Annotated in this window: 103 protein-coding genes, 1 pseudogene and 1 riboswitch (2 of these 105 only partly in view); of the genes and pseudogenes, 48 read left to right on the top strand and 56 right to left on the bottom strand. The window is 69.0% G+C overall.

The features are described 5' to 3' along the window. Nucleotides 1–4641, top strand: partial view of a DUF11 domain-containing protein gene (locus K7W41_RS03800; protein ID WP_224604879.1) — the 3' portion only. The gene continues 111 nt to the left of window position 1, outside the view; 4641 of the gene's 4752 nt are visible here — the last part of the coding sequence; its start codon lies beyond the left edge, outside the window; the stop codon is at nucleotides 4639–4641. A 27-nt stretch (nucleotides 4642–4668) separates the two neighbouring features. Then, nucleotides 4669–8652, top strand: a complete 3984-nt coding sequence (locus K7W41_RS03805; protein ID WP_224604881.1) for a beta strand repeat-containing protein — start codon at nucleotides 4669–4671, stop codon at nucleotides 8650–8652. A 288-nt stretch (nucleotides 8653–8940) separates the two neighbouring features. Here the strand turns inward: K7W41_RS03805 and pnp are convergent, their stop codons facing one another. Next, a complete protein-coding gene (pnp, locus tag K7W41_RS03810) occupies nucleotides 8941–11106 on the bottom strand; it encodes a polyribonucleotide nucleotidyltransferase (protein ID WP_224604882.1) in 2166 nt (721 codons plus the stop codon). A 79-nt stretch (nucleotides 11107–11185) separates the two neighbouring features. Between pnp and K7W41_RS03815 the strand changes: the two genes are divergently transcribed. Genes K7W41_RS03815 through K7W41_RS03830 form a run of 4 tightly spaced genes read left to right on the top strand, consistent with a single transcriptional unit; the run spans nucleotide 11186 to nucleotide 13865 of the window. Then, nucleotides 11186–11392, top strand: a complete 207-nt coding sequence (locus tag K7W41_RS03815; protein WP_224604883.1) for a hypothetical protein — start codon at nucleotides 11186–11188, stop codon at nucleotides 11390–11392. Next, entirely contained in the window at nucleotides 11389–11874 is a 486-nt protein-coding gene (locus K7W41_RS03820) for a hypothetical protein (RefSeq protein ID WP_224604884.1), read from the top strand. The genes K7W41_RS03815 and K7W41_RS03820 overlap by 4 nt, the downstream gene beginning before the upstream one ends. A gap of 47 nt (nucleotides 11875–11921) precedes the next feature. Continuing rightward, nucleotides 11922–12731: a 2,5-didehydrogluconate reductase DkgB gene (gene dkgB, locus K7W41_RS03825; protein ID WP_224604886.1), complete on the top strand. Its 810-nt coding sequence runs from the start codon at nucleotides 11922–11924 to the stop codon at nucleotides 12729–12731. Between the two features lie 48 nt (nucleotides 12732–12779). Beyond that, on the top strand, nucleotides 12780–13865 hold the full coding sequence (locus K7W41_RS03830) for a M36 family metallopeptidase (protein ID WP_224604888.1): 1086 nt from the start codon (nucleotides 12780–12782) through the stop codon (nucleotides 13863–13865). Between the two features lie 265 nt (nucleotides 13866–14130). On the opposite strand, the gene K7W41_RS03835 is transcribed toward K7W41_RS03830, so the two are convergent. Further along, nucleotides 14131–14781 carry a winged helix-turn-helix transcriptional regulator gene (locus tag K7W41_RS03835; protein WP_224604890.1) on the bottom strand — a complete coding sequence of 217 codons (651 nt, stop codon included), beginning with the start codon at nucleotides 14779–14781 and terminating at the stop codon, nucleotides 14131–14133. A 171-nt stretch (nucleotides 14782–14952) separates the two neighbouring features. Here K7W41_RS03835 and K7W41_RS03840 point away from each other — a divergent pair, with 171 nt between their 5' ends. The 9 genes and pseudogenes from K7W41_RS03840 to K7W41_RS03880 form a co-directional block, all read left to right on the top strand. After that, on the top strand, nucleotides 14953–15366 hold the full coding sequence (locus K7W41_RS03840) for a VOC family protein (protein WP_224604892.1): 414 nt from the start codon (nucleotides 14953–14955) through the stop codon (nucleotides 15364–15366). Between the two features lie 2 nt (nucleotides 15367–15368). Then, complete coding sequence (locus K7W41_RS03845; RefSeq protein WP_224604894.1) at nucleotides 15369–15914, top strand: DUF4287 domain-containing protein; 546 nt, start codon at nucleotides 15369–15371, stop codon at nucleotides 15912–15914. Nucleotides 15915–15936: 22 nt separating this feature from the next. Next, nucleotides 15937–17409: a DHA2 family efflux MFS transporter permease subunit gene (locus K7W41_RS03850; RefSeq protein WP_224604897.1), complete on the top strand. Its 1473-nt coding sequence runs from the start codon at nucleotides 15937–15939 to the stop codon at nucleotides 17407–17409. 2 nt (nucleotides 17410–17411) lie between these two features. Continuing rightward, nucleotides 17412–17585 carry a VOC family protein gene (locus tag K7W41_RS03855; RefSeq protein WP_224604900.1) on the top strand — a complete coding sequence of 58 codons (174 nt, stop codon included), beginning with the start codon at nucleotides 17412–17414 and terminating at the stop codon, nucleotides 17583–17585. Further along, nucleotides 17531–17818 (top strand): VOC family protein, encoded by a 288-nt coding sequence (locus K7W41_RS03860; RefSeq protein WP_224604903.1) that lies wholly within the window; start codon nucleotides 17531–17533, stop codon nucleotides 17816–17818. The genes K7W41_RS03855 and K7W41_RS03860 overlap by 55 nt, the downstream gene beginning before the upstream one ends. A gap of 40 nt (nucleotides 17819–17858) precedes the next feature. After that, nucleotides 17859–18251 carry a VOC family protein gene (locus K7W41_RS03865; RefSeq protein ID WP_224604907.1) on the top strand — a complete coding sequence of 131 codons (393 nt, stop codon included), beginning with the start codon at nucleotides 17859–17861 and terminating at the stop codon, nucleotides 18249–18251. Next, complete coding sequence (locus K7W41_RS03870; RefSeq protein ID WP_224604910.1) at nucleotides 18248–18442, top strand: helix-hairpin-helix domain-containing protein; 195 nt, start codon at nucleotides 18248–18250, stop codon at nucleotides 18440–18442. The genes K7W41_RS03865 and K7W41_RS03870 overlap by 4 nt, the downstream gene beginning before the upstream one ends. A 70-nt stretch (nucleotides 18443–18512) precedes the next feature. Continuing rightward, complete coding sequence (locus tag K7W41_RS03875) at nucleotides 18513–20546, top strand: molybdopterin oxidoreductase family protein (protein ID WP_224604913.1); 2034 nt, start codon at nucleotides 18513–18515, stop codon at nucleotides 20544–20546. Between the two features lie 123 nt (nucleotides 20547–20669). Next, nucleotides 20670–21299, top strand: a pseudogene (locus tag K7W41_RS03880) (SDR family oxidoreductase); the annotation flags it as partial. Nucleotides 21300–21391: 92 nt separating this feature from the next. Here K7W41_RS03880 and K7W41_RS03885 read toward each other — a convergent pair. Together K7W41_RS03885 and K7W41_RS03890 are read right to left on the bottom strand one after the other, a co-directional pair. Continuing rightward, nucleotides 21392–22159, bottom strand: coding sequence for a hypothetical protein (locus K7W41_RS03885; protein WP_224604917.1), 768 nt, complete (start codon nucleotides 22157–22159; stop codon nucleotides 21392–21394). Further along, on the bottom strand, nucleotides 22156–22515 hold the full coding sequence (locus tag K7W41_RS03890) for an ArsC/Spx/MgsR family protein (RefSeq protein ID WP_224604919.1): 360 nt from the start codon (nucleotides 22513–22515) through the stop codon (nucleotides 22156–22158). Before K7W41_RS03890 ends, K7W41_RS03885 begins: the two co-directional genes overlap by 4 nt. Nucleotides 22516–22523: 8 nt before the next feature. Here K7W41_RS03890 and K7W41_RS03895 point away from each other — a divergent pair, with 8 nt between their 5' ends. Next, nucleotides 22524–22799: a hypothetical protein gene (locus K7W41_RS03895; protein ID WP_224604922.1), complete on the top strand. Its 276-nt coding sequence runs from the start codon at nucleotides 22524–22526 to the stop codon at nucleotides 22797–22799. Between the two features lie 217 nt (nucleotides 22800–23016). On the opposite strand, the gene ruvB is transcribed toward K7W41_RS03895, so the two are convergent. The 3 genes from ruvB to K7W41_RS03910 form a co-directional block, all read right to left on the bottom strand. Then, nucleotides 23017–24015, bottom strand: coding sequence for a Holliday junction branch migration DNA helicase RuvB (gene ruvB, locus K7W41_RS03900; protein WP_224604924.1), 999 nt, complete (start codon nucleotides 24013–24015; stop codon nucleotides 23017–23019). 76 nt (nucleotides 24016–24091) lie between these two features. After that, the gene (locus K7W41_RS03905; protein WP_224604925.1) at nucleotides 24092–24781 is read right to left on the bottom strand and encodes an SCO family protein; all 690 of its coding nucleotides are present in this window, start codon (nucleotides 24779–24781) and stop codon (nucleotides 24092–24094) included. A 585-nt stretch (nucleotides 24782–25366) separates the two neighbouring features. Then, complete coding sequence (locus K7W41_RS03910) at nucleotides 25367–25966, bottom strand: general stress protein (RefSeq protein WP_224604927.1); 600 nt, start codon at nucleotides 25964–25966, stop codon at nucleotides 25367–25369. Between the two features lie 138 nt (nucleotides 25967–26104). Between K7W41_RS03910 and K7W41_RS03915 the strand changes: the two genes are divergently transcribed. The 4 genes from K7W41_RS03915 (at nucleotide 26105) to K7W41_RS03930 (ending at nucleotide 32166) form a co-directional block, all read left to right on the top strand. After that, the gene (locus K7W41_RS03915; protein WP_224604928.1) at nucleotides 26105–27079 is read left to right on the top strand and encodes a polyprenyl synthetase family protein; all 975 of its coding nucleotides are present in this window, start codon (nucleotides 26105–26107) and stop codon (nucleotides 27077–27079) included. Nucleotides 27080–27402: 323 nt separating this feature from the next. After that, on the top strand, nucleotides 27403–28647 hold the full coding sequence (locus tag K7W41_RS03920; RefSeq protein ID WP_224604929.1) for a Glu/Leu/Phe/Val family dehydrogenase: 1245 nt from the start codon (nucleotides 27403–27405) through the stop codon (nucleotides 28645–28647). Between the two features lie 118 nt (nucleotides 28648–28765). Further along, nucleotides 28766–30088, top strand: a complete 1323-nt coding sequence (locus K7W41_RS03925; protein WP_224604932.1) for a Glu/Leu/Phe/Val family dehydrogenase — start codon at nucleotides 28766–28768, stop codon at nucleotides 30086–30088. A gap of 128 nt (nucleotides 30089–30216) precedes the next feature. Further along, the gene (locus K7W41_RS03930) at nucleotides 30217–32166 is read left to right on the top strand and encodes an amino acid permease (RefSeq protein WP_396115027.1); all 1950 of its coding nucleotides are present in this window, start codon (nucleotides 30217–30219) and stop codon (nucleotides 32164–32166) included. Between the two features lie 491 nt (nucleotides 32167–32657). Here the strand turns inward: K7W41_RS03930 and panB are convergent, their stop codons facing one another. The 3 genes from panB to K7W41_RS03945 form a co-directional block, all read right to left on the bottom strand. After that, nucleotides 32658–33479 carry a 3-methyl-2-oxobutanoate hydroxymethyltransferase gene (panB, locus tag K7W41_RS03935; protein WP_224604933.1) on the bottom strand — a complete coding sequence of 274 codons (822 nt, stop codon included), beginning with the start codon at nucleotides 33477–33479 and terminating at the stop codon, nucleotides 32658–32660. A 312-nt stretch (nucleotides 33480–33791) separates the two neighbouring features. Further along, nucleotides 33792–35036: an MFS transporter gene (locus tag K7W41_RS03940; protein ID WP_224604936.1), complete on the bottom strand. Its 1245-nt coding sequence runs from the start codon at nucleotides 35034–35036 to the stop codon at nucleotides 33792–33794. A gap of 112 nt (nucleotides 35037–35148) precedes the next feature. After that, nucleotides 35149–35631, bottom strand: a complete 483-nt coding sequence (locus tag K7W41_RS03945; RefSeq protein ID WP_224604938.1) for a DUF420 domain-containing protein — start codon at nucleotides 35629–35631, stop codon at nucleotides 35149–35151. A gap of 163 nt (nucleotides 35632–35794) precedes the next feature. On the opposite strand from K7W41_RS03945, the gene K7W41_RS03950 reads away from it, so the two are divergent. The 4 genes from K7W41_RS03950 to K7W41_RS03965 all read left to right on the top strand — a co-directional run bounded on the left by K7W41_RS03950 (nucleotide 35795) and on the right by K7W41_RS03965 (nucleotide 41686). After that, nucleotides 35795–36769 (top strand): COX15/CtaA family protein, encoded by a 975-nt coding sequence (locus tag K7W41_RS03950; protein ID WP_224604940.1) that lies wholly within the window; start codon nucleotides 35795–35797, stop codon nucleotides 36767–36769. Next, nucleotides 36766–37683, top strand: coding sequence for a heme o synthase (locus tag K7W41_RS03955; RefSeq protein WP_224604942.1), 918 nt, complete (start codon nucleotides 36766–36768; stop codon nucleotides 37681–37683). The genes K7W41_RS03950 and K7W41_RS03955 overlap by 4 nt, the downstream gene beginning before the upstream one ends. Before the next feature lie 350 nt (nucleotides 37684–38033). Then, nucleotides 38034–39230, top strand: coding sequence for a cytochrome c oxidase subunit II (gene coxB, locus K7W41_RS03960; RefSeq protein ID WP_380056136.1), 1197 nt, complete (start codon nucleotides 38034–38036; stop codon nucleotides 39228–39230). After that, nucleotides 39227–41686 carry a cbb3-type cytochrome c oxidase subunit I gene (locus K7W41_RS03965; RefSeq protein WP_224604944.1) on the top strand — a complete coding sequence of 820 codons (2460 nt, stop codon included), beginning with the start codon at nucleotides 39227–39229 and terminating at the stop codon, nucleotides 41684–41686. The genes coxB and K7W41_RS03965 overlap by 4 nt, the downstream gene beginning before the upstream one ends. Before the next feature lie 68 nt (nucleotides 41687–41754). Here K7W41_RS03965 and K7W41_RS03970 read toward each other — a convergent pair whose 3' ends face one another. The 3 genes from K7W41_RS03970 to K7W41_RS03980 form a co-directional block, all read right to left on the bottom strand. Further along, the gene (locus tag K7W41_RS03970) at nucleotides 41755–42456 is read right to left on the bottom strand and encodes an aminotransferase class IV (protein ID WP_224604945.1); all 702 of its coding nucleotides are present in this window, start codon (nucleotides 42454–42456) and stop codon (nucleotides 41755–41757) included. Further along, nucleotides 42453–44333: a chorismate-binding protein gene (locus K7W41_RS03975; RefSeq protein ID WP_224604946.1), complete on the bottom strand. Its 1881-nt coding sequence runs from the start codon at nucleotides 44331–44333 to the stop codon at nucleotides 42453–42455. The genes K7W41_RS03970 and K7W41_RS03975 overlap by 4 nt, the downstream gene beginning before the upstream one ends. Nucleotides 44334–44758: 425 nt before the next feature. Beyond that, nucleotides 44759–45538 carry a hypothetical protein gene (locus K7W41_RS03980; protein ID WP_224604947.1) on the bottom strand — a complete coding sequence of 260 codons (780 nt, stop codon included), beginning with the start codon at nucleotides 45536–45538 and terminating at the stop codon, nucleotides 44759–44761. 101 nt (nucleotides 45539–45639) lie between these two features. Between K7W41_RS03980 and K7W41_RS03985 the strand changes: the two genes are divergently transcribed. Then, the gene (locus K7W41_RS03985) at nucleotides 45640–46095 is read left to right on the top strand and encodes an RrF2 family transcriptional regulator (RefSeq protein WP_224604948.1); all 456 of its coding nucleotides are present in this window, start codon (nucleotides 45640–45642) and stop codon (nucleotides 46093–46095) included. Nucleotides 46096–46111: 16 nt separating this feature from the next. Here K7W41_RS03985 and K7W41_RS03990 read toward each other — a convergent pair whose 3' ends face one another. Beyond that, a complete protein-coding gene (locus K7W41_RS03990) occupies nucleotides 46112–46798 on the bottom strand; it encodes a hypothetical protein (protein ID WP_224604949.1) in 687 nt (228 codons plus the stop codon). A 31-nt stretch (nucleotides 46799–46829) separates the two neighbouring features. Between K7W41_RS03990 and K7W41_RS03995 the strand changes: the two genes are divergently transcribed. Beyond that, nucleotides 46830–48047, top strand: a complete 1218-nt coding sequence (locus tag K7W41_RS03995) for an MFS transporter (protein WP_224604951.1) — start codon at nucleotides 46830–46832, stop codon at nucleotides 48045–48047. A 5-nt stretch (nucleotides 48048–48052) separates the two neighbouring features. After that, complete coding sequence (locus tag K7W41_RS04000) at nucleotides 48053–49144, top strand: quinone-dependent dihydroorotate dehydrogenase (protein ID WP_224604953.1); 1092 nt, start codon at nucleotides 48053–48055, stop codon at nucleotides 49142–49144. Between the two features lie 60 nt (nucleotides 49145–49204). On the opposite strand, the gene sugE is transcribed toward K7W41_RS04000, so the two are convergent. From sugE to K7W41_RS04020, 4 genes are all read right to left on the bottom strand, one after another. Continuing rightward, a complete protein-coding gene (gene sugE, locus K7W41_RS04005) occupies nucleotides 49205–49525 on the bottom strand; it encodes a quaternary ammonium compound efflux SMR transporter SugE (protein WP_221089364.1) in 321 nt (106 codons plus the stop codon). Nucleotides 49526–49549: 24 nt separating this feature from the next. Continuing rightward, nucleotides 49550–49619: riboswitch (guanidine-III (ykkC-III) riboswitch) on the bottom strand. 57 nt (nucleotides 49620–49676) lie between these two features. Then, entirely contained in the window at nucleotides 49677–50219 is a 543-nt protein-coding gene (locus K7W41_RS04010) for a hypothetical protein (RefSeq protein ID WP_224604956.1), read from the bottom strand. After that, on the bottom strand, nucleotides 50216–50713 hold the full coding sequence (locus K7W41_RS04015; RefSeq protein WP_224604961.1) for a hypothetical protein: 498 nt from the start codon (nucleotides 50711–50713) through the stop codon (nucleotides 50216–50218). The genes K7W41_RS04010 and K7W41_RS04015 overlap by 4 nt, the downstream gene beginning before the upstream one ends. Nucleotides 50714–50787: 74 nt before the next feature. Then, nucleotides 50788–50943, bottom strand: a complete 156-nt coding sequence (locus K7W41_RS04020) for a hypothetical protein (RefSeq protein ID WP_224604964.1) — start codon at nucleotides 50941–50943, stop codon at nucleotides 50788–50790. Between the two features lie 157 nt (nucleotides 50944–51100). Here K7W41_RS04020 and K7W41_RS04025 point away from each other — a divergent pair, with 157 nt between their 5' ends. After that, entirely contained in the window at nucleotides 51101–51274 is a 174-nt protein-coding gene (locus K7W41_RS04025) for a hypothetical protein (RefSeq protein ID WP_224604966.1), read from the top strand. Between the two features lie 58 nt (nucleotides 51275–51332). On the opposite strand, the gene K7W41_RS04030 is transcribed toward K7W41_RS04025, so the two are convergent. Next, on the bottom strand, nucleotides 51333–51533 hold the full coding sequence (locus K7W41_RS04030; RefSeq protein ID WP_224604969.1) for a hypothetical protein: 201 nt from the start codon (nucleotides 51531–51533) through the stop codon (nucleotides 51333–51335). Between the two features lie 115 nt (nucleotides 51534–51648). On the opposite strand from K7W41_RS04030, the gene K7W41_RS04035 reads away from it, so the two are divergent. From K7W41_RS04035 to K7W41_RS04045, 3 genes are all read left to right on the top strand, one after another. Beyond that, a complete protein-coding gene (locus K7W41_RS04035) occupies nucleotides 51649–51870 on the top strand; it encodes a hypothetical protein (RefSeq protein WP_224604972.1) in 222 nt (73 codons plus the stop codon). Nucleotides 51871–52036: 166 nt separating this feature from the next. Further along, nucleotides 52037–52480 carry an acyl-CoA thioesterase gene (locus K7W41_RS04040; RefSeq protein ID WP_107138532.1) on the top strand — a complete coding sequence of 148 codons (444 nt, stop codon included), beginning with the start codon at nucleotides 52037–52039 and terminating at the stop codon, nucleotides 52478–52480. After that, the gene (locus K7W41_RS04045; protein WP_224604975.1) at nucleotides 52477–53097 is read left to right on the top strand and encodes a histidine phosphatase family protein; all 621 of its coding nucleotides are present in this window, start codon (nucleotides 52477–52479) and stop codon (nucleotides 53095–53097) included. Before K7W41_RS04040 ends, K7W41_RS04045 begins: the two co-directional genes overlap by 4 nt. Before the next feature lie 538 nt (nucleotides 53098–53635). Here K7W41_RS04045 and K7W41_RS04050 read toward each other — a convergent pair. From K7W41_RS04050 to K7W41_RS04060, 3 genes are all read right to left on the bottom strand, one after another. Continuing rightward, on the bottom strand, nucleotides 53636–55870 hold the full coding sequence (locus K7W41_RS04050) for an ATP-binding cassette domain-containing protein (protein ID WP_224604977.1): 2235 nt from the start codon (nucleotides 55868–55870) through the stop codon (nucleotides 53636–53638). 96 nt (nucleotides 55871–55966) lie between these two features. Continuing rightward, entirely contained in the window at nucleotides 55967–56632 is a 666-nt protein-coding gene (locus tag K7W41_RS04055) for an HD domain-containing protein (protein ID WP_224604980.1), read from the bottom strand. Further along, nucleotides 56629–57147, bottom strand: coding sequence for a DinB family protein (locus tag K7W41_RS04060; RefSeq protein ID WP_224604984.1), 519 nt, complete (start codon nucleotides 57145–57147; stop codon nucleotides 56629–56631). The genes K7W41_RS04055 and K7W41_RS04060 overlap by 4 nt, the downstream gene beginning before the upstream one ends. A 116-nt stretch (nucleotides 57148–57263) precedes the next feature. Between K7W41_RS04060 and K7W41_RS04065 the strand changes: the two genes are divergently transcribed. From K7W41_RS04065 to K7W41_RS04075, 3 genes are all read left to right on the top strand, one after another. Then, nucleotides 57264–58055, top strand: coding sequence for a response regulator (locus tag K7W41_RS04065; protein ID WP_224604986.1), 792 nt, complete (start codon nucleotides 57264–57266; stop codon nucleotides 58053–58055). Nucleotides 58056–58193: 138 nt separating this feature from the next. Beyond that, entirely contained in the window at nucleotides 58194–58703 is a 510-nt protein-coding gene (locus K7W41_RS04070; protein WP_224604988.1) for a hypothetical protein, read from the top strand. A gap of 134 nt (nucleotides 58704–58837) precedes the next feature. Continuing rightward, entirely contained in the window at nucleotides 58838–59659 is an 822-nt protein-coding gene (locus K7W41_RS04075) for an enoyl-CoA hydratase/isomerase family protein (RefSeq protein ID WP_224604989.1), read from the top strand. 123 nt (nucleotides 59660–59782) lie between these two features. Here the strand turns inward: K7W41_RS04075 and K7W41_RS04080 are convergent, their stop codons facing one another. Continuing rightward, nucleotides 59783–60859 carry a GGDEF domain-containing protein gene (locus K7W41_RS04080; RefSeq protein ID WP_224604990.1) on the bottom strand — a complete coding sequence of 359 codons (1077 nt, stop codon included), beginning with the start codon at nucleotides 60857–60859 and terminating at the stop codon, nucleotides 59783–59785. A gap of 175 nt (nucleotides 60860–61034) precedes the next feature. On the opposite strand from K7W41_RS04080, the gene K7W41_RS04085 reads away from it, so the two are divergent. From K7W41_RS04085 to K7W41_RS04100, 4 genes are all read left to right on the top strand, one after another. Next, nucleotides 61035–62027 (top strand): malate dehydrogenase, encoded by a 993-nt coding sequence (locus tag K7W41_RS04085; RefSeq protein ID WP_224604991.1) that lies wholly within the window; start codon nucleotides 61035–61037, stop codon nucleotides 62025–62027. A 141-nt stretch (nucleotides 62028–62168) separates the two neighbouring features. After that, a complete protein-coding gene (locus K7W41_RS04090; protein WP_224604992.1) occupies nucleotides 62169–62315 on the top strand; it encodes a hypothetical protein in 147 nt (48 codons plus the stop codon). Further along, nucleotides 62312–62896: a MerR family transcriptional regulator gene (locus K7W41_RS04095; RefSeq protein WP_224604993.1), complete on the top strand. Its 585-nt coding sequence runs from the start codon at nucleotides 62312–62314 to the stop codon at nucleotides 62894–62896. The genes K7W41_RS04090 and K7W41_RS04095 overlap by 4 nt, the downstream gene beginning before the upstream one ends. Nucleotides 62897–63063: 167 nt before the next feature. Beyond that, entirely contained in the window at nucleotides 63064–63987 is a 924-nt protein-coding gene (locus tag K7W41_RS04100; RefSeq protein ID WP_224604994.1) for a ferritin-like domain-containing protein, read from the top strand. Between the two features lie 336 nt (nucleotides 63988–64323). Here K7W41_RS04100 and K7W41_RS04105 read toward each other — a convergent pair whose 3' ends face one another. The 5 genes from K7W41_RS04105 to ispF form a co-directional block, all read right to left on the bottom strand. After that, a complete protein-coding gene (locus tag K7W41_RS04105; protein WP_224604996.1) occupies nucleotides 64324–65577 on the bottom strand; it encodes an aminopeptidase in 1254 nt (417 codons plus the stop codon). A 150-nt stretch (nucleotides 65578–65727) separates the two neighbouring features. Next, nucleotides 65728–66291: a DUF2087 domain-containing protein gene (locus K7W41_RS04110; protein ID WP_224604998.1), complete on the bottom strand. Its 564-nt coding sequence runs from the start codon at nucleotides 66289–66291 to the stop codon at nucleotides 65728–65730. Continuing rightward, nucleotides 66288–66509, bottom strand: coding sequence for a hypothetical protein (locus tag K7W41_RS04115; RefSeq protein ID WP_224605000.1), 222 nt, complete (start codon nucleotides 66507–66509; stop codon nucleotides 66288–66290). Before K7W41_RS04115 ends, K7W41_RS04110 begins: the two co-directional genes overlap by 4 nt. A gap of 387 nt (nucleotides 66510–66896) precedes the next feature. Then, nucleotides 66897–67364 (bottom strand): tRNA (cytidine(34)-2'-O)-methyltransferase, encoded by a 468-nt coding sequence (locus K7W41_RS04120; RefSeq protein ID WP_224605001.1) that lies wholly within the window; start codon nucleotides 67362–67364, stop codon nucleotides 66897–66899. Next, complete coding sequence (gene ispF / locus K7W41_RS04125; RefSeq protein WP_224605002.1) at nucleotides 67361–67840, bottom strand: 2-C-methyl-D-erythritol 2,4-cyclodiphosphate synthase; 480 nt, start codon at nucleotides 67838–67840, stop codon at nucleotides 67361–67363. Before ispF ends, K7W41_RS04120 begins: the two co-directional genes overlap by 4 nt. Before the next feature lie 81 nt (nucleotides 67841–67921). Here ispF and K7W41_RS04130 point away from each other — a divergent pair, with 81 nt between their 5' ends. The 3 genes from K7W41_RS04130 (at nucleotide 67922) to K7W41_RS04140 (ending at nucleotide 69740) form a co-directional block, all read left to right on the top strand. After that, nucleotides 67922–68707: a GGDEF domain-containing protein gene (locus K7W41_RS04130; protein ID WP_224605003.1), complete on the top strand. Its 786-nt coding sequence runs from the start codon at nucleotides 67922–67924 to the stop codon at nucleotides 68705–68707. Next, nucleotides 68704–69174, top strand: a complete 471-nt coding sequence (locus K7W41_RS04135) for a COG4315 family predicted lipoprotein (protein ID WP_224605004.1) — start codon at nucleotides 68704–68706, stop codon at nucleotides 69172–69174. The genes K7W41_RS04130 and K7W41_RS04135 overlap by 4 nt, the downstream gene beginning before the upstream one ends. A gap of 83 nt (nucleotides 69175–69257) precedes the next feature. After that, nucleotides 69258–69740: a hypothetical protein gene (locus tag K7W41_RS04140; protein ID WP_224605005.1), complete on the top strand. Its 483-nt coding sequence runs from the start codon at nucleotides 69258–69260 to the stop codon at nucleotides 69738–69740. A 1106-nt stretch (nucleotides 69741–70846) separates the two neighbouring features. Here the strand turns inward: K7W41_RS04140 and K7W41_RS04145 are convergent. The 17 genes from K7W41_RS04145 to K7W41_RS04225 form a co-directional block, all read right to left on the bottom strand. Then, nucleotides 70847–71965, bottom strand: coding sequence for a hypothetical protein (locus tag K7W41_RS04145; protein ID WP_224605006.1), 1119 nt, complete (start codon nucleotides 71963–71965; stop codon nucleotides 70847–70849). Next, entirely contained in the window at nucleotides 71965–76293 is a 4329-nt protein-coding gene (locus tag K7W41_RS04150; RefSeq protein WP_224605007.1) for a coiled-coil domain-containing protein, read from the bottom strand. The genes K7W41_RS04145 and K7W41_RS04150 overlap by 1 nt, the downstream gene beginning before the upstream one ends. Continuing rightward, nucleotides 76293–77024, bottom strand: a complete 732-nt coding sequence (locus K7W41_RS04155; protein WP_224605009.1) for a hypothetical protein — start codon at nucleotides 77022–77024, stop codon at nucleotides 76293–76295. The genes K7W41_RS04150 and K7W41_RS04155 overlap by 1 nt, the downstream gene beginning before the upstream one ends. After that, complete coding sequence (locus K7W41_RS04160; RefSeq protein ID WP_224605012.1) at nucleotides 77021–78715, bottom strand: zf-HC2 domain-containing protein; 1695 nt, start codon at nucleotides 78713–78715, stop codon at nucleotides 77021–77023. The genes K7W41_RS04155 and K7W41_RS04160 overlap by 4 nt, the downstream gene beginning before the upstream one ends. Then, nucleotides 78702–79259, bottom strand: coding sequence for an RNA polymerase sigma factor (locus K7W41_RS04165; protein WP_224605015.1), 558 nt, complete (start codon nucleotides 79257–79259; stop codon nucleotides 78702–78704). Before K7W41_RS04165 ends, K7W41_RS04160 begins: the two co-directional genes overlap by 14 nt. A 184-nt stretch (nucleotides 79260–79443) precedes the next feature. Next, nucleotides 79444–82290: an AAA family ATPase gene (locus K7W41_RS04170; RefSeq protein ID WP_224605017.1), complete on the bottom strand. Its 2847-nt coding sequence runs from the start codon at nucleotides 82288–82290 to the stop codon at nucleotides 79444–79446. 50 nt (nucleotides 82291–82340) lie between these two features. Then, nucleotides 82341–82997, bottom strand: a complete 657-nt coding sequence (locus K7W41_RS04175; protein WP_224605018.1) for an IMPACT family protein — start codon at nucleotides 82995–82997, stop codon at nucleotides 82341–82343. Next, the gene (locus K7W41_RS04180; RefSeq protein WP_224605020.1) at nucleotides 82955–83542 is read right to left on the bottom strand and encodes an NUDIX domain-containing protein; all 588 of its coding nucleotides are present in this window, start codon (nucleotides 83540–83542) and stop codon (nucleotides 82955–82957) included. The genes K7W41_RS04175 and K7W41_RS04180 overlap by 43 nt, the downstream gene beginning before the upstream one ends. Before the next feature lie 401 nt (nucleotides 83543–83943). Continuing rightward, nucleotides 83944–84576, bottom strand: coding sequence for a DNA-3-methyladenine glycosylase family protein (locus tag K7W41_RS04185; RefSeq protein WP_224605021.1), 633 nt, complete (start codon nucleotides 84574–84576; stop codon nucleotides 83944–83946). A 111-nt stretch (nucleotides 84577–84687) separates the two neighbouring features. Then, complete coding sequence (locus tag K7W41_RS04190; RefSeq protein ID WP_224605022.1) at nucleotides 84688–85542, bottom strand: serine protease; 855 nt, start codon at nucleotides 85540–85542, stop codon at nucleotides 84688–84690. Nucleotides 85543–85636: 94 nt separating this feature from the next. After that, nucleotides 85637–86800 (bottom strand): trypsin-like serine protease, encoded by a 1164-nt coding sequence (locus K7W41_RS04195; protein ID WP_380056059.1) that lies wholly within the window; start codon nucleotides 86798–86800, stop codon nucleotides 85637–85639. Between the two features lie 81 nt (nucleotides 86801–86881). Continuing rightward, entirely contained in the window at nucleotides 86882–88423 is a 1542-nt protein-coding gene (locus K7W41_RS04200; protein ID WP_224605023.1) for a S8 family peptidase, read from the bottom strand. 885 nt (nucleotides 88424–89308) lie between these two features. Further along, nucleotides 89309–90037: a bifunctional dihydropteridine reductase/dihydrofolate reductase TmpR gene (tmpR, locus tag K7W41_RS04205; RefSeq protein ID WP_224605025.1), complete on the bottom strand. Its 729-nt coding sequence runs from the start codon at nucleotides 90035–90037 to the stop codon at nucleotides 89309–89311. Then, nucleotides 90034–90444 carry an NUDIX domain-containing protein gene (locus tag K7W41_RS04210; RefSeq protein ID WP_224605028.1) on the bottom strand — a complete coding sequence of 137 codons (411 nt, stop codon included), beginning with the start codon at nucleotides 90442–90444 and terminating at the stop codon, nucleotides 90034–90036. The genes tmpR and K7W41_RS04210 overlap by 4 nt, the downstream gene beginning before the upstream one ends. A gap of 77 nt (nucleotides 90445–90521) precedes the next feature. Continuing rightward, nucleotides 90522–92024, bottom strand: coding sequence for an ABC transporter permease subunit (locus K7W41_RS04215; RefSeq protein ID WP_224605031.1), 1503 nt, complete (start codon nucleotides 92022–92024; stop codon nucleotides 90522–90524). Continuing rightward, nucleotides 92021–92941, bottom strand: a complete 921-nt coding sequence (locus K7W41_RS04220; protein ID WP_224605035.1) for a DMT family transporter — start codon at nucleotides 92939–92941, stop codon at nucleotides 92021–92023. The genes K7W41_RS04215 and K7W41_RS04220 overlap by 4 nt, the downstream gene beginning before the upstream one ends. A 62-nt stretch (nucleotides 92942–93003) precedes the next feature. Then, a complete protein-coding gene (locus K7W41_RS04225; RefSeq protein WP_224605038.1) occupies nucleotides 93004–93501 on the bottom strand; it encodes a hypothetical protein in 498 nt (165 codons plus the stop codon). Between the two features lie 258 nt (nucleotides 93502–93759). Between K7W41_RS04225 and K7W41_RS04230 the strand changes: the two genes are divergently transcribed. Further along, entirely contained in the window at nucleotides 93760–93957 is a 198-nt protein-coding gene (locus K7W41_RS04230; RefSeq protein WP_224605041.1) for a hypothetical protein, read from the top strand. A gap of 150 nt (nucleotides 93958–94107) precedes the next feature. Continuing rightward, nucleotides 94108–94776, top strand: coding sequence for an SRPBCC family protein (locus tag K7W41_RS04235; protein ID WP_224605044.1), 669 nt, complete (start codon nucleotides 94108–94110; stop codon nucleotides 94774–94776). A 134-nt stretch (nucleotides 94777–94910) separates the two neighbouring features. On the opposite strand, the gene K7W41_RS04240 is transcribed toward K7W41_RS04235, so the two are convergent. The 4 genes from K7W41_RS04240 to K7W41_RS04255 all read right to left on the bottom strand — a co-directional run bounded on the left by K7W41_RS04240 (nucleotide 94911) and on the right by K7W41_RS04255 (nucleotide 98624). Next, nucleotides 94911–95477, bottom strand: coding sequence for a peptidylprolyl isomerase (locus K7W41_RS04240; RefSeq protein WP_224605048.1), 567 nt, complete (start codon nucleotides 95475–95477; stop codon nucleotides 94911–94913). Nucleotides 95478–95705: 228 nt separating this feature from the next. Next, a complete protein-coding gene (locus K7W41_RS04245; protein WP_224605051.1) occupies nucleotides 95706–96440 on the bottom strand; it encodes a metallophosphoesterase family protein in 735 nt (244 codons plus the stop codon). Between the two features lie 59 nt (nucleotides 96441–96499). Beyond that, nucleotides 96500–96994, bottom strand: a complete 495-nt coding sequence (locus K7W41_RS04250; protein ID WP_224605054.1) for a flavin reductase family protein — start codon at nucleotides 96992–96994, stop codon at nucleotides 96500–96502. A 58-nt stretch (nucleotides 96995–97052) separates the two neighbouring features. After that, nucleotides 97053–98624 carry a glycoside hydrolase family 10 protein gene (locus tag K7W41_RS04255; protein WP_224605056.1) on the bottom strand — a complete coding sequence of 524 codons (1572 nt, stop codon included), beginning with the start codon at nucleotides 98622–98624 and terminating at the stop codon, nucleotides 97053–97055. A 197-nt stretch (nucleotides 98625–98821) separates the two neighbouring features. On the opposite strand from K7W41_RS04255, the gene K7W41_RS04260 reads away from it, so the two are divergent. After that, nucleotides 98822–99292, top strand: coding sequence for a hypothetical protein (locus K7W41_RS04260; protein ID WP_224605059.1), 471 nt, complete (start codon nucleotides 98822–98824; stop codon nucleotides 99290–99292). Nucleotides 99293–99375: 83 nt separating this feature from the next. Here the strand turns inward: K7W41_RS04260 and dnaX are convergent, their stop codons facing one another. The 5 genes from dnaX to K7W41_RS04285 all read right to left on the bottom strand — a co-directional run bounded on the left by dnaX (nucleotide 99376) and on the right by K7W41_RS04285 (nucleotide 106392). Further along, complete coding sequence (dnaX, locus tag K7W41_RS04265; protein WP_224605061.1) at nucleotides 99376–101655, bottom strand: DNA polymerase III subunit gamma/tau; 2280 nt, start codon at nucleotides 101653–101655, stop codon at nucleotides 99376–99378. Nucleotides 101656–101898: 243 nt separating this feature from the next. Next, nucleotides 101899–102678 (bottom strand): M15 family metallopeptidase, encoded by a 780-nt coding sequence (locus K7W41_RS23670; protein ID WP_224605065.1) that lies wholly within the window; start codon nucleotides 102676–102678, stop codon nucleotides 101899–101901. Nucleotides 102679–102696: 18 nt separating this feature from the next. Further along, complete coding sequence (locus K7W41_RS04275; RefSeq protein WP_224605068.1) at nucleotides 102697–103137, bottom strand: hypothetical protein; 441 nt, start codon at nucleotides 103135–103137, stop codon at nucleotides 102697–102699. A 216-nt stretch (nucleotides 103138–103353) separates the two neighbouring features. Continuing rightward, nucleotides 103354–105087: an NAD-dependent malic enzyme gene (locus K7W41_RS04280; protein WP_224605071.1), complete on the bottom strand. Its 1734-nt coding sequence runs from the start codon at nucleotides 105085–105087 to the stop codon at nucleotides 103354–103356. 882 nt (nucleotides 105088–105969) lie between these two features. Beyond that, on the bottom strand, nucleotides 105970–106392 hold the full coding sequence (locus K7W41_RS04285) for a thioesterase family protein (protein WP_224605075.1): 423 nt from the start codon (nucleotides 106390–106392) through the stop codon (nucleotides 105970–105972). 184 nt (nucleotides 106393–106576) lie between these two features. On the opposite strand from K7W41_RS04285, the gene K7W41_RS04290 reads away from it, so the two are divergent. The 3 genes from K7W41_RS04290 (at nucleotide 106577) to K7W41_RS04300 (ending at nucleotide 109639) form a co-directional block, all read left to right on the top strand. Next, nucleotides 106577–107773: a YihY/virulence factor BrkB family protein gene (locus K7W41_RS04290; protein ID WP_224605078.1), complete on the top strand. Its 1197-nt coding sequence runs from the start codon at nucleotides 106577–106579 to the stop codon at nucleotides 107771–107773. Between the two features lie 298 nt (nucleotides 107774–108071). After that, nucleotides 108072–108842, top strand: a complete 771-nt coding sequence (modA, locus tag K7W41_RS04295; protein WP_224605080.1) for a molybdate ABC transporter substrate-binding protein — start codon at nucleotides 108072–108074, stop codon at nucleotides 108840–108842. 5 nt (nucleotides 108843–108847) lie between these two features. Then, nucleotides 108848–109639 carry an ABC transporter permease gene (locus tag K7W41_RS04300; protein WP_224605083.1) on the top strand — a complete coding sequence of 264 codons (792 nt, stop codon included), beginning with the start codon at nucleotides 108848–108850 and terminating at the stop codon, nucleotides 109637–109639. A 15-nt stretch (nucleotides 109640–109654) separates the two neighbouring features. On the opposite strand, the gene K7W41_RS04305 is transcribed toward K7W41_RS04300, so the two are convergent. Together K7W41_RS04305 and hisA are read right to left on the bottom strand one after the other, a co-directional pair. Then, the gene (locus tag K7W41_RS04305) at nucleotides 109655–110131 is read right to left on the bottom strand and encodes a hypothetical protein (RefSeq protein ID WP_224605087.1); all 477 of its coding nucleotides are present in this window, start codon (nucleotides 110129–110131) and stop codon (nucleotides 109655–109657) included. A gap of 34 nt (nucleotides 110132–110165) precedes the next feature. Then, on the bottom strand, nucleotides 110166–110888 hold the full coding sequence (hisA, locus tag K7W41_RS04310) for a 1-(5-phosphoribosyl)-5-[(5-phosphoribosylamino)methylideneamino]imidazole-4-carboxamide isomerase (protein ID WP_224605089.1): 723 nt from the start codon (nucleotides 110886–110888) through the stop codon (nucleotides 110166–110168). 59 nt (nucleotides 110889–110947) lie between these two features. On the opposite strand from hisA, the gene K7W41_RS04315 reads away from it, so the two are divergent. Next, nucleotides 110948–111725 carry the 5' portion of a glycosyltransferase family 4 protein gene (locus tag K7W41_RS04315; protein ID WP_224605092.1) on the top strand. Its footprint extends 365 nt past the window's final position, so 778 of the gene's 1143 nt are visible here — the first part of the coding sequence; its start codon is at nucleotides 110948–110950; its stop codon lies beyond the right edge, outside the window.

Here is a 111725-nt window from a genome sequence, read left to right on the forward strand (position 1 = left end):
CTGATGTGGACGGTGGGTGACCAGAACCTGAACCTGGACGTGCCCCTGAGTGGCCGCGTGCGTCTGGAGCTGTACAGCCCCCGCGTGGACCAGGGCGACTACCGCAGCGACACCTACTACGGCGACGAGCAGTACGACGCCAATCGCAACGACGTCACCACCACCTTCACGCTGGTGAACGAGGCGGGGGTGACGGTCCTGAGCCGCACCTTCACCCCTGGCGAGCACGCCTGGGAAACCCTGCTGGACCAGGAGCTGCCCGCCGGGCGCTACCGCCTGCAGGCCGTGACCAGCGGCAACGGCAAGAACACCTTTGCGGTGCGCCTCGCCGGCATCAGCGCGGCCATCAGCGCCGAGCGTCTGAGCGTGAACGTGCATTCGCGCGACTGGGTACCAGCCCTGAACGTGCAGGTGGACGGCGACGGCCACGTGCTGCGTCTGTACGACGGCGACGGCCCCCGCGAACTGGAAGCAAGACTGCGCGACGAGCAGGGCAACACCTATCCACTGGCCGTCAGCGCCGACCTGAGCTTCAGTGACCTGCCGCTGCCTGCCGTGAGCGGCAACTACACCGTGGAACTGCGCCAGCCCGCCACGGCCAAACAGTTCAGCAACACGGTGGGCTTTTCACTGACCCGCGCCGGTGCCCCGGTGCCGCTGGGCGTGGCGCGGGTGGACCAGACCGGTCTGCTGCGCGTGACGGCCGAACTCGTGCTGCCTGGGGGCACCCAGCCCACCCAGGTGGGGGCCCTGGTTGGTCAGACTTCTGTGACAGTGGACGGCACCCTGGAACAGCGCGTGCCGGCCGGCACCTACGCCGTGACCCCGGACCCGGTGCCCGGCGCCGAAGTGACTGTGGCCAGCCCCAGCGTGACCGTGCCGCGCGGCGGCAGCGGCGAGACGCGCATCCAGGTGCGCCCCCAGGTGGACCTGAGCCTGGACACCGACAAGCAGGAACTCTGCGTGGGCGACACGGTGACCTTCACCGCCCGCGCCGCCACCGCTTATGCCGGCGAGCTGCCCCTGACCGTGAGCCTGGACGCCCCGGGCCTGGACCTGCAGGGTGTGCCCAGTCTGGACAGCACCCTCAGCGCCGCGCGCCCCGGTGAGCTGCGCCTGAGTGCCGTGGCCAACCGCCCCGGCCCAGTGACGGTGACCGCCCGCCTCGCCCCCTGGACCCAGGCGCGCACCGTGACCCTGAATGTGCGGGCCGACGCGACCCCGCTGCAGCTGACCCGCGAGCCCCTGCCCAGCGCCCAGCCCGGCAGTGAGGTCACCGTGGCCCTGCGCGTGCGCAATACGGCCGCCTACGCGGTGCCCTTCCTGCTGACCGACACCAATGCGGGCGGCCTGGAGGCGCTGGAGAGCCCCACCTTCAGCGGCACCCTGGCGGCAGGCGAGGCCCGTACGCTGAGTTACCGCGCCCGCGTGACCGGCGCCGAGGCCGTGACCTTTACGGGCGCCCTGCGCAGCCCCGAGTGCGCCGCCACCCAGACGGTGGGTGGCGCACTGGCGGTGCAGCCGGTCCCCGCGCAGCCAGCCACCCCTGAGCCCACCCCCGCCCCCGAGGCGCGGCGCGCCAGCACCGTCAGCCTGCCCTTTGACGCCCCGGTGCAGGCCCGCGAACTCGTGGTGGCCCACCGCGTGCCGCAGGGCGCCGAGTTCGTGGCCGGCAGCAGCCGCGTGAATGGGCAGGCCCTGCCCGATCCCGTGCGTGGCCCCAGCGGCACGCTGTACTGGGTGCTGCCCCGTTCGGCCTTTGTGCAGGGTGAGGCGGCGTGGCGCGGCACCGTCACCTACGACCTAGCCCACACCGGCGCGCTGGGCGCGTTGGACCGCCCCGCCCTGCTGGCCCGCTACGCCGGCGAGCGGCGCGAGGTGCTGGAAGGCGAGCTGAGCGAGGCCGATCTGGCCGCCGCCCAGCCGCTGAATGCCCCGGCCGCTGTGACCGAGAACCCCGGCGCCATTAAATTCCCGCTGCAGGGCAGCCTGATTCGCATCCGCGACCGCATCAATGTGCTGGTAAACGTGCCCGCCGGGCAGGACCCCAGCCTGAGCGTGAACGGGCAACCGGTGGGCGAAGACCGCATTGGTCAGGTCACCACCAACGAGGACGGCAGCCGCCTCGTGACCTTTGTGGGCGTGCCGCTGCGCGCCGGACAGAACACCCTGCAGGCCGGCGCTGATACCGTGACGGTGCAACTGGTGGGCGCCACCGCCCGTGTGGACCTGATCCCCGTGAGCCTCGTGGCTGACGGCAGCACCCCGCTGCGCCTGAAGGTGCGCGCCCTGGACGCGGCCGGCAACCTGACCGACCAGGACACCGTGACCCTGAACGCCAGTCTGGAGCCGCGCGTGGGCGACGCCGACCCGGCCAGCCCCGGCTATCAGGTGCGCCTGAAGGGCGGCGAGGGCGAACTCGTGCTGCAACCGCAGGCGGCCCCCACCACCCTGAGCGTGGCCGTGGCCCTGGGCCAGGCCGTGACCACCACCCGGTACGACGTGCGCCCCGACAGCAGCCGCGTGGGCGTGGGGCTGGTCAGCGCCACCCTGGGCCTGGACGGCAACCTGAACCTGGGTGACGACCTGACGTGGCAGGCCCGCGCTTCCTACGAAGGGCCGCTGGCGGGCGGCAAGCTGTACGTGGCCGCCGACAAGGACGGCCTGCCCACCGACCAGGACACCCTGAAGCGCTTCTCGCTGTACGGCGACAGCTCGGTGGCCTCGGTGCCGCTGCAGGGGGCCGACCCGGTGGCCCTGCGCTACGACCACCCCAGCTTCCAGGTGGCCTACCGCCGCAGCGCCCTGCCCATTGACGTGCTGCCCGTGGGCGAGCAGCTCACCGCCCTGACGGCCAGCACCAAGGGCAACGTGCAGCTCAGCGGCTTTGCGGCCCTGGTGCCCGGTGACCGCATCAGCGGTGAGCGCCTCGTGCCGGAGAACACCCGCCTGCTGCGCCTGGGGCGCACGGGCATCAGCCTGGGCAGCGAAACGCTGGAAGTCGTGACCCTGGAAAAGGGCACCGGCAAGGAACTGCGCCGCGTGCCCCTGGCGCGCAACGTGGACTACATCCTGGACACGCGCACGGGCGTCATTACCCTGACGCGCGCCCTGGACCGGGTGGACGCCGACCTGAACGACGTGGTGGTGCTGGCCAGCTACCGCCTGGAGAGCCCGCTGGCCGGCCGCACCCTGGCCGCCGGGGCCCAGGCCAAGTACGTGGGCGAGGGCTACGCGGTGGGCGTGGCCGCCGTGAGCCTGGATGGCCGCGTGACCACGGGCGCCCGCGCCACCTACGACAATGGCACCCTGCGTGCCGACGGCCTGCTGGCCTACTCGGGCGGGCTGCAGGCCAGCGCCGACCTTGGCGTGAAGCTGGAGCGCACGGCCGTGCAGGCTCGCGTGCGCTACCAGGACAGCCAGTACCAGGGCCTTGCGCCCTTTGCCCCGGGCCTGACCCTGGGCGCCAGCGTGGACACCCGCCTGACCGACCAACTGAGTGCCAGCGTGCAGGCCGAGTACGCCCGCACCGCCGCCACCCAGGGCGGCAGCGTGACGGCGCGGGCCGACTACCGCCTCGCGCCCTTCAGTGTGGGGGCGGGCCTGCGCGCCGCCTACGGCACCCAGTCTGGCCTGGGGGCGGTGCTCAGCGCCGGCTACCACCAGTCGCCCATTGATGTGGACGTGACCCATGTGCAGCCCCTGAGCGGCAACTTGGACCCCGTGACTACGGTGACGGCCAAGTACGCCGTGAGCGACACCCTGAGCGTGGGGTTGAGCGACGAGTACAACTGGAAAACGGGCCACCGCGCCTCGCTGAGCCTGAACAGCACCGTGGGCACCACCAACTATCAGGTGGCCTACGACTTGCCTGCCGCTGGCGGCCAGGGCAACCGCGCCCGCTTTGGCGTGAGCACCGCCCTGCCCCTCTCGGAGCGCCTGACCGCTGGACTGCGCGGCAGCGCCCTGTACGACGTGAACGCCAGGACCAGCGAATTTGGGGCGGGTGTGGACCTGCTGTACAAGGCTGACCGCTTCACCGCCACCACCGGCACCGACCTGACCCTGAAAGGCGGGCAGATGGGCGTGGTGCTGCGCGGCGGCCTTTCGGGGCAGCTCAGCGACCACCTGACCCTGAGCGCCGACGGCCTGGGCGAATTTGGCGCGGGCAAGAGCGGCGTGCGCGCGGCCGTGGGCTACGCCTACCGCAACCGCACCTTCAACAGCCTGGGCACCGTGCGCTACGTGAACGGCAGCCTGGCGGGCGGCCAGCCCGAACTGAGCAGCAACTTCGCCGCCGAGTACCGCCAGCCCACCTGGGCCGCGCGCGCCGGCCTGGACACCCGTACCCTGCTGGCCGACCCGGGCAGCTTTACCGCGCAGCTGGGCCTGGGCGCCACCTACTACGTCACCGACCGCATTGGCCTGGGCGCCTGGGGCCGCACCCTGACGCAGCCCAGCAGCGGCACGGCCCAGTACGGCTACGGCCTGGAAGCCTCTTTCCGCGCCCTGCCGGGCACCTGGATCACGGCGGGGTATAACCCGGCTGGGTTCACGGGTTTGGGCAATGCCTACACCAAACAGGGGGCGTACCTGCGCCTGGACCTGACTCTGGACGAGACCCTGGGAGGGGAGAAGTAAATGGGCGCTCACGCAATACGGAGCAATGTGAAGGGCCTGTTCTCACGACTGTCGCGTTTGGCTGTCGTGGGGCTGGGCATGGCGGCGCTGGGCAGCACGGCCCAGGCGGCGGCCAGCTACTGCACGGCGGTGTATTCCGTGCAGACCACGCCAGCGATCAGCGCGATCAACCCCAGCACCGGCGCGCAGCTCAGAAGCTTCGGCATTACGGGCGCAGACCCCAATGCCCAGGCCCTGAACCCGGCCGACGGCCTGCTGTACTACTTTGACCGCAACACCAACCCGGAAACGCTCTACAGGCTCGATCCCAAGGTGGGGGCGCCCAGCGCCACGGCTGTGGGCCAGATGACCAACAGCTTTGGTTCGACCCTGGTGGGGGCCACCTTCGCCTCGGACGGCACCCTGCTGACCTACTGGAGCGACGCCACCATCAGCGCCGTGAACATTGCCACGCGCACCTTCGGGGCGTCCCGGCCCATCACGGGCTCGGATATTGACGCTGCCGGCGGCACCAACGGCGACATCTCCTTTGATCCCAGTGGACAGCTGTGGTCTATCAGCAACACCACGGCGGGGGCCAGCGCGCTCTACCGCCTGACCCCCAACGGGACCAACACCGCCTACACCGCCACCAAAGTGGTGACCATCAGCGGCACCACTTCCAACTCGCTGAACGGCCTGGCCATTGACCCCGTGACCAACCGCTTCTACGTGTCGGTCAGCGGGTCGCTGTACGGCCTGGACAATCTGAGCGGCGGCTCCGGGGCGGCCACACTGAAGGGCTCGTTGCCCGGGGTGAGTGACCTCGCGTCGTGCAACGTGGTGCCCAACACCCCAACCCTGAACAAGAGCTTCTCGCCCAGCCCCCTGCAGGCGCCGGCCACCACCAGCACCCTGACCCTGACGGTGGGGAACAGCAACCTGGCGCCCTACTACCTGTACAGCGATCTGGTGGACACCATGCCCACCGGCATGACGGTGAACACCGGCAGCCTGGCCGGTACCTGTAAAACCTCGGTCAATACCCTGACGGCCACCGCCAACGCCATTACCCTGGCGGCAGGCGCCACCATTCCTGTGGGCGGCTGCACCATCACCGCCACGGTGAACGTGGCGAACACGCCGGGCAGCTACACCAACACGGTGTCGGCCAACACGCTGCAGGGCTCCACCGGGACCCTGACCACGACCACCACAGCCACCCTGGTGAGCAACACCGCGCCCACCATCAGCAAGGCTTTTGCCCCGGCCACTGTGGCGCTGAATGGCACCAGCACCATCACCTTTACGGTCACCAACCCCAACCCCAGCACCAACCCCGCGCTGACCAACCTGAACTTCACCGACACGCTGAGCGGCATGAACGTGGCCAGCACCACCATCGGCGGCACCTGCGCGGCGACCAACAGCCCGGCCCTGACGGTGGGGGCCACGGCCCTGAACCTCACGGTGCCCACCCTGGCGGCCAACAGCAGCTGCACCATTACGGTGAGCGTGCGCGGCACCCAGATTGGCGTGAACCCCAACACCACGAGCGGGGTGAACAGCACGGAGACGCCCACGCGCGGCGCCGCGTCCAACAGCCCCACCCTGACCGTCACGCCCCTGGCCCCGGTGGTCAGCAAGAGCTTTAACCCGGCCAGCGTGCCCCAGGGCGGCACCACCCAGCTGACCATCAATGTCACGAACCCCAATGGCGTGGCGGCCACCGCCTTCACCCTGACCGACGATATCGCCGCCACGACGGGCCTGACGGGCCTGACTATCAGCGGCGTGACCACCGACACCTGCCGGGGCGCAGGCACCGTGACCACCACCTCGGGCCGCTACGCCCTGACCGGCGGCACCCTGCCGGCGGGGGGTTGCTCGGTGGTGCTGAACGTGCAGGTCCCTGCGGCAGCGGCCACGGGCCCCGCGACCAACACCATCGCCGGTTCATCGGTGACGGGCACCATCAACGGCCAGAGCCTGCCTGCGCCAAGCAATGCCACGGCCGGACTGACTGTGACCCCGGTGGCCGATCTGGCCATCACGAAAACCGACGGTGTGGGGGCCGTGAACGCCAGCGGCACGACCACGTACACCCTTCGCGTGACGAACAACGGCCCCAGTGCCGTCACCGGCGCCACCCTGACCGACGCCGCGCCGGCGGGCCTGACCTTCACGGCGGTGGCCTGCTCGGGGACCCCCGGGCAGTGCACGGCGGGCACCACCCCCAGCGTGATCCAGCTGCAAAACGGCTACGCCCTGCCCGCTCTGGCGAGTGGTCAGTTCTACGAGATCACGGTGACCGCCACCGTGACCGCCACCAGTGGGAGCGTGGCGAACACGGCGACCATCGCGGTGCCCAGCGGGACGACCGACCCCACCGCCGGCAACAACAGCGCCACCGACACCGACACCGTGACCCCCGTGGCCGATCTGGCGATCACCAAGACCAACGGGGTCAGCAGTGTGACCACCGGGACCGCGACCACCTATACCATCCGCGTGACCAACAACGGCCCCAGCAGTGTGACCGGCGCGGTGCTGAGGGACGCGGCTGCCACCGGCCTCACGAAGACAGCAGTGGCCTGCTCGGGCACCCCGGGGCAGTGCAGCACGGCTCCGACGATTGCCCAGCTGGAAAGCGTTGGTGGGTTCGCCCTGCCCGCTCTGGCCAGTGGTCAGTTCTACGAGATCACGATCACCGCGAACGTCACCGCTACGACGGGCAGCGTGTCGAACATCGCCACCATTGCCGTGCCCAGCGGGACGACTGACCCCACCCCCGGCAACAACAGCGCCACCGACACCGACACCGTGACTCCGGTGGCCGATCTGGCGATCATCAAGACCAACGGGGTCAGCAGTGTGACCACCGGGACCGCGACCACCTACACCATCCGCGTGACCAACAACGGCCCCAGTGCGGTCACCGGCGCGGTGCTGAGGGACGCCGTTGCCACCGGCCTCACGAAGACAGCAGTGGCCTGCTCGGGCACCCCGGGGCAGTGCAGCACGGCTCCGACGATTGCCCAGCTGGAAAGCGTTGGTGGGTTCGCCCTGCCCGCTCTGGCCAGTGGTCAGTTCTACGAGATCACGATCACCGCGAACGTCACCGCTACGACGGGCAGCGTGTCGAACATCGCCACCATTGCCGTGCCCAGCGGGACGACTGACCCCACCCCCGGCAACAACAGCGCCACCGATACCGACACCGTCAGCGTCACCTTTGATCTGGCGGTCACCAAGACGGGGCCTGCGTTTGCCAAGCCGGGCGACACCTTCGCCTACACCATCCGCGTGGCCAACACCACGGCCACGGCCAGCGGCAGCGTGACGGTGACCGATGTGCTGCCCGCAGGCCTGACCTTCGTGAGCGCCGACAATGGCGGGACCTACACTGCGGGCACCCGCACCGTGACCTGGACCCTGACCAGCGTGGCGGCCAACGCGAACACCGACCTGACCCTGACGGTCACGGCGCCGGCTGACGCCACCATCCGGCCTGTGGGCGGCGTCAAGAGTGTGCAGAACACCGCCAGCCTCGTGGCCGCGGGCGACACCAACGCCGCCAACAACACCTCGGCGGCCGTGACCACCCGCTTCGTCCTGAATGACGTCGCCAAGCGCGTGCGCAACGTGACGGCCGATGTGCGCGACAATGGCGGTGTGGCCCGCTTCGGGACGACGGGCGGCGGCAAGCCCGGCGAGGTGCTGGAATACTGCTTGGACGCCAGCAACCTGGGCGGCGCCGACCTGCCCGGCTACGTGCTGACCGACCAGGTGCCCGGCAATGTGGACGCCCTGCTCACCGCCTATGACGCCGAGGAGCCCAGCGCGGCCACCGGCTTCGGGGTGAAGGTCACGCGCGCCGGGGTCACCTACCGCACCAGCGCGGCCGACGCCGACACCGGCACCCTGACGACCACGGGCGGCACCTTTGGCCGGGGCACCCTGACCCTGAACCTGGGCACCCTGACCGCTGGCGAAACCGCCACCGCCTGCTTTCAGACCACCATTCGCTGAGCAGAAACAAGCAGCGGGCGCCCTTTCCAGAACATGGAAGGGGCGCTTTTCTTTGGGTTGACGAACGTGGCTGTAGCGGCGTGGGCTGCACAGCGGGCCACGGGGCCGCGCAGCCCATACAAAGGTTAGAGCAGTTGATAGAAAGATGATGTTGGTTCTTGACCCTCTCCCCTCGTGGGAGAGGGCCTCGCGCAGCGAGGGGTGAGGGGGTTCTTTTGTCAACCGCTCTAAAGAGTGAAAATCCCCCAACCGTCCTGGCTGGGGGTCTTTCAGGTCTGGGGGTTTCGTTCAGTCGCGGCGGGGTGGGCGCCCACCACGGTCGCCACCAGGGCGCGGCGCGCGGGGCTCGCGGGGGGCCACCTTGCCTTCCAGCTCGGGGCGGATCAGGTCAATCTTGCCGCGGTCATCAATGTTGGCGATCTTCACTTGCAGCTTGTCGCCCACGTTCAGCACGTCCTCAACCGCATTGATCCGCTCCTCGCTCATCTGCGAGATGTGCAGCATGCCGTCCTGACCGGGGAACAGGTTGACAAACGCCCCGAACGGCGCGGTCTTGACCACGGTGCCGGTAAAGGTCTCGCCCACCTTGGCTTCGCGGGTCAGGCCCTCTATGCGCGCCTTGACGGCTTCGGCCGCCGCGCTGTCGGCGGAAAACACGCGGATGGTGCCGTCTTCCTCCACCGTGATCTGCGCGCCCATGGCCTCCAGTTCGCGGATCTGCTTGCCGCCGGGGCCAATCACCTTGCCGATCAGCTCGGGGTTGATCTTCAGGCTGATGATGCGTGGGGCGGTGGGGGAGAGTTCGGGACGGGGGCTGGGCAGCACCTCGGCCATCTTGCCCAGGATGTGCAGGCGACCTTCCCGGGCCTGCGAAAGCGCCTCACGCATGATCTGCGGGGTGATACCGCCCACCTTGATGTCCATCTGCAGGGCCGTGACGCCCTGGGCCGTGCCGCACACCTTGAAATCCATGTCGCCCAGCGCGTCTTCCAGGCCCAGGATGTCGGTCAGCACGCGGTACTGCTCGCCTTCCATCACCAGGCCCATCGCCACGCCGGCCACGGGCGCCTTGATGGGCACGCCTGCGTCCATCAGGGCCAGAGTGCCCGCGCAGACGGTCGCCATGGAGCTGGAGCCGTTGGATTCCAGCACCTCGCCCACCAGGCGGATCACGTAGGGGAACTCTTCAAAGCTGGGCAGCACCGCGCGGATGGCGCGCTTGGCGAGGTGCCCGTGGCCCACTTCACGCCGGGACTGCCCGCCCATGCGCTTGACCTCGCCGGTGGAGTACGGCGGGAAATTGTAGTGCAGCAGGAACTTGTCGCCGGTTTCACTCGTCAGGTCGTCGATCAGAATCTCGTCGCGCTCGGTGCCCAGGGTCGCCACGCCCAGCACCTGCGTCTCGCCGCGCGTGAAGATCGCGCTGCCGTGCGCCCGGGGGAGCGCGCGGGCCTCAATCCAGATGGGGCGCACCGTCTTGGCGTTGCGGCCGTCGGCGCGCAGGTCGTTTTCCAGAATCAGGCGGCGCAGTTCCTGCTTTTCCACCTTGCCAAAAGCGCTTTTCAGGGCGGCGACGCGCTCCTCGGCGCCTTCGATCTCGCCTTCGGGGATGCGGGCCTGAATCAGGCGGTCGCGCAGGGCCTTGAGGTTCGCGCTGCGCTCCTTTTTCTTCACGGTCAGCAGGGCGTCGCGCAGCCCGGCGGCGCGGGCCTGCTCGGCCAGTTCCGGCACGAGGTCGGTGCTCAGGTCGCCGTCGGCCAGGAAGTTGAATTTCTCCTGGCCCAGTTCGGCGCGCATGCGCTCAATCAGGTCCAGCACGCCCTGCATGCCCGCGTGGGCAAATTCAATGGCGGCCACCAGATCGTCCTCGCTGACCTCCTGGGCGCCGGCCTCCACCATCATCACGGCGTCGCGGGTGCCCGCCACCACGAGGTCCAGGCGGCTGTGCGCCAGCTGGTCGGTGGTGGGGTTCAGGATGAACTGCCCGTCCACCTGCCCCACCCGCACGCAGGCGGTGGGCCCCTGCCAGGGAATATCGCTGATGGTCAGGGCGGCCGAGGCGCCGATGGGCCCCAGCACGTCCGGCAGGTTCTGGCCGTCGGCCGAGAGCACCGTGATAATCACCTGCGTTTCGTGGCGGTAGCCCTTGGGAAACAGCGGGCGCAGCTGCCGGTCGGTGATGCGCGCCGAGAGGATGGCCCGCTCGCCGGGGCGCCCCTCGCGGCGGTGAAAGGAGCCGGGAATCTTGCCCACGGCGTAGTGGCGCTCTTCAAATTCCACCGTCAGGGGCAGAAAGTCCAGCGTGCTCTTTTCTTCGCGGGCCTGCGCGGTCACCAGCACCACCGTGTCGCCGTAGCGCAGGGTCACGCTGCCGCTGACGAGCTTCGCCAGCTTGCCCGTTTCGATGCTCAGCTCCTTGTCGCCCAGCATCGTGGTATACGTCTTTCCGATCATGACAGGCAGTCTATCCCGCGCGCATGGGCCGGGACCGGACAGCGGCAACGTTTGGCCGCGGGGGCGCGTAGGGGAGGGCATGCAAGTTCTGTTCGGTGCGCTGTTGGAGGGTCTGGCGGCGCTGCTCATGGCCCTGGAGCTGCCCTGGCGCTGGATGCTCCGGGCATTGGGGGTGCTGCTGATGGGCTTGTGGCTGGTGATAGGGGACCAGACACCGGCGCTGCTGGGCGGCCTGCTGGCGCTGGTCTCCTTCGGGCGCTGGCCGTCGCGCTTTGGGCTGGAGTGACGCCGCCCGGCCAGCCCGCGTTGCTGCTCCACCTGCGCTGGACCCTCCCGCTGTCCTGGGTGCTGCTGCACCACGCCACCATGCGCACTACGGTGGACGTGAGAGCGAGCTGGGATCAGGGTTACGCCACGCTCTACCAGTACGGCTTTCCCCTGGCCTTCACGCACTGGGGACTGGTCTCCAGCGCGGAATACGCCTACTTTCTGGCGCCGCTGCTGCTGGACTGGGCTGTGTATCTGTTGGGCTCTGCGCTGGTCGTTCATGGTCTGCGGCGGTTTCTGTGCTCCAGGCACCGCCTTCTGCCCTGGCTGCTGGCGCCCCTGTGGGTGTGGGCGCTGGGCACCACGGGGCTGGTCACAGTGGACATGGGCTTGGGCGGCGTCACCTGGACCACCCGGCACCCGGTGCTGGACGTTCGTGACCCGGCCTTTTCGTGGGGCTGGCGGGGGCGCGGTCTGGACGGCTACGGCCCCCGGAACTGACCCCCCTCCCTGGCTGGCCTATCCTGCCCCACACAGGAGGAACCGACATGACTGTACCGGCATTTGGACTGGGCACGTTTCGACTGAAAGACGACGTGGTGCGCCGGGTGGTGGCTGACGCACTGGAATTGGGCTACCGCGCCATTGACACCGCGCAGGGCTACGACAACGAGGCCGAGATTGGCGAGGTGCTTTCGCAAAGCGGCGTGCCACGCGAACAGGTGTACCTGACCACCAAGATCAAGCCCGCCAATTACCGCCGAGAGGCGCTGCTGGACAGCCTGCGCCAGAGCCTGGAGAAGCTGCGCGTGGAACAGGTGGACCTGACCCTGATTCACTGGCCGGTGCCCAGGGGAGAGGTGCGCCCAGAGGAATACCTGTCGGCACTGGCCGAGGCCCGCGAGGCCGGCCTGACCCGCGAGATCGGCGTGTCGAACTTCAACATTGCCGGGCTGAAGCAGGCGCGCGAGGTGCTGGGCGGCGTGCCCATTGCCACCAATCAGGTCGAAATTCACCCGTACCTGCAAAACCGCACGCTGGTGGAGTTTGCCCGCCAGGAAGGCCTGCACCTCACCTCGTACATGACGCTGGCGGTGGGCAAGGTGATGGGCGACGAGGTGCTGCAGGACATTGCCCGCGCGCATAACGCCACCCCGGCCCAGGTGGCCCTCGCCTGGGCGCTGGGGCAGGGCCACAGCGTGATTCCTTCCAGCACCAAGCGCGAGAATCTTGCCAGCAACCTGCAGGCCCAGACCCTGCGCCTGACGGCCGAGGACATGGCCCGCATCGCCGCGCTGGAGCAGGGCGAGGCCGCCCGCATCGCCAACCCGCCCCAGGCCCGGCCCGACTGGGACTGAGCCTCCTTCCGTGCCAGTGGCCCCGGGCTGCGGTACACTGCCCGCACCATGAAACTCATCTCCCGGATGGCCCTCACGGGGTTCCTGAGCCTTTCGCTGCTGGCCGCCTGCGGTCAGGAGACCCCAGCGGCGACCCTGAGCGCCCCAACCCTGGGTGCGCAGGGCGGCAGCGGCAAGCCCCCCACCGGGCAGACCACGGCGGCGGCCCGGGTGTTTCTGACCAACCCCGTGCAGTCCACCGGAAACCAGAACCTGACCGACAACAAGGACGCGGCCTCGGCGGTGCCGGCCAGCGCCTACTACGCCGTGACCCTCACCCACCTGGACGGCAGCGGGTATCTCAGTGGGCAATACGCCCGGGTGGTGAGCGAAACCGGCACGCCCGTGTACGGCGCCGGGCCCTTCAACTTCACGCGCGATCAGGACCAGTTCGAGCAGGTGATGGCCTACTTCTGGGTCACGGAAGCGCAGAAATACCTGCAGTCCCTGGGCTTCGGGCGCACCCTGCCGGCGGTGAACAGCGACCAGCAGCAGCTGAAGGTGGGTCAGTACGGCCTCGACAACTCGTACCAGAACGACCAGCCCGACATCATCCGGCTGGGCAAGGGTGGCGTGGACGACGCCGAGGACGGCGAGGTGATCGTCCACGAGTACGGCCATGCGGTGCACGCCGCGCAGGTGCCCGGCTTTGGCGCCAGCCTGGAAGCCGGCTCGATTGGCGAGGCTTTTGGGGACTATCTGGCCCTCACCGTGGGCGAGGCGGTGGCCAAAGCCTACGGCGCGCCCATCCGCACGCCCCTGCCCTGCCTGATGGACTGGGACAGCGTGTCGTACACGACCACCACGCCGCACTGCATTCGCCGCGCCGACACCAACAAGCACTACCCCGAGGACGTGCGCGGCGAGGTGCACGCCGACGGCGAGATCTGGTCGCGCGCCCTGTGGGACATCCGCCAGGGGCTGGGGGCCTACGTGGCCGACCGCATCATCATCAATGCCCAGTTCCGCTTCCGGCCCGACACCAGCTTCGCCGCCGCCGCCCAGGCCACGGTGGACACCGCGCAGGCCATGTACGGCCAGACGCAGGCGGGCGTGGTCCGCGCCGCCTTCGCCGCGCGCGGCATTCTGCGCTGAGGGCCCCACTCAGGCTGGAACAGGTCTCTGCAGGCGCTCCAGAGCGGCGGCCAGCTTTACCCCAGGGCTCAATCACGCCGGCGCAGTCTCGCCCGCACCGAGGGCTCTGGGGACCGTTGATCCTGTCCCAGTGACGTTGGGGGCCTCAGCAGAAGGGTGGGTCTTTACCCCCTTTCTGCTGGGTTCCGCGCTCAGAGCGGGAACTAGTAAGACCTGAAGGGTTCACCTTCAGGTCTTGTGGTTCGAGCGGAACGGAAGACCGCCGTCAGGCCTCCACCAGCGGCGGCAGCGGAAAGGCGTGGACAAAGGCGTCTGCCAGGGCGCGGTCCCCCTGAAGCCGGACTGTGCCCGCTGCCTCTGCCGCTGCCAGCGGCTGCCCGCCAAAAATCACCGCCCCCAGCGCGCCCACCTCGCCGCTGAGGGTGAGGGTGGCCGCCGGGTCCAGGCCCGGGGTGACCTCGGCGTGGGGGCCGTTCAGGCGCACGGTGTAGGTCTCGGGGCCCAGATTCAGGCCAATGACGCCGCGCAGGGCGCCGGCATTCATGGTTTTCAGGGCCGTCAGCAGCGTGGCGGTGGTGATGGGTGCCTGGGCTGGGCGGCGCGGCGAGCGGGCGCCCCAGCGGCCCAGGGCCTGCAGCACCGGTTCCAGTTCGCGGCCCCAGTCGGTCAGGGCGTACACCCGCGTGCTGGCAGGGGGCGGCCACTGCTCGCGCCGCACCACACCTACGGCCTCCAGGTCGGTCAGGCGCTGGGTCAGCACTGTGGGGCTGATCCCGCACAGGCTGGTCTGCAGATCAATGAAGCGGCGCGGGCCGGGCAGCAACTCGCGCACCACCAGCAGCGCCCAGCGTTCCCCGATCAGGTCCAGGGCGTGAGCCGCCGCACAGCCGTCGTTGTAGACGCGCTTTCCAGGCATCGAGCCCTCAGTGTACCCGGTCTACTCCAGAAAATGGAGTCGGCACTTGCAATTTAGGAGTGTTCTGTTTTAAGCTAAACGAGCTAAAGGAAGTTCGGGCACATTTGTTCTCTGTCGCGTGGTCGCGTGACGGCTGGCTGCTGCTGTCCCAAACGTCCAAAGGAGCCTTGTATGCCCCAGCTTCAGCCCTACCTCGGTTTTAACGGTGCCTGTCAGGAGGCGATGGCCTTTTACCAGCAGTGCCTGGGCGGCACCCTCGACCTGATGCTGGCGGGCGAGTCCCCCGTGGCCGCGCAGATGCCCCCAGAGCTGCACGGGCATGTGCTGCACGGCCGTCTGGTGTCGGGCGACCTGACCCTGCTGGCCTCGGACATGACCCAGGACACGGCGCGCAGCCAGTCGGTTTCCCTGATGCTGCAGTGCGCCAGTGCCGAAGAGGCTCACGCCACCTTTGACAGGCTGGCCGAAGGCGGCACGGTCACGCACCCCCTGGGCCCCTCGTTCTGGGGCTCGACCTTCGGGCACCTGACCGACCGCTACGGGATTCACTGGCTGCTGAACGCCGAGCCCGCCCCGGCCGGCTGAGCATGTCGTTCCAGGCGTATCTGGACACTGTGCGGAACAAGACCGGCAAAACCGTGCCTGAGTTCCGGGCGCTGGCCGAAACCCAGGGCCTGGAACGCCACGGCGAGATCGTGGCGTGGCTGAAGGCCGAATACGGCCTGGGGCATGGACACGCGACTGCTGTGGCGGCGGCCCTGCTGAAGGCCGAGACCCGCCGCGCCCCGGCCACCGAGCGCACCGCCGCCGTGTTCAGCGGCAAGAAGGCGATGTGGCAGCCGCTCTGGACGGCGCTGCTGGCCCACGCCCAGACCTTTGGGGAGGACGTGGGCGTGGCCCCCACCGAGACCTCTGTGGGCCTGACCCGCGCGGGCCGCAAGTTTGCCCTGGTGCAGCCCGGGGTGAAGGCCGCCGACGTGGGCCTGCGCCTGCCGGACCTGACCCCCACGGCGCCCTATGAAGCGGCCGGGGCCTGGAACAGCATGGTGACCCGCCGCCTGCGCCTGACCGAACCGGGCGGGCCCGAAACCCACCTGCTCGACGCCCTGCACGCGGCCTATCAGGCCCGCTAACCCCTGCCCCCGGAGGCCCCCCATGACCGCGCCCGACACCCTGCTGCCGCGTGACCGCACCGTCATTCTGGTGCTGCTCGTTTCTGCTTTCGTGGTGATTCTGAACGAGACCATCATGAATGTGGCCCTGCCCCGCCTGATGGCCGACCTGAACGTGAGCGCCCGGCTGGCCCAGTGGCTCAGCACCGCGTTCATGCTCACGATGGCGGTGGTGATTCCCATTACCGGCTTTTTGCTGCAACGCCTCGCCACCCGGACGGTGTACCTGACCGCCATGGGCCTGTTCTGCGTGGGCACGCTGCTGGCCGCGCTTGCCCCGGGCTTCGTGCCGCTGCTGCTGGCGCGGGTGGTGCAGGCGTCTGGCACGGCCATCATGCTGCCGCTGCTCATGACCACGGTGCTGACCCTGGTGCCCGCCCAGCAGCGCGGGGCCGTGATGGGCAACCTCAGCATTGTCATCTCGGTGGCCCCGGCCATTGGGCCCACCGTCTCCGGGCTGATTTTGCAGGGGCTGCCCTGGCGCTTTCTGTTCGTGTTCGTGCTGCCGGTGGCGCTGGCGGCCCTGGCATACGGCGCGCGCACCCTGCGCAACGTGGGCACGCCCCGGCCTGTGGCACTGGACCTGCTGTCGGTGCCGCTGGCGGCGCTGGGCTTTGGTGGACTGGTCTACGCCCTGAGTCAGGTGGGGGAGGGCGGCAGTGGACTGAGCGCCGCCACGGCCGCGCCGCTGCTGGTGGGCGGGCTGGCGCTGGTGGCCTTTCTGTGGCGGCAGGTCGTGCTGGGGCGGCGCGACGCCCCGCTGCTGGACCTGCGGGCCTTCCGCTTTCCGCAGTTTGCCCTGGGTGTGGGCCTGATGGTGATGGCCATGATCGCGCTGTTCGGCGGCATGATTCTGCTGCCCCTGTACCTGCAGAACCTGCGCGGTCTCAGCACCCTGCAGACGGGCCTGCTGCTGCTGCCGGGTGGTCTGCTCATGGGCCTGCTGGCCCCCAGCGTGGGGCGACTGTACGACCGCATTGGGCCGCGCCCGCTGGCGGTGCCCGGCACCATCCTCATGACGGCGGTGCTGGTGGGCCTCAGCCGCATTGACACCGCCACCCCCATCTGGGCGCTGCTGGCGCTGCACCTCACCCTGAGCGGGGGGCTGGCCCTGCTGTTCACGCCCGTGTTTACCAGCAGCCTGTCGCCGCTGCCGCCGCACCTGTACTCGCACGGCAGCGCGATTCTCAGCACCCTGCAACAGGTGGCGGGGGCGGCCGGTACGGCGCTGCTGGTGGCCCTGATGGCCGGGCGCGCGGCCCAGCAGGTGGCGGCCGGGGTGGCGGCGCCGCAGGCCCAGGTGGCTGGCCTGCACCTCGCCTTCCTGGTGGCCGCGGGCGTGGGCGTGCTGGCCGTGGGCTTGGCCCTGGGGCTGCGGTCGTCCGGGGCTGCCCACCCCACGGCCACCGACACAGCCACCGACGAGGCCGCTCCGCTGGCCCAGCCCGGAGACTGAGAATGAACTGGACCCTGGAAGTCGTGGTGGTGCCGGTCAGTGACGTGGCGCGGTCGGTGGCCTTTTACGCCGGGGGCCTGGGGTTCGCCGTGGATCACGACACGGTGCTGGGCGGTGGCTGGTGCAGCTCACCCCGCCCGGTTCAGGCTGCTCGGTGGTGCTGGGCGACGGCCTGAGCCCTATGGCCCCGGGCACCCTTCAGGGGCTGCAACTCGTGGTGAACGATGTGCGGGCCGCCCACGCCGAGCTGCGTTCACGGGGCGTGGCGGTCAGCGACGTGCAGGTGCTGGGCCCGCAGGGGCCCCGGCCCGCCACCGCCGCCGACGACCTGAACCATGTGGGCTTCATTTTTTTGAAGGACCCCGACGGGAACGGCTGGGCGGTGCAGCAGATCACCGCCCGGCCCTGACCCCTTCAAGGTGGCGCTTTCACGCTTCCAGGAGCCCTCTATGTCCCAGCTTGTTCCCGCCCTGATGTCTGAAGGCCGCGCCGCCGAGGCGCGGGTGCTCTCCTTCTCGCTGTTTCCGGGCGCCCGGGAACTTGCCCGGCAGGACTCTGGCCCAGATGGCCCAGGGGCGCCCGGCACGATCATGACCGCCGAGGTGGAACTGGCCGGGCAGCGCCTGCGCATGGCTGACAGCCCCGTTGCCCATGCGTTGACCTTTACGCCCTTCCTGTCGCTGTTCGTGGATGGCCTCACGGCGGCGGACTTTGGGCGCGTATTTACCGGATTGTCGGAGGCTGGGGAAGTGCTGATGCCCACCGGGAACGACGGGTTCAGCACCCACTTCGCCTGGCGGAATGACCGTTTTGGCGCGTCCTGGCCGCTGAATGTGCCATGAGTGAGGCGCTGCCCACCGGTATTGGCCGTCCGGCCACCCGGGCCCTGACGGCCGCTGGCCTCACCACCCTGGCGGCCGTGGCCCAGCGCAGCGAGCGCGAATTGCTGGCCCTGCACGGCGTGGGCCCCAGGGCGGTGCAGCTCCTGCGCGCGGCCCTGGCGGCCCAGGGGCTGGGCCTGCGCCCCGGCTGACCCTGGCCTGCTGCGCGCTGTGTAAAGTGGCTCTGAGTGCGCCCTGGGCCGCCGCTCTAGACTGCCCGGCATGACGGCCCTGCCCGCGCGCGACGTGTTGCTCACCTGCCCCCTGGACTGCCCCGACGCCTGCCGGCTGAAGGTGACCCTCACGCGCGGCGAGGACAGCCAGGAACGCATGACCAAACTGACGGGCGACCCCGCGCATCCCATCACGCGCGGGTTTGCCTGTGCCAAAACCGTGCATTACCCCGCCCGCGCCAACCACCCCGAGCGGCCCCTGTACCCCCTGAAGCGCCTGAACGCCAAAACCGAGGCCCCGGTGTGGGGGCGGGTGAGCTGGGACGAGGCCCTGGACGACATCGCCGCCCGGCTGCGGCAGGTGCTGGACACCCGGGGCCCCCAGGGCCTGCTGCGCTACAACTACGCGGGCACCATGGGCCTGATGGAAGGCACCCACGTCCACGCGCTGTTCCGCGCGCTGGGCGCCCCGGAGCTGGACGAGACCATCTGCGCCACCGCCGGCAGCGAGGCCTGGGCCATGGGCTACGGCACGCGCTACGCCGTGGACCCGCGCGACGTGGCGCACGCCCGCCTGATCGTGCTGTGGGGCATCAATTCGCTGTCCACCAACAGCCACCTCACGCCGCACCTGACGGCCGCGCGCAAGGCCGGGGCGCGGATCATCGCGGTGGACCCCTACCGCAACCGCACCGCCGCTTACGCCGACGAGCACCTGAAACTGAAGCCCGGCACCGACGCCGCGCTGGCCCTGGGCGTGATGCACGAGTTGTTCGCCCACGGCTGGACCGACGCCGAGTATATCGCCGAGGCCACCGTGGGCATTGAGGACGTGCAGCAGGCCGCCGCCGAGTGGACCCCGGCGCGCACCGCCGAGGTGACTGGCCTGGACGCCGACGTGATCCGCGCCTTTGCCCAGGCGATTGGCACCACGCGGCCCACCTACATCCGCGTGGGCTACGGCATGACCCGCCATGAACACGGCGGCACCAACCTGCGCGCCGTGACCCTGCTGCCCGCCCTGACCGGCGACTGGCGCCACAGGGGCGGCGGCTGCGCCCTGAGTGCCAGCGGGGCCTTCAAACTTAACCGCACCCGGCTGGGCGGCGCGCACCTGATCCGCCCGGACACGCCGCACGTCAACATGAACGAGTACGCCCGCGCCCTGCACCCCGAAGCCGGCCTGGGCGCCACGGTGATCTATAACTGCAACCCCGCCGTGGTGGCCCCCGACGCCGGGCGGGTGCGCGCGGGCCTGCAGCGGGGCGACCTGCTGGTGGTGGTGCTGGAACAGGCCATGACCGAAACCGCCCAGCTGGCCGACTATGTGCTGCCCGCCACCACCTTTGCCGAACACCCGGACCTGTACACCAGTTACGGCCACCACTTCCTGGGCTACAACCACGCGGAACTGGCGGCCCCCGGCGAGGCCCGGCCCAATTCCTGGGTGATGCAGCAGCTTGCCCGCCGCCTGGGCGTGACCGAACCCAGCGTGTACTGGACGGTGGACGACCTGCTGGCCGAGGTGCTGAACTCCGGGCATCCACACCTCGCAGGCATCACCCCCGAGCGGCTGAAGGCCGAGGGCAGCGTGCCGCTGAGCCTGCCGGACCTCTTTTTGCCCTACGCCCACGGCGCCGAAACCCCCAGCGGCAAGGTGCAGCTGTCGCCCGCGCCGCAGCACCGCGAGCCCCGGGCGGCCCTGAACGCCGAGTACCCCGTGCGCCTGCTGACCCCCCCCGCGCACCATTTCCTGAATTCCACCTACGGCGTGCTGGAGAACCTGAACCGCGCCGAGGGCAGCGAGCCCTGTGTGCTGGTTCACCCGCAGGATGCCCAGGCGTACGGCCTGCAAGACGCCGGGTATGCCCGCCTGGAATCTGAAATCGGGGCGGTGCGCCGCCGCGTCAAGGTGACGGACGCCGCGCAGCCCGGCACGGCGGTGGTGGAAGGGACGTGGTGGGGGCTGTCGGCCCCCGACGGCACCAGCATCAACGAACTGACCGCGCAGACGCTGACCGATCTGGGCGGCGGCAGCACCTTCCACAACACCCGCATCCGGCTCGTGCCGGTGGAGGGCTAGAGGCCAGTGGCCGGCACGCTGATGGTCACCGGGGGTGGGCGGGGCATAGGGGCGGCCGTGTCAGTGCTCGCGGCGGCTCGAGGCTGGCGGGTGGGGGTCAACTAACGCCAGAACGGCGAGGCGGCGCGCCGGGTGGTGGCTGACATTGAGGCGGCAGGCGGGCAAGCCCTGGCCGTCCAGGCCGATGTGGCCCGCCCCGAAGAGGTCGAGCGGCTGTTTCATGAGGTCAGCACGGCCTTTGGCCCACTGACCGGCCTGGTCAACAACGCGGGCCTGCTGGAGCGGCAGGCGCGGGTGGAAGAACTGGACGCGGCCCGCCTGCACCGGGTGCTGGAGACCAACGTGGTGGGTGCTTTCCTGTGCGCGGGCGCGGCGGTGCGGCAGATGTCCACCCGCCATGGGGGCGCGGGCGGCGTCATCGTGAATGTCTCGTCCCGGGCAGCGGTGCTGGGGTCAGCCGGCGAATACGTGGACTACGCGGCGGCCAAGGCGGCGGTGGATACATTGACTGTGGGGCTGGCGCGGGAGGTGGCGGCCGAAGGCATCCGTGTCTGCGGCGTTCGCCCTGGCCTGATTGACACCGAGATTCATGCGCTGGGCGGTGAACCGGGCCGGGTGGCGCGCCTGAGCAGCACGGTTCCGCTGGGGCGCGGTGGCCTGCCTGCCGAGGTGGCCCACGCCATTGTGTGGCTTCTCTCGCCCGAGGCCAGCTACGTGACAGGCACAACGCTGGATGTGTCTGGTGGCCGCTGAAGCTGGCCTGGAGAGCGGCCCACAGGTCTGCCGGCGCGGCTGGCCGGCAGTTCCAACTGACGTCGCCTGCTGCCCTGCGTGCCTGGTGCCTCTTACTTGAGAGGCCTGACCACTGGGCGTATACCCGGTGCAGTCCAGTCAAAGTGCGCCTCGAACACCCCGCAGGCGTCGTGGCGGGTCGCCACCACCTCGCGGGCCGTGTAGGTCTCGCGCTCGTCCAGGGTGCCGTCCTTTGCAACCGGGCCGCAGCCGGGCCGGGTGGGCACAGCAAAACTCAGGGCCTGCAAGTGGCGGGTGCTGAGGTCGTAGCGGGAGAAGTTCAGCGCCACGGGTTCGTAGGGGCTGTAGGCGCCGTTCGGGGAATTGAACAGGACGCTCTGTGCGTTCTGGGCCTGGCGCCAGCCATCAATCTCCAGGCCACGGGCCGGACCGCGCAGAGGCTGCACCAGGGTGCGATCTGCAATGGCAGCCCCCCCCGAACTGGTGGCTTCCACGAACACGTCGCCCCCCAGGGCATAAAGCCGCGATACCCGCCCCACCTGCGTCTGCTGCGACAGCAGGTGTCCGGTGCCCAGGTCAAAGAGCTGCAGGCGGTAGTCGGCCCACTGGCCCTGCGGCTGCGTCACCAGGGCCAGCGTGCCGCCGCTCACCAGGGTCAGGGCTTCCTGGCCTCTGGGCACCGGGTAGGTGTGCAGAGGCCGCCCGCCGCGCAGTACCTGCACCTCGCCGGGCCGCTGGACCACCTGAACCGCTGGCCGTGGGGCCGCGCCCCCCCCGAGCGCCTGCGCACCGGGCGGGGCGGCCGTGCCCAGGGCCAGCAGGGCCAGCCAGATGGCCCGCCTGGGGCGATGGCGGCTCACTGCGGGGCCACCATCGCTTTCCAGCCCTCCACATCGTCGCCCACGGCCAGCACCTTGCCGCCGCGCACCAGCGGCAGCTTCAGCAGTTCGGGCGTTTCGATCACCCTGGCGATCACGCCCTCTTCGGTGGTGCGCAGGTACGCGAGGTTGCTGCGCTCGTAGGCCTTGCCGTCCAGGTCCAGCAGGGCGTTCAGGCCGTACTTCTGCACAAAGCGCGTCAGTTCGCCCTTGCTGATGGGCCGCTCGTGCAGGTCCACAAAATGCACCTTGACCTTGCGCTCCTTGAAAAAGCGCTCGGCGGCGCGCGTCTCCTTGCTTTTGCGGGTGCCGAAGATTTGCACCTGAAGGTCGCTCATGGGGGCCAGTGTACTGGCGTGCCACCCCCGGCTGGCCGCCCCGCGTGGCCGAGTGCCCGGTGCAGCTGGAGGTGGAGTTGCTGGGTGACCGCCCTCTGAGTGCCCCGCACCTGACGGCCCTGGAGGTGCGCGTGGCGCGCAGTTTCTTTGCCCCCGCCATCCTGAACCCGGCGCGGCGCCACCATGTGGACCCGGACCGCTGGCGCCCCCTGATCATGAGTTTCTGCGAGTTTTACAGCTTGGGCGAGCAGGTGTACCCGTCGCGGCTGGCCGCTGTGTTCTGAAGCGCGGCCCAGCAACAAAGGAGGGGGCCGCTGGCAACTTGCCCAGCGGCCCCCCTGCCTTGCCCGTTCATACGGAATGAAAATGACGTGCATCCCTCGTGCTCGCTTGCCGTGTTCCCCTCTCCCCTCGTGGGAGAGGGAGGGAGGCGCGGAGCGACGGAAGGGTGAGGGGGCCACCGAGTGGCTCGGACGGGTATGGCCTCCCTTGAGTTCCGTGTCAGTTGGCGTAGAAGCCCGGACCGTCGTCGGGGTGCCCCGACAAGGGCAGGCCCAGGTGGTCATAGGCGTGCGCGGTGGCCACGCGGCCCCGGGGCGTGCGCTTGATAAAGCCCAGCTGGATCAGGTAGGGCTCGTACACGTCTTCCAGGGTCAGCGAGTCCTCGCTGATGGCGGTGGCCAGGGTGTCCACGCCCACCGGGCCGCCGGCAAAGCGGTGAATCAGGGTTTCCAGGTACTTCTTGTCGCGGTCGTCCAGGCCAGCGCTGTCCAGGCCCAGTTTGTCCAGGGCGTCCTGGGCGCGGGGCAGCTCAATGGTGCTCTCGCCCGCCACCTCGGCGTAGTCGCGCACGCGGCGCAGCAGGCGCTTGGCAATGCGCATGGTGCCGCGCGAGCGGGCGCCGATCTCAATGGCCGATTCCTCGGTCAGCCCGAACCCCAGCAGGCGTGCGTCGCGCATCAGGTTGATCCCGATTTCCTCGGGGGTGTAGTACTCCAGATGCTCAATGATGCCAAAGCGGCTGCGCATGGGCGCGGTGATCAGGCCGGGGCGGGTGGTGGCGCCCACCAGGGTAAAGCGCGGCAGGGGCAGCTCAATGGTGCGCGCCGCTGGCCCCTGGCCCAGCACGATGTCCAGCTTGAAATCCTCCATCGCCGGGTACAGGTGCTCTTCGGCCACGCGGCCCAGACGGTGAATCTCGTCAATGAACAGCACGTCGCCTTCCTCCAGGCTGTTGGTGAGGATGGCCGCCAGATCGCCCGGCTTTTCAATGGCGGGCCCCGAGGTCACGCGGATATTCACCCCCAGCTCGTGGGCAATGATGTGCGCCAGGGTGGTTTTGCCCAGTCCGGGCGGGCCAAAGAGCAGCGTGTGGTCCAGCGCCTCGCGCCGGCCCTTGGCGGCCTGGAGGTACACCGTCAGCTTCTCCTTCAGGCGCTCCTGCCCGACATATTCCGTCAGGGTCTTGGGCCGCAGCGCGGCGTCGAGCGGTTCAGTCATAGCAAACAGTGTAGCGCGATTCTGCCCAGAGCGGAATAAGGTGGGGCACAAACGGAAGGGGTCGGGTCGGCCTGTTTCAGTTGGCGTACTGGCGGATCAGGCCGGGCAGGTCGCGGTCCAGGGTGCCGTCAATCACCGCCGCGTTGCCATACACCCGCACGAAGCGGCCCTGGCTGTCCACCACACTCACCTGATCACCGTGCAGCCGGGCCGCCTGGGCCGCGCCGGCGCCAGCGGCCTGGGCGTTATCGGCGCCGCTGCCCTGCTGGCCACCCGTGTGGGCGCTGTGGTCCTCGGCCGGCAGGGGTTTGACATTCGCCACGAACATCTGGCGGGCAGCCTCGTCAATGGTGGCCGCCTTGCCCGTCAGGCCAGTGAAGGCGGGGTCAAATCGGGCCAGGTAGGCACGCACCACGGCGGGCGTGTCGTGTTCGGGGTCCACGGTGATGAACTGCACCTGCACCTTTTGCTGCTGCGCGGGGCTCAGGGCCGCGTAGGAATTCTTCAGGCTGGCCAGCGTGACAGGGCAGACATCCGGGCAGCGCACGAAGCCGTAGAACACCAGGCGCAGCCGGCCGTCGCTGGCGGCCAGGGTGGTGGGCTGGCCGCGTTCGTTCAGCAGGGCCAGGGCGGGCAGGGGTTTGGGGTCGTCCAGCGCCTCTCCCCCCAGGGGGGCCGGGCGGCCTCGCCACAGCAGGAGGGCGGCCAGAATGGCGGCCAGCAGCAGCAGGAAGGCTGTGACGGCGCGGGGGGTGAGGGGCTTCATGGGGGGTAGGGTAGGGGAGGGGGATGGGGTGGGGTGTCCCAGGGGGAGTGGTTGAGTCTGCGGGCTTGCCCCACCCCCCCAGCCCCCCTACCCCAGAGGGGCAGGGGGGAGTTTTCCGCTGCGCTCGGCAAACGTTGACTGACGGTGTGGGGTGGCCCGGCTCCGCCCCGCGACGTACGCCGTGGTCCGCCTTCGTCCATCGCCTCACGCCCGCGCGCTGCGCGCACGACGGCTTCCGTTGCTCGCCCCGCAGGGGTGAAGGGTGGGGACGCTTAGGGCACGAGGTTCTACTTTGAAAACCGTGTGGTCCGTTTTGGATCGTGCGTCGGAAAAGGGTGTCCCTCCCCCCTTGTAGGGGCCTTGCAGAGCGGCGCCGCAGAGGTTGGCAGGGAGGTGTCGTGCCGAGCATCTCGAAGCCTCTCCTCTCGTGGCCTGCTTGAAACTGGTCCGAAGCCTTTGTCAAAACATCTGCCACAGATAGGGGATGCTCCTTGGCCCCTTGCTTGGGCGGAGCTTCTCTCTTTCCTGCCCCAAAAAAACCCCGGGCCCTTTCAGACCCGGAGATGAAGCGCCTTCTTTTCGCCCTTAGTGGCCGTCTTGGCCGGTGCGTTCGCTTTGCAGGCGGCCACCGCCCACCACGTCGTCGAGTTTCACGGCGCCGTGTTTGCGCATCAGGCTCAGGGCTTCGTCGGCGCGCGCGCCGCTGGGGTCGCGGGCGATCACCAGGACGTGGCCGCCCTTGAGGCCCTGGTAGAACTTCTCGGCCTGGGCGGCGGGCACGCCCATGCGGCGCAGGAGCTTCACGTAGTCGCCGTGGTCGCTGCCGGCCAGGGCGCCGAACAGGCCGCCCAGGGCCGCGCCGCCGATCACGCCGAACAGAATGCCCAGCACGCCGCCGTGCTGGTAAATCCGGGTGACCGGAAAAGCCAGCAGCAGCAGCCAGATGGGCACGGTCAGCGCCAGCCCCGCCAGGGTGCCGCCGATCATGCCGCGAATCACTGAGGCCGAGCCAGCCGGTTCGCCGGCTTCGGGGCTCACGCCGGTGCGCTGCGCAATGTCGTCTTCCGCCACCACGTCGGTCAGGGCAAAGCCCAGGTGGTCGCGGTCAAAGCCGCGCTGTTGCAGGGCCTGCAGCACGCCCTGGGCCTGCTGAGGTTCGCGAAAGAGAGCCACAACGCTTTCCATACCCCGTTTTGTAGCATGAGGCGGCTGTCACCTGCGAGGGACAAAGGGCGGCCCCGCGCTGCGCGTCGCTTTAGAGACGGGCGGGACAAGGGTGGGGCCGGTACGTTTTGCCCAGGGGGGCTTTTCTATACTGACCGCATGACTGGCGTGGCAGCGGTGGCCCTTCCCGACGCAGCGTTTGAAGCGCGCCTGCGCGAGGTGCTGCGTTCCCGCGTGGAGTTCATTGAGCTGATCGGGGACGATCTGGTGGCGGCGGGCGGCAAGCGCGTGCGGCCCCTGATCACCTACCTTGCCGCGCAGGCGCTGGGCGCCGGGCCCGGCGGGGCCACCTGGCGCCATGTGCGCGACCTGGGCGTGGGGGTGGAACTCCTGCACTCGGCCTCGCTGCTGCACGACGACCTGATTGACGACGCCGACACCCGCCGGGGCCAGCAGGCCGCCTTCCGGCGCTTTGGCAACGTGGTGAGCGTCATGAGCGGCGACTTTATGCTCTCGCGGCTGCTGGGGCTGCTCTCTGGCCTGCCCGGCAGCCCAGAGCTGACGCGCCTGTTCGGTGAGACGGCCAGCGTGATCTGCGAGGGCGAGGTGCTGCAGTTTCAGGTGGCCGCCTACGCTGATTACAGCTGGGCCAACTACCTGCAGGTCATCCACGGCAAGACCGCCGCCCTGACCGAACTGGCGGCTGTCGCTCCAGCGGTGCTGCTGGGGGTCCCGGCCGCCGAGCGCGAGGCCCTGGCCACCTACGGCCGCGAATTCGGCATGGCCTTTCAGATGCAAGACGACCTGCTGGACCTGACGGGCGACGAGCAGCGCACCGGCAAACCCGTGGGCGGCGACCTGCGCGAGGGCAAGGCCACCGGGCCGGTGCTGCACCTGCTGGACGGCCCCCACGCCGACGAGGTGCGCGAAGTTCTGGAGCGCCGCGCCGCCCAGCCTGGCGACGTGGCCCGCGTGCAGGGCTTGGCCCAGCAGAGCGGCGCTCTGGCCGCCACCCGCGAGGAAATCCGCCGCCGCGCCGCGCGGGCGACCTCGGCCCTGCAGTCATTGGGGTCCTCGGAGGCCCAGGGGGCCCTGGCCGGTCTGGCCGCCCGCGAGATCGAGCGCCGCAGCTAAGCAACGCCATTCTGTCTGCCATTGCCGAACGAAGGGGGCTGGGGAACTGCCAGCACAACTCAACAAGCTGACCTTTCAAATGTGAGGTTCTGCTGCGCTGACACGGCGGTGCACATGCTGGAACCGCTTCAGTCTTGCACCGTGTACAGCGTGGTTTTCCTGCCTTGACCCTGGGGGCACTGGCCGCTACAACGAGGGCGGCCTGCGCGGGCGCCGCGCGGGAGCAAGGCCTGTCTATGCGACCCGAAAGGGGCGTGTATGCTTCGGGCAGCCAATTCACCCCACCCCATCACATTCCCACCCGAAGGGAAGGAGACCGTCACATGCGGGCATCAGGACTCAACTGGCAGGGCCTCATGGAGCAACTCCAGCAGGCGCTGCCCTATTGCGAGGTCACGGACCAGTCCCTCGCGTATTTCAAGTACCCCAAACGCACGGTCAGCGTGAACTTGCCGGTGCGCATGGACGACGGCAGCATTCGCGTGTTCAAGGGCTACCGCACGGTGCACAGCACCTCGCGCGGGCCCAGCATGGGCGGCGTGCGCCTGCGCGCCGGGGTCAGCGCCCACGAGTGCGAGGTGCTGGCCGCCATCATGACCCTGAAAGCGGCGGTGGCCGACCTGCCGCTGGGCGGCGCCAAGGGCGGCGTGGACGTGGACCCGGCCACCCTGACCCCCCACGAACTGGAAGGCCTGACCCGGCGCTACACCAGCGAACTGGTGGAACTCATTGGCCACAACGAGGACATCCTGGCGCCGGACGTGGGCACCGACGCCCAGACCATGGCCTGGATGCTCGACACCTACACCGAGAACACCGGCACCACCAGCAACGGCGTGGTGGTGGGCAAACCCATTCCCCTGGGCGGCAGCTACGGCAGCAAGGATGCCCGGGGGCGCTCGGCGGCGCTGGTGACCGCACGGGTGTTCGAGGCGGCGGGCGAGAGCCTCAGCCGCGCGCGCGTGGCGGTGTACGGCTTTGGCGATGTGGGCCGCAAGGCCGCCCAGACGCTGGCCGCCCAGGGCGCGCTGGTGGTGGCCGTGAGTGACCAGAACGGCGCGACCTTTGCCAGCGCGGGCCTGGACCTGGACGCCCTGGCCGCGTGGCGCGAGGAGAAGGGCACAGTGGCGGGCTTTGCCACCGACATCACCCCCGAAGAAGTGACCGAGCTGGACGTGGACGCCCTGATGCTGGCCTACGACTACGGCACCATTCATGCGGGCAACGCCCACGCCATCCGCGCGCGCTACGTGGTGGAGGCCACCAACCGCGCCGTGCTGCCCGAAGCCGAGCGCTTCCTGACGGGCGCGGGCGTGCAGGTGATTCCTGACCTGATTGCCAGCATTGGCGGCGTGATCGTGAACTACCTGGAATGGGTACAGGACGCCAGCAACTTCTTCTGGATGGAAGAGGAGATTCTGGCCGCTATTGATCTGCGGGTGAACGCGGCGCTGGACGCCGTCCTCGCCACGCAGCGCACCTGCCAGACCGACCTGCGCACGGCGGCCTATGCCCTGGCTTTAAATCGCCTGCACAGCGCCACTGTGATGCGCGGGGTGTACCCGTAACGCAGATGGCTGAAGGCCGGTGGCCGATGGCGAACACCTACAGCCAGAGCCCCTAGCCCCTGCTGTTCCCACTCCCCACACCCCACTTCCTACTCCCCCTCCGAAGGAGGCCCCCCCAATGACCACCACGCACGACCCCGCCAACACCGCTGGCCCCCAGACCGGCGCGCACGCCATTCCCAGCTACCTGGACCCCAACAACATCGGGCCGTACGAGATTTACCTGGAGCAGGTGGAGCGCGTCACGCCCTACCTGGGCAAGCTGGCCTACTGGGCCGAGACCCTTAAGCGGCCCAAGCGCATTCTGGTTGTGGACGTGCCCATTCACCTTGACGACGGCACGGTGGCGCACTTTGAGGGCTACCGCGTGCAGCACAACACCTCGCGCGGCCCGGCCAAGGGCGGCATCCGCTACCACCAGGACGTGACCCTGTCCGAAGTCATGGCGCTGTCGGCCTGGATGACGGTGAAAAACGCCGCCGTAAACCTGCCCTACGGGGGCGGCAAGGGCGGCATCCGCATTGATCCGCGCAAGTATTCCACCGGGGAACTGGAGCGCCTGACCCGCCGCTACACCACCGAGATCGGCCTGATCATCGGCCCGGACAAGGACATTCCGGCCCCCGACGTGAACACCAACCCGCAGACAATGGCGTGGATGATGGACACCTACTCCATGAACGTGGGCCGCACGGCCACCGGCGTGGTGACGGGCAAGCCCGTGTCTCTGGGCGGCAGCCTGGGGCGCGGCGACGCCACCGGGCGCGGCGTGTTCGTGACCGGCGCCGAGGCCATGAAGAAGCTGGGCATGCCCATGCAGGGCGCGCGCATTGCCGTGCAGGGCTTCGGCAACGTGGGCGAGGCCGCCGCGCGCATCTTCCACGAGCACGGCGCCAAGGTCGTGGCCATTCAGGACGTGACGGGCACCATCTACAGCGAGGCGGGCATTGACCCGGCCGCCGCCCTGGCCCACCTGCGCCGCACCGGCAAGATCACCGAACTGCCCGGCAGCGAGGAACTGAAGCGCGACGAGTTCTGGACCGTGCCCTGCGACGTCATGATTCCCGCCGCCCTGGAAAAGCAGATCACCCTGGCGAACGCCGGGCAGATTCAGGCCAAGCTGATCGTGGAAGGCGCCAACGGCCCCACCGTGCCCGCCGCCGACGACCTGCTCGCCGAACGCGGCGTCACGGTCGTGCCCGACGTGCTGGCCAACGCGGGCGGCGTGACGGTGTCGTACTTTGAATGGGTGCAGGATTTCTCCTCGTTCTTCTGGACGGAAGACGAGATCAACAAGCGCCTGGACCGCATCATGAGCGAGGCGTTCCTGAGCCTGTGGGACGTCAAAGAGAAGCACGGCGTGACCCTGCGCACCGCCGTCTACATCGTGGCCTGCACCCGCGTGCTCGAAGCGCGCGCGCTGCGGGGCCTGTACCCCTGAGCCGGAGGCGCGCCCCTGTTGCCCCCCAGCCTCAGCCGGCTGGGGGTGTGTTGTGAAGAGGGGCGCGCAGGGCACCTGCCAGGGGGCACCTGTTCATCCGCGGACCAAAGGAGAATAATCCGCAGGTCATGCCGCGCCCGCTTCCGGCCCTGCGCCCCGCTTTCGACCACGCCAAGCGCTGGGTGCTGAAAGAGGACGCCCCTGGCGACCCGCCGGAGGACGGCGCCCCAGCGCGGGGGGCAGAGCGGCAGCACCCCTGGTGGAAGGTGATGTGCCTGACCGGCGTGGACTACTTTTCCACCCTGGGTTACCAGCCCGGAATTGCCGCGCTGGCGGCGGGCGCGGTGTCGCCGCTGGCGACCCTGGTGCTGGTGCTGGTCACGCTGTTTGGGGCGCTCCCCATGTACCGCCGCGTGGCCGAGGACAGTCCGCACGGCGACGGGTCCATCAGCATGCTGGAGCGGCTGCTGAGCTACTGGCCCAGCAAGTTTCTGGTCTTGACCCTGATCGGCTTTGTGGCCACGGGTTTTATCATCACCATCACGCTCTCGGCAGCCGACGCGGCGGCCCACCTGATCGAGAACCCCTTCCTGAAACCCGCGCTTGAAGGCCACCAGATCGCGGTGACCATGGTGCTGCTGCTGCTGCTGGGGGCCGTGTTTCTCAAGGGCTTCAAGGAGGCCATTGGCATCGCGGTGGTGCTGGTCGTGCTCTACCTGGGCCTGAGCGCGCTGGTGATCGGGTGGGGGCTGCACCTCGTTGCTGGGCAGCCGCAGGTGGTGCAGGCGTGGCAGGCCCAGCTGCAGCTGGGCTTCGGTTCCCCGCTGGCGCTGCTGGGGGCCGCGCTGCTGGTGTTTCCCAAGCTGGCGCTGGGGCTGTCGGGCTTTGAAACCGGGGTGGTGGTGATGCCCCTCATTCAGGGCCACCCCGGCGACACGGAGGCCCGGCCCACCGGCCGCATCCGCAACGGCAAGAAACTGCTGACCACCGCCGCGCTGCTGATGAGCGCCTTTCTGCTCACCAGCAGCGTGGTGACCACCCTCTTGATTCCGGCGGCCGAGTTTCAGCCCGGCGGCGAGGCCAATGGGCGGGCCCTGGCCTACCTGGCCCACCGGTTCCTCGGTGAGTGGCTGGGCACCGCCTACGACCTCAGCACCATCGGCATTCTGTGGTTTGCGGGGGCATCGGCGATGGCGGGGCTGCTGAACATCGTGCCGCGCTACCTGCCCCGCTACGGCATGGCCCCCGAGTGGAGCTGCCTGCACCGGCCGCTGGTGCTGATTTACCTGCTGATCGCCTGCGTGGTGACGGCCGCGTTCCGCGCCAATGTGGACGCCCAGGCGGCGGCCTACGCCACCGGGGTGCTGGCCATGATGACCTCGGCGGCCGTGGCGGTGTGCCTCACCGCGCGCCGCCGCCGTCAGCGCGCCCGCGCGTGGCAGTTTGGGGCCATCAGCGCCATTTTCATCTACACGAGCGCCGTGACCATCTTCAGTAATCCCCAGGGCCTCTGGATTGCCCTGCTGTTTATCGTGCTGGTGCTGGCGGTGGGCATCGGCTCCCGCATCTCGCGTTCCTTTGAACTGCGGGTCAGCCGCGTGACCCTGGACGACGCCGCGGCCGAACTGCTGCGCCAGCACCCGATCCGGCCCCTGCGGTTCGTCTCGCACCATCCGGGCCGCGCCAGTGAGGCCGAATACAGCAAGCAGGAACTGCGCGTGCGGCAGATGGTGCACCTGCCCGACAACGAGCCGTTCGTGTTTCTGGAGGTGGAACTGGGTGACGCCAGTGAATTTACCGATGTGGTGGAGGTCACCGGGCTGCAGGTGGGCCCCTACGCCATCCTGAAGGCGCGCGGGTCCAGCATTCCCAACACCATTGCGGCCGTGATGCTGCACCTGCGCGGCAAGGGCGCGCCCCCACAGGTGTATATGCGCTGGACCGAGGAAAGCCCCTTGCAACTGGCCCTGGACTTTGTGATTGGTGGCCGCGGCGACGTGCCGCCCCTCACCCGTGAGATCCTGCGCCGCGCTGAACCCGACCGCGACCGCCGGCCGATTGTGCATGTGGGCGGGTAACCGGCTTAGCGGCAACGAACGACGCCGATGCGACTTCCGTCTGGAACGCCCGCACTTCGGAACAGAACCGGACGCGGCGCCCGAAAGCCCACTTTTTCTTCTCTGGTCCGCCGCCCTGTGATAAGGATTCCGGTTGATCAGTTATTCCATAACTGATCAACCCGACCGGAGGGAGAAGGAAAAACGGTGACGGAGAGGCGTGGAAGCACCGAAGCGACGCGGAGGGGCTGTAACGGATGATCCGGAATCCGTATGAGGCCTGCTGGCCGGCCTAAACCGTGGACCGAAACGGTTCAAGCGGTGTCTGTCTGACAGCGGAACTCAGGACGGTTGAGGGGATACTCCTCAACCGTCCTGAGGCGAACGAAGTGAGTAGCCGAAAAACACAGCGGCAGAAGTGGAATTGAGGGGCCGCTTTTTGGCCCCTCAATGGAACTGGCAGCCGCTGTGAGCGCTGTGGGCTGCGCTGGAGCAGCATTGACCTCGCCGCTTCAGTACAGCTTGCCCAGCACGTCGTCTTTCATGACAAACGAGTTGTCCTTGGTGGGAAAGGCGCGCGAGCGGACCTCGGCGGCGTACGCCTCAATCGCTTCGCGCGAGATGCGGCCCACCTCGGCGTAGCGCTTGGCAATCTTCTTGTCCTCGCCTTCGTACATGCCCAGCAGGTCGTGGGTGACCAGCACCTGTCCGCCGCAGTTCACCCCCGCACCAATGCCAATGGTGGGAATCTTCAGGCGTTCACTGATCAGGCGCGCCAGCCGGGCGGGAATGGCCTCCAGCACCACGGAAAACGCCCCCGCCGCTTCCAGGGCCAGGGCGCCTTCCAGCGTCAGGCGGGCCGAGGCGTCGTCCTTGCCCTGCACGCGCAGGCCCCCCTGGGCGGTGGCGGTCTGCGGCATCAGGCCCACGTGGCCCATCACCGGAATGCCGTTGCGGGTCAGGGTTTGCACCACTTCCAGAATCTCAGGGGTGGCGCCTTCCATCTTGATGGCGTCGGCACCCGTGTCCTGAATCACCTTGACCGCGTTGCGCATGGCGTCCTGCACCCCGGTGTGGTAGGTGCCAAACGGCAGGTCCACCACCATGAAGGTCTGGGGCGCACCCCGGCGCACGGCGCGGGCGTGGTGAATCATGTCGCCCAGCGTGACGGGCGCCGTGGAGTCGTAGCCCAGGACCACGTTGCCCAGAGAGTCGCCCACCAGAATCAGGTCCACCCCGGCCGCCTCGGCGTGACGACCCCCGGGGTAGTCGTAGGCCGTGACCATCACCAGGGGGTCGGCTGCGTGCTGCAACTCGGGAATGGTGCGTTTCATGCCGCCCCAGCGTAGCAGAGGGGGGGCCAGCCCCGCCGCGCGCCGGGGGTAGGGCTCGCCGGGGCCGCCTGATCGGTGCACTGTCACGTCCCCGGGGCCAGGAGCTGTCCGGCCCTGCTGGTCAGCACAGGCAGCGTGACGTCAGGGCGGCTCTCATACAGCTTCCGAAACATTCCGTAAGGCGTTTCGGAATTTTTCCGACCACAGGGAGAAGGAAAAATACGGATTGCCCGGAATTGGACCTGGAAGGCTCCGCAGGAGAGGAGCATCCAGCTCTTTTCTGGATGTTCCGGAAATGGACGGCAGTCCGTATCAGTCCTCGGCCTCATCCTCCAGGTTCATGGCGCGCAGTTCGGGGGCCAGGGCGGCGGTCACGGCCACCACAATCAGGGTCACGATGCCGCCCAGCCAGACGCTGCGGGCCGTACCCAGCAGCCGGGCGGCCACCCCACTTTCAAAGGCCCCCAGTTCGTTGCTGGCGCCAATAAACATGCCGCTCACCGCGTTCACCCGCCCGCGCATGTGGTCGGGGGTTTTGAGCTGCAGCGTGGCGCTGCGGATCACCATGCTGATGCCGTCGAACACGCCCGCCGCCACCAGCGCCGCCACGCTGAGCACGAGGTTCTGCGAGAGCCCGAAGACAATCATGCTGAGCCCAAAGCCCGCCACGGCCAGCAGCAGGGTGCGCCCGGCGCCGCGCCCGGGCGGGCGGTGGGTGGCCAGCAGCATCACCGCCAGGGCGCCCACGCTGGGGGCCGCCACCAGCACGCCCAGCCCCGTGGGCCCCACCTTCAGGATGTCGCTGGCAAACACGGGCAGCAGCGCAATGGCGCCCCCGAACAGCACGCTGAACAGGTCCAGGGCCATGCTGCCCACCAGCACCTGCCGCTGCAGCACGAACGCCAGCCCAGCCTTGATGCTCTGCCCCAGCGGCTCGCCGGGCGTGAAGGCGGGGCGGCCCTTGCTGCGCACGCGGGCCAGACAGGCCAGCGACACGGCAAACAGCGCGCACGCCACCCCGTAGGCCCCCTGCGGCCCCACCGAGGCGTACAGCACCCCGCCCAGCGCAGGGCCAATGATCGCGGCGGCCTGCCACACACTGGACCGCCACGCCGAGGCGCGCAGCAGCAGCTCGCGCGGCACCAGCTGCGCCTGAAACGCTGGCAAGGCCGGGTCTGAAAAGCCGCGCGCCACCCCCAGGGCAAAAATCAGGCCCAGCAGCGGCCAGATGCCGCTCTGAACCGCGTGCGGCGCGTACAGCGCAAACAGCCCGGCGCACACGACCTCTGCCGTGAAGGTGAACAGCAGAATGCGCCGCCGGTCCACGCGGTCCGCCACCACGCCTCCCAGCAGCGCGAGGCTGAGGGCCGGAATGGCCTCCACCAGCCCCAGCACGCCCAGCGTGAGGGGGTCTTTGGTCAGCTCGTACAGCTGGTAGGCCACGGTCAGCGCCACGGCCCGCCCGGCCAGGGTGCTGGTCACGGCGGCCAGCAGCATGGCGCGGAATTCGGGGTACCCCAGCACGTGGGTGGGCGAAGCGGCAGGCGCAGAACTCACGGCCCCGAGTGTAGGGGCGGGGCCCGCGCCGCACCTGTAAGCGCGGCCCCGCCCCGGCTGTGCCCGCGGCAGGAACACATGGCCCTGAGCGGGCGGCCAGCACCCGGCGGCTTCAGGCGCCCTTGATGACCTCGCCCCAGCGGTGCAGCACCACATAGATGATCCAGCCAGTGACAGCCACGTACAGCCACACCGGCACCGTCCAGCGCACCCAGGCGCGGTGCTTGTTGAAGTAGCCCCGGGCGGCGGGCGCGTCAATGTTGCCCAGGTTGCCGGCCGCCTTCAGGCCCTTCCAGGCGTTCCACAGGGCGCCCAGCGCCAGCGGCAGGTTGGCCGCCGCCAGGATGATGTGGCTGATCAGCAGCGCGAAATAGGCCAGTTTCCATTCCTCAGGGCCTGCGTATTTCTTCTCGTAGCCCAGGCCCAGGCGGGTGAGGTACAGCACCAGGAAGATGGTGGCCAGGGTGCTGGCCGTGACCATGGCGCGCATGTGGGCCTCGCGCAGCCCCCGCCGGATCAGGTACACGCCCACGCACAGCGCAATGCCGCTCAGGACAATCGTGATGACCGCCCACTGGTTGATGGTTTCCGCCATAGTTGAGCCGCAGTGTACGGGCCGCGCCCAGGGCAGGTGTCCGCCCCGCAGCGGGCCCAGCCCTTGGGGGACAATTTGCTGCTGCCTGGCCCGGCTAGAATGTCCGGGTATGGACCGCCGCGCCTGAGCCCACCGGGGCCTGCGGGCGGCGAGGATGGTGACCATGAGTGGAACGCTGACAGTGCCCCGTGCCCAGAGCGGGGCGTGGCTCCCCCGGCTGGCCTGGGCGGCGCTGGCCTACAACGTGCTGGTGATTCTGTGGGGCGCCGTGGTGCGCATCACGGGGGCTGGGGCAGGCTGCGGCGACCACTGGCCGCTGTGTAACGGCGTGGTGGTGCCCCAGAGCCCCACCCTGCACACGATCATTGAGTTCAGCCACCGCCTCACCAGTGGGCTCAGCGGCCTGCTGGCGATTGCCCTGGTGGCGCTGGCGCTGCAGGCCACGCCCAAGGGCCATCCGGCGCGCTTTGGCGCGGGGCTCAGCCTGGGCCTGATCATCCTCGAGGGGCTGGTGGGCGGCGTGCAGGTGCGCCTGGGTCTGACTGCCGACTCCACCGACCCGGCGCGCGGCTTCGTGCAGGGCATTCACCTCGCCAACACCTTTGCGCTGCTGGGCGCCCTGCTGCTCACGGCCCTGTGGGCCGGCGGCGCGCCGCGGCTGCGCCTGCGTGGCCAGGGCCTGGTGGGCGGTTGGAGCGCGGTGGGGCTGGCGCTGCTGCTGGTGCTGGGCATGGCCGGGGCCGTAACCGCACTGGGCGACCTGCTGTTCCTGCCGGCCGACGGCAGCACGCCCATTGAAACGGTGAAGCGCGACTTTGGCCCGGCTGCAGGCCTGATCGAGAACCTGCGCGTGGTGCACCCCATGCTGGCGGTGCTCACCAGCGCCTTTCTGGTGTGGCTGGGCGTCTTTTTGCGCCGCGAGCGCCCCGGCGAGGCCGTGAACCGCTGGAGCGCGGCGCTGTGGGTCCTGATTGGCGTGCAGATGCTGGCGGGCTTTGCCAACGTGGCCCTCAAGGCCCCGGGCTGGATGCAGTTGGCCCATCTGGCGCTGGCCTGCGCGCTGTGGCTGGTTACGGTGCTGCTGGCCTTTCACGCCCTGAGCGCGCTGCGCCTGCAGGGCCACCGGGAGCGCGCATGACCGCCTCGGGGCCCCTCAGCGCGCCGCAGCCCCGCGCGACGTGGCGCGACTACCTGTCGCTGACCAAGCCCAAGGTCATCAGCCTGCTGCTGTGGACCACCGTGGCGGCCATGTTCATGGCGGCGCGCGGCTGGCCGAACCTCTGGCTGCTGCTGGTGGTCAGTGTGGCGGGGTACGCCTCGGCCGGGTCGGCGGGCGTGTTCAACATGATCATTGACCGCGACATTGACCTGAAAATGGCGCGCACGGCCAAGCGGCCCACCACCAGCGGGCTGATCAGCACGCGCGACGCGGCCATTTTTGGCGCGGCGCTGCAGATTCTCTCGTTCGTGATGCTGTGGGTATGGGCCACCCCCCTGGCCGCCTGGATGAGTCTGGCGGGTTTTGTCACCTATGTGTGGGTCTACACCGGGCTGCTCAAGCGCAACACGTGGCACAACATCGTGCTGGGGGGCGCGGCCGGCTGCTTTCCACCGCTGGTGGGCTGGGCGGCTGTCACCGGCGACCTCAACCTGTTTGCGTGGTTTCTCTTTGCCATCATCTTTTTCTGGACCCCGGTGCATTTCTGGGCCCTGGCCCTGATGATCAAAGATGAATACCGCGAGGTGGGCATTCCCATGCTGCCCGTGGTGCACGGCGACAAACTGACGGCAGCGCAGATTGGCCTGTACGCGATCTACACGGTGGTGCTCTCGGTGATGCCGGTGTTCTTTCAGGAGGTGGGCGCGCTGTACTTTCTCTCGGCGCTGGGCCTGGGCGGCTGGCTGCTGGTGCTGTCGTGGCGCCTGTACCGCCACGTGATGGCCGGGCACAAGGTCGAGCGCAAGGTGGCGGTGCCGCTGTACTTGTACTCCATGCTGTACCTGGCCCTGCTGTTCGTGGCCGGCGCCGTGGACCGGGCGCTGCTGGCGTAACAGACTAGGGGCCGCGCAGGGGCTTTCTTCATCATGCCGGCCTCAGCGTTCCGGGCCTGTCGCCGCTGTGGCGTGCGGGCCCGGCGTTTTGCATGGCCGCTTTGAAGAGTGGTTGGAAGGCGCCGCACGGGCCTGGGGCGCTTGGCGGCGCCCTCCCGGGGAGCGCAAAAACAGGACACATGCCTACGCCCGCATCTGGTCTCATGCGGGATGGGGCTGACCGCTCGGTAGAATAGGCGCCGGCCGTCAAGAGCGGCGCCAGGCCGCACCGGGCGTTTCCTGAGGGGCGCGGCCCTCGCGCAAGGGCGCGCAGAACGTTTTACACTGCGAGGAAGAGGAAAGGAGTGACGTTGAATACCACACACCGCCACAGCGGCACACGGCGATCCAGGTGGGCACTGGCCCCCCTGGCGGTTCTGGCCACAGCCCTGCTCACCGGCTGTCAGCAGGCGCAGCAGGGCCTTTCGATTGGGGACATGTCGTCCGCGTTCAACCGGGAAATTGCCTGGATGAGCATCTGGGCGGTGGCCCTGTCCATCATCATTTTCCTGGGCGTGTCGTTCGCGCTGTTCTACACGGTGCAGAAGTTCCGTGAAGACAAGCACGACGCGCCGCCCGCGCAGTTTCACGGCAACAACAAGCTGGAAGTCTGGCTGGTGGCCGTGCCCGTGGTGATCGTGATTTTCCTGAGTGTGCTGACCGTGCGCTCCATGGCGATCCTGAACCCCACCCCGGATCAGGCCACCAAGATTGACGTGCTGGCCAAGCAGTTCTGGTGGAACTTTGAGTACCCCACCATCAAGGCCGACGCAGGTGGCAACGTCGCCAACGGCAACGAGATGCTCATGCCCACCAAGCAGCCGGTGGCCCTGACCGTCACCAGCGGCGACGTGATTCACGGCTTCTGGGCGCCCAACATTGGCGGTCAGCGCGCCGCCATGCCCGCCGTGAAAAAGACGTGGCAGGTGGACACCGACCGCGCCGGCGTGTACCAGGGCAACTGCTCGCAGCTGTGCGGGGCCAGCCACGCCAACATGCGCTACAAGGTCGTGGCGCTGGAGCAGGCGCGCTACGACGCCACCCTGGCCGCCATGAAGGCCTACCGCGCCCCCGAACCGGCCGCGGGCAGCCCCGAGGCACTGGGCTACCAGCTGTTCATGCAGGGCAAGCCTGAAACCAAGGCCGCCTCCTGCGCCGGGTGTCACCGCATTCAGGGCACCCCGGCGGCAGGCGTGGTGGGCCCGGACCTGAGCTTCTTCGGCACCCGCCGCACCCTGGGCGCGGGTATGTGGGAAGGCGAAAAGGCCCGCGAGATGCTGATTCCCTGGCTCAAGCACGCCCCCCATGTCAAACCCGGCGCGCTGATGCCCACCTACGACGGCAGCGAGTACAGGGCCAACGGCAAGCTGCAAAAAGGTGGCGTGCTCACCGATGAAGAAATCAATGCCCTGGCCGCGTACCTGCGCAGCCTCAAGCTGCCGGAAGAAGCAGACTACTGGCGCGACGTGCCCGTGATCGGCGCGTCTGGCAACGGAGGCACCCAGTGACCGTTCAAGCCCCCCGTCCCCAGCAGGTTGTTACTCCCCGCCCCGGGCTGTGGCACGTGCTGAAGGACTACATGATGACCACCGATCACAAGAAGATCGGGAATCTGTACATCGGCACCAGCATCCTGGGCTTTGCCATCGCCGGGATTCTGGCGGTGCTGATCCGCCTGCAGCTGGCGGTGCCGGACAACACCTTCCTGGTGGGCAACACCTACAACCAGGTGCTGACCGTCCACGCCGCGCTGATGATCTTCTTCTTCCTCATTCCCATTGGCCTGTTCGGCTTCGGGAACTGGTTCCTGCCGCTGCAACTGGGCGTGCGCGACGTGGCGCTGCCGCGCGTGAACACCTTTGCGGTGTGGCTCTTTATCTTCAGCCTCATTCTGGTGGTGCTGGGACTGGCCAACGGCGGCGCCCCCGGCGTGGGCTGGACCTTCTATTACCCGCTCTCCGTGGACGCCAACCAGACCGGCGTGTCGGTGCTGATGGTCGCGCTGACCCTCAACGGCATCGCCTCACTGCTGGGCAGCGCGAACTTCGCCGCCACGGTGGTCAACATGCGCGCCCCGGGCATGAGCCTGTGGAAGATGCCCATCTTTGCCTGGAGCATCTTTGCCACCTCCATGCTGCAGCTGATCTCGCTGGGCGGCCTGACGGCGGCGGCGCTGGTCACCTATCTGGAACTGAAGCTGGGCCTGAGCATGTTCAACCCCGGCATTGGCGGCGTGCCCGTCATGTTCCAGCAGTTCTTCTGGTTCTACTCGCACCCGGCCGTGTACGTGATGCTGCTGCCCTACCTGGGCATCGGCGCAGAAATCGCCTCCACCATGGCCCGCAAGCCGCTGTTCGGCTACCGCGTGATGGTGTACTCGATTCTGGGCATCGTGCTGGTGTCGCTGCTGGTGTGGGTGCACCACATGTTCGCCGTGGGCCTGCCCGAAGCGTGGCAGATTGCCTTCATGATCGCCACCCTGATCGTGGCGGTGCCCACCGGCGTGAAGATCTTCAACCTGATCGGCACGCTGTGGGGCGGACGCATCATCATGAAGTCGCCGACCTACTGGCTGGTGGGCTTTATCTTCAACTTCCTGATTGGCGGCATCACCGGGGTCTCGCTGGGCATGATTCCCTTTGACTACCAGGTCACGATGTCGTACTACGTGGTGGCGCACTTCCATAACGTGATGATGTTCGGCACGGCCTTCCTGGCCATGGGCGGCATCTACTACTGGTGGCCCAAGATGACCGGGCGCTTCCTGAGCGAGAAGCTGGGCCTGGCGCACTTCTGGCTGTTCATGATCGGCTCGTGGCTGACCTTCCTGCCGCAGTACATCCTGGGTCTGCTGGGCATGCCCCGGCGCTACTACACCTACCCGGCCGGCAACTTCGCCTGGACCGAGCTGAACTTCCTGTCCACCCTGGGCGCGCTGACCCTGCTGGCCGGCGGCATCGTGTGGGTGTGGAACATGGTGCAGAGCGTGCGTGCGCCCGCCACTGCCTCTGCCAACCCCTGGGGCGGCTTTACCCTGGAGTGGACGGCCGACAGCCCGCCCAAGCCCTACAACTTTGCCCACGAGTTCCCCAAGTCCTTTCCCACCGAGCGCCCCCTGTACGACTGGGAGCAAAGTGGCGAAACCCTGACGCCCGTGGACCCCAAGACCATCCACCTGCCCCAGGATTCCATCTGGCCGTTCATCACGGCCGTGGGCCTGCTGCTGATGGGCTACGGCCTGAGCTTCGGCTGGTTTACCAACTACACCCCGGCCGACGGCCTGAAGCCCTTCTTCGGGGCTTCACCGGGACACGTGCTCGCGTCCATCATCCTGTACCTCAGCATTCCGGTGTTCCTGGTTGGCCTGTTCAAGTGGGCGGGCACCCGTGAATACGCGGTGCCGGTGGCGCACCACCACCTGACCAAGTACGACAACGGCTTCATGGGCATGGCGTGGTTCATCATCTCGGAAGTGGGCCTGTTCGGCGTGCTGATTGCCGGCTACGTGTACCTGCGCGTCATTGGCGCCGCCGAGCCCCCCGCGCTGCGCCCCAACATCTGGCTGGCCGCCCTGAACACCCTGATTCTGGTGACCTCCTCGTTCGTGATTCACCGCGCCGAGCAGGACAACCACCACGGCAAGCTCACCCGCTTCCGCCTTGGGCTGTTTATCACCCTGGTGCTGGGCGCCCTGTTCATGCTGCTGCAGGTGTACGAGTTCTCGCTGTTCGGTGTAGAAAGCGACTGGAAGCAGAACCTGTGGCAGGCGTGCTTCTTCATCATCGTGGGTCTGCACGGTCTGCACATCCTGATCGGCGGGACGGGCGTGGCCCTGCCCTACTACCAGGCCATGACCGGCAAGATGGACAAGTACAACCACGGCTCCATTACCCCCGCCAGCCTGTACTGGCACCTGGTGGACGTGGTGTGGCTGCTGATCGTGGCGATCTTCTACGCCTGGTAAACGCAAGTCAGAAGCAGGAGGCGCCCCCACACGGGGGCGCCTCTTCTTGTTGGGGTGAACGTGCCTATTTACCCTTCCGGCCAGACCAGCGCGGGGTGATCGGTCTCGGGCCACACCACGGGCAGATCGACGGCCAGCCCAGGGCCCTCCAGCCGCCGCACTGGGACCACGCCCACTCCACTGCCGCACACCCACGCGCGGGTGAGGCCCACCAGCTCACGGGTGTGCACGGGGCGCTCGGTGAAGGCCTGACCCTCCAACCACGCCGCGCGGGTCAGGCCCGGCAAGCCGCCAGCAGGGAGAACAAGTTCGCCGCCCAGCTCCAGTACCGGGGAGGTGCGGCTGCCATCCACCAGCTGATCCCCCGGGGCTGTCAGCCAGCCTTCAAAGGCTGGGGCCGCCTGCCCAGCGGCGAGGCGATAGGGCAGGTAATTGCCGGTCTTGTGGCCCGCCAGCTGGGGGTGAACCTGAAGGTCAGTGAGGCGCACAGCCACGCCTTCCAGCGGGCGGGGGCCCGGGGTCAGTGGAGTGTGCGACCAGAAAGTTCCTTCCGGGGTAACCGTGACGCGCAGCAGGCCCCAGGGGAAAGGGGCCAGGGGCGGCAGATCGGGGTCGGGTGCAGGCAGGCCCAGGAAGGCGCAGGTGCCGCGCAGGCGGGCCAGGTGCTGGGGCCACAGCAGGGCCCCGCCGTGACGGGTGCGCACCGTGGTAAAGGCGCTGGCCCCGTGCAGCCACGCGGGCCCCCGCAGCGCCCCCGGCAGCGGCTTCACCCGGGCTGGGCCGCGGCGCTGAGCGTCAGCCAGTTGCCCAGCAGAAGGCGCCCGGCGGGGCTCAGCACGCTTTCCGGGTGAAACTGCACCCCCCAGGCGGGCTGGCCGGGCACCGCCAGGGCCATCGCCTCGCCGTCGGCGCTCTGGGCGGTCACCAACGTCGGGTCCAGGCCGCGCACCACCAGCGAGTGGTAGCGCCCAAATGGGGCTCCCTGCGGCACGCTAGCGAAGAGGTCTGTGCCGCTGTGGCGCACGTATTCCGGGCGGCCATGCACCGGCTGCGCGCGCACGACCTGTCCGCCCAGCACCTGCCCCAGTGCCTGATGCCCCAGGCACACGCCCAGCAGCGGAATTCGCCGTTCCAGGCAGGCGCGGGTCAGGGCCAGCGTGCAGCCACTGGTCTCTGGCGTGCCGGGACCGGGGCCCACCAGTACGGCATCTGGTTGGCCGCGCAGCAGGGCCAGGGCGTCCTCGTCCTGCGACCGCACCTCCACCTGGGCGCCCAGGGCCAGCAGGTCGTGGGCCAAATTCCAGGTAAAGGAATCGCGGTTGTCCAGCAGCAGCACCCGCAGTCCGCTGTGGCCCGGCGCGGGGGGCGGGGCCCAGGGGCGGCCAGGCACCGGGGGCGCCGGGGGCTGCGCGGCGCGGCCCGGCACGCCCGCCAGCACACTCAGGAGCGCCTGGGCCTTGTGGACCGTTTCCTGCGCCTCACGGGTGGGGTCGGCGTCAATCACAGTGCCGCCGCCCGCGCGCACCTCGACCGTCCAGCCCTGGGGCGTGCGCGTAAAGGCCGCCGTGCGAATCAGGATGTTCAGGTCCACGCCCTCGCCGCTCAGGCGCCCCAGACCGCCCGTGTACCAGCCGCGCGGGCCCGGTTCCAGGGCCGCAATCGCCTCCATCACCCGCTCTTTGGGGGCGCCGGTGATGGTGCCGCCGGGGAAGGTGGCCGCCAGCACCTCGCGCAGTGTGATGCCGGGGCGGGCCTGCGCCGTCACCTCGGAGACCAGATGCATGACGTGGCTGTAGCGCTCCACCAGCATCAGGTCTGGTACGGTCACGGTGCCCGGAGCCGCCACCCGCCCCAGGTCGTGGCGCACGAGGTCCACCAGCATGGTGTGCTCGGCCACCTCCTTGGGGCTGCTTCTCAGTTCGGCTTCAAAGGCGGCGTCCTCCTGCGGGGTGTCGCCCCGGCGGCGGGTGCCGGCAATGGGGCGGGCACTCAGCAGTCCGCCGGCCCAGCGCACCAGCCGTTCCGGGCTGCACGACACCACCACCTCGTCGCCAAAGTCGGCGTAGGCCATGAAGGGGCTGGGGTTCACCTCGCGCAGGCGCAGGTAGGCGGCCAGGGGGTCGCCCTGCGCCGCCGCCCGCACCCCGCGCGAGAGGTTCACCTGATAGACCTCGCCGGCCCGGATCAGGTCCTGCACGGCGCGCACGCCTGCCGGGTAGTCCACGTCGTCGGCGCCAAAGGGGCCCACGGTCAGGGCGGGTTCGGGTCCCGGGTCCAGCGCCAGCCACTCGGCCCAGGGCACATGGGGCTCGCCCACCACGGCCAGCGTGCCCGCCTGCCGGTCCCACACCAGCCCCGAGGGGTAGTGGCCCCACCACATGGCCGGCCCCTGGGGGGCGTGGGTGTGCAGGCCAAACGCGCGGGCCGCTTCGTACTTCAGGCCGCCCAGCCAGGCGGGGAAGAAGGTGTGGCCCCCCGGGGGCTCGGGGAGGTCGTGGCGCACCGCCTGGGGCCACGCGCTGAGAAAGGACCAGCGGCTGTCTGGGGTGACGGGGCCCAGGGAGTCCAGCAGCACGAGGCCCGGGGCGCCGGCGGCGTGCAGGCGGCGCAGGGCGTCGGCGGGGGAGAGGGGCGCAGGCGCGGTCACGGGGGGATTGTAGCGGGGGGGATAGGGGCGTTTGCTGCGGTGAAGCCCCACCCCCCCAGCCCCCCTACCCCGGAGGGGCAGGGGGGAGCGGCGCTGCGCTGGGCAAGAGTTTTTACTGACGTTGGCTAATTTGCTCCATTCGTTGACGTATCCGGCTTCGGCGCCATCCGCTGGTAACGCGCAATGGCCCGCGCGCTGCGCGCCCAAGAGCGAGTGAGCCTACGTCACCGAATCAAGATGAGCGAGGGGCCGCCCCCGAGCGGGTGGGGCTACATTCGACGGCCTCGTCTGGACCCGGACGGTACGGGGGCAAGGGGTCTTGGTGCGGCCCAGAAGGTTCTACTTTTCGAAAAACGAAAACAGGCAACGAGGGGGAAGATTTGGGGCGGAGGGTGGCCCCTCCCGTTTTCGAAGAGTGTTCTCAGTCAGAACTTCTGAACGAACGTTTTCCAGCCGTCGAAGGTGCGGCGGGTGTCCTGGTTGGCAAGGCGAATCTGCACAATCTGGGTGTTCGTGGGGTCGGCGCGGCCAGCGGCCTTGAAGGCGCGGCGGATCAGGGCGGCGAATTCGGCTTCGTTGCCGGCGGCCAGCACCCAGTCCTGGGCAGCGCGCACGATCTCCTGGTAGGTGGTGCCGTTGGCCTTGATGTTGGCCTGCCAGTACGTCAGGTCGGCGGTGCTGGCTGTGCGGCCCAGGCTGCGCATGAAGGCCGCGCGGATCAGGCCTTCGCGGGCGCCGTCAATCTGCGGGTCTTGCAGGTAGGTGCGGGTAAAGGCCAGCAGGCTGCTGTAGGTGCTCTCGGGTTTCTGGGCCAGCTTGCCCAGCAGTTTGAAAAAGGGATTGTTCGGGTGTGGGGTGCCGCCCATCGCATCGAAAAACACGCGCCGGGTCAGGTCGGTCAGGATGGCCGCCGCGCCCGGGGCGTGCAGGTTGCGGGTCAGTTCGGCGCGCACCTGGTCCTCCTGGGCCGCGCTCAGTTGGTCGTCGCGGTAGCCGCGCGCGGCCCACAGGGTGCGTTCTTGCACGCTGCTGGGGCGGCCCAGCACCTCGCGGTAAAGGGCGTCCACCTGCCCGTTCGTGGCCAGACTGCCGGTGGCCTCCAGCCCGCAGATAAACAGAAAACAGCTGGCACTGGCCGGGGCCAGGGTGCTCAGGGTCAGGGCGCCCAGGGTGACGAGCGCCGCGCGGCGAAGGTGGTGGGTCATGGGCGCACGGTACGGGGTGGGGCGTTGCGCGGGCGTTTCGTGGCCGCGCCTTCACAGAAACCCTTACGGTCTATCCGGGTTTGTCGGGGTACACTGGGGCCATGTGGGTGTCCACCAAAGCGCAATACGGGCTGCGCGCCCTGATCGAGATCGCGCGGCGGGGCGGCGAGGCTGTGCCCCTCAAAGACGTGTCCGAACGCCAGGGCATCAGCCAGCACTACCTGGAGCAGATTGCCAGCAATCTGCGCCGCGCCGGGTTTATCAAGAGCATTCGCGGCGCGCACGGCGGCTACCGCCTCGCCCGGCCACCCCACGAAATTAACGCCTACGATGTGGTCACTGCCATGGAAGGCAGCATTGCCCCGGTGTCGTGCGTGGAAGACGACCATGTGTGCGAAAGCCAGAACGTCTGCGGCACCCAGAGCCTGTGGCACCGCGTGGACAGCGCCCTGCGCGACGTGCTGGGCAGCACCACCCTGGCCGACCTGATCGTGGAAAGCGAGCGCCAGCAGCACGCCCGGCTGGTGCAGCTGGAAGGCAGCTACCCGCACGCCTAGGCACCACGGCCCCAGCCTAGGGGCCGTCTTCGTCCGGCACCAGGGGCGCAAGGGCCACCCGCACGAGGTGGGCGCGCGCCCCGACGTCCTGTACCGAGTGGTACCGGTGCATCAGGCCAGCCAGGTCACGCTGCAGGGCTTTGGCCTGGGCAGGGGTCAGGTGCAGCGCGCCCCAGGAGTCCCAGACCGCCGGGGCGCGGTCGCTGAGTAGATGATCGAAAAAGCTGTTGGGGTGCGCCGGGTCCGGCTCCGGTTCTACGTTGCGGGAAACGAGGCCATCATCAGTGCCAATCAGGTGCAGGCCAAGGCGGCGGGGGTGCGCGGCCTCCACCCACGCCGCGCCGATGGAGCGGGTCAGGCGCCGCTGCCACGCCTGAAAACTCGCCTCGGACAGCACCGTGTCGGAGTCCAGGGGTGTGGAGTCGAACGGCACGAACAGGGCGCGCGGCGCTTCGTACAGCGGCATGGCGCGCCCGGCCCGGCGCTGCAGGCCGGCGCGGCGCAGCAGCCCGCAGGCCAGCAACTGCCGGACCCGGTACTGCACGGTGCTGATGGGCAGCGCGGCTTCACGCGCGGCTGCCTGAATGTTCAGGGCCCGGCCCATGAACGGGCCCAGGACCCGCACCGCCCGGGCGTCCAGCAGCAGGGCCGCGGCCTGCGGATCGCTCACCACCACCGGGCTGTGACCAACATCGGCTGTCATTGGTCAGAGGGTACCCCGCAGGCTGGGCGGCATGCTTCCTCTGCTTCTGCGTGGTCCCTTTGCCCGGCTGTGGTGGGCCGGGCTGATCAGCATGACGGGCAACTGGCTGCTCTGGGCGGCGCTGCCCGCCCAGGTGTACCTGGACACCCGCTCGGTGCCGGCCGCCACCCTGATGTTCCTGGCCGGCACGCTGCCGCGCGTGCTGCTGGGGGCGCTGGGCGGCGTGCTGGCCGACCGCTGGCCCCGCCAGCGCGTGCTGCTGATCAGCAACCTGCTGGCCGCCCTGGCGCTGCTGCCCCTGCTGACCGGGGGCGGGGCGCCGCCGCTGTGGGCGGTGCTGCTGTCCTCGGCACTGCTGGCCCTGGTGACCCTGCCCGCCGGCCCGGCCGAGAACGCCCTGCTGCCCACCCTGGTGCCAGGGGCGGAGCTACCCCGCGCCAACGCCCTGAACGCCCTGAACAACAACCTCGCCCGGCTGCTGGGCCCGGCCCTGGGCGGTGCGCTGCTGGCCGCGCTGGGGTTGCGGGCGGTGGTGCTGGTGGACCTGCTGACCTTCGTGGGGGCGGCGGCCCTGCTGCTGGGCGTGCCGCTGGGCCGGGCGGCGCCGCACCCCCGCCCGGAAGGCGGCCAGGAAGCCTTCCGGGCGGGGGTGCGGGCAGTGCGCACCTCGCCGCCCCTGCGCCTGCTGGTGGGCCTCGCCGGGTTCGCCGCGCTGGGTGAAGGCCTCTTTGGGCCCCTGCTGGCGCCTTTCGTGGCCGAGGTCATGAAGGGCGGCGCGCAAACATACGGCCTGCTGCTGAGCGCGCAGGCGGTGGGTGGGCTGCTGGGCGGGGTCCTGGTGGCCCGCTGGGCCGACCGCTTGCCCCCGGCGGGGCTGCTGGTGGCCGGCGGCATTGGCCTGGGCTTGGGGGACCTCGCGGTGTTTTTGCTGCCGCTGGTCACGTCGGCGCACTGGCCACCGCTGCTGGTCATGGCGCTGGTGGGCCTGCCGGCTGCGGCCAGCGGCGCCGGCTGGACCACCCTGGTGCAGCGCCTGAGCCCGGAAGCGGCCCTGGGCCGGGTGTTCGGCCTGGCGGGCCACCTGATGGCCGCCGGGGTGCTGCTGGGCACCGGCCTGGCCAGCTTTGCGCGGGGGCCGGGTGGCATTCTGGTCTTTGTCTGCGCGCACGGGGTGATTCAGCTGCTGGCTGGCCTGTGGGCGCTGCGGCTGCTGGGGGCACCCGCCCGGGGCCCGGCCCCCGTATCCTGAAGGCCGTGTACCGCTCGCTGATCAAACCGCTGCTGTTTCGCCTGGACGCCGAAGATGCCCACCACCTCACCCTGGGTGGCCTGGAGGCAGCCTCCAGGGTGCCGCTGTGGCCACGCGCCGTCCGCACCCTGACCGTCCCGGGCGGGCAGGCGCTGGGCCAGACCCTGTGGGGGCAAACCTTCGCCTCGCCCGTGGGACTGGCAGCGGGGCTGGACAAGAACGGCGTGGCGGTGCCCGCCTTCAGTGCGCTGGGCTTCGGGTTTCTGGAGGTCGGAACGGTCACGCCCCAGCCGCAGCCGGGCAACGACCGCCCCCGCCTGTTCCGCCTGCCGCCCGACGAGGCGCTCATCAACCGCATGGGTTTTAACAACGGCGGCGCGGCGGCGCTGCATGCCCGCCTGGCCGCCCTGCGGCAGCGCCCCGCGCCCGTGTGGGTGAACATCGGCAAGAACAAGGCCACCCCCAACGAGGCCGCTGCACAGGACTACCGCCGCTGCGTGGCCGCGCTGCAGGACGTGGCCGACGCCTTCGTGGTGAATGTCAGCAGCCCGAACACGCCCGGCCTGCGCGCCCTACAGGCCGCGGGTGAGCTGGCCGCCCTGGTGCGCGCCGTGCTGGACGAGGTTGAGGCAGGCCGGGTGCGCGCCCTGCGCCGCCCCCCGGTGCTGGTGAAGCTGGCCCCGGACCTGCACCCCGCCGATTTCGAGGCCAGTGTAGCGGCGGTGGTGGGCGCGGGGGCGGCCGGGCTGATCATCAGCAACACCACCCTGGCCCGGGGCGGCCTGACCCACTCCGCCCAGCACGAGGCCGGCGGCCTCAGCGGGCGCCCGCTGACCGCGCGGTCCACGGCCCTGGTCCGTGAGGCCTACCGCCTGACCGGGGGCCGGGTGCCCATCGTGGGCGTGGGCGGCATCTTCACCGCCCAGGACGCCTACGACAAGATTCGCGCGGGCGCCAGCCTCGTTGAGGTCTATTCCGCCCTGATCTACAAAGGCCCCGGGCTGGTCCGCGAGCTGAACGCCGGCCTGGCCGCGCTGCTGCGCCGCGATGGGTTGCGGGGCGTAGATGAAGCGGTGGGGGTCGACGTAACGGGTTAAAAGTTGATGGTTGATGGAGAACAGCTTTTTCCATCAACCATCACCTCTCAACCATCACCCCTAATGCCCGCTGGTTGCCTTGAGGCCCACAATCGCCACCACCATCAGTGCCATGAACAGCAGGCGCGGCGCGGTGGCGGGTTCCTGAAAGAGCACGATCCCCAGGATGGCCGCGCCCACCGCCCCAATGCCCACCCACACGCCGTACGCCGTGCCAATGGGCAGCGTTTTGGTGGCCAGCCCCAGCAGGCCCATGCTGGCCACCATGCTCAGCAGGGTCAGCGCGGTGGGCAGGGGGCGGGTAAAGCCCTCGGTGTATTTGAGGCCAATGGCCCAGCCAACTTCCAGCAGACCTGCAATCACCAACAAGATCCATGCCATGACGAACAGACACCTCCACTGTGCCCTGCGCCGTCTTGTCGTGACCGGGTACGGCGGTGCTCTCGTCCGGAATCGGCCCTGATGGGGCGACTGAGGGCAGTATAGGGGCCCTCTGTAAGCAGGAGGGGAGAGGGATGTAAAGGCGGCCGGCCTAGCCCCGGCGGTAGACCTTGAAGCGGGCCGCGATGTCGAAGGTGGTGCAGGGGGCCGCGTTCCGGGGCACGGGCGCGGCGCACACCGTCAGCTTGCCCCCGGCGCTGACCGTATCCGGGGTGCGCTCGCCCGCTGCGTCGGTGAGTTTGCCCAGCCTGGCACTCAGTTCAACCGCTTCGTACCCGGCGGCACTGACGGCGCGGTGCAGGGGATCGGGGCCGGGGTTTACCAGCGGGGCCAGCGGCAGCCACTGGCCCTGGCCTTTGGCGTCTTTGGCGTACAGCGTGGCCGACACGCGCGGAATCAGGAAAAAGGTGCGGGCCCCCGGCCAGCGCTGTTTCAGGGCCAGCGGCAGGCGCAGGGTGCAGGTGGGGTAGGTTTCGTCGGCCAGCAGGAAGTTGTCGCGGCTGGCCCCGAAATAGCTGTCGGTGCAGCGGAGGGTGACCTTTTCGCGCGGCACCGGCACGGGCGGGTTGCCCAGCGCCTCGGCGGGCAGGACCAGCAGCGGAAGCAGCAGCAGGGAGCGCAGCAGACGATTCATGGTTCCTCCAGCACCGTTACGCTTACGCTGTCGTCAGCGGCGGTGTACGTGCAGACCAGATCCACGGGCGCGCCGTCCGGGCCCGGCACCCGCCCATTCCAGGTGCGGCCGTCCGGACCGGCGGCCATCTGCGTGGCGGCTTCGGTGGCCGGGGGCAGGCGCAGGGTTTCTGGCCCCAGCCCCAGCGCGGCGGCCAGGGGCGCGCGGCAACGCGTGAGCAGCCCAGCGGCGCTGATGCCGCCCGCGACGTCTGTGCCCGGCGGGGGACTGGCCGGGCGCAGCGCCAGCCACACCGCCAGGGCCACCACTGGCACGAAGGGCAGGGCCCAGCGCAGCGGCCACCACACCGGGCGCGGGCGCAGGGCGGCGCGCACCTCGCGGCGGTAGGCGGCCTCGGCCAGTCGGCGCTGCGCGCGCTGCTGCGCGGCCTCGCCCACCTGCAGGGCGGCCAGTTCCTCCGCTTCAATGCGGCGGCGATCCTCCTCGCTGAGCATGTGGGCAGCCTAAGAAGCCCAGCCCGGGGCGCGCATCCGCCCAAAGATGCAGCGGCGCCGGGCCAGGGGGGTGCCTAGGGCCGCTGGGGGGTCCAGTCCGGGTGCAGGTTGGGAACACAGGCGATGGGCATGGGTGCGCGGCCAGCGACCGGGCAGGCGCCAACTGGCGAGGAGGTGGCCAACGCAGTCTGCACCGGCCGGGCCAGGGCCGCCCCCAGCACGACCGTCATTACACCGGCCGCCAGCGTCACACGTCGGGAAACACGAACCATGCCGCCGGGTACGCGGCGCCCGGCCGGGGCGTTCCCCGCCCAAAGGCCAAGACCCCTTGAGCGTGGCCGGGGCGCCCTCAAATGGGCCCGCGCCATGCTGCGGGCAGGAGGCTCCATGACTGACCCGAACCCCGGCGCCCAGACCCCCGTCAGCGATGCTGACCGCCCCAGCCAGCACCCGAACCCGCCCGGTGCCGGACAGAACGCGCCCCAGCCCACCTCGCCCGCCCCCACGGAACCGGACACCCACGGCCGCCCCAGCGACGACAGCGACCCCGGCCACAGCTGAGCCGCGAAAAGCCCCACCGACGCTGTTCAGGTCGGTGGGGCTTCCTGTGGTTCTGGCTTCAGCTGGGGCCCTTTTTGGCCGGATCAAGACCGGGGCGTTCGCCCTCGGCGTCGCTTTTCACGCCCTGGGCGGCCTCGGCGTCGTCCATCTGGGCGCCGGGTTCCTGGCGGGCGCCCCGGCCGTCCCTGGCGTTCAGGTCGGTGGCCTGCCCCTCGGTGAGGTCGGTGCCCATGCTGGGGTCGTTCGGATTCTGGGTCATGCCCCAGCGTGCCGCGCCTGTATGGCGCAGCGGTGAGAGGGGGGTCAAGGCGGGGACGGACCTTGCGGCAGGCAAGTGCGGCCGGGCGCGGCCCCTGGCCCTGTTAGGGTAAGGAATGACCGCTTCTCTGGAACGCCTGGCCGTGGCCACCGCGATGTATTTTGCCCGTCTGGAATACGGCCAGTTGCGCACGCAGGCCGCGCCGCTGGACCCCGAAAGCGCTTCAGAGCGGGCCATTGGTGTGGCGGCGGCCTTTCTGGCCCAGGCGGGCCTGCCGGGCAGCTTCACGCTGAATGAGGAACAGGAGCTGTACGAACTGTTGCGCGGCACCGAGTAAAGGCGGCGCCCCTGCAGAGGGCCGGCCAAACCTTTCGCAAAAGCGGGGAGGCAAAGAGCCCCTGGGCCTATCTCCCGCACGGGACGCTGGTCATACTTGACCCTTGTACACTCACGAACGCGCCTGATCAGGCCCCAGGCCGTCAGCGGAGCAAGGGAGAAGCGACATGGACGAGAATCCGAAAAAGGCGCCGCGCAGCCGCGCGCGCATGCTGGAACTGGTGTTTCCCAAAGACACGAACTACCACGGCACCGCCTTTGGGGGCTGGGTGCTGTCCCTGATGGACAAGGCGGCCAGCATTGCGGCCGTGCGCCACGCCGGCGGCAACGTGGTCACCGCCCGCATGGACGGCGTGGATTTCCATGTGCCCATTCGCGTGGCCGACGCCGTGGCCTTGGACGCCCAGGTGGTGCGCGTGGGCCGCACCTCCATGACCATTCGGGTGGATGTGTACCGCGAACACATGGCCAGCGGGGATCAAGAGCTGGCGACCACCGGCTTTTTCGTGTTCGTGGCGCTGGATGACCAGGGCAAGCCCCGCCCGGTGCCCCCGCTGCCCGAGGGCCAGGACACCCGCAGCGCCCAGCCCGACCCGGACGCCCGCCCATGACCGACCCCCTCTCGCCCCTGCTGCACCTGACCCTGGTGCGCCACGCGCGGACCGACTGGAACGGTGCCGGGCGCTGGCAGGGCTGGACCGACACCCCGCTGGGCGAGGCGGGCGAGGCCCAGGCCCTGAGCCTGCGCGCCCGGCTGGCGGGGCGCCCCTACGACGAGGTGCACAGCAGCGACCTGAGCCGCGCGGCGCGCACCGCCGAACTGGCGCTGCCCGGCGCCCCCATGATTCTGGACGTGCGCCTGCGCGAACTGCTGTTTGGTGACTTTGAGGCCGTGACCACCGACGACGTGCTGCACGACCCCCGCTACACCGAGTGGCAGCGCGACCCCTGGCGCCTGCCGGCCCCTGGCGGCGAGAGCCTGAAAGAGGTGGCCGCCCGCATGCGCAACTGGGCCGACGCCCTGCCCAGTGGACGCATCATCGCCTTTTCCCACGGCGCCGCCATCCGCGCCCTGCTGTGCGACCTGTTCGGCTGGCCTGCCCCGCCGCAGCCCGGCTATGTGCTGCCCTTTCCCTACCAGCTGTCCCACACCGGCCTGACCACCCTGACCCGTGTGGACGGCCGCTGGACCCTGCTGAGCTACAACGACCACGCGCATCTGGAGTGAGAGGCGCGGGGTGGGAAGTGGGGAGTAGGAAGTGGGAAAAGATGGGGGCGGGAGTGTGGGTCACACGCCCCCTCACCCCCAGCCCCTCTCCCCGGGTGGGAGAGGGGAGCAAAGCCCTAAAAGTAGAACCTGCTGGGCCGCACCAAGACACCTTGCCCCCGTACCGCCCAGGTCCAGACGAGGCCGTCGAATGTAGCCCCACCCGCTCGGGGGCGGCCCCTCGCTCATCTTGATTCGGTGACGTAGGCTCACTCGCTCTTGGGCGCGCAGCGCGCGGGCCATTGCGCTGGGGCGAAGGATGGCGTCGAAGCCGGACACGTCAATTGGTCGAGCAACTATAGCCAACACCAGTAAAAACTCTTGCCCAGTGCCAACATTGCTCCCCCTGTCACCAGGTTACAGGCGCGTGAGTCGAACCAGCGGCAACGCGCAGGCCGCCCTGCGCGGCGAAGTCGTCTCCCCTCTGCTACGCAGCTCTGCGAGTCTGGGGTAGGGGGCTGGGGGGTGGGGCCAGCAGTTGAGAAACCCGCCCAAACCCCTACAAAAACCGCCTCGTCACCGACCGCTCACACCCCAGCAGCCCCTTCGGCGGCCCGCTGTACAGCACCTCCCCCCCCGCCCGGCCCCCCTCCGGCCCCAGGTCCACCAGCCAGTCCGCCTGCCGAATCACGTCCAGCTGGTGCTCAATCAGAATGACCGTGTTGCCCCCGTCCACCAGCCGGTCCACGATGTTCAGCAGCAGGCCAATGTCCGAGAGGTGCAGCCCCGTCGTGGGTTCGTCCATCACGTACACGCTGCCCTTCTTGTGCAGTTCCGTGGCGAGTTTCAGGCGCTGGCCCTCACCGCCCGAGACCGTGCTCAGCGGCTGGCCCAGCGTCAGGTAGCCCAGGCCCACATCGTTCATGGCCTGCAGCACCGCGCGGATGGGCTTTTCGGTGAAGAAGGCCAGGGCGGCTTCGGCGGTCATGTTCAGCACGCCGCTGATGGTCTGGCCGCGCAGGGTGTGGCGCAGCACCTCCGGGCGGAAGCGCTGGCCCTCGCAGACCTCGCACACCGAAGTAATGCCCTCCATGAACGCGAGGTCGGTGTACACCACGCCCAGGCCGCTGCAGTGGGGGCAGCTGCCCTCGGAGTTGAAACTGAACAGGGACGCGTTCTGGCCGCTGGCCCGCGCAAATGCTTTGCGGATGGGGTCCATGATGCCGGTGTAGGTGGCCGGCGCCGAGCGGCTGTTCGCCGTCACCCGCGACTGGTCAATGACCACGGCGTCTGGATGCTGGGGCAGGAACACGTCATGAATCAGGGTGCTTTTGCCGGAACCCGCCACGCCCGTGACCACTGTGAAAACCCCTGTGGGAAAGGCCACCGAGACGTTCTTAAGGTTGTGCTGCCGCGCGCCTTCCACCGGCAGCCAGCCGCGCGGCGTTCTGACCTCGGCCTTCAGCGGCAGTTGCTGCGCGAGGTGCCGCCCCGTCAGGGTGGGGGCCTGCTCCAGTTCGGCGGCGGTGCCCTGAAACACCACCTCTCCCCCGTGCACGCCCGCGCCCGGCCCCAGGTCCACGACATGGTCGGCCACGCGAATCACGTCGGGGTCGTGTTCCACCACCAGCACGGTGTTGCCCTTGTCGCGCAGCTGGGCCAGCAGCCCCGTCAGGCGGGAGACGTCGCGTGGGTGCAGGCCCACGCTGGGTTCGTCCAGCACGTACAGCATGTCGGTGAGGCTGTTGCCCAGGTGGCGCACCAGTTTCAGGCGCTGGCTTTCGCCGCCCGACAGGCTGGCCGTCTCGCGCCCCAGGCTCAGGTAGCCCAGGCCAATGCCGATCAGGTGCGAGAGCCGCTCGGCCAGGTGGGCGGCCACCCGGGCGGCCCCCGGATCGCCCAGGCCCTGCACAAAGGCCAGCAGGTCCGTGGCTTCCAGGTCCGAGAGTTCCGCGATGTTGCGGTCCTGAATGCGGCAGGCCAGCGCGGCGGCATTCAGCCGCGCCCCGTGGCACACCGGGCACACGGCCGAGGTGGTAAAGCGCTCCAGCACGGCCCGCCCCCGGTCTGACATGCTCGCGGCGTCCCGGCTGAGGTACATGCGCTGGAAACGGGGCACGAGGCCCTCGTAGGTCATGTTGATCTCGCCCAACGACACCTTCAGGTCCTGGCCTTGCAGCAGGTCGTGCCACTCGCGCTCGCTGTAGGCGTCCAGGGGTTTGTCGTTGTCAAAGAGGCCGCTGAGGGCATAGGTCTTCCACAACCACTTGCCGGGCTGGTAGTCCGGGTGCAGAATCGCGCCGCCGTTCAGAGACGTCGTGCGGTCCAGCAGCCGGCCCAGTTCCAGCTGCGTGGTGCGGCCAATGCCCTCGCATTCCGGGCACATGCCCTGGGGGGTGTTGAAGGAAAAGGCAAAGGCCGGGCCCGCCGCCGGCTGCCCCACGCGGGAAAACAGCAGCCGCAGCGGCGCGGCGATATCGGTGTAGGTGCCCACGGTGGAACGCGACCCGCCCCCCACCCGCTTCTGGTTGATGATAACCGGGGCGTTCAGGTGGCTCACCCGGTCCACGTCCGGCTGCCCGTAGTGCGGCAGGAAGCCCTGCACAAAGGCGGTGAAGGTCTCGTTCAGTTGACGCTGCGCCTCGGCGGCGACGGTGTCGAACACCAGCGATGATTTGCCCGAGCCCGAGACGCCGGTAAACACCGTCACGCGGTGCTTGGGGATGTCCACCGAGATGTTCTTGAGGTTGTGTTCGCGCGCGCCACGCACTTCAATAAAGGCCCTGTCGCTCATGGGTTGCCCTCCTGCCTCCAGCGTCTCTGAGCCAGATGTGAACATGCCCCACGGTGAGCCTTAAGTGAGTCTTCATCATCCTGGCGGCCTTGGGCTTCACTCCGGCGGCGCCACTTCCAGTTCACTCGCCAGTTCGGCCAGGAACGCGCGCATGGTCAGGGTGCGGCGCCGGGCCTCGGCCTGCCCCGGCAGGGTGCGGAAGGTGCCGTCCAGCCGCAGCAGCTTGGTAAAGAAGTGGTCCACGGTGTAGGTCAGGTCGTCGGGCTCGCGGGCCTGGGCCCAGGGGTCTTCGGGGTGCAGCAGGGCGCGGCCCAGTTGGCCCCCCACGCCCGCCACCCTCAGCACGCCCAGTGCGCCCAGGGCGTCCAGACGGTCGGCGTCCTGCAGCGCGGCGCCCAGGGCCGTCTGGGGCACGGCCCCGCGTGAAAAGCTGTGGTCGCGCACGGCCAGGGCCACCTCTTCGGTCTCAAAGGCGGTAAAGCCCAGCTCCGGCAGGTGCCCGCGTACCTCCTGGGCGCTGCGTTCGCTGGCCTGGGCGCGCTCCGGGTGATTCTTGGGCAGGTTCACGACATCGTGGGTGAGGGCCGCCGCCACCGCCAGCACCGCCGGCTGGGCAGGGGCGCAGCGCATGGTCCAGCGCGCCACCCGCGCCAGGTGCCCCTCGTCGTGGGCGGCGTCGGCGCGCATGTGGGCCTGCACCCAGCGCCACACGGCAAGCAGCCGGGGATCGTGGGCCAGCAGCGGGGCCAGGGGCGAGGTCAAGCGCTCTCCAGCGCCAGCCGCGCGTGGGCGAGGTGATGGCGCAGGTGCCAGTCGTGTTTGGCGATCAGGCGCCACAGGTCCTGCTCGCCCTCGGCGGGGTGCAGGACCCGGCGGCTCAGGTGGGCGGGGTCCACGCCGGCCAGCAGCGCCAGCCAGCGCCCGTTGACGGCGTCCAGCAGCGCCAGGGCGTCGGCCACGGGCAGCGCCGCGTCGGGGAGGGTCAGCCACGCGTCCTGGTCAAAGGGCTGAATCACGTAGTCCGGGGTGGTCAGGCCAGCCTTGAAGCGGTTCAGGCCGTGCAGGTGGGCGTCGGCCACATGGTGGGCCAGCTGGTGCACGGTCCAGCCGCCGGGGCGGTAGGTGCGGGCCAGTTCGGCGGCCGGGCGCCCCGCCAGCAGGGTGTGCCACTCGGCTGTGGCCTGTGCCAGCCGCGTGCGCGTGGCCTGCAGCCCTGCCCAGGTTCGGTCGGGTTCGGGGATGGGGCCAAGCGGAAACTGCCGCGCGGGGTCCGTCATGCCCCGCAGTATGCCCCCAGACGGGGGCGGCCAGTTCATGAGAAGAGGTGAGAAAGCTCACGCCGCGTCAGCTCGGCGTAAGTGGCGGGTGACGGCCCGCTGCCTACGCTGGGGGCATGACTGCCGCCGCTGCCCGGCCCCCCTCAATCCTGATCGTGGATGACAGCCCGGGGCTGCTGCAGACCATGAGCGCCATGCTGCAACCCCACCTGCCCGTGACCCTGGCCGACAGTGGGCGCGCGGCGCTGGACAGCGTGACCCCCGACACGGCCCTGGTGCTGACCGATGTGCGCATGCCCGGCATGAGCGGCATCGAACTGGCCGAGCAGCTGCGCCGCCGCCACCCCAGGCTGCCGGTGCTGTTCATGACCGGCGTGGTGGAGGAGGAACTGCGCGCCCAGGCCAAGGCCCTGGGGGTGTGCGAGGTGCTGCGTAAGCCCCTGCGCGCCGAGCGGCTGCTGCCCACCCTGAAGGGCTGGCTGGGCAGCGAAGCGTTTCAGGCGGACCAGCCGCCTGCGGCGCCCGCCCCCGCGCCCGCCGCGCCCCCGGCGGTGGACGAAGCGGCCGAGCGCCTGAAACTGGCCGAGGACGCCAGCAGCCTGCTGGCCGGTCTGGGCGTGCTGCCCGGGGTCAGCGCGGCGGCGGTGCTGGACGGGCGCGGCGCCCTGCTGGGCGCGACCACCAGCGTCAGCGCGGAAATCCTTGCCTACGTGCGCTTTCTGTTCAACGGGGCCCGCACCCTCTCGCCGCATCTGGCGCAGCCGGGGCCGCTGCGGGCGGTGCAGGTGGAGTTTCAGGAGCAGGTGCTGGTGCTCTGCCCGGTGCCGGGTGGCCTGAGCGCGATTCTGGTGCGCGACACCCCCACCGCCAGCAGCGTCAAGGCGTGGTTGCGCCAGCGCCTGAACTGACAGCGGCCTTCAGAGGGGTGAAGGAGACGGCTCGGCCACCGTTCTGGGGCAAAGGCAGGGCGGAGTTGGGCCGCTCTGGCCCCAGCGTGGACTGGGCCGCCGCTGTAAAGGCCCCTGGGGCCGCGCTACAGTGCCCCCATGCTGACCCTGGCCGAACTGGCCCGCCTGCGCCCCGCGCCCCCGGACGTGGCGGCCGAGACTGTGGTCCTGGCCGGGCAGGGCGTGCCGGGCCTGCTGGTGCCCGCTGAGTTTGAAGAAGCCTTTTACCGGGGCGGCAACCTGCCCGAGCAACTGCGCCGCCTGTTCGCACCCATCCGGCCCGCGCGCATTGACGAGGACGCCCTGGAACCCCTCGCCGAGCAGGCGCATGCCCTGATTCGCACCAGCTACCTGATGGACGACGCGGTGCAGAGCTTTTACCGGGCGCTGGCCCGCGCGGGGCTGCCCCCGACGGTGCAGGTGCGCCGCCCTGGCGAGACCACGGGCGAGGTCGCGGCCTGGACCCCGCCCGGCACCGCGGCGCTGCAGGCCCTCAAGCGGCTGTGGGCGCGCGACTGGACCTTTGAAGCAGTGCTGGAGCGGCTCGATACGGTGGGCAGTGTGGCCCTGGAAGCCCGCCCGTCGCTGGTGCTGCCAGCTTCGGAGTAAACGGGGAAGCGGAAAAGGCGCTGGGCAGTCCGCGTCGCCCTGCAGAACTCGGCCCCTCTCCGGTTCCATCCACCCCGTTCCCTCATCGCGCTGATCCGGCGCCAGGTGGGGCCCGGGTGCCGTACCCTGCCAGGGTGAACCTTGACCAGCTGACGGCGCCGGGGGCCTACCCCGGCCTGACCCTGACCCTGCACGACGGCGGCATTCTGGAAATTGTCATCCAGAGCGAAAAAACCCTGAACTCGGTGGACGCCCGAGCCCACCGCGCCCTGACCACCGTGTGGCGCGACATTGACGACGCGGCCGGCGTGCGCTGCGTGCTGATTCGCGGCGAGGGGCGGGGGTTTTCGTCCGGGGGCGACTTTACCCTGATTGAAGAGATGGCCGGGGACTTCACCGCGCTGGCCCGGGTGTGGAAAGAAGCGCGCGACCTCGTGTACAACGTGATCAACTGCGGCAAGCCTGTGGTGAGCGCCATTCACGGTCCCTGCGTGGGCGCCGGGCTGGCGGTGGCGCTGCTGGCCGACGTGAGTATTGCGGCCCGCAGTGCCCGGCTGCTGGACGGCCATGTGCGGCTGGGGGTGGCGGCTGGGGACCACGCCGCCATTATCTGGCCGCTGCTGTGCGGGCTAAACAAGGCCAAATACCTGTTGATGACCGGCGAAAGCGTCAGCGGCGAGGAAGCCGAGCGCATTGGGCTGGTCAGCCTGTGCGTGCCCGACGACGACCTGCTGGACCGAGCCTGGGCGGTGGCGCGGCGACTGGCGGAAGGCAGCCCCACCGCCGTGCGCTGGACCAAGTACGCGCTGAACAACTGGCTGCGCGCTATGGGCCCGACCTTCGACGCCAGCCTCGCTCTGGAATTCCTGGGCTTTACCGGCCCCGACGTGCACGAGGGTCTGGCCAGCCTGCGCGAGAAGCGCGCGCCCAAGTTTCAGGACGACGCGCCGATCTGACAGAAGCGGCCGGTTCCACCCTGGGGCCAAAAAGCCGCCCCCCAATTGCGTGTTCGCCCCAGAGCCATTAAGGGTAAATACCCGGGGTGGCTCTGGGGTCCGCTCTGAGGAACCTACGGCCGCTTATGCCGCCTTGACCTGATTGCGGCCGGCATGCTTGGCCGCGTACAAGGCGTCATCGGCCCGTTTCAGCAGGCTTTCCAGGCGCTCGCCGGGCAGGGCCTGCGCCACCCCCAAGCTGACCGTGACCTGCAGCACCCGGTCATAGGGCACGTCTGCCACGGCCGCGCGGATGCGTTCGGCCACACCCTGCGCTTCGGCCGCCGCCGCACCCGGCAGGATCACCAGAAACTCCTCGCCGCCCCAGCGGCCAAACAGGGTGCCCCGGCGCAGGGCCCCGGTCACGGCCGCCGCCGTGCGCCGCAGCACCTCGTCGCCGTAGTCGTGGCCGTGGGTGTCGTTGATCTGCTTGAAGCGGTCCAGGTCAAAGAGCACCACGCTCAGGGGCTCGCGGGCCTCGCGCTGCAGGTGTCCGCCCAGCCACAGCGACAGCTGGCGCCGGTTGGCCACCCCGGTCAGGGCGTCCAGGTAGCCGGCGCGCGCCTCGCTCTGGGCGGCGGCCAGGGCCCCCACGTAGCGGCGCTGCAGCAGCCCGAACAGCACGAAAAAGCTGATGAAGGTGACGTGCGAGAGCAGCACCTGCACCAGCAGCGCCGAGTTCGCCTGCTGGCTGTCGGCCAGCGCCTGCCCCCCCGACAGCCACAGGCCAAAAATGGTCGCCAGCGCGGCGAAGATCGCCACCGAGACCCCGGTGGCCACCCGCGCCGGAAACACCAGAAAGGCCACCACGTAGGTCAGCGGCAGCCAGTAGGAATAGCTGCCCAGGCCCCTCACCATCTCCTCGACCAGCACCGCGTGCGCAAATTTGGCGACGCCGGTGACGGCCAGAATCGCCAGATGCAGCGCCCCCACCAGCACGTAGTGGCGTGGAAACACCTGCAGCCACAGCAAAAACAGCACGTTCTTGACCGTCAGCAGCGCCAGCCCGGTCGCCACACTGGGGCCCCAGTTCAGCGGATAGGCCACCATCAGGCCAAAGGCCGAGGTGGCCAGCGACACGGCCACCACCGCCATCAGCGCCTGACGCCGGAACTGCTGTTCGTGCGCGGTGGGCTCGGGCAGGGCAGGCAGCGGCAGCATGGTGCCCCGACGGTAGGGCGCCCTTCCTGACAGAAGCCTCGCGCGCACAGAGGTCAAGGCCGGGTGGGCGGCGCGCGGCCCCCTGTCCCCGCCTGGGGAACGCCCCCGCTCTTTCATGCCGACGCGCGTTATTGTGAGCCGAAAAACCATTCCACTGGAGGGACCACCCATGACCATGACCACCAAACCACCCGTCCGTGTCGCTGTGACCGGCGCCGCTGGCCAGATCGGCTACAGCCTCCTGTTCCGCATTGCGGCGGGCGACATGCTGGGCAAGGACCAGCCCGTCATTCTGCAGCTGCTGGAAATCACCCCGGCCCTCAAGGCGCTGCAGGGCGTCGTGATGGAACTGCGCGACTGCGCTTTCCCCCTGCTGGCCGACATCGTGACCAGCGACGACCCCATGGTGGCCTTTAAGGACGCCGATTACGCCCTGCTGGTGGGCGCCATGCCCCGCAAGGCCGGCATGGAGCGCGGCGACCTGCTGGGCGCCAACGGCGGCATCTTCAAGCCCCAGGGCGAGGCCCTGAACGCCGTGGCCAGCCGGGACGTGAAGGTGCTGGTGGTGGGCAACCCCGCCAACACCAACGCCCTGATTGCCCAGCAGAACGCCCCGGACCTGAACCCGAAGCAGTTCACGGCCATGGTGCGCCTGGACCACAACCGCGCCATCTCCCAGCTGGCCGAAAAGACCGGGCAGCCGGTGAGCGCCATCAAGAACCTCACCATCTGGGGCAACCACTCCTCCACCCAGTACCCCGACCTCTCGGCGGCCACTGTGAACGGTCAGCCCGCTCTGGATCAGGTGGACCGCGACTGGTACGAGAACAGCTATATCTCGACCGTCGCCAAGCGCGGCGCCGCCATCATCGAGGCCCGTGGCCTGAGCAGCGCCGCTTCTGCGGCCAGCGCGGCCATTGACCACATGCGCGACTGGGCGCTGGGCACCCCCGAGGGCGAGTGGGTCAGCATGGGCATTCCCAGCGACGGCAGCTACGGCGTGCCCGAGGGCCTGATCTACGGCTTCCCCGTGACCTGCAAGAACGGTCAGTACGAAATCGTGCAGGGCCTAGAGGTCAGCGAGTTCAGCCGGGGCAAGATGGACGCCACCGCCAGGGAACTGGAAGAAGAGCGCGACGAAGTGCGCAAACTGGGCCTGGTGAAGTAAGCGCAGAAGGCACATGGCGGATGGCAGATGGCCCGGGTGGCTGTCTGCCATCTGCCTTTTGCTACGGGCCATCTGCCCCCAGGTCCCCCGCTTGACATGCAGTTCACTGCACGTTCCATGCTGGGAGGCAGGAGGTTCACCATGAATGCACGGACTGGGCAGGACTGGACGGAAACATTGGCCGCTCGCCACGAGGAGGCGCGCCGGGCCCGCTGGACGCGGCTGAGGTGGCCCGCGCTGCGCCTGCCCCGCTGGGAAATCACCCTGACGGTTCGGCGGCTGGCGTGAAGGACGTGAGTGTGGCCGAGTTCCGTGCGGGCGTTCAGGGCCTGCGCGAAGCCCTGATAGGCACCATGCCCGCCGAGCAGCGCAAACAGCTGGTGGTGATGTGCGGAGGCCCGGACGTCTTTGAGGCCCTGTTCGATCCTCGCGGGGTGGGCATTGGCCGCTTTGCCGCCCTGATGGGGCAGCCCACCACCACCGTGCGCCACCTGCTGCGCGAGGACCTGCTGCACCCCATGCGCGTGAACGGCAAGTTCCGCTTTCTGCTGCCGAACGTGGCGGAATTGCGAGGTGTGCAGCAGTGGCAGGCGTTGGGGCTCACGCTGGAGGAGGTGCGCGCCTTCTTGCAGGGACAGCAGCTGCTGGGCATGGCCGCGCAGGGCGAACTGACCATTACCCTGCACCGCGTTGAGGAGCACCCGGATCCAGAGCAGCTGGCCCAACTCAAAGCCACCGTCCTGGCCCGCGTGCAGGCGGCCATTGCGGGCCTGGAAGCAAAGCAGGCCACCCTGACGCGGCAACTGGAACAGGCCCGCGCCCTGGCCGCCGCGCTGGCCCAGCCGCCGGGCGATACCCCGGCCGCCTAACAGTCTTCATTCCGCCTTCACGCTTGGTTTCCCCATGATCCGCTCGGTCCCCCGGACGCATACAGGCTGGGTGGAGACGCAACAGCACCAGCCGCCGCCCAGCGCGTGTGGCGCGGGCCCCCTGTTGCCGGCACACGCCGACTTCCCTGCGTCCCGGAGGACAGACCATGAACGAAACCCGCTTTGATCGCCGCAAATTCCTGGGGGTGGCCGGGGCCACCGCCGCCACAGGGCTGCTGGCCGGCTGCGCGCCCGCGATGGGCATGGGCCAGCCCCGCGCCAACCTGGACGCCACCATCTTCAACTTCGCCCTGAACCTGGAATACCTGGAAGCGGCGTTCTATCTGGCGGCCACCGGGCGCCTGCAGGAGCTGGACGCGGCGGGCGGCAACAGCAGAAAGGTGATTCTGCCCGCCGGCTTCACGGGCCGAAATGGCGACGGCGTGAAGTTCGCTTCCGGCGACGTACGCGACTACGCCAACGAGATCGCCAGCGACGAACTGGCCCACGTACGCGTGATCCGCAAGGTGCTGGGCGTGGGCGCTGTTTCGCAGCCCACGCTGGACCTGGGCCCGGCCTTTGCGGCGGCGGGTGCGGCGGCCTCGGGCGGGGCCATCACTGGCTTTAACCCCTTTGCCAACGACCTGTTTTTCCTGCACGGCGCCTTTATTTTCGAGGATGTGGGCGTCAGCGCCTACAAGGGCGCCGCGCGCCTGCTGACCGATGCGGGCGCGGGCGGCAACCTGGAAAACGCGGCGGGCATTCTGGCCGTCGAGGCCTACCACGCCGGCATGATCCGCACCCTGCTGCACCAGCAGCGCAACACCGACGTGACCCCCACCCTGAAGGTGGCGGACGTGGTGCAGGCGATCAGCAACCTGCGCGACAGCGTGGACGGGCCGCTGGACCTGGACCAGGGCATCGTAGAAAAGGGCGCGGCCAATATCGTCCTGGCCGACACCAACGGCATTGCGTACAGCCGCACGCCCCGGCAGGTGGGCAACATCGTGTTCCTGGCCCCGAACGCGGCCAAGGGCGGCTTCTTCCCCGAAGGCCTCAGCGGCAATTTCAGCGCCATTCTGGCCCTGTAAGACACCCTCAGAGCCCAGAGCCGCTGCGGGGAAAACCCAGGGCGGCTCTGGGGTCAACGAAGCGGGTGTCCGCAAAACACAGCAGGGGCTGCGGCCTTGAGGGACGATCTGCTGTGCCCAGGGTGAAACGGGCCGCCGCTGCTCAGTTTGAACCGCTGGCAACGGCGATTTCATCCGAGTCGCGCGAGAGTGTGAGACGGGTTTCGGGCGTGGAGTCTACGAATCGGTGCCTTGCTGCGTTGCAGGCGGAGCAGCTGGCATCCGTGCAAAGCCGCAGTGGGCGAGGGGAAGTGGCTATGACGGCCACTTCTCCTCGCACCACCTGCTTTCAGGCCCTCAATCCAGGGACACGACCCATTCGCCCGCGCGCATCAGAGGCACGCGCCCGCCGTCCTTGGTCACGCCGTCTACATCGGTCTGCGGCGTGCCGATCATCCAGTCCACGTGAATCAGGCTCTCGGCGTTGCCGCCCGCCGCGCGCAGGGTGCCCGCATCCGTGCCGCCCTGCACGTTGGTGGGGTAGCAGCGGCCCAGGGCAATGTGGCTGGCGGCGTTTTCATCGAACAGGGTGTTGTAGAACAGCGCCCCAGTGCGCGCCACCGGCGCCGAGGCGGGCACCAGGGCCACCTCGCCCAGGCGCGCGGCGCCTTCGTCGGTCTCGATCAGCTGGCGCAGGGTGGCTTCGCCGCTCTCGGCGCTGAACTCGGCCACGCGCCCGGCTTCAAAGCGCACCCGGATGCCTTCAATGAGCTGGCCCCGGGCGCTCAGCGGCTTGCTGGCCACCGCCCAGCCGTCCACGCGCTCCCGGTGCGGGGCCGTGAACACCTCGTCGGTGGGCAGGTTGGGCACGGCGCGAATGCCGTTCTGGGCGGTTTCGGCGCCGCCCTGCCACACGTGGTTCTCGGCCAGGCCCACCGTCAGGTCCGTGCCCAGCTCGCTTGTCAGGTGCAGGGCGGCGTACTGCTGGCGGTTCAGAAAGTCGGTCAGGCGTTCCAGGCGACCTGTGTGCTCGGCCCAGGCGGCCACCGGGTCGGGCAGATCGGCGCGCGTGACCGTGAAAATGTCCTGCCACAGCCGCGCCACGGCGTCCTGCAGGGGTAGGTCCGGGTATACGCGCGCCGCCCAGGCGGGGGTGGCCATGGCCGCCACCGTCCAGTTCACCTGAAAGGCGCCCGTGGCCTCACTGACCCGGCGCATGGCCTGGGCCATCAGGCGGCTGCGGGTGGCAATGCGGGCAGGGTCCACACCCGCCAGCAGCGCGGGGTCCTCGCCCACAATGGCAATGGAGGCGTAGCCGTCTTCCACCATCGCCTCACGCTCGCGCGCCGCCCATTCGGGGATAAAGGCCACGGCCTCATCGCGGCCCTCCTCGAACAGGGCCAGGGCGAGGTGGGGGTCGTCGTAGGCCACGCGCACGTCGGCCGCACCCGCGCGGTAGGCGGCGCGCGCCACCAGCCGGGCCAGGGCGGTGGCCTCCACGGGGGCGGTCACCCGCACCTTGCCGCCGGGCTGCAGGTTGACCCCGGTGTGCACCAGCAACTCGGCGTAGCGGGCCAGCAGGGTGTCAAAGGAAGGCGCAGTCTGGGTCATGCTGCCCACTCTAAGGGCCTTGCCCCTCCCATTCCAACGTTTCAGAAAAGCACCGAAACGTTTCCATTCCCGGTGCAAGGCCCTTTTTTCGCTTCTCGCTTTGCTCGGTTGATCTAAAGATCAACTGCGAGCGACTCAGCGGGGCCCGGCTCACTGGGGCGGGTCGTCCAGGGCCGGGCGCCAGTACACCCCGGCCTCGCGCGCCAGCACGCCCAGCCCCACCATCTCGCGGCGTAGGGTGAACACGTCGCCATACACCTCGCCCAGCACGGCGTTGACCTCGCGCTCGGGGTAGCGGCGGCCCGGCTCGAACAGCCCGGCCAGTTCGTGCAGAATCACGTCGCGCTTTTTGCGCTGCGCGGGCAGGGTGCTCAGGCGGCCGTCTTTCAAAAAGGCCCGCAGCACGCGGTCACGGTAGGGGTCGGCGCTCTGGGGGGGCAGGGCGGCGCCGCGCACCACGTCGCCCAGGTTGAGGTTCAGGGCCGCTGCCTGAGCGCGGTGCAGGCGGTGGTGGCCGTCCTGACGTGTGGCGATCAGCCCGGCCTCGGCCAGTTGCGCGAGGTGGTGGCTGACCGTGGCGGGCGCCAGATGCATCAGGCGGGCCAGGGCGTCGCCGCTGGCCTCCTGGGTCCAGATCAGGCGCAGCAAGCCCAGGCGGGCGGGGTGCCCCAGCGCCCGGAACAGGGCCGCGCGGGCAGCCAGATCGGCGCTCATGGCTGCCCCGGGCGGGGCCAGGGCCGGGCGCCGTGGGCCACCAGATGCGCGGCGGCGTAGATCTCCAGTGTGGCGTTCAGGGTGTCCAGTCGCGCCTGGGCCTTGGCTGTGGCCGCCCCGTCGCCCGCCGCGCGTGCCAGCCGCACATCGCGCTCAGCGTTGGTCTGCAGGCCCTGCACGATGCGCTGAAACACCTCATTCATCTTCTCCTGGCTCATTTCGATCCTCCTCGAATCATTGTGGACGATTCGAAGATGTTCGAAATGCGGGGAATGGCTTAGTGGGGAAGGGCTCAGGGGCATTCACGGCGGTGGGGTGAAGCGCGACCCCTGATACGGAACTCAATGGATTGCGCACCCGTCCGAGCCACGCGGTGGCCCCCTCACCCTTCCGTCGCTCCGCTCCTCCTTCCCTCTCCCACCAGGGGAGAGGGCAAGACGGCAAGCGATCACGAGAGAAGCCAGTCCTGTGCAGGCCGTATGAAAACGGGGAAGGGCGGCGTTCCCCCAGCCCTTCAAGCCTCGAAAAGGCCGTCCTCACTGGCTCTGACTGCCTCAGCTGGGCTCTCCTGCCCACCAGAGGTCGTCCCTTGTTCTGCTGCCCTCTTACCAGCCCTCGATCTGTCGGCCAGCCTCAAAGGCCGCCACCCCCACTGCCACCGAGAGGTTCAGGCTGCGTCCGCCGCCGGGCTGGGGCAGTTTCACCCGGGGCAGGGCGTCACGCAGCCATGCCGGCAGGCCGCGCGATTCGGGGCCGAACAGCAGGTAATCGCCGCGCAGGAAGCCCGCGCGGGTATGCAGGTTCGTGGCGTGGGTGCTGAAGGCAAACACCCGCGCCCCCGGGGGCAGGGCGCCCTGAAAGGCCGTCCAGCTGGCGTGTTCGTGCAGGGTCACGCCCTGCAGGTAATCCATGACTGCGCGGCGGAATTCGCGGTCGTGCAGGTGAAAGCCAAAGGGGCGAATCAGGTGCAGTTCGGCGCCCAGCACCGCGCAGGTGCGGGCCACGTTGCCCACATTCCCTGCCTTTTCCGGCTCGAACAGGACAATGTGCAGCAGCGGGGCGCCCTCACTCACCCGGCCACCAGCAGCACGGTGGCGCGCGCCTGGACGTGGTCTGGGGCCAGTCCCTCGGAGGTCTTGAAGCTCACGCCCATCTCGGTTTCAGGCAGCTGCAGCAGTTCGGCCATGCGCTGGGCCATCGCCGCGCGCAGGGGGCCCAGCTTGGGGCGGTCCAGGGTGACCACCAGCGCGGCGTTGGCGGGGCGGTAGCCGCGTGCCCGCACCAGTTCCAGGGCGCGCGCCAGGATCACGGCCGAATCCAGGCCCTGCCACTCGGCGGCGGTGTCGGGGAAATACTGCCCAATGTCGCCCAGTGCCAGCCCCGACAGCAGGGCGTCGGCCAGGGCGTGCAGGGCCGCGTCGCCGTCGCTGTGGGCCACGGCGCCGGCGGGCGCGTGCGGCACGGGCACGCCGCCCAGCACCAGCGTCCGGCCCGCTTCCAGCCGGTGGGCGTCTTCTCCGTAGCCGATGCGGTAGGGCAGCGCAGACATGGCCCGGAGTGTAGCGCGGCCGTTAACGCTGCCGTAACGCGCCCTGCGCGACGCTGCGGGCCACAGGGGGAGACGCCGAAAATGATGCACCTGGATGACGATTTGTTCGAGCACCTGCCGCTGCCGGCTGTGCACTGGACCCCGGGCCACCCGGCCCGGCTCAACCGCGCCTTTACGCGCGCCTTTGGCCTGGGCCCGCTGCCCCTGCCGCTGCTGGACCGCCCCGACGGCGCCCACCACACCCGGCTGTCCACCCCGAACGGCGAGGCGCGCATCTGCCGCCTGCTGCTGCGCACCCTGCCCGGCGGCGACCGCCTGGGCGTGGTTGAAGACGTGCACGACTACCACGCCGATCCTCTGACCCGCCTGCCGGACCGCCGCGCCCTGCTGCTGGACGCCGACCAGGGCGCCCCCGTCACCCTGGCGCTGCTGGACATTGACGGCCTGGCCCGGGTGAACCACCGCGCCGGACCCGCCGCGGGCGACGCCGCGCTGCACGCCCTGGCTGAACTGCTGAAACGCGCCGCCCGGCACTGGCCGGCGCAGGCCTACCGGCTGGGCGGGGGGGCGTTCGTGCTGTGCTCGCCGCACCTGCTGGTGCCTGGGCATTTCAGCCCGCTGCAGGACGCTTTTGCGGGGTCCCTGGCGGCGTTCGGGGTGCGCCGGGCCACCTTCTCGTTCGGGCTGGCGCACGCCCCGCAGGACGGCACCACCCTGGCCGAACTGCTGGCCCACGCCGAGCGCCGCGTGCAGCGCAGTCAGCGCGCCGGAGGCGGGGGCCTGGCTGCCGAGCTGGCCCACCTGCTGCGCCACATGCGCCTGAGTCCGCCGCCAGATTCGCGCCGCACCCAGTTGGTGGCGCGTTGAGTGGGGCCGCCGTGGGGGCGCGCCCCGCCGCGGCGCGCCGGGCCCGGCCCCCGGGCGACCTGCGCCAGCTGTGCGTGCATGGCGACCACCTGTACGTGGACACGTGGCGCGGCGCGCTGCCGGTCTACCGCTTCCTGCCCCTGCAAACGGCGGTGCTGTGCGGCGAGCGCGTGCCCTACGCCGCCGACTGGCCCGAGCACCTGAAGCTGTTTGTCTACACCTATGTGCCGCTGCCCGGTCCCTGCGCGGCCCCCGCTGCGCTCGCCCCATTGACCGGCGTGCAGGCCCGCGACCTCCACGGCCTGCGCCCCTGGCCCCAGGCCACCTACCAGGGCTGGCCGCTGTACCTGTACGCCTATGATCAGCCGGGGGGCGCGCCGCTGGGCGCCGCTGCCCACCTGTTTGCCCCCGTGCCGGCCACCCAGCTGCCGCTGCCCTTTCCAGGCGCCGAGCAGCAGGGCCCTTGAGTGGGACCCCGCCCGCGTTCCCGTTGGGCCGGGCCCCACCAGGGGCGGGGCCGCCCAGCGTCTGAACCGCCCCAGGAGGTCCCATGTCCACCCAAAGTCCGCTGAACTTTCTGGCCCTCACCACCTTTGACGGGCGCCTGTACGCCGTCAGCCAGGCGGGCGAGCCGCTGGCCCTGTACGTGTTCGCGCCGCTGGCCCAGGCCTACGAGGAGCAGTACGAGGTGCCGTTTGCGCCCCACTGGCCGCGCTACAACGGGGCGTTTGTGCTGCAGTACGTGCCCATGCCCATGCTGCCCCCCGAACAGCTCCCCGACGCCCTGGAGCCGGACATCACCAGCCAGGAGCGCCCCGGCGACCCGGTGCGGCCCTGGGTGCAGATGCTCTACCGGGGCTGGCCGCTGTACTACGTGCAGGGCCAGAAGGCCAGCGCGGCCAGCGACGTGCAGCCCGCCATGTTTCAGCCGGCCGTGGTGGGTATGGCGCCGCCGGACGGTGGGTCAGGCGCCGGTGGGGTCGCCCAGGAAGGCGGCGATGTGGTGTTGCCAGGGCCTTTTCTGGGCCCCTGAAGCCCACGCCAGTTGCGCCGGCAGGGTCAGACTGACCGCGCGAGGGAAGAGCAGGCGACCCTGAAGGCCCGGCAACTTCCATGCGGAGATTTGGAACCTGACGTGCCAACTGCGTTTCAAGCTTTGCGGCGGTGCTGGCCGACTGCGTTTTCTGGCACCCAGCGGTTCTGGGTCCGGACCGCCCCGTCATCGCAATGTTCGAAAGAAGCTTGAACCACGACTCATACGGCTTCCGAAACATTCCGTCACGGGTTGCGGAATGTTTCCGACCGGACTGATCCAGCTGCGCAGCAGAGGAAGAGGGAAAGGGGACGGATGTCCGGGAGTTGAATGAACATCCAGCTCTTTTTTGGATGTGACGGAGATAGACGGCAGTCCGTATCACAGCGGTCTTCCGTTCTGTTGAGGCGAAGAAGGGCCCCCTCAACGCCAACCGCTGTCTGTCGCGGCTCCTCGCTCTGCTCCGCAGCTTCGCAAGTCCGCTCGCCCCACAAGGCCTGAAGGTGAACCCTTCAGGTCTTGTGGCCGCCCCCTGGCCCGGCGCCGCTGCATCTTTGGGCGGATGCGCGCCCCGGGCTGGGCTTCTTAGGCTGCCCACATGCTCAGCGAGGAGGATCGCCGCCGCATTGAAGCGGAGGAACTGGCCGCCCTGCAGGTGGGCGAGGCCGCGCAGCAGCGCGCGCAGCGCCGACTGGCCGAGGCCGCCTACCGCCGCGAGGTGCGCGCCGCCCTGCGCCCGCGCCCGGTGTGGTGGCCGCTGCGCTGGGCCCTGCCCTTCGTGCCAGTGGTGGCCCTGGCGGTGTGGCTGGCGCTGCGCCCGGCCAGTCCCCCGCCGGGCACAGACGTCGCGGGCGGCATCAGCGCCGCTGGGCTGCTCATACGGCTTCCGAAAAATTCCGTCAGTGATGACGGAATTTTTCCGACCGGAGGGAGAAGGAAAAGCTACGGATTTCCGGGAATTGGAGGAACATCCAGTTCTTTTCTGGATGTTACGGAAATGGACGGAATCCGTATCACACGTTGCCGCGCGCCCCTGGCGGCGGCGCTGGGGCAGGTGCCAGAAGGCCTGCGTCTGCCCACAGCCACCGAAGCCGCCCCACATCCGCTCACAACGTCGCCCACCAGTCGCGCAGACTGCGCTCCGTCAGCATCTCTTCGGGGACGCGGCGGTTGTTCAGCAGCATGGGCTCAATCCGTTTCTGAAGATCCTCGGGAAGCCAGGTCAGGTGGGACCGGCGGTGTGTTTTGGTGTCCTGAACCGCGAGCCCTTCTGGACAGTTGATGCGCGGGTCCAGCAAGGCGTTGAGCATGGCGTGATAGGCACCCAGGGCCGGAACAACAGGTGGCAATCCAGCCTCCTGTGCCCGGCGCGCGGCCTGTGCGGCAATAGCCAGACCTGGCCAGTCCAGATCGCCCACATAATCAATCCGCTGCAGCGGTTGCCCGACCCTCTGGCGGTAGAGCTCTGAGGCCTGAATGTCTGTAAAGGCCCGCACTGATTGCTGAAAGCTGCCACCGCCGCCAAACGCCACCACGCCGTAGGGACGGCGGGCGAGCGCCCGGAGCACAGCCAGAGCAAGGTTGTAGGGTTCTTTGTTCTCGAACACCAGCGCCACTGGGGGGCCGCCAACGACTTCATGGGCCAGAGGGAGCGTGTCCGAAGCGCAGTTCAGGAGGGCCGGGGTCAGGCGCCCCTTCTTGAACAGCACACCGTCCAACAGCACCCCCAGGCGCTTGTCATCGCCAGTGAGTTGAATGGAACGGTGCCGGAGCGGGGCTGCGTCCTTGAACCAGCACTCTTTGAGGCCCTGTTCGACCCGCAGGAGAAAGGCGTCATGGGCCTCGTCCAGCGTTTCCAGATCCAGCAGCCATTCCAGTTCCGGCGGCCAGTACCGCGTTCGCCACCAGGCCTCGCGCGCGGGCTTGGGCACAGCGACGCGCCTGACCCGTGAAGGCAAGGGAGGCTGACCAGAGGGATCCCACAACTTGCCCTTCTGCGTCGGAAGCCGGATGACGCCCTGTTGCTCGGCATACCGTAAGGCGTCCAGAAGCCAGACCCGCCGGTCCGGAATGCCGGGCCGATGGGCGAACACCTGGGTGAATTCAGCATGCAGTTGGTCCAGCGAAATAATGACTCTGCCCGGGCGCAATTCCAGTTGCCGCAGACGCTCGGTGAATTCCTTGGTCCAGCGGGGATCGGCGCCGTTGTTGGGGCTCTCGCTCATCAGCGAACCACCTCCGTTTCGTGGCGTCCCAGCCTGGCCAGTTCTACCAGGCGGTGGCCGGTCTTGAGATTGTGCTTCTCGTTGCGCAACTGAACCACGTTGGGCATGGTGCCGACAGCTTCCATGTCCTGCACCCCGGTGGCGTAGATCAGCTGGATGGACATGGCGCGGGCCATCTCGCGCTGCAATTGCAGCAGCTTGACGCGCGACGCCGCTCCCACCGGGTTATCCAGCAACAGGGTTCCCGTGGCCTGCACCTCCAGGCCGCGTTCGCGGGCGCGCTGACGGGCCAGCGTGCAGTACAGCAGCACCGCGCTGGTCAGGCGCTCGCCGCCACTCTCTTTGGCCATGGCCGTAATGGGAAGATACCGGGGCGGCGCGTCGACATCAGGAAACAGCACCTCCACGCGAATAGGCTGCGCGAGCTTGCGCACGGCCCGCTGCACGAGCTCGGCGCCCTTGGTTTCGGCCCTGTCCAGCACGATATCGTCCAGCAGAGCGCCAATCCGGGCGCGCCGTTCGGCCTGGGGGGGCAGGTCAGGCAAGGTGATCTTGAGGAACCGCTGCCCCGTCAGGCGGCCTGCCCCTTCAGGCAGGGTGGAATGGGCCGCGAGGCCCCTCAGCAGGGTCATGCCGCGCTCGGCCAGCGCCAGCGTCTCCGTGATGAGCACTTCGCGGTGCTGCTCGAACTGCTGCAAGAGGCCCTCAATATTGAGCTGCCGGATCTCCAGTTCCTCGCGCAGCTGCCCGGCATTCAGCTCCAGGTCTTCGGGCGTCCACGCCAGTAGTTCCTTAACAAACGTGACAGTGCGGCCAGAAAGAGCGCGAAAAAAAGTGCGGCCAGCAGCCTCCTGGCGGCGTGTTAAGTCTTGCCAGCGTTGCTGCTCGTGATCAAGGGCGGCGGCCAGATCACCAAGGTGGGCGGCGACGTCCTGATCTCGCAGGGTGACTTTGGCAGGCGCCGCGGAAGGGTGGACCTGAAGGAGCTCCTGATACCGCTCGGTCAGCCCCCGCGCTTTTGCCCGTTGCTCCTGCCAGAAGCGCAGTGGGGGTTCGGCGGCCCGTTTTGCCTTCTGAAGGTGTTCAAGCTGGTCGCGGCACTGGGCTTCCTGATCTTCAGTCTGGAGAGCCTGTCGCCTGACCTCCTGAGCGAGGTGCAGGAGCGCTTCCTCGCTCAGCTCGTCTTCTTCTGAGGTGAGCTGCCACTTGAGCTGCGAATACTCGCGTTCGTGGTGCGCCAGCTGCTCGGTAACGCCGTACCGGGCTGTCCTCAGCCGCTGGGCTTCGGCAAAGGTGGCGTCTCTGTGCACCTCAGCCGCTCTGGCCTGCTCGTGTACGCGTTCCTTATCGGCCAGCGTGTCCAGCGCCCGGCGCACCGCCGGTTCCTGAATGCCACTGGGGCAGCTTCGCTCGAAGCGTTCGCGCGCTGCCTGGAGCCCCTCCTGGGCGGCCTGCCGCTTCAGCCTGAGTTGGTGGTCCAGCGTTTTTTGATCCAGCGCTTCACACAGCAGGCGGTGCCGCCCCCGACAGGTTTCGACATCTTCGGTGGTAGCAGAAAGGGGGCCCGGCTCCAAATACGGCACGGCGCGTGCTTCATGTTCGGCGGCGGCGGCACCCCGCTCGAGGTGTCTGGCCAGGTCCAGCAGGTGGCGGGCCTGGCCCTCGGCAGTTCTGGCCCTCTCATCGTTGTGGTCCGCTTGCTGTTCCAGGGCCTGCGCCTGCCGCTCATCCTGATGGACACTGTCCTCAAGTTCGCGTTCCTGACGTTCATCCCCGTGCCGTTCCAGGTGGGTTTCCAACCGCTGGCGGTGCTGGCGCGCGGCTTCTGCGGCCTGACGGCACGCTTCCAGCTGCAGGCTGAGCTCCTGCAGGCGAGCCTGGCGCTGGTGCTGCTCTGCACTCAGGTCACTCAGATGGTCTTGTGCCGCCTGCTGCGCCGCGCGGTGGGCCGTTACCTCGGCTTCACGCGCCTCGAAGAAGCCGGGCGGATGCCGCTGCAAATAGGTTTCAAGCTGGTCAAGGGCTTCTCGCAGGGTCTGGCGTTCACGCTCGACCTGCACTTGCTCGGCCTGGAGGCGTTCCAACCGCAACTCGCGGACCACCGCCTCACGGGCACCAGCGTCCGCGTCAAAATGGGCGTCGCTGGTCGGCCCAACAAGGAATCTCCCCTCTGGTTCCTGCCCCGGGTCAACGCTGAAGGCTTGCTGACGAGCCGCCACCACCACGGGCGTCTCGAGCGCCGCCGACGTTGCCAGCAGCACGCGCCGGGCCCGTTCAAGGTCCTGATCCCGGACCAGCACGCCCTGCACCAGTTCGGGCGCCCGTTCGATAAAGGGACGTGCTGCAGAGCGGGGGAGTTGCTGCGCGACATGTTCCCAACCTGACCAGCAGGCGAGACCGGCTTCCTCCAGCAGCTGGCAGACCGCAGCCACGTCCCGGGTGGGGGGCAGAAGTGAGCGAACCCGGAGCGCTTCGAGCACGCGCGCCTCTTCGCCCTGCTGGGCCCGGAGCTCGAGAAGTTGCCGCTCTAGCTCTGTGCGCGCCCGAATCAGGATCTGGACCGTTTCATTGGACAGGGGGATCAGGTCCGGTTCGTTGTCCATGAGGCGCGTCAGAACGGGGTGGTTGGCCATGGCCTGGCGCGCCTCGCGTGCCTGCAGAAGCGCCGCGCAGGCCTGCTCATAGCGTTCTGCGGCGTGATGGCAGTGCCTTTGAGCAGCAAAGTGCTGTTCACGCCACACCTGCGTTTGCTGTTCCAGCAGTTGCTGTTCCCCTTGCAGTGCTTCTTCGTTGAAGGTGGCGTCGGCCTGCTGGTGTTGCCAGCGGGCCAGGCCCACGGCCAGCGCTTCTTCAGGTCCGAGTGTGCCCCCTTCACGCAGCTGCTGCAGCGCCCAGCGAAGGTCGCCGAGACGGTCGCGGCCAGTCTGGGCCCGCTCTGCTGTGCGCCCTGAAAGTTTGCGTGCGCCCCTGGCTTCCTGAGCCGCCTGGGCGGCCGTCTGTTCCAGAACAGCGGCCTCAGCCTGCCGGTGCCCGGCCTCAGTGCGGCCCTGCTGCGCCCGGCTGAGCAGGGCGCCTGCCAGCTGACGGGCCGAGCGGCGAACGTCAGCCCAGTCCGGGGCCAGCGCCTCATCCTGCGCCTGAAGCAGGGCTTCAATCACGCGCAACTGCTCTTCATGCCGCTCTACATCCAGCAGGGCGGGGGCCTGCCGCCAGATCTCCCGGGCGTGTTCGGCGTCCCGCAGGTGCTGCTCGGCCACGCTCGCCTCGGCCCTCAGGCGCGCGGTCTGTTGGACCAGCTGCCGGCGCTCCAGGGCCCGCCAGTGATGCAGCTGATCCTGTTTCTTCCGCTTCAGTTGCCCCAGCGCCTCCTGGGCCTGTTCGGTCTGGGTGTCCAGGTCAGCGATGGCTGTCTCGGCCTCGACCTGCCGTGTGTGGGCATGACGCCCGGTCAATTCCAGTCTGGCTGCCACTGCGCCCAGGCGCTCGCAGGCGGCCTGCCGCTCAATGCCCACCGTCTGAATGTCCTGTACCGGGCCATGAAGCTGGCGGATCAGGTCCAGGCCGGGCAGATGCTGCTCGAGGCGCTCCCTGAGCCCTTCGCGGAAACCAGCGAGATTTCTCGCTACCGCCTGACCATGCGTCGGCTTCATGGCCAGTCCCAGAAAGAAGTTCACGAATTCGTCGCTTTCCCGAAAACGGAAGAGGTCCTCGGCGCCGCCCTCGCGGGCATTCATGACACGCTGATAGCCAAACAGCTCTGGATCAATGCGCACTTTTTCCAGCACGCCCTGCCACTCGTGGAGGTGATGGGTTTCATCCCCCTCGGCACTGGGGTGCGCTTTGGTCAGGTTCTGCCACGCCTGCTTGAAGCCGTGGAGCGTCAGGGGCCGCTGACGCTCATCGCGCAGGGGAAGTTGGTCCAGCGTGAGCCTGGGGGGCTGCACCCGGGCGGCGAAAAACAGCCGCTCCAGGGTATTGGCCTCGCGCGCGCTCCATTCGTAAAAAGCCCCGGTCAGATACCACTGCGGCGGATCACCCTTGGGCGTGTCCAGTTGCCATTCGGCCACAATGACCGCTCGCGTCTCTGGGAGCACGTAATCTTCCAGCGCGCGGTCGTGCTGGCCCGCCTTTCCCAGAAACTGGCGCCGGTTCGGCTGCAAAAGTGAGAAAAAGAGATTGAGCATGGACGACTTGCCGCCGCCATTGCGCAGCCAGAGGGTGGTGTCCACGCCGCGCCCTGCAGGATCGTGCAGGGGGATGGTGACATCGTCAAAGCGGGCTTTGGGGTGCCCGACATTGACCAGACGCAGTTTGGTGAGCTGGGGCATCAGAGCTTCTCCTGCGAGGGATTCAGGGCGCGCTTGACAGCGGCGTGCGCTCGGCTGGCCGCGTGCTCCTGAACCAGAACCTGGTAGCGCCAAAGGGGCCGGTAGACCTGTCCTTTGTGCTGGAAGCAGTGTTGTTTGCACAGGTAGTCCAGCGCGTACTCGATGATGCGGTGCGTGCTGAAGGGGGAAGCCCGCTGGTCTTTTGTGCTGCGCTGGGCCTGCCTATGCTTGTACACGCGCCACGCTTCATAGAGGCCACCAGCTTCCTCGGGGACAGGATCAGGCTGCTGCTTGGCCGCTTCATCCAGCCGGTTCACGAGTTGGCGCAGCGTCTCTTCAATCTCGGCCACCGTGACGGGATTGCGGACGGTGGTGGGATCGCCCAGCAGGTCCATGGCCCGGGGATAAACCGTGGCCGCAATCGCCACCTGAACAAGGCCGTCCAGCAGGCGGGTGTCTTCATTGCTCGAAGGGCGGTAGTCGCTGGCCTGGGTCGCAAAAGCCGAGCCTGGCAAAGGGGCCAGCACCATACCGTGCTCTGTACTGGCCTCCAGAATCTCCAGCTCCAGGCCTTCGGCAAAGCGCTGGACCACCTCGCGGAACTCCAGGCGGTCGAGGTAGCGGGCGAGGAGTGCCTGGTACTCGTCGTTGCGTTTTGGGTGGGCGCCATTTCGCAGGCCCCACTGCACCAGACGGCCAGCCGCGTAAGGTGCGTCGTCAGCGTCCATCATGGGATGGCCTCCGGGTCAGCAGCCGACCACTGCAAGTCCAGATCGTGACCGTAAAACCCTGCGGCTTCAAACTGGGTGCCCGTCTGTTCGGCCCGCAGCAGGCTGGGGCGGTCATTCTCAAATGCCTGCAGGGCGCGCAGCCCCAGGTATTCCAGAACGGGTGCGGGCTGAGCATCTTGCGCCGCCCGGCACAGCACCTGCGAGAGGCGCGCCGCGCCGCGCTGCAGGTAAGGCTCGCCACTAGCCTGCACCTCGGGGGGATAGCGCAGAGGATCAGGAAGCGCCGCTTCCCACACAAGTTCAGAGGCTTCACTGCTGGTGGCAGGCAGGGTCCGTTTGGGCCGGAGAAGCCATGAAGTGAGGTCGCTGAGGGAGAGACTCTCGGGCGCCTGCGCTGGCAGCAGCGCGGCCCGAATCGCTTCGGCCTTGGACGGCAGGTCGGGGCGCCCCTGTTCACCTTCCAGCGCGGCCAGTGCCCGGTCTCTGGGCGCGGCGAGCAGGGGCTCAAGCACCTCTCTGAACAGGTCCGGCAGATGGGTGCGTGGCCGGGGGGCGAACGCCTGCCGGTCTTGCTCTGTAAAAAAGACTTCGCGTGCCCCCAGCAGAACGTGGTGCAGATGGGTATGGCGTAGAAAGCATTCGTCAATCAAGGCGGCAATGCGCGCCACCTGCTGCGCTTCAGGACTCCCCGGCGACAGGTGCTCAAGTCGCTCACGCGCCGTTTGAATCACCTCCTGCTCCACCCGTAGCCGCCCCTGCAGGTGACTGAGGCCTTCACCCAGCAGCCGCGGCATATCCGTTCGCCAGTCCACCTGGCGCATATCGCGGCGGGTCTCGCGCAGCAGCCGGTCAAATTTCTCCTGAAGCTGCACGGAGCGGGCGCGTGCGTCCCGGGCAAACTGAACCGCTTCTTCAAAACGGCCACGTTCAATCTGCGACTGAATGACGCCTTCTAAGGCGGCCTGGGCATCTTCAATTTCGAAATCGAGCGCGCTGAGAAAGAGGTTGGTGGCCTCTACAGACAGCCGCAGGGCAAAGCGCTCGTCGTCTATAAACTGCTCTTCCAAGAGGTGAAACGCTACCTCTCGGATCACAGGGCGCCCTTGATCAAAGTCGGTATAGGTGGCGCGGAAAGGGCGCCGGGCTTCTTCATCGTTGCGCAGACGGCTCAGCAGCCTAGTGGCGAAGGCCGCATGCTGCCCACGGTCGGGCGGCACCCCTGCGGCCAGGTCCATCTGGTGTAAAAGAGGCAGGAGTTCACGGATGACGGTCTCCTCATTCACCTCGGCGCCGAAGCCGCTCGACTCTACAATCAGGTCGAAGGCCCGCAGGGTCAGGGCGATGGTGTCGTAATGTCGCGTGCCCTCATCGCGCCGGGCGTCCCACTCGCGCAGGGCCAGAAGAGGCTCTAGGGCCAACAGCACACGCGAGCGTTTGGCCAGGGCCGGCGGCCAGGTGACCTTGCGCGGCTCTGGGCGGGGGACCTGCCGCATGAGCCGGTCTTCCCACTCCACGGGAACGGGCGCCGGCCCCAGTGCCCGGCCCAGGGCCACCACCTCGTCCAGGTGAGTGTCCACCACCCCCGCGCAATCAGCGCAGGTCTCCAGATGTGTTTCAATCCCCTTCGCCTCGGCCTCGGGCAGGCGACCTGCCGCGTAGGCCAGCAACTTGGCCCTGTCAGGATGATTCATCTTCCTCCCAGCCCAACTCGTGGGCCCGCTGGCGCAGGCGTCTGACCACTGCCGCAACTCTACTTTTGACCGTACCGACCGGAATCCGCTGCAGGTCGGCGATTTCCTCGTAGGTAAAGCCGCTGTACCACCGCAGGATGACCAGTTCCAGGTCCCAGACACTCAGGCCTTCCAGGAGCCGCTCAACATCAGCCTTCTGTTCAAGACGTTCGAGAGTGGGCGGCGCTTGAAGAAAAGGAAGATAGACCTCAAGAGGCGTGTCAACCGGGGCAGTGAGACGGCGTCTGAACCAGGCCCGCTGCAGCGCCAACCGGTAAAGTTCGCGTTTTGGGAGCCGGCCATGAATGTGCTGCAGTTGGATCGCCTTGTCACGAAATGCAAGGAACGTTTCGTAGACCGCCTGTTCGATATCGTCTGGGCTGCTGAGCAGGTGGCGCAGCAGCCCATGGATGTACCCTGACTCTCGCCGGTACAGTTCGAGGAAGGCCGGCTCGCTTCCGGCAAGAATCAGCTCCAGAAGCGTCTCATCTGGCAGGTCTTCCATCCCTCTGAGCGTAACTATTTTAAGCCATTTTGGTTTGCTGATTTAACATTGAACTTTTAGTTGGCGGAAAACGAGCCTTTGCAAGGGGGGTGAATTGCGCTTACGTGGGTACCCGGCCGAGCCCTGTCCTTCAGCTTGGCTGCCGCAGGCTTCGGCGCGTTCGTGGTGGCCCTGGCCGCGCCCCTTACCCCAGTTGCGTTTGCAGCCACCGATGAAGGGCGTTCAGGTCCAGGGGCGCGGTTGGCCCCGGCGTGGCGTCAGCATGCAGAGTGCGAATCAGCTCGGCGGCCTGCTGGCGCTGCCCCATGTGGACCTGGGGGGCGTGCGCAGCGGCGCACAGAAAGGCCAGCGTGGCGGCTGGGTCTTGCCGGTACAGGTCGGGGGCGGTCAGGCACAGCAGTTCAATCAGGTTCCAGGGGTTTTCGCGCAGGCGGGGCTGCTGCAGGGCCTGCCGCGCCGAGCGCCGGGCCTGCGGGGCCCGCCCACGGGCGTAGGCCAGCTGAACGTCCAGCAGCAGCAGTTCCACCCCAGCCGTGTTGTCCTGCACCTTGGCCGTGACGCGCCGCACCTCGGCCATGGCGTCCTGGGCCGCGCGCCCCTCGCCTTGGCGCAGGGCCAGGCGGGCCGCGCAGAGCAGCCCGGCCAGCTGCAGCCGCACCTCACCGCTGCGCGCTCCTGCCGCCGCCAGGGCCCGCGCTTCCTGCTGCAACCCCGGCAGGTCTACCTGGGTCATGTGGGTGCGCAGGGTCAGCAGCCGCTCGCGCAGCGGCCAGCTGTGCGCTTCGGGCAGGTCGCGCAGGCCCGCTTCCAACTCGGCCAGCTGCCGCTGCAGTTCGGCTTCCTCGCCCAGGAACGAGAGCACGGTCAGCAGGTTCATGCGGTAAAACCGCTCGCGCACAGCGTCGCCCAGCGTGACGGCCAGCGCCAGGGCCTGCCCCAGCAACTCGGCCGAGGCCCGCATCTGCCCCTGCTCGCCCCGCACCGAGGCCAGGGTGTTGAGCACCTTCATGCGGCTGCCAGGGTCGGCGGCCAGGGGCCCTTGCAAAAACACCCCGGCCAGCGTCTGGGCGTCCAGCAGGCGCCCGGCGCGGTAGGCCAGCCACATGCTCCCCACCTGCAGGGCGGCCTGCAGCGCGGGCTCGGCGCCGCTGGCCTCGGCCAGTTCGCTCAGGGTCAGCAGGGTTTCCATGCCCGCCGCGTGCATGCCCCGGCGGTCATAGTGGGCCAGCAGATGCTCGGCAGCGGCCGGGGTGAGGGTTCCGGCGCGCAGGGCCGCGTGCATGGCCAGGGTCAGGTTGGCGCGTTCGGGGTCGGTGGCGGGGTCTTCCGGCGCGCGCGCCAGAAAGCGCTGCAGGTGCAGTTCGGCGTGGGTGCGGCGGGCTTCACGCAGCAGCGCCGGGTGGGCTTGCCCCTGCTCGCGCAGCAGGCCGCCCAGCGCGGGGTACAGGCGCAGGCGTTCGCTGCCCGGCTGGTGGGCTTCCAAAAAGGCGTGCTGCAGCAGGGCGTCCACCGCCTCGCTGTCCACCCCCAGGGCGGGGGCGTCGGCCGGGTCAAAGTCAGCGCCCACACTCAGGCGCAGGGCCGCTGCCTGCAGCGCCGGGCTCAGCAGGGCCCACGACCGCGCCGCCGCCAGTTGCAGGCCGCGGCGCCCGTCGCCGTCGCCGCCTTCGGTGCGCAGCGCGCCCGCATCCTGCAGCACCCGGTCATGCACCGCCTGCAGGTCTTCGCGGCGCAGCCACGAGGCGGCCAGGGTCAGGGCCAGCGGGTGCCCCATCAGGCGCCGGGTCAGGCTGGCCACCAGCGCGGCGTTCTGCGGACTCAGGGCAAAGTCTCGCCGCACCCGCGCCGCCTCGCGCACAAACAGCTGCGCGGCGCTGCACACCCCCACGTCCAGCCACGAGGCCTCGGCGGCGGGGCGCTCCAGACCCGCCAGCGCCAGCAGCAGGTCGCTGTCTGGGGCGCGCCCCAGCCGGGAGCGCCGCCCGGTGAGCACCCAGCGCACCTGCGGCAGCGTGTCCAGGTGGCCGCGCAGTTCTTCGGGGTCGTCCAGGCTGTCCAGGCCGTCGAGCAGCACCACGCTGCCCGGTACCAGCGCCGTGCCCAGCGCGGCCCAGGTGGCGGCCGGCGCCTGCAGCACCGACGCGAGACGGGCGGCGACCTCGCTGGCGTGCGTCACCCCCTCGGCGTCCACCAGAAACACGGGGCGCCCCAGCACCGTCAGTTCGCGCAGCAGCGCCCGCGCCAGGGTGGATTTCCCGATACCGCCCGGGCCCGTGACCACGGCCGTTCCCCCGCCCGCTGGCGTGGCCCAGGCCAACAGGGTGTCGAGCTCCGCCTCGCGGCCCAGCATGCGGGTGTGTGGCGTGCGGCGCACGGGGCGCACGCCGTCGGTGGCGCGGCGCCCGGTCAGGTCGCGCAGTTCGGTGCGCAGGGCGGCTTCCAGGGCGCTGGCCGGGGCGCTCAGGGCCAGCAGGCGGCGCAGGGTGTCGGGCTCGGCGGGCGGCGCGCCGGGCAGGTCGTAGGCGCGCGCCGCCCACCGCGCGGCCTGGGCGGGGTCGCTGCGTTCGGCCAGCAGCAGGGTCTCACTTTGCACGTGCCGCGCCAGCCGCTGCCGCCAGCCTTCGGCCCACTCCTCAAATTCAGCCGAGACATCCGGCACATTCAGGTCCGGCAAAAAGGCCCCGGTGTAGGCGCGTTCGGCCGCCGCGCCGCGCAGGGTCAGCAGTTCGGCGGCGTCGCAGGGCAGCCCCGTCGAGAGCCGCTCCTCGCCCCACAGCGCGTCGGGGCAGTACTCGCGCAGGGCGTGGAGCGCCACGCGCAGGCTGGCTTCGGGTTTGGCGGCCCGGGGCCACAGCAGCGCGGCGAGGTGCCGCCGGGTGGTGGGGCCATCGAGCGCCACAATCACCGGCAGCAGCAGCGACTTGACCTTGCGGAATTCGCCCAGCGACAGGCCGCCCAGGGTGTGCAGCCGCAGCGTGCTGGCCGTCACCGGCCGAACCTTGGAACTGGGAGAGGCAGGGGGTTTGGACATAGGGGGAGCTGGCCCCATGGTACTGCGCGCGCCCCCGGGGCGAGCGGCGCTCAAGCGGGTTCGGCCACCCCCTCACCCCGGGTGGCGTCGCGCAGCTCGGCCGTGAACGCGGCGGCGTCCTCGGGGAAGACCTGCACCGACAGGCTGACGCCCGTGGCCCCGTAGTGCTCTTCACCGTGCCCGGCGCTGTAGCGCCCCAGCAGGTGGTGCAGGCGGCTGAGGTGCGCGAACGGCACCTGCACGCGCAGGGTCAGCCGGGGGCGCACCGTGTCTTTGGGGGCGGCGCGCAGGCACGCCGCAGCGGCCCCGCTGTAGGCCCGGGCCAGGCCCCCGGTGCCCAGCTTCACGCCGCCGTAAAAGCGCACCACCACGACCATCACATGGTCCAGGCCCTGACCCTCGATGGCCTTCAGGATGGGGGCGCCGGCGGTACCGCCAGGTTCGCCGTCGTCGTGAAAGCGCTGCAGGGGACCAATGCGGTAGGCCCAGCAGCAGTGCGTGGCGTCCGGGTAGCGCCCGCGCAGGCTGTTCAGTTGCGCCAGCGCCTGTTCGGGGGCGTCGGCGCGCTCGGCAAAGGCCAGGAACTCGCTGTTCTCCACCAGCAGGTTCTCGCGCCAGGGACCGGCCAGCGTGGTGAAGGGCGCGGGCAGGTCGCCAGGACCGCTCAGAGCAGGCCCCGGGCCTGCAGCGGCGCGCGGGCGTGCCACAGCGTCAGGCTGCTCGCGCCGTCCTGAATCCCGCCGCCCTCGAGCAGCGCGTAGGCCTCGCGCAGCGGCATCACCACGCGCTCTATGGTTTCGGTGGCCTCATGGGCGGTGTCACCCAGGGCCACGCCCAGCGCCAGAAAGGGATAAAAGATCACGCCGCTGATGCTGGGCTGTGGGTAAAAGCCCGGCAGCGCCACCCACTCGGCGGCCACGCCGCCCACCTCTTCTTGCAGTTCGCGTGCGGCGGCGCGGTGCAGGTCCTCGCCGCGTTCCACCCCGCCCGCAACCACCTCGGTTACGGTGGCGCGCAGGGGGTAGCGGTACTGGCGGATCAGCACCGCCTCGCCCGCCGCCGTGACCGGCAACACGAACACGGCGCGCGGGCCACGCGGGCGGTACTGGTACAGGGTTTCCACGCCGCTTTGCAGGCGCACCCGGTCTTCATAGACGGTGCGGAACCCCGCGACCAGCACCCGGGACTCCAGGGTGTGCCACGGCTGGGTGTCGTCCTCGGTCAGGGTCGCCCAGTTGGGGTGTTCAGGCATACGCGCAGGCTAGCAGGGGCAGGTGGGGGAGAGGCCCCCGGCCGCCCCGGAGAGCTGCGGCGCGGCGCCCTGAGAAGGGGGTTCAGGCAGCGGCCGAACGATTCACCATGCGTGGGTTTTCAGCCAGAGGAACGCCCACGGCTGCGCCGCAGCGTTAAGGAACAGGGGCAGACCTCCGGGAAGGAGACCTGATCCGGGACTGCATGGAGGCCACTCCAGGCCGAGCCGCGCGGTGGCCCCCTCACCCTTCCGTCGCTTTGCTCCTCCCTCCCTCTCCCACCAGAGGAGAGGGGCACACAGAGAGCGAGCACGAGAGCTGCAGGTCATGTGCATCCCGTGTGAGGGGTGCCGAAGGTGGGAACCATCCAGTCCTGCCTCTGAACCATGAACGGCCGTTCGGCTCAGACAGGCGCGCCGCCGCCCCGGTTCAGGGCACTTTCGGCCCAGAGGTAGCGCGCGGCCAGGGTGCGGTAGGGCTGCCAGCTGGCCAGCACCTCGGCGGCGGGCTGGTCCGGGTACAGCCGCGCCAGCCCCTGGCGCAGCGCGAGGTCGCCCATGCTGAACACATCCGGGCGCGCCAGGCCGAACATCAGAAACATCTCGCCGGTCCAGCGGCCAATGCCGGGCAGCGGCAGCAGGGCGGCGATCACCGCCTCGTCATCCTGCGTGCCCAGGTGCTCAAAATCCACGGCGCCGCCCCGGGCCGCCTGGGCAATGGCCTGCACCGTGCGCACCTTCGCCCAGGACAGTCCTGCGCCGCGCAGGTCGTCTGGACTCGCGGCCAGCAGCGTCTCGGGCGTGAGCCCGCCCAGCAGGGTTTCTAGGCGGGCGTAGATGGTGGCCGCCGCTTTCACGCTCAGCTGCTGGCCGGTCACGTTGCGCACCAGGGTGGCAAAGGGGTCGGGGGTGGGGGAGAGCACGGGCAGGTCGCCCACCCGCGCGATCACGGCTGCCATGACCGGGTCGCGCGAGAGATGAACCACCGCGCCTGTGTGGGTAAGCAGTGGAGCTGAGACAGGGGGCAGCACAGACATGCGGCCCATTCTCTGGTGCAGGCCGCCCCTGGACTGGCCACCCAGCACAAAGCGAAGCGCCCGGCCGAGGGGGCCGGGCGCTTCACTGTGCAGAAACCGTCTGAACGGCGCTTACTGCGCGCTGATGCCGGTGGTGTTGTAAATCCAGTTGATAAAGCCGTTCACGCGGGTGTAGACCCCGTAGCCACGGCACTCCGCCGGACCGTAGGACACGGCGCCCAGCACGTAGAACTTGCCGTTGTAGCTGGCGGCTAGCGGGCCACCGCTGTCACCGTTGCAGGAATCCTTGCCCTGGTAGTACTTGCCGCAGATGGTGTTGGCCGGGCGGCTGCCGCAGTCGCTGCCCGTGGGGGTGATCGGAATGCTCACTTCGCGCAGGGCGCGCGGGCTGGAAGACCCGGTTTCGGTCTTGCCCCAGCCGCTCACGGTGGCGAACTTGCCGCTGACGTCCAGCACGCTTTCGGCGGCGTTGCCCGGCAGCGCAGCGGGCTGCACGGTGCTGCCCAGGGTAAAGGCAGACACGCGAATCAGGGCAATGTCGTTGGCGTTGGTGCTGCGGTTGTAGCTGGGGTGCATGACGATCTGCGCGGCCGTGCGCAGCTGCCCGGTGCTGGTGGTCAGGTCATTGATCCCGGCGCGCACCCGCATCTGCGAGGCGCTGTAGCCGTCCACGCAGTGCGCCGCCGTCAGCACCCAGGTGGAGCTGATCAGGGTGCCGCCGCACCAGCCGCTCATGTAGTTGCTGGGGGTCACACTCACCTGATAGGGACGGTTGGTCACGTTGGTCACCACGCCGTACACGATCTGGCTGCTCAGCTCGTCACTGAAGGCCTTTTCGGTGCCCGTGACCGTGACCGTTTCCTGGGGCAGAGCGGCGGCCGTCACGTCTGGGGTGGCCTGGGGCGAGCAAGCAGACAGGGCGAGCAGGCCAAGAGCAGACAACACCGCGTGCAGGGGTTTGAACATACAGACCTCGGAGGCAGGGAGAGGGCGGAGGGACGCGGGGCGGAGTGCCACCGGGCGCCGGCTCTACCTAGAAGCCAGCGCCCGGACCGGCGCGTTACTTGGTTTCGACGAGGGTGTAGGAGCCAGAGCCGGCGTACCCGTAGACCTCCCAGCGGTAGGTGCCGCTGCTGGCCGCAAAGGTAATGGCTTCGGTGCTCGTTCCGCCTTCGCTGGCGGCCACATCCACCCACGAGGTGCCGTTGTAACGCTGCAGGTAGAGGTCAAAGTCGGTGCCGGAGGGGCCAGTCAGGTTGCCCTTGAGGGTGCCGCCCGCATACGAGAAGCCAGCCGTGCCGGGCTTGTAGCTGGCCGCGCCCTGGGACACGCTGCCCGTGTACGTCGTCTGACCGGGGGTCGGGGTGGGCGTCGTGCCGCCATCGGGGGTCAGGCCGCTGACCTGCGCAATCCAGCTCAGGTAGCCGTTCACGCGGGTGTACACGCCGCTGCCGGTGCAGGCGCTGGGGCCATAGGACACGATGCCCAGCACGTAGAAGCTGCCGTTGTAGCTCTGGGCCAGGGGGCCGCCGCTGTCGCCGTTGCAGGAGTCCTTGCCCTGGTAGACCTCGCCGCAGATGGTGTTGCCGGGCACGCCGCTGCCGCCGCAGGTGCCGGGGTTGGGCGTGATGGGAATGCTGACTTCGCGCAGGTCGTCGCTGGCGCTGGCATTGTTGTTGCCCTGGGTCAGGCCCCAGCCGCTCACCACGGCGAACTTGCCCTTCACGTCCAGCACCGCTTCCACAGCGTTGCTGGGCAGCTTGGCGGGCGAGGCGTAGGGGGTATTCACCGCCGTGCTGAGTTTGAGCAGCGCGATGTCGTAGCCGCTGCTGGCGCCCCGGTAGCTGGGGTGCACGGTCACGGTGCTCACGCCCACGGTCTGGCCCTGGGTGCTGTCGCTGAGCTTATTCACCCCGGCGCGAATGCGGATGCTGGACGCCGCCGTGCCCTTGACGCAGTGCGCGGCCGTCAGGACCCAGGTGGAGCTGAGCAGGGTGCCGCCGCAGTACTGAAAGCCCGTGGTGTCGGTCATGGCGACCTGGTAGGGCCGCGCGCCACGGGCGCTGATCGTGCCGCCCACGATCATGGGGGCCAGGGCCGCGCTCTTTTCGCCGCGCGCTGGGCTGGCCGCTTGCGCCTGGGGCGCGGGCTGGGTGGTGCCGCAGGCCGAGAGCAGGGCGGCGGTCAGCAGGGGAAAGCACAGCAGGGTCCGGGTTCGGGTCATGGGGGGCACTCCTTGTCACAAAGGTGGGGGTCAAGAAGACCCGCCGCCCCGGCGGGGCCGGGCGGCGGTCAGAGATCAGACTTACTTGGTTTCGACGAGGGTGTAGGAGCCAGAGCCGGAGTACCCGTAGACCTCCCAGCGGTAGGTGCCGCTGCTGGCCGTAAAGGTGATGGCCTCGGTGCTCGTGGCCCCTTCGCTGGCGGCGACATCCACCCAGGAGGTGCCGTTGTAGCGCTGCAGGTAGAGGTCAAAGTCGGTGCCGGAAGGGCCAGTCAGGTTGCCCTTGAGGGTGCCGCCCGCGTACGAGAAGCCGCTCGTGCCGGGCTTGTAGCTGCTGGCCCCCTGCGTCACGCTGCCCGTGTAGGTCGTCTGGCCGGGGGTCGGGGTGGGCGTCGTGCCGCCGCTGCCGGTGAACAGCAGGCGGTTGGGGCTGCCGGTGCCGGCGCCCGTCACCTTGCCGGTGGTGGCGTTGTTGACCATCGCGCTGGCCACCTGGGCGGGGGTGTAGCCCGGGTTGTTGGCCAGAATCAGCGCGGCGCCGCCGGCCACGTGGGGGGTGGCCATCGAGGTGCCGGAGATGGTGTTCGTGGCGGTGTCGCCGGTGTTCCAGCTGCTGGTGATGTTGCTGCCGGGCGCAAAAATATCCACGCAGGTGCCGTAGTTCGAGAAGCTGCTGCGGGCGTCGGTGTTCGTGGTGCTGCCCACCGTGATGGCGGCGGCGGCGCGGGCCGGGCTGACATTGCAGGCGTCTTGGTTCTCGTTGCCCGCCGCCACGGCCATGACCAGGCCCTTGTTCACGGCGCCGGTCACGGCGTCATCGGTGGCCTGGCTGGCGCCGCCGCCCAGGCTCATGTTCGCCACGGCCGGGCCCGTGCGGTTGTTGGCCGCCCAGTTGATGCCGGCAATCACGCCGGAGTTGCTGCCCGAGCCCTGGCAGTTGAGCACCTTCACAGCCACCAGTTTCACGCCCTTGGCCACGCCGTAGGTGCTGCCGCCCACGGTACCCGCCACGTGCGTGCCATGCCCGTTGCAGTCGGTGTTGTTGCCGTCGCCGGACTGGTTGGTGCCCCACACGGCGCGCCCACCGAACTCGGCGTGCGTGGTGCGGATGCCGGTGTCAATAATGTAGGCCGTGACGTTGCTGGCCGTGGTGTTGTAGACGTAGTTGCCGTCCAGGGGCAGGTTGCGCTGATCAATGCGGTCCAGGCCCCAGGTGGCGCCCGTCTGCGTGGCGGTGGCGCGCATCACGCCGTCTTGCTCAATGTACTTGACGCGGGGGTCCTGGCGCAGGGCCTGCAGGTTCTGGGCGCTCAGCTTGGCGGCAAAGCCGTTCAGGGCGGCGCCGTAGATGTGCTGAATGCTCACGCCCTGGGGGTCGAGCTTCAGGCTCTGGATCAGGCCGCTGGCGCTCTGGGCGGTCAGGTTGCTGGGGGCGCCGTCGCTGAACACCACGATGTACTGCCCAGGAATGGCTTCGGGGTTGCTGGTGCCCAGGAGGGGGGCCAGGGTCCGGGTGCGGGCCGTCTCGCTGGCCTGGGGGGTGCTGGTCTGGCTGCCGCAGGCGGCGAGCAGCATGGTCAGGGCGAGGGTACCAAGGGCAGAGGAAGCAAGACGTGCATTCATGGGAAACCTCCTGGGCTGTTCCACGGCCTGGACAAGGAAGCAGCACAGTCCGGCTGAGCCGTTTGACACGGCCGGGCGCTTCTGTCAAGTAAATTTGGGAACTTCGAAGATGATACGCAGCCCAGGGCGCCAGTAGATGAATGACAAAATCCTGACAGGACATTTGTACACTCTGGGTTCAAAATAGCAGTCTCAAGCCCGTGTCGAACGCAAAATTTACTGTCCCGAATAAGGAGACAGTAAGATTTACGCCTTCTACACATGAGGCGCTTCTCATTATTTTCATCTTGTAGGATGTCTAGCTGCCTGTCTGCTGCAAAGCACCTGAACTTTCTTATTGGCATTTGAGAGCTCAAGCTTCTCAGTTCCTCAGAAAGTGAGGTTCTTCATGGCACTGGCCTGAGAACGGGGACAGGTGTCCTGCAGCTCCATGAGCACTTGGCCCGCGTGAGACCCAGGTGGCGAGGGCGCTGTGGGGCCTTCTGGACGATTGCTGTTCAGTCCGTCATCGGAAGGCAAACGGACCCTTGGCGCCCGTCCTCTGCATGCCTCCAGTCTGCTGGGGGTGGACAGTGTGTGTCAGACGGGTGGCCGTCCACTTCCGGGTCACCCAGAAAAGAGCTGGATGGTCGTCTCCTGCGGCGCCTGCCGGGTTCACGGCCCAGACATCCGTATCTTTTTCTTCTCTCTGTGCGGCGCCCAGTCAGGGCGACTCCGATTGAATCGTTTCTGGACACCCTTCCACCCGCCCGGAGGAGAAGGGGAACAAGCGGGCTTCCGGGCGCAGCGTTGGCCCTCTGGCTCTGTTCTGGGTTGTGGGTTTTTCCAACGGGCGTTCGTATCCGTTCAACACGCTCCGTCGTACGGCATTTTTCGGAAGTCGTCTTATAAATTCCAGCCGCCCGCCACTTCCAGCTCCTGGCCGGTCAGATAATCGCTGGCGCGCACGAAATACAGCGCGGCGTCCACCACCTCCTGCACGGTGCCCACGCGCCCGGCGGGAATCTGCGCCACCGGTTGGCTGAGGCTGGTTTCAATGACGCCGGGGCTCACCACGTTCACGCTGACCCCGCTGCCCGCCAGCACCTGCCCCAGCGAGCGCGACAGCTGCAGCACCCCCGCTTTGGCAATGGCATACGGCACGATGCCGGGCCGGGCTATAAGTTGCGCGGCCCCCGCATACCCCAGGTTCACGATGCGGCCCCAGCCCCGGGCGCGCAGCAGCGGCGCGGCCTCCTGGCAGGTGGCAAAGGTGGCGGTGAGGTTGCTGCCCAGCATGTCGGCCCACTGCTCATCGGTGGTGTCCAGCAGCGGGCGGTGGACGTAGTTGCCCACGTTGTTCACCAGCACAGCCAAGCCGCTGCCGCTGGAAAAGGCCCGGTGCGCCTCGCGGACCAGCGCGCGGGCCTGGGCGGGCACCGTGACATCGGCGCTCAGGGGCAGGGCCTCCACGCCCCGGGCGCGGCACAGGGCCGCGGTCTCGTGGGCGTCGGCCACGCTGCGGTGGTAGTGGACCGCGATGTCAAAGCCTTCTTCGGCCAGAGCCACCGCCAGCGCCCGCCCAATGCCGCGCGCCGCGCCGGTCACCAGGGCCGTGCCGCGTCCTGGCCTCATGCCCGCGCCTCCTGGGCGGCCAGGGCCACCAGGGTGCGGGTCACGGTGTTCAGCGGGTAGGCAGGGGCCTGCGCCAGGGGCACCCAGGCCCACTCGGCAATTTCCTCATTGGGGGTCACGGTCTGCTGGTCGGTGGCGGCAAAAAAGTCCACCAGCAGCATGTGGGCGGGCTTGTGGAATTCGGGGCTCAGGACCGCTTCCTGGGTCTGGGCATAGCGCACGTCGCGCAGGGTCAGGCCCACCTCTTCGGCCAGTTCGCGGCGCACGGCCGCCTCCAGGCTCTCGCCCCACTCCACCTTGCCGCCCGGCACGCCCCACAGCCCCCGCCATTTGGTGGTGCGCACCAGCAGCACCCGGCCCCCTGGGCCCCAGACCAGCGCCCCCACGCACACCAGCGGTCGTTCCATGCGGGCCAGAGTACAGGGCCGCCCGGGGCGCCAAGCGGATGAACGCTTATAGAGTTCCTGGCCCTTTGGGGGCGTGGCTAGCGGCCCCGGCGGCGCATCACCCGGCGCTCCAGCCCGGTGATCAGCAGGTACACCAGCACCCCGTAGCCGATGAGCAGGCCAATGGCGGCAAACTGCCCGGCCTTGTTCTGGTACACCCCCGCCACCTGCACGGCCAGCCCCAGGCCCTTCTGGTTGGGGTCCACAAATTCCCACACCACCGCGCCAATCAGGGCGAGGCTGGCCGCCAGCCGCAGGCCGCCCAGCAGCACGGGCAGGGCGCCGGGCAGTTCTAGGCGGGTCAGGCGCTGCCAGCGCGTGGCGCGCAGCGAGCTGAACAGTTCGTGGTAGGTGGCTTCCAGTTCGCGCACACCCACCAGCGTGGCCACCAGAATGGGGTAGAGCGCGCTGAGCGCCGAAACCACCAGCGCGGGCACAAAGCCAAAGCCCAGCCACGACACCAGCAGCGGCGCCAGCACCACGATGGGCGTGCTCTGCGAGGCCACCAGGAACGGGCTGAGAAAGCGTTCCAGCGCCCGCCACTTAGCCAGCGGATAGCCGATCAGCACCCCGGCCAGCGCGCCCAGCAGCGTGCCCAGCAGCGCCGTGCGCACCGTGACCCAGAAGGCGGCGGCCAGCGCGGGGGCGGTGCGGACCGCTTCCTGCCACACCGCGCCGGGGGTGGGCAGCAGAAAGGGTTGGTTCAGGGCGTGCGCCCCCCAGGCCCACAGCGCCAGGGCCAGCGCCACCGCCGCCACCGGCAGCACCCAGGCACGGCTGCGCGCCCGCACGCTGTCCAGGCGCAATCGGGTGCTGTCGCCGGTGCCCAGCACGGCGCGCAGGTGGGCTTCCAGGCCATCGGTGTAGGCGCTGACCCGGCCCTCGCCGCGCGTGTCCAGCAGTTCCACGATCCGCCCGCCGCGCAGCACTGCCACGCGGTCGGCCAGCCACACCGCTTCGCGGATGGAATGGGTGACCAGCACCGTGGTGCGCCCCGTTTTCTCGTGCAGATGGCGCAGCTCGGCGTTGAAGCGCTCACGCACCAGGGCGTCCAGGGCCGCGAAGGGTTCGTCCAGCAGCAGCACGTCGCCGCTCTGGGCCAGGGCGCGGGCCAGCGCCACCCGCGCGCGCATGCCGCCCGACAGCTGCGCTGGGAAGTAGGGCCCGTACGCCTCCATGCCCACCATCTTCAGCGCCTCGCCGGGGGCCAGGCCGCCGCCCGTGCCCAGGTCGGCGGGCAGCTGGACGTTGCGCAGCGCGGTGCGCCAGGGCAGCAGGCGGTAGTCCTGAAACACCAGGGCAGGCGGCGTGGCGATGTGAACGGTGCCCCGTTCGGGCTTCAGTAGGCCCGCCAGCACCCGCAGCAGCGTGCTCTTGCCCCCGCCCGACGGGCCAATGAGGGCCAGGAACTCGCCGCGCTGCACGTCCAGCGTGACGCCGTCCAGAATGAGTTCGCCGCCCAGGCGCACGGCGATGTCCTGCACCGCCAGCGGGGCCGGGGCTGCCGCCTGGGCCTGGGTGGGCGGCGGGGCGGAGGTCATGCCTGGGCCTCGGCCGGGGGCGTTGGCGCGGCGGCGGGGCGGCCCCGGGTGTTTACCAGCACCACGCCCGCCACGGCAATGGCGCCGCCCAGCAGGGTCACGGCGGTGGGCACCTCGCGCAGCCACAGCCACGCGATCAGCACGGCGAAGACTGGCGAAACATACAGAAACGAGGTGGTGGTGCCGGCCCCCACGCGGGCCAGGGCAAAGGTCCAGGTGAGGTACGCCAGCGCCGCCGGAAACAGCCCGATATACACGAGCGCAAGGTGGGCCCCAAGCGGCGCCTGGGCCAGCGCCGTGCCGAAGCCCGGCAGGAACACCAGCATGGGCACGGTCCCCAGGATCAGCGACCACACCGTGAAGTGCAGCGGGTTCATGCGCGCGAGCAGCGGTTTCTGAAACACGAAGTACAGGCTGGTAAACAGCGCCGCCGCCAGAATCAGCAGCGCGCCCTGGGTAAAGTGCAGGCTCTGGCCGCTGCCCAGCACGATCAGCGCCACGCCGCCCAGACTGATCAGGGTGCCCAGCCAGCCCAGCAGGTTCAGGCGCTCACCCATAAAGCGCGTGGCCAGCAGCGCCGTGATCACCGGCCCCGCCGCGATGATCAGACTGGCGGTGCCGGCGGGCACGCTGACCTCGCCGTAATTCAGGCAGATGTGGTACAGCGTGATGCCTGAAAAGCTGAGCAGCGCAATGCGCCCCAGGTCCCCCAGCGGCGGCAGCGGAATGCGGGCGGCCACGGCGTACAGGCCCAGCGCGGCGCTGGCGACCAGAAAGCGGTACAGCGTGACGTGCCCAGGCGAAAAGGCCTCCAGCCCCGCGCGAATCCCCGCAAAGGCCGAGGCCCAGAACACGATGGTGACCAGAATGGCCCCCAGAGACAGGGCGTCCAGTTGGCCGGGCACAGGCGCGCGCATACGCCCGCCAGCATAGAGCGGGCGCGGCCCAGTGGCGCCCAGTAGGCTGTGCAGAGCCGCGTTTAACGGGGGTGGGTCACCCGGCGCAGTGGGGGCACGCCCTGTCCGGCGGCCAGTCGGCGGGCCAGTCGCTGCCAGCGCCACTGCCGGTAACGGTAAAACAGCCCGGCATACGCCCAGATCAGCGGGGTAAGCGGGCCCGCCTCGATCTCCACACGGTCGGTGTAACGGCACTGATCGGGCCCCAGCGGCTCCACCTGAATCAGGTGATCCCAGCGCCGGATCGGCCCGCCCCCCTCCCGGCTCTGCAGGGCCCGGGCCCGGTCATCCACCCCTTCGATGCGCAGGTGGTGCGTCCAGGCGGGAAGAATATTCAGCAGCACCAGTCGCAGGGCCGCCGCTGCGCCGGGCCGCAGCGGAGACGGCAGCGTGTCCAGGCCCCGGTAGCCGTTCGTGCCCCGGGCCACGTAGGCGAAGGTTTCAATCTGCTTGACCGCCCCCCAGGCCAGCTCGGCCGAAACGGGCAGGACGGTGGACCGCTGCACGGTGCGGGTGCTCATGTGCAGTCCTGAAGGAGGACGAGGGTGGGCGGCAGCAAACAGGTCATACATCATGATAGTTGCATATATGTTCAGATGTTTTGGTATTTGCCGGGGCTGCGGTGGCCCTTGTCTGGAGCGGCGCCAGGTTTTTGGGGGGCAGGAGGGAGCGCCGCTCCTGGCCGGCACCGCGCCGCATAAGGACACCCTGATCCCCCGCACACCTGCCCGGCGTGGGCACCACCCACGATGGAGGCCACACCCCCAGGAGGGCCCCTTATGGACGAGCGCCGCCCGCAGACCAGCACCCCCGAAACCATGGCGAACCACACCGGCAACGACCACAGCACCCACGGCGCCAACACCAACCTGGACCCGGCCCTGCAGGGCGGCCCGGCCACCGCCAGCGATCAGGCGGCTACGCAGGAGATCGAGCAGCGCCGCAGCGGCGACACCCGCGAGGCCGAGTCGGGGTAAGCGCAGGGCGGCCCCCCCCTGCAGGCACCGTCCGCCTGCCTTCACGGCATGCTGGGCCCCGCAAGTGGCCCAGAGCCCTTAATCTTCGTTGGGGCTCGCTTCACGCGCGCCACCCAAGGCACCTCATACACTGCCCGCACGGAGGGAATCATGACGAACAGCAGCAGCAGTAGCAGCACGGGAATGGCAGGCATGGATCAGGGCCGCATGATCAGCGGGGCAGCAGGCGGCGCCCTGCTTCTGATGGGCCTGCGCAAGCGCGGCATCCTGGGCCTGGGCATGGCCGCCGTGGGCGGGTACCTTGCCTACCGCGCCGCCACCGGTAACGACCCCGTGATGGCCGCCGCCGGCCTGAGTGGCAGCGCCACGGCCGCCAAGCCCATTTTCGTGGAGCACAGCGTGGTCATTGACCGCCCCGCCCAGCAGGTGTACGACTACTGGCGCAAGCTGGAAAACCTGCCCCAGGTCATGAGCCACCTGGAAAGCGTGACCACCCTCGACGAGAAGCGCAGCCGCTGGGTTGCCAAAGCCCCCCTGGGCACCCATGTGGAATGGGAAGCCGAGATCGTGAACGACAAACCCGGCCAGCGCATCGGCTGGCACTCGCTCCCCGGCGCCACCGTGGACAACGCCGGCAGCGTGCAGTTTGAAGAGCTGCCCGGCGGCGGCACCCGCGTGCATGTGGCCCTGTCCTACCGCCCGCCCGCCGGCCCCCTGGGCGCCGCCGTGGCCAAGCTGTTTGGCGAAGAGCCCAGCCAGCAGATCGCCGAGGACCTGCAGAAGTTCAAGGCAGCCTTTGAAGGTGGAAGCAAGAACTAAGGGTTGATGGTTGAAGGGGAATGGTTGATGGTCGGAGGTTGCTCCGGCCATCACTGTTTTGCGGTCACAGCGGCGAGAAAAAGAAAGAAGGCTGATGGCGCTCGACCATCAACCTTCTTCCATCCACCATCAACTTACTTCTCGACCAGGTACGCCTTTTCAATCACATCCGGGGTGCCGCCCATGCCGGGCTGAATGCGGGTCAGGCGGTCCAGCACGTCCAGGCCGTCCACGACCTTGCCGAAGATGGTGTGGCGGCCGTCCAGGTGGGGGGTGTCCACGAAGGTGATAAAGAACTGGCTGCCGTTGGTGTTGGGGCCCCGGTTGGCCATGCTCAGGATGCCCTTGCCCCGGTGGCGGTGGCCGTTGGGCTCGTCTTCGAAGTCGTAGCCAGGGCCGCCCGCGCCGGTGCCGGTGGGGTCGCCCGCCTGGGCCATGAAGCCGTCAATAACGCGGTGGAACTTGATGCCGTCGTAGTAGTGGTGACGCAGCAGGTAGGCAAACGAGTTGACGGTCACCGGGGCGTCGTCGGGGTACAGCTCGACCACAATGCGGCCCTTGCTGGTCTCCAGAATGGCGCGGTACTGCTTGCCGGGCTCAATGCCCTGGCCCAGTTCGGGGGCCTGCGAAAAGCGCGTCTGGCGCTCGGCGGCCAGCTCGGGGGTGGGGGCAAAGCCGTCGGCCTGATAGGTGTCGGTCATGCGGGGCATTGTAAAGGAGGGCTGTGGGCTGTGGGCTGTGGGCTGTGGGCTGTGGGCTGTGGGCTGTGGGCTGTGGGCTGTGGGCTGTGGGCTGTGGGCTGTGGGCTGTGGGCTGTGGGCTGTGAACAGCCTCCTCACATCTCATCACAAGGTGTCAAGTGGCGTGGTGGCGTTCCAGGCCCCTTCTTCCTCTTTTCCTACACCCCACAACCCACGCCCTACACCCCCTTACTCCCCTGTCCGCGCCCGCCGCTTCTGGTACGCCCCCGTCAGCAACTCGGCAATGTACTCGCGGATAAAGGGCATGTCGCTGGCCTCGGCCGCCGCGATTTCCTCGTCGCGGTCGTAGGTCAGGCGGACGTAGGTGGCGCTGTGGGCCGGGCCGTGGGGATCAAATTCCAGCACCAGATAGCAGGGCAGCGTGGAATCCAGGGGATTGCCCACGCTGCCGCAGTTGATCAGGGGCCGGCCCTCCACATCCAGCATCAGGGCCTCGTGCATGTCGGCGTAGACCAGGGCGTCGGCGTGCTCCTTCAGGCCAAACTGCGCATTTGGTGCAAAGGCTTCCAGCTGATCGTGCAGGCTGCTGTGCGGGTACAGGCGGTGAAACAGGCCCCGGCTGCTGGCGTGCACAAAGCGCCACCACGCGCCGCCAAACTGCTCCTCTATGCCGTAGGGCAGTGCCGAGAGGTAACCCAGGGCAGCGGGGCTGAGTTTGCTGCGCGGCCACAGGTCCTGGGGGCGGTGGGTGGCGCCGGCCACCCGGGCGTCCCAGTTGCCCTGAATCACGCGCGTGGCGTGGGCCTGGGTCCAGTCCACCACCTCACGCGGGCGCGGGCCCTTGCCCACCAGATCGCCCAGCACCCAGATGTCCGTGAGGCCGCGCCGCTGAAGGTCTGCGTGAACTGCGAGCGTGGCCGCCAGATTGGCGTGCAGGTCCGCAAGGATGGCGAGGCGAATCATGCACCCGAGTCTAGCCCAGCCCCCGCCGAACGCCCGGTCAGATTGTGAGGCGCCTTCCCTTAACCCAGCTCGTGGTACTGGCCCCGGAAGTACACCAGGGGGTCGTCGTCGGTGTAGCGGCTGTAGTCCACGAAGCCCAGGTAGAGGGTGTGGTCGCCGGCCGGGATCACCTCGTGCTTGCGGCACACCAGCTGCGCCACCGCGCCGCCAATCAGGGGCAGGCCCTCGTGCTCGAACCAGGGCACCAGTTCCTCGGGGCCCGGACGCCCGGCAAAGTGGTCGCTGAGGTGGCGCTGCGCTGCCGAGAGCACACTGACCCCAAAGTGCGTGACCTCCGGGCGCGAGAGCAGCGCGTGCATCTGGGCGCGGTTGTCCACGCTGACCAGAATCAGGGGCGGCTGCAGGCTGACCGACACAAAGGCGCTGGCGGTCATGCCTCGGCGCTCCTGGCCGTCGGCCGCCGTGATGATGGTCACGCCGCTGGCAAAGCGGCCCAGCGTCTGCCGGAACTCCAGGGGCGAAAGGCCACCGGTCATGGACTGCGGTTCAGTCATGCGGCGAGTGTAGCGGCTGGGGCGGGGCGGGCCGTTCCGTTCTGGCAGACGCCAGCTCCTATGGCCGTGCGGGGGGAAGAGCCGGGACCGGCGCCGCCGGCACCGCCTTCAGGTCGCGCAGCAGCAGGTCCGGCAGGCGCACCACCCCTTTGGCGGGCACCGTCTCGGTCCAGCGCTGGCCGCCCACGCGCACCTCAGTGGGGCCGGGGGGCAGGGCCGCAAAGCCGTAATACCCATTGGCATCGGTGTCGGCTTCGGCCACCAGCGCGCCGCCCTGCCACGCCTGCACGCGCTGGCCGCCGGGCACCGTCAGACCCGTAATGCGGCCCAGCAGTCCCCGGGCCACTGGCGCGGCCTCGGTCCAGGGCCCGGGGGCGGCTAGGGCCCCGCCCGGGGCGCGCAGCACCTCGCGCACCGCCCGCAGGCCCTGGGCGGCGCTCTGGCGCTCGCCGTACACATCCAGCGTGGGCGTGCGGTACGAGTAACCCACCCAGCCCAGCCCGGCGTTCAGGGCGCGCGTGGCCTGCGCGGCGGTGACAGCGGGCGAATTCAGGTACATCGCGGTGCCAGCGGCCACCGCCACCGGGGCGCCGTCCGAGCGCACCGCCACCCGGCGCGCAAAGGCGTTCCAGCCGTCAAACCAGCCGGCCTGCTCGGGTAGGGGGTCGCGCTTGTAGTTCATCAGCACGTTCAGGTCCAGCCACCCCGCGCGCATCCAGCCGGGCCAGTCCTGCAGCACGTCGGCGTAGGTGCGCGTGGTCTGAAACGCGGCGAGGTCGGCCGGCGGTGTCTGGTAGGTGATGGTGGCCGCGCTGATCCAGAGTTCTGGGTTCAGGGCCTTGGCTTCCAGGGCAATGCGCCGCACCAGAAAGGACACCTGCTGGCGTTTCCAGGCCTGCCACGCCGGGTCGCTGGGGGCCGGTGTGCCGGGGCGGCCGGTTTCGGCGCGGTAGCGGGCCAGCGTCTTGGGGTCGTAGCCCCAGGCGCCGCCGTCGGGATAGCGGATGCGGTCCAGTTGCACGCCGTCCACCGGGTAGCGGCGCACCAGACTCAGCACCGCCTGGGCCATGTGGTCGGCGGCGCCCGGGATGGCGGGGTCCAGCCACGCGTCGCGGCCCTCCTGCCAGCTGCCGTCCGGGCGGCGCGAAAGCCACGAGGCCGCGCCCGCCGCCGGGCCGTGCGTGCGGAACACATGCCCGGGGCGGGTATTGGGCTTGGCGGTGTTGGCCGCGCCCGTCACGCTGACCCAGGCGATCACCTTCATGCCCCGCGCGTGCGCCTGGGCCGTCACGGCAGCCAGCGGGTCGAACCCCGGCGCCAGTTCCGGGTCGGAGACCGGGGGCACGCTGGCGTTCAGGCACAGGCAGTCGGCGCGGCGGATGGCCTGCACAAACAGGGTGTTCACACCCAGGCGAGCGGCGTCCTCCACCGTCTGTTTCACCTGGGCCGGGGTGTGCAGCCCTGGCCCAAAGGCGTCCACCCACAGGCCGCGCAGCGCCGCGCCGGGAAGGGCGGCCCCGGGCGCCGCAGCGGGCGGCACAGGCGCCGGGGGCGTGGCCGGGGCCTGTGCCCCTGCCCCCCCCAGCACGAGAGACACGAAGACGGCGCGGCGCAGCAGGGAGAGAGCCATGGTCGTGCCGGGCAGGCTAGAGCATTTCCTGGCCAGGTGCCCTTCATGAGCGTGCGCTGGCTTTTGTGGGAGGGGGAGGCCTGAGCATCCGCCGGTGTGCCGCAGATGAAGAAATGGGCAAGCGGAACTGGGGCTTTTTTGCGGCTGACCGGATGTTAGGCTGCGGCTGCACTTCACCGTTTCAAGGAGGTCTTTCCATGAAGAGACAGATGATGCTGGCCCTGGTGGGCGCCGTTGCCCTGGCTTCGTGCAACATGAACCGCGCCCCCGATGTGACGGGCACCACCCGCAAGGCGAACTTCACGCCGCAGCTGAACACCACCGCCGGCTCTGGCTACACCGCCGCTGCCGGCACGGTGGACTACGTGGACATCACCGGGGGCGACCGCCGCACGGTGCTGACCATGACTGGCCTGAAGCCTGGCGTGAGCTACGTGGCCCACTACCACGCGCGGGGCGCAGCGGCCCCCGCTGGCACGAACGACTGCGCCTCCAACGGCCCCATCGTGGGCGAGCCCCAGATGATCGGCATGGCCATGACTGCCAGCGGCACCGGCACGCTGACCCTGAAGGGCCTGCAGGCCACCAGCACCCTCTCCTCGGCCGCGTACATCAACGTGCACGAGGCGAATGCCCTGGCCGTCGTGCCCCTGTGCGCCGACATCTGAACCCCGTTTGAATGACAGAGGCCCGCGCGAAGGCAGCGGGCCTCTTCTCTTGCCTGGAGGTGGTCCTCGGCCTGGGCCGCCCCTTATTCCTCGTCGTCGCTGTCCTCGCTGGCGCTGGCAGCGGCGGGCGTGTTGCGGTTTTTGCCAATCTCGCGCACGCGGCCACTGAAGCGGTTGCGAATGTCCTCGTACATGGGGTGCGCGCGGATGTCGCCGGGGCGGCCCGGGGGCGGCGGCGCAGCAGGGGTGGGCGCCGGGGTCGGGGCCGGCCGGGGCGGCGGGCGCGACACGCTGTATTCAGCAAAGGGCGCGTCGTCCAGCGGGGGCCCGGGGTCGTCCACAGGCGCCCCAAAGGCGTCCCAGTCGGGCTCCTCGGTGATCGCCTCCACCACGTAGGGCTCGCGGGCAGCGGCCGGGGGCGGCACCCGGTCACCGCCCTGGGCATCGGCGGGGGGCGCGGGCGGCTGCGCGGCGTGGGTGTCGTCCCAGGGCAGGTCCGCCACGGGCAGCGGCGCGGGGGCCACATCGTCGGGGCTGGCAGGCGGCACCCGGCGTTCCGGCAGCGGTGGCGGCAGGGTCGCCACGCTGGCCGGGCGGGGGGGCGGCGTGCTGGCCGCCTGAGGGACGGAGCGGGGGGCAGTGCTGGCCGGGGCCGGCTCTACCGACTCGAACTCCGGGCCACGGGTGGCGCGGCGCGCCGGGGCGCTGCGGCCCGGGTCGAAGGGGGCAATGTCCGGTCTAATGACAGGTGACGCGGTAGTGATGCCTGATGTCTCTTGACTGGATTCTGTCGCGTCTTGAGAAGAAGAGTTCGAGCTTTTTAAGCCAGGGGAGTGATTTTTAGGAACCGCTCTTTGTGTTCCCTTGCTAGTTCTTAGCTCAATCTGAAGATCAGGGAAGTGCCGCCATATTAGCGTACACAGGTCGTCAAACTTACTGACCAACTGCGTCGTGTGAAACGACCATTTAGCATCAAGGCTAACGACAAATAAGTTATCTTCTATGTGAGCTTTTGCTTCGCGGAGAAAGGGTTTGAAAGGTTTTTCGGCAGACTCGCGAATTGTTTTCCAGTCTGCATCGCTGAAAACGTGCGAACTAAAGTTTTGAGCTGGTGAATCGTGGGGACTGGAAGCTCTGAGGGGAGTTGGTCCACCCGATGCCACTTGCGGTTGGTGGATAGTTTCCGCAGATCTTGCCTGAGTACTGTTTTGTCGCACCCCCGCTGCCTTCAAGCTGGCCAGTTCCTTCTCCAGGCGGTTGAGGCGCTGGGTGAGTTCGGCGGGCACGGCGGCACTCCCCCCGGCGCCCACGCTGGCCCCCTGGCCTCCGCCACCATCGGCCGCCAGCAGGGCGTGGGTCAGGGCCAGTTCCAGGCTCTGGCCGTCGGCCGCGCGGGCAAAGCGGGCCTCCTGCTCGTCCAGGGCCGCCTGCAGGCGCAGCAATCGGGGCACATCGGCGCCCTCCAGGCGCTCGCCGCCCAGGCCCAGTTCGGCGTGCAGGGCCGCGCCCAGGGCCGACACCAGCCCCTCGACCACCGTGCGCGCCGCGAAGCCGTCGCGGTAGAGCGCCCCGGCGCCCTGCAGGGCCGCGCCCGCGTCGCCGCTCACCAGGGCCGCCGCAATGCCGCGCACGCGCTCGCCAGGGGGCAGACCCAGGGCCTCTTCCACCGCCGTGCGGGTAATGGCGTTGCCGGCTGCCAGCATGCGTTCCAGCAGGCTTTCGCCGTCGCGCATGGCGCCGTCGGCGAGGCGGCCAATCAGGGCCAGGGCGGCCGGCTCGGCGCTCACGCCCTCGCGCTCCACCAGCCCACTCAACTTGCCCGCAATTTCCTCGGGCGTCAGGCGGCGAAAGCGGTAGTGCTGGCAGCGCGACAGAATGGTGGGAATGATCTTTTCCGGCTCGGTGGTTGCCAGAATGAAAATGACGTGGCCGGGCGGCTCTTCCAGCGTCTTGAGCAGGGCGTTGAAGGCCGCGCGGCTCATCATGTGCGCCTCGTCCAGAATGTAAATCTTCTTGCCGCCGCGCATGGCCGCCAGGGCGACCTTTTCGCGCAGGTCGCGCACGTCGTCCACCGAGTTGTTGCTGGCGGCGTCAATTTCCAGCACGTCGGGGTGCGAGCCCGCGCGCACCGCGAGGCAGCTGTCGCACTCGCCGCAGGGCTTCGGCAGCGGGCCGGTGCAGTTGGCGGTCATGGCGATCAGGCGCGCGGTGGTGGTTTTGCCCACGCCGCGCGGGCCGCTGAACAGGTAGGCGTGTCCCACCCGCCCCTGCGACAGCGCGGCGCGCAGCACGTCCTTGACGTGTTCCTGCCCTACCACGTCTTCCCAGCGCACCGGCCGGGCCCGCTGGTAGATGGCGCTCATAAAGGCCCCTCCGCTGCGCGGCTTTGCAAGTTCGGGGCGGGGAATGGGGAGTGGGGAGTGGGATGTGGGAAAGACAGGAGGCCAGGACTATGGGCGCTTAACCACTGATTTTCAACCACTCGCCGCTTCACTGCCCCAGTGTAGAGGGCCGGGGGAAGGGGGCGCAGTGAGGCAGGTTGGGTTAAGGGGGGAGGGGAGAGGGGGAAGAGGAAAAGAGCGGTGCCATCACCATTTCGGCCGGATCTAACCCTTGGACGCCGCCGCACAGGCTTCGGGGCCGGTCAATTCGGGGCGGTATTCAAAGTGCATGGTGTCGTGGTGGTACCAGCGGCCACCCCAGATCCAGCCGTGGCGCTCGAAGACCTGCACCAGCGCCAGGGGAAAGGCGTTGCGGTAGGGAATGCCGCGCTGGCCCTCGCGGTAGCCGCCCCAGGCCCAGTACGCCGAGCGCCCCACGTTCAGGTCTATGGCCGCGCCGAAAGCGTGCACGCTCAGGCGGGGCGTGCCGGCAATCGTGCGCCAGTTGAAGGTGCCCGCACTGGGGGTCACGAAGGGCCGGACCTGGGGCAGCCCGGCCAGTTCGGCCGCCACGGCGGCGAGGCTGCGCGCCGCGCCGTTCACCTGCGTCACGCGCAGGCGCTGGCCGAACCAGTTCACGTCGGTCAGGCGGCCCGCCACCTCGGCGGCCGAGGCGCCGTACATCTTGCGGAAGAACGGTTCAAAGCGCACGCGTCCGGGGTCCACGTTCCAGGCCGGGGGCCGCAGCGGGGCGCAGGCGGGGTAGGGGGTAGCCAGCTGGTCCAGCAGCCCCGGCGCGTTCAACAGGGCCACGTAGCTGGCCGCGCGGCTGTGGGTCAGGGGCATGCGGGTGCCGTCCCGCCAGACCAGCGTGTCGCCTTCCACCCGGCTGAGAAACGCGGGGTACGCCCGAACCAGGGCCGAGACCTGCGCCTGTTCCTGCGCGGTCAGGGCGGCGGCCGGGGGGCCCAGCAGCAGGGCCAGCCAGAGCCCAACCCTTAGCACGCCGCGCGGGGACTGGGCCTAGCGACCACAGGTCGACGAGGGCAGTTCGGCCAGGGTGACATAATCGGCCGCCGCGCCCCGGTACACCGACACCCGCACGACGGGCGTGGCGTTCAGAATGCGGCTTTTCAGGCTGGTGGGCACCGTGGCCCGGGCCACCATGGTGCTCAGGGCGGCGCGGTTGGCCTTGCTGGAAAAATACCGCTCGGCGCCGTCGCAGGCGTCCAGCTTGAGGGTGTGGTAGTTCGCGCGGTCCTGCTGGATGATGGCCGCCACGCTCTGCAGCCGGGTGCCGCTGGAATTGAAATGGTCGTCCGTGGACAGGAACGCCACATAGGAAAACAGCAGCTTGGCCTGCGGCGCAGGCGGCTGGGCGGGCAGCTGAAGGCGCTGCCCCTGGCTAACGCTGCCCAGAAGCAGCGCCGAGAGGGCAAAAGTCAGAGTGCGGGCATGGGTCATGGGGTCTCCGGGGGGCTAGGGTCTGTGCGGCCCAGAGGCTTCCAGCCAGGGTCGCCTTTGGGAAGAGCCGTGTAGACGTTCTTTAAATGTATGACAGGTCATCAGACCCAGGGCAACCGCACACCGGGTTCATCCGCACTGCAAAGCCGCAATAGTTGGTCAGAGGGCGCCGTATTCCCCTGCTCCCTTTTCCCATCAACCATCACCCATCCTCCCTTACGCCCTTCGCAGCGGCAGGTAACGCGGCTGCCACGCCCGGTCACGGATCACGGCCTCTAACTCTTCCGGGGTCATGTTGCGGATGCGGCGCTCGGCGCACACGCCGTCGCGGATGGCCTGCAGGGCCACGTTCACGGCCACGCGAATGCTCAGTTCGCGCAGGTCGGCAATGGGCGGGTACACGCGCTCGCCGTAGCGCTCGGTGAACTCGGCCAGGGTGCGCGCGGCTTCCATCACCATGTTGTCGGTGATCTCGCGCGCGCGGCTGGCCACGGCCCCAAAGCCCAGCCCCGGGAAGATAAAGGCGTTGTTGCCCTGGCCCACCGGATAGCGCTGGCCCTCGTACTCCACATCGGGAAAGGGACTGCCCGAGGCGATGATGGCGCCGCCCTTCGTCCAGTGAATCAGGTCGGCGGGGCGGGCTTCCACATGGCTGCTGGGGTTGCTGAGGGGAAAGACGATGGGCCGGGGCGTGTGCGCCAGCATCGCCTGAATGCTCTCCTGCTTAAACAGGCCCGGCACGCCGGTAAAGCCCAGCAGGGCGGTGGTCTGGGCGTTCACGATCACGTCGTGCATGGTCGGGTACTCGCCCTCAAAGTGCCAGTGCGCCACCTCCTCGCGGCGGCGCACAAAGCCCAGCTGCTGGGGTTCCAGGTCCGGCTGGCCGTGCATCAGCAGGCCGTGGCGGTCCACCACGTACACGCGCGCCCCCGCTTCCTCGAAGCTCAGGCCCTGGGCCTGCAGCCCCTGGCGAATGGCCATGGCCACGCCAATGCCGGCCGCGCCCGCGCCCACCACCACGAACACCTGATCCGCGAGGCGCTCGCCCTTGATGCGCGCCGCCCCCAGCAGCCCGGCCAGCGCCATGGCCCCGGTGCCCTGAATGTCGTCGTTAAAGGACGGAATGACGCGCCGGTAGCGCTCCAGCACCCGGAAGGCGGTGCCCCGGCTGAAATCTTCCCACTGGATAATCGCCTTGGGGTAGCGCTGCGACACGGCCTCCACAAACGCGTCCAGAAACTCATCGTAGGCCGCACCCGTCAGGCGGGGGTGGTGCACGCCCAGGTACAGCGGGTCGTCAATCAGGTCCTGGCGGTTGGTGCCCACATCCAGCTCCACGGGCAGGGTCTTGTCCGGGCCCACGCCGCCCGCCGCCGTGTACAGCGAGAGCTTGCCAATGCTGATCGCCATGCCGCCGAAGCCCTGATCACCAATGCCCAGAATCGCGCTGGAATCGGTGGCCACGATCATGCGCACGTCGTTGACCGTCACGTTTTCCAGCATGTCCTCCACATGGTCAATGTCCTCGGTGCTGACCGTGAAGCCGCGCGGGTAGCGGTAGTTGCTGGAGTAGTTGCGCACCGCCTCGCCCACCGTGGGGGTGTAGATGATGGGCAGCATCTCTTCGAGGTGGTCTTCCAGAATCGCATAGAACAGCACCTCGTTGCGGTCCTGCAGCGCGCGCAGGTACTCGTGTTTTTCCAGGTCCGAGCCGCACTTGAGGTAGCGCAGGTAGGTGCGTTCCTTCTGCTCGGCAAAGGTGCTGGTGTGGGGCGGAATCAGGCCTTCAAGTTCCAGCGCGCGGCGCTCCTGGCGGGTAAAGGCCGTGGTCTTGTTCAGCAGCGGATTTTGCAGCAGGGCCAGCCCCGTGACCTGAACCTCGATGTAACGCTGACCGTCAGGGTCGCGTTTGACGTCGTAATACCGGGAAACGGGCGGAGACTTCGGCATGGCGTTTCAGCATAGCGGGCCCCGGTTGAACCGGGTTCAGGGGCGGCCGTGAACAGAAGGCACAGGGAAAAGGCGCGGGGGGAAGACACAGCGCCAGGCTGGGGCGCTGCGCCCCTGTGCACGGCGTGAACGAAAACAAGAGCACGGCTGGGCCACCTGGATTCATCAATGGTGCGGACAGTGTTCAAGCATGGCGAGTGGCCCGTGGAAGAAAGGTCGTCTGGCACGCTCGACTCGCTGCCCCCTCCCGACCTCTCCCACGAGGGGGGAGGAGAAAAACAGCGTGTTTATCAGGCTTTCCTCTGTGAAATGCTGAAACTGTCCGCACCATTATCCGGAATGTTCCCGACCGGATTGAGCCAGCTGCGCCGCCGAGGGAGAAGGAAAAAACGGATTTCCGGGCATTGGGCTGGATCAGCGCCGAAGGCGGGGAACCCCCAGTTCTTTCCTGGATGTTCCGGCAATGGCCGGCCGGCCGTGTCACAACAGCTGAAGCACCAGCTGCCTTGTGGGCGCATGAAGGTACAGCCAGGGCTCTGCGCCGGGCCCCGGGAGGAAGGGGCTGAGCGGTTCGCCCCCTAAATACGCCTGCTGGGCACGAGGGCTGAACCGGACCGTCAGCCCGTACCGGGCCATACCGGTCTTACCCTGGCCGATCCACGCGGTCCCGGACCGTTCGCCGCTGTGCTCGAACAGGCGCCGGCCAGACGCCGTGGCGGGCTGTTCAAGCGCCACGCCATCACACCAGAGCCCCCGCCGTTCGGCAAAAGGCAACTGGGCCAGGGCTGCGGTCACAGCGTATTCAAGCTGGGTGCAAACGTCTTCGCTGGGCATGTGCAGGCCTGCCCCGTCCATCATCCATCACCCGTCAACCCTCCACCATCAACGCCCCTGATGCGCCGCCCAGCGGGCCCGCAGCCCTTCAAAGCCCTCATCAATGCGGCTTTGCGGCAGCACGGCCTGAATGCTGCTGCCCCGGCCAATGTCGTCGCCCAGTTCGTTCACGGCGACCATAGAGGCGTAGATGCGCCGCCCTTCCTGCCGCTCAAAGGTGGCGGTCACGGTGACGGTCATGCCGGGCAGCGCCGAGGCGGTGTGTGTCACGTCCACCTGCATCCCAATCCCGCCCTCGCCTTCTTCTAAAAACGGCAGGATGATCTTGCGGCCCGCTTCTTCAAAGTGCTTGGCCATCCAGTAGGTCGCGTACACCGGGTGCACGCGGCCCAGTTCGCCGAAGTTCACGGTCATGTCGTCGGTCACGGTAACCGTGAGGGTCTGGGTAAAGCCGGCGGGAATGGCGCGCATGGTGCGTAGGCTAATACGGATGCCGGCTGCTCCACCAACTGCGGGGCCAGTCCGTTCGGCTTGAGCTGCTCGCCCACGGTTCAGGTCGGGGCCCGGGGAACAGACGCGGGGGGGCCAGCTGCATGGGCAGAGCCTTAACCTGCTGTCACGGAGGGCGGCTGGGGGGCCCCGTACACTGCCGGTCATGAGGCTCTCGCCCGCCGATCTGTTCACCCTGCTGCGCGAGGCCTTTCTGGCCTTCGGGCAGGACAAGGCCCCCCGGCTGGCGGCGGCCATCGCCTACTACGCCATGTTCAGCCTGGCGCCGCTGCTGCTCATCGCCGTGATCGTGGCCAGCCGCTTTCTGACCAACGAGGGGTTTCTGGACCAGCTGTTTGGGACCAGCGGCGTGGTGACCCAGAACCTGGGGGCCGACGCCGCCGCGTTTCTGAAGGGCCTGATCAAGCCCGAAAGCCTGCACAAAAGTAGCGTGATCGCCTCGGTGGTGGCGGGCGTGACCCTGTTCATGGGGGCCACCGGGCTGTTCGTGCAGCTGCAGGACGCCCTGAACACCATGTGGGGCGCTGACCCAGCGCCGCCCCGGGGCATCGTGCATGTGCTGTGGACCCGGGTGAAGTCCTTCCTGATGATCCTGGCCATTGGGCTGATCCTGATTGTCTTTCTGGGCCTGAACACCTACCTCTCGGCCATTGCGCAGCACCTGGGCGACACCATCGGGGCGGGCGCGCTGTTCGTGCGCCTGGGGACGGTGCTGCTTTCTACCCTGTGTCTGGCCCCGGTGTTCGCGGGCATCTACAAGGTGCTGCCCGACGTGAAGCTGGAATGGCGCGAGGTCTGGGTGGGGGGCCTGTTCACGTCGGCGCTGTTCACCCTGGGGCAGCTGGGCATTGGCCTGTATCTGGGGCAGGCGGCGCCGGGCAGCGTGTTTGCGGGCGCGGCCTCGCTGGTGCTGCTGCTGCTGTGGATCTACTACTCGGCCATGATCTTTTTCTTTGGCGCAGAAGTGACCTGGGTGTACTCACAGAAATTCGGCACCCACGCGGGCGGCGCGGCCAACACCGCCAAGAAAGAAGCCCTGGCCGCCCAGGGCGTGGAAATAGACCCCAGTGAGAGCGAGCAGGAGCGCGAGGCCAAAGCGGGCGCCGACGGCCCGGTGCGCGACGCCCGGGGCCGCGTGGTGGGGGGCCGGAGGCTGGGCGTGAAGGTGCCCGCGCTCCCCCGCGTGCTGCCGCAGGTGCCCCGGCGGGAAGAGGGGCGGGTGCTGCCCACCGTGCGCGCGGCGCTGGCCAACGCGCTGCTGGCCCTGCTGGCGGTACCGGCCGTGATTGTGCTGCGGCTGCTGGGCCTGACCGGCGGAAGACGAACCCGCGACAAGGGGTGACCAGCCGGTTTGGCTGGCCTGGAACTAGGAGCTGGAACTAGGAGAAGGAGCGGGGTCTGGGGTGTGACCTTGGCCCGCCGCTGGTGCTCTGACCAAGGGGGCAAACAGCGTCAACTTTTCCGGCGACCCCTCTTGCGGTGGACACGCAGAGCGGCGCCGCAACGGGCAGCCAGTGGGCTCCGCCCATGTCGTGCGGAGGACTTTACTTTCTGCACTTGAACACGGTCTGCCCCTTGCTGGCGAGGAGGACAAACCCGGTCTGACCTGCCCGGCGCGGCCATCTGCTATCACAGGGCGCATGAAGCGTCCCCTGCTCTTGCTGGGCCTGCTGCTGGCGGGTTCGGCCCAGGCCGCGAACCTCACGGTGTTCGCCGCCGCCTCGCTCACCGACGCCTTTACGGAGCTGGGCCGGGCCTTTGACGCCCGCACCGGGCACCGGACGACTTTTCAGTTCGCGGGCTCGCAGGTGCTGCGCACCCAACTGGAACAGGGCGCACGGGCCGACGTGTACGCCAGCGCCAACAGCGCGCAGTTTGAGCCGCTGGTGCGCGCGGGCCTGCTGAACCCAGGGACGCTTTTTGTCAGCAACCGGCTGGCCATCATCGCCCCGCAGAGCAGCCGCGCCGTGACCACCCTGGCCGATCTGGCGCGCCCCGGCGTGAAACTGGTGATTGCCGACCGCGCCGTGCCGGCTGGCGACTACACCCGGCGCATGCTGACAGCCGTGGAGAAGGCGGGCACCTACGGCAAGGACTTTTCGGCCCGGGTGCTGAAGAATGTGGTCAGCGAGGAGCCCAACGTGCGGCAGGTGGCCCTGAAGGTGGGCCTGGGCGAGGCCGACGCCGCCGTGGTTTACCAGACCGATGTCACGCCCGCCCTGAAAGCCAAGGTGCGCCTCATCGCCCTGCCCACGCGCTTTAACCAGACCGCCAGCTATCCCCTGGGCGTGGTGAAGGGCAGCGCGAACCCCCAGGCCGCGCAGGCCTTTGTGGCCTTTGTGCTGTCGGCCGAGGGGCAGACGATTCTGCGGCGCTGGGGCTTTCGGCCGGCGCCGCGCCCCACCCCGTAAGCCGCGTGCGGCGCGCGGGCGAGGGGCTGCCCCTGCTGCCAGCCGCGCTGGGGGGGCTGCTGGTGGCCTTTTTGCTGCTGCCGGTGCTGGCCCTGCTGGCGCGTGGGCTGGGCCCCGCCTTCTGGCCCACCCTGCACAGCCCCGCCGTGCAGGACGCCCTGCGCGTGAGCCTGCTGACCACCGGCTGCGCGGTGGCCCTCACCGTGGTGCTGGTGACCCCGGTGGCCTGGGCGCTGGCCCGCTTTCACTTTCCTGGCAAGGCGGCGCTGGAAACGCTGCTGGACCTGCCGATTGTGCTGCCGCCCGTGGTGGCGGGGGTGGGGCTGCTGCTGGTGTTCGGGCGCCAGGGCTGGCTGGGGCCGCCGCTGGAACTGGCGGGCATCAGCGTGGCGTTCTCGCCGGCGGCGGTGGTGCTGGCACAGCTGTTCGTCTCGGCGCCGTTTTACCTGCGCGCCGCCCGCGCGGGCTTCGGCGCCGTGGACCCAGACGTGGAAGCCGCCGCCCGCACCGACGGCGCCGGGCGCTGGGCGGTCTTTCGCCTGATCACGTGGCCGCTGGCGTTGCCCTTTCTGCTGGAGGGCCTGATTCTCACCTGGGCGCGGGCCCTGGGCGAGTTTGGCGCCACCATCCTGTTCGCCGGGTCGCTGCCGGGCAAAACCCGCTCTATTACCCTCGCCATCTACGCCGCGCTGGAATCGGACCTGGGGCCGGCGCTGGTGCTCTCGGCGGTGATGGTGGTGGTGGCTTTTGCCCTGTTGCTGCTGGTGCGCATGGCAGCTGGGCTGCGCCAGCGGTAGAACGCAAGATGAAGATCAGGATTCAGGTGATTCGTGCCGCGCCTGGAGGAGCGCATAAAGGCCCTCGTGCGCTGGCAGCCCCAAGTGGATGACGCGGTCCGCTTCGCCGAGCAGTGCGGTTGCCAGGGCGTGAACGGACGGTTCGTGCCCTGCGCGGAGATAGGGAACCAAGCTGATCAGCACCACCACGGAGGCGTGACCCATATTCACCATTCGTAAAATTTCTCCTCGATCATCAGGGCGAATGAGTTCGCTCCGAAAACAGTCCTGACCAACCCCAGGCAAGCCTTCGCGATCACTGCGCGTAAAGCGGCAGGTGGTCGGCCAGAACCTGGCCGTGACGTTCCACATATCGTTGGGATCGGCAGCTTCAAACTCCTCTAACCCGTCGCGCAGGGCATCTGCCAGCGTCTTGACTGCATCTGGCGACACTTCATCCAGGGCCTGAAGGAGCGGGGTGGAGCGTTCAACGATGCGCCGGACAAACGCCATGAGTGGAGCCTACCGCGCCCCTGACACCTGTGAATCAGCCTTGCTGTGGCAGCGGATACGGCAGCGTGCCCTCGTAGATGGCCCGGCCCACAATGGCGCCCTCTATGCCTTCTTGTTGCAGCAGCGCCACGTCGTCCAGGTTGGCCACGCCGCCGCCCACGATCAGGGTGCCGGTCCACAGGGCGCGCACCTGCCGCATCAGCTCGCGGTCCAGGCCGCGCAGGGTGCCGTCGCGGGTCACATCGGTAAAAATCAGGGTGTGCAGGCCTGCGGCCGACAGCACCGGGGTCAGTTCGCCCACGCCCACGCCGCTGCCCTGGGCCCAGCCGTGGGTGGCGACCTCTAAGCCCCGGGCGTCCAGGCTGACCACCACGCGCGCCGGGCCGTGGGCGGCGATCAGCTCGCGCACCAGTTCCGGTTGCTTCACAGCGGCCGTGCCGATCACCACCCGCTCCACCCCGGCCGCCAGCAGATCCTCAGCCGCCTCGCGGGTGCGGATGCCGCCGCCCACCTCCACGGGCACGCCCAGTTCCCGCGTGATCTGGTGAATCACCGCGCGGTTCTCGCCGCGCCCGGTGGCGGCGTCCAGGTCCACAAGGTGCACCAGTGTGGCGCCCAGCGACACCCAGTGCTTCGCGGCGGCCAGCGGCGACTCGAAATACACCGTTTCGCGGTCCGGGTCGCCTTCGTACAGGCGCACGGCGCGGCCCGATTGAATATCCACGCAGGGAATGAGGAGGGGCGAGGGGGCACTCATGGGGCCCAGGATACGGGCCCCGGCTCGCAGGGGGGGCCCGTGAGGGCTACACTGCCCCCGTGCGCGTGGGGATTGTCACAGCAACCTATCTGCCGTCCCGCAACGGGGTGGCCACCAGTACCGCCCTGTTTGCGCGGGGCCTGCGCGAACGCGGCCACGACGTGCGCCTCTTTGCGCCGCGCCACCCCCAGGTGACGGGGCCCGAGGAGGGCGTCTACCGCCTGAATTCCTCGTTTGCGGGCGCGCGCGCCCTGGGCGCTCCGGCTGACTACCCGGTCATGCTGGCCCCAGGCCCGCTGCTGACCGCGCGGCTGCCCCTGCGCGACTTGGACGTGCTGCACACCATGCACCCGTTCCTGGCGGGGGGACTGGCCCTGAAGTGGGGGCGGCTGTCCGGGGCGCCGGTGGTGTACACCGCCCACACCCAGTACGACCAGTACCTGCACTATGCCCCCATGCCCGAGCGGGTGGGCCGCGCGGTGCTGCGCCCGCATGTCAGCGCCTTTGCGCGGCGGGTCTCGGCGGTGCTGGCCCCGGGGCAGGCGATGGTGGACATGCTGCGCGCCTACGGCTACGGGGGCCCTGTGGAGCTGTTTCCCAACCCGGTGGACCTCGCCGCCTTCAGGGCCGCCGAGGGCGCCGCCTTTCGCGCGCAGTTTCATGTGGGCCCGGGGACGCCGCTGGTGGTGTCGCTGGGCCGCCTGGCGCCGGAAAAGAACCTGGAGGTCATGCTGCGCGCCTTTGACCAGGCCCGCGCCAGCCGCCCCGAGCTGCGCCTGCTGGTGGTGGGCGACGGCCCCAGCCGCGCGGCCCTGCAGGCCCTGGCCCCCGAGGGCG

The sequence above is a fragment of the Deinococcus multiflagellatus genome (genome assembly GCF_020166415.1).
GTDB classification, from domain to species: domain Bacteria; phylum Deinococcota; class Deinococci; order Deinococcales; family Deinococcaceae; genus Deinococcus; species Deinococcus multiflagellatus.

Excerpts from the sequence above, each read along its gene's own strand:
- pnp (WP_224604882.1), bottom strand. The coding sequence starts at position 11,106 with ATGATCGGAAAGACGTATACCACGATGCTGGGCGACAAGGAGCTGAGC.
- K7W41_RS03815 (WP_224604883.1), top strand. The coding sequence starts at position 11,186 with ATGCAAGTTCTGTTCGGTGCGCTGTTGGAGGGTCTGGCGGCGCTGCTC.
- dkgB (WP_224604886.1), top strand. The coding sequence starts at position 11,922 with ATGACTGTACCGGCATTTGGACTGGGCACGTTTCGACTGAAAGACGAC.
- K7W41_RS03830 (WP_224604888.1), top strand. The coding sequence starts at position 12,780 with ATGAAACTCATCTCCCGGATGGCCCTCACGGGGTTCCTGAGCCTTTCG.
- K7W41_RS03835 (WP_224604890.1), bottom strand. The coding sequence starts at position 14,781 with ATGCCTGGAAAGCGCGTCTACAACGACGGCTGTGCGGCGGCTCACGCC.
- K7W41_RS03840 (WP_224604892.1), top strand. The coding sequence starts at position 14,953 with ATGCCCCAGCTTCAGCCCTACCTCGGTTTTAACGGTGCCTGTCAGGAG.
- K7W41_RS03845 (WP_224604894.1), top strand. The coding sequence starts at position 15,369 with ATGTCGTTCCAGGCGTATCTGGACACTGTGCGGAACAAGACCGGCAAA.
- K7W41_RS03850 (WP_224604897.1), top strand. The coding sequence starts at position 15,937 with ATGACCGCGCCCGACACCCTGCTGCCGCGTGACCGCACCGTCATTCTG.
- K7W41_RS03855 (WP_224604900.1), top strand. The coding sequence starts at position 17,412 with ATGAACTGGACCCTGGAAGTCGTGGTGGTGCCGGTCAGTGACGTGGCG.
- K7W41_RS03865 (WP_224604907.1), top strand. The coding sequence starts at position 17,859 with ATGTCCCAGCTTGTTCCCGCCCTGATGTCTGAAGGCCGCGCCGCCGAG.
- K7W41_RS03870 (WP_224604910.1), top strand. The coding sequence starts at position 18,248 with ATGAGTGAGGCGCTGCCCACCGGTATTGGCCGTCCGGCCACCCGGGCC.
- K7W41_RS03875 (WP_224604913.1), top strand. The coding sequence starts at position 18,513 with ATGACGGCCCTGCCCGCGCGCGACGTGTTGCTCACCTGCCCCCTGGAC.
- K7W41_RS03890 (WP_224604919.1), bottom strand. The coding sequence starts at position 22,515 with ATGAGCGACCTTCAGGTGCAAATCTTCGGCACCCGCAAAAGCAAGGAG.
- ruvB (WP_224604924.1), bottom strand. The coding sequence starts at position 24,015 with ATGACTGAACCGCTCGACGCCGCGCTGCGGCCCAAGACCCTGACGGAA.
- K7W41_RS03905 (WP_224604925.1), bottom strand. The coding sequence starts at position 24,781 with ATGAAGCCCCTCACCCCCCGCGCCGTCACAGCCTTCCTGCTGCTGCTG.
- K7W41_RS03910 (WP_224604927.1), bottom strand. The coding sequence starts at position 25,966 with ATGGAAAGCGTTGTGGCTCTCTTTCGCGAACCTCAGCAGGCCCAGGGC.
- K7W41_RS03915 (WP_224604928.1), top strand. The coding sequence starts at position 26,105 with ATGACTGGCGTGGCAGCGGTGGCCCTTCCCGACGCAGCGTTTGAAGCG.
- K7W41_RS03920 (WP_224604929.1), top strand. The coding sequence starts at position 27,403 with ATGCGGGCATCAGGACTCAACTGGCAGGGCCTCATGGAGCAACTCCAG.
- K7W41_RS03925 (WP_224604932.1), top strand. The coding sequence starts at position 28,766 with ATGACCACCACGCACGACCCCGCCAACACCGCTGGCCCCCAGACCGGC.
- K7W41_RS03930 (WP_396115027.1), top strand. The coding sequence starts at position 30,217 with ATGCCGCGCCCGCTTCCGGCCCTGCGCCCCGCTTTCGACCACGCCAAG.
- panB (WP_224604933.1), bottom strand. The coding sequence starts at position 33,479 with ATGAAACGCACCATTCCCGAGTTGCAGCACGCAGCCGACCCCCTGGTG.
- K7W41_RS03945 (WP_224604938.1), bottom strand. The coding sequence starts at position 35,631 with ATGGCGGAAACCATCAACCAGTGGGCGGTCATCACGATTGTCCTGAGC.
- K7W41_RS03950 (WP_224604940.1), top strand. The coding sequence starts at position 35,795 with ATGAGTGGAACGCTGACAGTGCCCCGTGCCCAGAGCGGGGCGTGGCTC.
- K7W41_RS03955 (WP_224604942.1), top strand. The coding sequence starts at position 36,766 with ATGACCGCCTCGGGGCCCCTCAGCGCGCCGCAGCCCCGCGCGACGTGG.
- K7W41_RS03980 (WP_224604947.1), bottom strand. The coding sequence starts at position 45,538 with ATGACCCACCACCTTCGCCGCGCGGCGCTCGTCACCCTGGGCGCCCTG.
- K7W41_RS03985 (WP_224604948.1), top strand. The coding sequence starts at position 45,640 with ATGTGGGTGTCCACCAAAGCGCAATACGGGCTGCGCGCCCTGATCGAG.
- K7W41_RS03990 (WP_224604949.1), bottom strand. The coding sequence starts at position 46,798 with ATGACAGCCGATGTTGGTCACAGCCCGGTGGTGGTGAGCGATCCGCAG.
- K7W41_RS03995 (WP_224604951.1), top strand. The coding sequence starts at position 46,830 with ATGCTTCCTCTGCTTCTGCGTGGTCCCTTTGCCCGGCTGTGGTGGGCC.
- sugE (WP_221089364.1), bottom strand. The coding sequence starts at position 49,525 with ATGGCATGGATCTTGTTGGTGATTGCAGGTCTGCTGGAAGTTGGCTGG.
- K7W41_RS04010 (WP_224604956.1), bottom strand. The coding sequence starts at position 50,219 with ATGAATCGTCTGCTGCGCTCCCTGCTGCTGCTTCCGCTGCTGGTCCTG.
- K7W41_RS04015 (WP_224604961.1), bottom strand. The coding sequence starts at position 50,713 with ATGCTCAGCGAGGAGGATCGCCGCCGCATTGAAGCGGAGGAACTGGCC.
- K7W41_RS04020 (WP_224604964.1), bottom strand. The coding sequence starts at position 50,943 with ATGACGGTCGTGCTGGGGGCGGCCCTGGCCCGGCCGGTGCAGACTGCG.
- K7W41_RS04025 (WP_224604966.1), top strand. The coding sequence starts at position 51,101 with ATGACTGACCCGAACCCCGGCGCCCAGACCCCCGTCAGCGATGCTGAC.
- K7W41_RS04030 (WP_224604969.1), bottom strand. The coding sequence starts at position 51,533 with ATGACCCAGAATCCGAACGACCCCAGCATGGGCACCGACCTCACCGAG.
- K7W41_RS04035 (WP_224604972.1), top strand. The coding sequence starts at position 51,649 with ATGACCGCTTCTCTGGAACGCCTGGCCGTGGCCACCGCGATGTATTTT.
- K7W41_RS04040 (WP_107138532.1), top strand. The coding sequence starts at position 52,037 with ATGGACGAGAATCCGAAAAAGGCGCCGCGCAGCCGCGCGCGCATGCTG.
- K7W41_RS04045 (WP_224604975.1), top strand. The coding sequence starts at position 52,477 with ATGACCGACCCCCTCTCGCCCCTGCTGCACCTGACCCTGGTGCGCCAC.
- K7W41_RS04050 (WP_224604977.1), bottom strand. The coding sequence starts at position 55,870 with ATGAGCGACAGGGCCTTTATTGAAGTGCGTGGCGCGCGCGAACACAAC.
- K7W41_RS04060 (WP_224604984.1), bottom strand. The coding sequence starts at position 57,147 with ATGACGGACCCCGCGCGGCAGTTTCCGCTTGGCCCCATCCCCGAACCC.
- K7W41_RS04065 (WP_224604986.1), top strand. The coding sequence starts at position 57,264 with ATGACTGCCGCCGCTGCCCGGCCCCCCTCAATCCTGATCGTGGATGAC.
- K7W41_RS04070 (WP_224604988.1), top strand. The coding sequence starts at position 58,194 with ATGCTGACCCTGGCCGAACTGGCCCGCCTGCGCCCCGCGCCCCCGGAC.
- K7W41_RS04080 (WP_224604990.1), bottom strand. The coding sequence starts at position 60,859 with ATGCTGCCGCTGCCTGCCCTGCCCGAGCCCACCGCGCACGAACAGCAG.
- K7W41_RS04085 (WP_224604991.1), top strand. The coding sequence starts at position 61,035 with ATGACCACCAAACCACCCGTCCGTGTCGCTGTGACCGGCGCCGCTGGC.
- K7W41_RS04090 (WP_224604992.1), top strand. The coding sequence starts at position 62,169 with ATGAATGCACGGACTGGGCAGGACTGGACGGAAACATTGGCCGCTCGC.
- K7W41_RS04100 (WP_224604994.1), top strand. The coding sequence starts at position 63,064 with ATGAACGAAACCCGCTTTGATCGCCGCAAATTCCTGGGGGTGGCCGGG.
- K7W41_RS04105 (WP_224604996.1), bottom strand. The coding sequence starts at position 65,577 with ATGACCCAGACTGCGCCTTCCTTTGACACCCTGCTGGCCCGCTACGCC.
- K7W41_RS04110 (WP_224604998.1), bottom strand. The coding sequence starts at position 66,291 with ATGAGCGCCGATCTGGCTGCCCGCGCGGCCCTGTTCCGGGCGCTGGGG.
- K7W41_RS04115 (WP_224605000.1), bottom strand. The coding sequence starts at position 66,509 with ATGAGCCAGGAGAAGATGAATGAGGTGTTTCAGCGCATCGTGCAGGGC.
- ispF (WP_224605002.1), bottom strand. The coding sequence starts at position 67,840 with ATGTCTGCGCTGCCCTACCGCATCGGCTACGGAGAAGACGCCCACCGG.
- K7W41_RS04130 (WP_224605003.1), top strand. The coding sequence starts at position 67,922 with ATGATGCACCTGGATGACGATTTGTTCGAGCACCTGCCGCTGCCGGCT.
- K7W41_RS04140 (WP_224605005.1), top strand. The coding sequence starts at position 69,258 with ATGTCCACCCAAAGTCCGCTGAACTTTCTGGCCCTCACCACCTTTGAC.
- K7W41_RS04145 (WP_224605006.1), bottom strand. The coding sequence starts at position 71,965 with ATGAGCGAGAGCCCCAACAACGGCGCCGATCCCCGCTGGACCAAGGAA.
- K7W41_RS04150 (WP_224605007.1), bottom strand. The coding sequence starts at position 76,293 with ATGCCCCAGCTCACCAAACTGCGTCTGGTCAATGTCGGGCACCCCAAA.
- K7W41_RS04155 (WP_224605009.1), bottom strand. The coding sequence starts at position 77,024 with ATGATGGACGCTGACGACGCACCTTACGCGGCTGGCCGTCTGGTGCAG.
- K7W41_RS04160 (WP_224605012.1), bottom strand. The coding sequence starts at position 78,715 with ATGAATCATCCTGACAGGGCCAAGTTGCTGGCCTACGCGGCAGGTCGC.
- K7W41_RS04165 (WP_224605015.1), bottom strand. The coding sequence starts at position 79,259 with ATGGAAGACCTGCCAGATGAGACGCTTCTGGAGCTGATTCTTGCCGGA.
- K7W41_RS04170 (WP_224605017.1), bottom strand. The coding sequence starts at position 82,290 with ATGTCCAAACCCCCTGCCTCTCCCAGTTCCAAGGTTCGGCCGGTGACG.
- K7W41_RS04180 (WP_224605020.1), bottom strand. The coding sequence starts at position 83,542 with ATGCCTGAACACCCCAACTGGGCGACCCTGACCGAGGACGACACCCAG.
- K7W41_RS04185 (WP_224605021.1), bottom strand. The coding sequence starts at position 84,576 with ATGTCTGTGCTGCCCCCTGTCTCAGCTCCACTGCTTACCCACACAGGC.
- K7W41_RS04190 (WP_224605022.1), bottom strand. The coding sequence starts at position 85,542 with ATGTTCAAACCCCTGCACGCGGTGTTGTCTGCTCTTGGCCTGCTCGCC.
- K7W41_RS04195 (WP_380056059.1), bottom strand. The coding sequence starts at position 86,800 with ATGACCCGAACCCGGACCCTGCTGTGCTTTCCCCTGCTGACCGCCGCC.
- K7W41_RS04200 (WP_224605023.1), bottom strand. The coding sequence starts at position 88,423 with ATGAATGCACGTCTTGCTTCCTCTGCCCTTGGTACCCTCGCCCTGACC.
- tmpR (WP_224605025.1), bottom strand. The coding sequence starts at position 90,037 with ATGAGGCCAGGACGCGGCACGGCCCTGGTGACCGGCGCGGCGCGCGGC.
- K7W41_RS04210 (WP_224605028.1), bottom strand. The coding sequence starts at position 90,444 with ATGGAACGACCGCTGGTGTGCGTGGGGGCGCTGGTCTGGGGCCCAGGG.
- K7W41_RS04215 (WP_224605031.1), bottom strand. The coding sequence starts at position 92,024 with ATGACCTCCGCCCCGCCGCCCACCCAGGCCCAGGCGGCAGCCCCGGCC.
- K7W41_RS04220 (WP_224605035.1), bottom strand. The coding sequence starts at position 92,941 with ATGCGCGCGCCTGTGCCCGGCCAACTGGACGCCCTGTCTCTGGGGGCC.
- K7W41_RS04225 (WP_224605038.1), bottom strand. The coding sequence starts at position 93,501 with ATGAGCACCCGCACCGTGCAGCGGTCCACCGTCCTGCCCGTTTCGGCC.
- K7W41_RS04230 (WP_224605041.1), top strand. The coding sequence starts at position 93,760 with ATGGACGAGCGCCGCCCGCAGACCAGCACCCCCGAAACCATGGCGAAC.
- K7W41_RS04235 (WP_224605044.1), top strand. The coding sequence starts at position 94,108 with ATGACGAACAGCAGCAGCAGTAGCAGCACGGGAATGGCAGGCATGGAT.
- K7W41_RS04240 (WP_224605048.1), bottom strand. The coding sequence starts at position 95,477 with ATGACCGACACCTATCAGGCCGACGGCTTTGCCCCCACCCCCGAGCTG.
- K7W41_RS04245 (WP_224605051.1), bottom strand. The coding sequence starts at position 96,440 with ATGATTCGCCTCGCCATCCTTGCGGACCTGCACGCCAATCTGGCGGCC.
- K7W41_RS04250 (WP_224605054.1), bottom strand. The coding sequence starts at position 96,994 with ATGACTGAACCGCAGTCCATGACCGGTGGCCTTTCGCCCCTGGAGTTC.
- K7W41_RS04255 (WP_224605056.1), bottom strand. The coding sequence starts at position 98,624 with ATGGCTCTCTCCCTGCTGCGCCGCGCCGTCTTCGTGTCTCTCGTGCTG.
- K7W41_RS04260 (WP_224605059.1), top strand. The coding sequence starts at position 98,822 with ATGAAGAGACAGATGATGCTGGCCCTGGTGGGCGCCGTTGCCCTGGCT.
- dnaX (WP_224605061.1), bottom strand. The coding sequence starts at position 101,655 with ATGAGCGCCATCTACCAGCGGGCCCGGCCGGTGCGCTGGGAAGACGTG.
- K7W41_RS04275 (WP_224605068.1), bottom strand. The coding sequence starts at position 103,137 with ATGACCCATGCCCGCACTCTGACTTTTGCCCTCTCGGCGCTGCTTCTG.
- K7W41_RS04280 (WP_224605071.1), bottom strand. The coding sequence starts at position 105,087 with ATGCCGAAGTCTCCGCCCGTTTCCCGGTATTACGACGTCAAACGCGAC.
- K7W41_RS04285 (WP_224605075.1), bottom strand. The coding sequence starts at position 106,392 with ATGCGCGCCATTCCCGCCGGCTTTACCCAGACCCTCACGGTTACCGTG.
- K7W41_RS04290 (WP_224605078.1), top strand. The coding sequence starts at position 106,577 with ATGAGGCTCTCGCCCGCCGATCTGTTCACCCTGCTGCGCGAGGCCTTT.
- modA (WP_224605080.1), top strand. The coding sequence starts at position 108,072 with ATGAAGCGTCCCCTGCTCTTGCTGGGCCTGCTGCTGGCGGGTTCGGCC.
- K7W41_RS04305 (WP_224605087.1), bottom strand. The coding sequence starts at position 110,131 with ATGGCGTTTGTCCGGCGCATCGTTGAACGCTCCACCCCGCTCCTTCAG.
- hisA (WP_224605089.1), bottom strand. The coding sequence starts at position 110,888 with ATGAGTGCCCCCTCGCCCCTCCTCATTCCCTGCGTGGATATTCAATCG.